This is a genomic window from Lentibacillus sediminis, from assembly GCF_002763455.1.
GTDB classification, from domain to species: Bacteria; Bacillota; Bacilli; order Bacillales; family Amphibacillaceae; genus Lentibacillus_D; species Lentibacillus_D sediminis_A.
Genome location: NZ_NIXK01000002.1, coordinates 1 through 115,343, shown reverse-complemented (window position 1 = coordinate 115,343; position 115,343 = coordinate 1). Strand labels below are relative to the sequence as shown.

Genomic DNA, 115,343 nt, shown 5'->3' with positions numbered 1-115,343 from the left:
GCTTCGAGATTGCGGATGATCTGTCTCGCCCGCTTTAATTCATTGGTCAGGGATTGAATTTCTGAAACATCATGCAGGACACCGACACTGCCTTTTATTTTCCCATCAACAATCACCGGGGCCACATTTACCAGCACATCTTTTTTTCCTGGCCCCACCTTCATGCGAACCCGGCGGACAGGGCGCCTTGTCTCCAGCACCTTCATATGCATGCTTTCCCCCTCCGAGATGTCGACACTCGCCGGCTTGCCGATGATATCGGATTCCTGTAAACCAGTGATCCTGGTATAGGCCGGGTTAATGATCAGCCCGTTTCCATTCTCATCGGCTACACTGATGGCTTCATCAGAGGAATGAATAATCGCTTCCAGCATTGTTTTGATTTCTTTTAAATCGGTATTTTCCTCTGCCAGGTTGACGACTTCGGTAATATCCTTGAAAATGGCAAAAGCGCCAATCAGCTTATCCTCCGCATTAATTATGGGAATACGGGTGGTGATGATTTTTTTTCCGTTTTCCAGGAAGAGTTTCTGATTAACTTCTTTTCGCTCGCTGCGGAGAACCTCCGGAAGGCGTGAATTGGGAATTACTTCCATGATGCGACGACCTTCCAGCTGATCCTTCTTTGAGCCGATAATCCGCTGGGCACTTTGATTCACGAATTTAATCCGTTCTTCACGATTGATTACAATCATCCCGTCGCGGATATTGTTCAAAATGAGCTCCTGGTTATTCATCTGCAATTTGATTCTCCCCAGCAGCGCTTCTTTTTCATCAATCAGCTCGGAGATAATATAAGCAACCGCTCCCGGGATAACCACCGTATTCTGGCTTCGTTCCTTAATTAGTTCCTTTAAAACCTGCTCCTTGCCTGTAGCTTCAATGATAATATCGATATTTTTATCCAGCCAGCTTTTCCAGTCGCAGCCGGTTGGTATTTCATACTTCTTGGCCAGACTGATGCCGGGCGCATCCTTATTATGGTCAATCACAGCAGCAATTTCCATGCGTTTTGTCGTATGGAGGATTTCCAGAAGAGCGGATCCGCCTTTGCCAGCTCCAACAATCAGCACACGCTTCATCTCATCCCACCTTGCATTTTTTTGCATGGTTTCATCATACGCGACCATGCATAATTTGGCAAATGATTTTTCGAAGGTTTTTTCTAAGAATGATGTTTTATTCTATAAACACTACATATGTGCCCGTTGATTTTCGCTGCGGGCAGTCGCTTTCCACGGGCACGGCTTCAGCCTCCTCGGAAGAAGATCGCTTCCTGCGGGGTCTTCAGATTCGTGCTTTTCCCGCAGGAGTCAACTGCCCTTGCTCCAATCAACCATTAACAGCGTGCATAACTGTTGTTTGAATTTACAGATAAAATCGCAGGCGGAGGAAATACCTTGAGACTCCTGCGGGATGATAAGCATAGGTGAGTCCCCGCAGTGCGGCAGCACGAGGAGGCTCACCAGCGCTCAGCAGGTGCGAAAGGTATTTCCGCAGCGGTGGGTTAGACCTGTTTAATTGGTCTTATTTTTTGTCAATTACGAGGATTATAAAGCAACAAAACTTACGAAAAGAGCCTTTCAAAAACGCCTTCATTCCAGATGTCTCAGTTTTTTGTTATACTTAAGCTAGGAACACCAAGTTAGAGGGGAATCTAGATGATCAGAATTATTGCTGTATCGCTCCTGTTTATTCCTGGAGTGATAGCTGCACTTGGAATAAAGCTGATGCGGGACACCTTGTTTGATGAGTTTCATCCAATATTCCTGCACACAAGCCTGCAGTTTACGGCCGGGCTTTTCATGTGTGCAGGGGGGATTGCTTTCATCGTTGGGTTTATTGTCCACAGGGACAGGAAAAGACAGAACCTGGCTAAACAGAATAGCATGAACGAAAAAGATGGAGAGATTTAATGCACTCCGTCTTTTTTCGTAGCAAAATGCCTTAAAAACGCTTGTCAGCAAAAGAGGGGCCTTTTATAGTGACTTGAGTAATTCTCTATTATTGTTAAAATGGATATTGTGAAAAAAACAAACAACGGCCGAGGGGGACTTGAGAAATGAAAGTAGCAAAATTTGGGGGTAGCTCTGTCGCGGATGCGCATCAGCTGCGCAAAGTGGCGGAGATTATCAGACAGGATCCAGAGCGGAAATTCATTGTTGTATCTGCCCCTGGCAAGCGATCAACAACAGATTTTAAAATAACCGATAAGCTGATTCAATTAGCGAATGCGCAGGAAAACGGTAAACCCACAGAAGAGATAGTTAACACTATTTTACAACGGTTCCGGGGCATCACAGCAGAACTGGAACTTCCGTCAGTAATTCTAACAGAAATTGAGGGAACAATTCGTACAGTTCTGGAGCGCAATGAAACGGCAGCACGAAAAATGGATGCATTGAAATCAACCGGAGAAGACAGTTCAGCTAAAATTCTCAGCGCATATCTGCAACAACTGGGGCTGCAAGCTGCATACATAAATCCGAAAGAGGCCGGCATCCTTGTAAGCAACGAACCGGGTAATGCGAAAATGCTCCCGGAGAGCTACGCCAAAATCCATGCATTAAGAGAAAAAGAAGGAATTATGGTGATTCCCGGTTTCTTCGGCTATACGCTGGAAGGAGAACTCGTGACTTTTTCCCGCGGCGGCTCGGATATTACGGGTTCGATCGTTGCCGCTGGTGTAAAAGCAGCATTATATGAAAACTTTACCGATGTTGATTCCGTTTTTACCGTGAATCCAACGATCGTAAACCACCCAAAAGAAATTAAGACATTAACCTATAAGGAAATGCGGGAACTGTCCTATGCAGGTTTTTCCGTGTTTCATGATGAGGCGCTGATTCCTGCTTTCCGTGCAGGGATTCCTGTGGAAGTTAAAAATACGAATAACCCAGAGGCAACCGGAACACGGATAGTATCGGAAAAGAAAGAAACCGAAAAATGCGTGGTCGGCATTGCCAGTGATACCGGTTTTTGCAGTTTATATGTCAGTAAATATCTGATGAACCGAGAAGTCGGTTTTGGGCGGAAACTCCTGCAGATTCTCGAGGAAGAGGGAATTTCTTTTGAACACGCCCCTTCCGGAATTGACGATTTGTCGGTAATTATACGCGAGAGCAAGCTGACACCGGAAAAAGAGGATAATATCATAAAAAAAATTCATGAGTTGCTGAATCCGGAGACCGTTACCATAAACCGCGACTTGGCAATGATTATGGTTGTAGGTGAAGGCTTAATGAGTACGCTTGGTGTGGCACAACGGGCTGCTACAGCGATCACGGAAGCGGATGTCAACATTGAAATGATCAATCAGGGTTCTTCCGAAGTGTCGATGATGTTTGGAATTGAGTCAGAAGGTTTAAACCGTGCATTAAACTCCTTGTACCGGGCCTTCTTTGCCTAAGGAAGACCTTAAATGACTAATCACAAGCTTATATCGCGGTAGGCCAGAGTTTCATTTATGCAGGATGAGAAAAAAGAAAACCTGATCAGTATCCGGGCAATTCCGGTCACTGATCAGGTTTTCTTTATCCTTTATTATTTTAACTCGCCCGGTGCTCCAGCCGCAGCCGGTCAGCAACCATAGCAATGAATTCACTATTAGTAGGTTTTGCTTTTGATATATTTACCGTATAGCCAAACAAGGCAGAAATGGACTCAATATTCCCTCTGCTCCAGGCTACTTCAATAGCATGGCGGATTGCCCGTTCCACACGGGAAGCTGTGGTGCTATATTTTTTGGCAATATCCGGATAAAGCACTTTGGTGACAGAACCGAGAAGCTCAATATCGTTATAGACCATCGTAATCGCCTCTCTTAAATACATGTATCCTTTAATATGGGCAGGCACACCGATTTCATGAATAATATTCGTAATGCTTGTCTCAATATCCTTGGCCTGCTTCTCTTTACGGGCGACTTTCCGTGACCCGGTAGTCAAAATGCTGCTTCCATTCACCTGACGAATTTGATCAGCCAGATTGTCCAGATCAAATGGTTTAAGAATGAAATAGGAAGCTCCCAATGTGACAGCTTTTTTCATTACTTCTTCCTGTCCGAACGCTGTCAGCATAATTACATTTGGCACACTTTGCCGCTCTGTTTGCCTTAACGTGTTAAGTACAGCCAGCCCGTCAATATGCGGCATAATAATGTCCAAAACGAGAACATCCGGCTGCAGATCCTCCATCAGATACAAACAATCTTTGCCATTGTATGCTGTGCCGATAACCTCAATATCTTCCTGCTCGGCAAAATAGTCCTCCATCATCTGCACAAGCTCCTTATTGTCATCCACCAAACATACTGAAATTTTCTCCACGATAAAACTCCTCCTCTTATGTATTGCCAAATTTTTCTCCATCCTACTCTTTACTTATTCTACAAAAAAATCGAATATCCTTCTTTTTTTAAAAAAACTTTGGTTTTTTTTATATTTTCTTTTACTATCTTAATTATGCTTGTTTTTTCGATGTTATTTGATAATATTTGACAAGTTTTGTCGAAAAATATTCAGCCGTAATAAATATAAGCTTTTATTACGTAGTTGATGGAAGCTGCGACATGGCCACCGCTCCCGCCGCTGCGGAAATACAGGGGAATTTTCATAGTAGGCTATCTAATCCTTACAAGTGATAGAAAATTCAACATGAGTGCTTGTTGATTTCCGCTGCGGGCATCCGCTTTCCGCGGGCACGGCTTCAGCCTCCTCGCGGAAAACCGCCGCTGCTCAGGTCTAGACTCGTGCTTTTCCCGCAGGAGTCGGATGCCCTCCGCTCCAATCAACCATCTACAGAGCGGGTAACTGTGGTTTAATTTACAAAGCACACCAACTAGCGGAGGAAATACCCCGAGACTCCTGCGGGATGGTAAGCATCGGTGAGACCCCGCAATGCGGCAGCACGAGGAGGCTCACCAGCGCCCGCGCAAAGCGAGGGGTATTTCCGCAGCGGCAGGTTATGTCGCAGTTTATAGATAACATCCATTTATGAAAACAGCCATGAATAAAAACCTGCCATGCTGATCACATGACAGGTTTCATTCATTAGCTTGCTTTTTTATTCTCCCCGTAAATATCTACGCCTGCTTCCTGGAGCATCCATTCAATGTGCACGCCGTATCCGGATGTTGGGTCATTGACAAACACGTGGGTGACTGCACCAATGACTTTTCCATCCTGGATGATCGGGCTGCCGCTCATTCCCTGGACGATGCCGCCTGTTTTCTGCAGCAGTTCCTGGTCGGTAATTTGAACAACCATCCCTTTGGTTGCTGGGAATTTTTGCGGAACACTGCTAACAATTTCCACTTCAAATTCCTCTACTTCTTCCCCTTCAACCACGGTTAAAATTTTCGCTGGTCCTTCCTTTACTTCATGAGATAAGGCAATTGGCAACGGCTTATTATATTCCCCGTTGGAAATCTGCTCATTCAATTCCCCGAATATACCAAAGGGACTGTTTTTCGTTATCGTGCCAATTTCATTATCCTTCATAGAGAATTTCGCTTGTTTTTCGCCTGGTGTCCCATTATTTCCTTTTTCAATCGAAGTAACGGTTGAACGAACGATGGAACCATCGTCAATTTGAATCGGTTTATTTGTATCCATATCGGAAATGACATGGCCCAGTGCTCCGTATTTTTTTGATTCCGGATGATAAAAGGTCATGGTTCCAATGCCGGCTGCCGAATCACGGATATACAAACCGATTTTGTACTGATTTGCTTTTTTATCGAGTACTGGCTCTAGTTCTGTGGAAATGGTTTCATTCTGGCGCTTAATCGTTACTTGCAAATTCTCGTTGTTCTTGCCTGCCTCTTCAACCAGCGGCTTAACATCTTCCATCTCCTCTATTGTCTCTCCGTTTATTTTCGTAATGATATCCCCCACCTGAATGTTGGCCTCTTCTCCAGGTGAAGATGCTTCTGCTTCTCCCCCGCTTATCAAGTGATGCCCGACTACGAGCACACCCTGTGTGTTTAACTGCACCCCGATGGATTGACCGCCTGGAATGATACGAAGATCCTCCATGACGGATAAATCGACTTTTTTAATGGGAAAACCGCCGACTTCATACATCAGCTGACTATTTCCCGGCTTTGTGGCAGAAAATACGGATGTGTCAATCGCCTGAATGTGCCCGCTGGCTGCTTCAACGTCCACATTAGCGCCTAAATCAGGCATCTCAATGGGCGATTGGTTATGAAAGGTCACCATTTCATTGGGAATGGCAAGATATTTCTGCATTGAGGGTAAAAAAGGAACGGCAATGACAGCAATAAGGAGAAAAACGCCTATTATCAATCGTATTCTGTTTGTCTGCGGTGATTTCACACAACTTCACTCTCCTCGTTCCTAACCCATACCATTGTTGTCTGTACTTCTAATTTGACCTAAACCCATGTGATTTAAACCGGGGAAAGATAAGAAAGATGTGTAACATTTCCCTTAAAAAATCCTCTGGAAAGTGAATAGCCATTGTGTGGCGTGTAATGGTATGAAAAAGAGCAAGTAAGCAATAAAGTTTTTAACTTAGGGTAATCGTAAGTTTTATTGCTAATTTATTTCGTAATTGATGGAAACTGCGACATAGGCAGCCGCTGCGGAAATACCCACGACATGTGTGCTCGTTGCTTTCCGCGGGCACGGCTTCAGCCTCCTCGGAAGAAGTGCACTTCCTGCTCAGGTCTAGACTCGTGCTTTCCCGCAGGAGTCGACTGCCCTCCGCTCCAATCAACCATTAACTAAGTGGATAGCTGTTGTTTGATTTAACAAAGCAGACAATTAGCGGAGGAAATACCCGAAGGCTCCTGCGGGATGGTAAGCATAGGTGAGACCCCGCAGCGCGACAGCGCGCGGAGGCTCACCAGCGCCCGCGGAAAGCGAAGGGTATTTCCGCAGCGGCGATCATGAACCCCATTGACTTACGTCGCATTCTATAGTTATTGCGATTAGAAAATAATCTTAACTAAAAAAAGCCAGTTGTCCTGGCTTTTCCTGCAGATGCTTATTTCATCTTTTTCTTAAACGCATTTGCCATCTCAAGCAGCTCTTTGGCATGCTCTTTTGCTGTATCCGTCAATTTGGTTCCGGTGATCATCCTGCCCAGTTCCTTCATTTGGCCCTCGGCCGGCAATTCGGAAACGGAGGTGAATGTACGGTTGTTCCTTTCTTGTTTCTCAATCAGTTTATGGGTATCAGCCATTGCTGCGACTTGTGGCAAGTGGGTGATGCACAGAACTTGGGATTCACTGGATACCTGGAGAATTTTCTCGGCAATCGCCTGGGCTACACGCCCGCTGACACCTGTATCCACTTCATCAAAAATGACGCTTGTCACTCCTTGATGCTGGGCGAATATTTTTTTAAGTGCAAGCATAATTCTCGACATTTCCCCGCCCGAAGCTACTTTGCTTAGCTCTTTTGCCGGTTCACCGGGATTGGTGGAAATAAAAAAACGAATAAAGTCAAAACCATTTTCATGCAGCTGCACATCTTTTCTGTCCGCGGCTTCTTTTTGACTAAAATCAATTGTAAAAGCAGCCTTTTCCAAATACAATCCTGTTAGTTCCTGATGAATTTCCTCTGATAATGCGCCAGCCGCTTTTTTGCGGATATCATGCATTTGTTTTGCTTCGAGGTAAGCATCTTTTGCTGTTTCCTCAATTTGTTCAGCAAGGAGAGAAAGGTGAGAATCCTTGTTGGTGATTTGTTCGATTTCTTCTTCTATTTTTGCCATGTATTCGAGGATGTCATTAACGGTCGGTCCGTATTTTTTCTTCAGGCGGTTAATTTCACTGAGGCGGGCTTCAATCTCATTTAAACGGTCGGGTTCATAGTACAGCTGATCCAAATGACTGCGCAGATCATAGGTCATTTCCTCTAATATATAATAATGGTTGGATGCGTCTTCTGCTTTCTCCGCAATAAATGGATCATACTCCCGGTTGTCCTGAAGCGCCTGCTGGGCGATGTTAAGCCACTCCAGTCCCTTTTGTTCACCGTACAGCGCGTTATAAGCATCCTGAATGGCCTGGTATATTTTTTCATAATTGACCAGTGATGCGCTCTCTTCCTCCAATGTCTCATCTTCATCGGGCTGCAGATTGGCTGCTTCCAGTTCATTCAGCTGAAATTGCAGAAGATCAAGCCGATGTGCCGTCTCCTGTTCATTTTCGTTCAGGTTTTTATATTTTTTTCTTAATGATGTAAGTTTCTCGTATAAGTAACGATATTCCTGTTTTGTGCTCTTGATATTCGCTTCATCATACATATCCAAAAGCTGCAAATGGTTAGCCGGGTCCATCAGGGATTGTGTTTCATGCTGACTGTGGATATCAATCAGCGTTCGGCCGAATTCCCGTAATATGGCCAGTGTAACCAGTTTGCCATTGATCCGGCAAATGCTTTTTCCGCCGGAGGTAATTGCCCGCTGCATAATAACTTGTTCTTCCTGGATTTCGATGCCGTACTCGAGACCCAATTCATAAATTGGATGGTTTTTCCGGTCGATGGTAAAGAGTCCTTCAATTTCGGCTCTTTTGGTACCATGTCTGACAAAGTCGACTGAGCCTCTCCCACCAGCTAAAAGCTGCACGGCATCAATGATAATTGATTTCCCGGCACCAGTTTCCCCTGTTAGCACAGTCAGCCCCTCATTAAAGGTGAGCGATATTTCATTTATAATAGCAAAATCGCGAATGGTTAATTCTGTCAGCATTTCTTCCCCTCCCATTCCTTGATCCTCCAGCTATAGCATGTCCAGGAATTGCTGTTTAATCTTCACTGTATCTTCTTCAGTTTTGCATAAAATCAGACAGGTATCATCCCCGCAAATGGTGCCCATAATTTCTTCCCAGTCCAGGTTATCAATTAAAACCCCAACTGCATGGGCATTTCCCGGTAAAGTTGTCAATACGATAAAATGGCTGGCATGATCTATTTTCACAAAGGCATCCATGATTAAGCGTTTGAGTTTTTCCAGAGGATTAAAGCGCTGGTCAGCGGGCAGACTGTATTTGTAATTGCCGGTGGCGGAGGGAACCTTCACAAGATGAAGCTCCTTAATATCACGGGACACCGTTGCCTGGGTAACATTATAACCGAGCTGCTTGAGCCTATCAACGAGCTCATCCTGGGTATCAATTTCCTGCTCGGTGATTAATTCTCTTATTTTGATATGACGCTGAATTTTACTCATATAACCACTCCGATTTCCTGTTTTGCCTGCCGTGATACTCAGTTGGACACCAATTCCTGATGTGCTGTTTCTACCGTTTCTTCTATATACACAGTCGTATCTTTCATTTGTTCGTCCTTCTTCCAGCCAAGATGAGCGAGAAATTCAATATTGCCGTCCCCGCCGGTGATTGGCGAATGGGTGAGTCCCAACAATACAAAAGACTGCTTCCGGGCAAACCCAATTATTTTTTCAAGAACCTGCCGGTGGATCTGTTTATCACGCACAATCCCCTTCTCTCCAACTTGATCCCTGTCTGCTTCAAATTGTGGTTTGATCAATACCACGGCATCACTTCCTTCTGCAAGCAGCTGTTTCATTACGGGAAGTATGACGGTTAATGAGATAAACGACACATCGGCTGCTGCGAGGCTCGGTACACCTTGCCTCAGCATCTCAGGGGTGACATGGCGGAAGTTCGTCCGCTCCATCACCACCACACGCGGATCATTGCGCAGCCTCCAGTCCAATTGGTTATAGCCGACATCAATCGCATAAGACAGCTTCAGCCCATTTTTTAGAGCGCAATCCGTAAAGCCGCCGGTGGAAGATCCGATGTCCAGCATTGTTTTTCCAGCAGCGGAAATGGAAAATTCTTGAAGGGCTTTTTCCATTTTCAACCCGCCGCGCCCAACATAAGGGATTGCCTTTCCTTTGACGGTCAGCGGGGTATCAGCTGCAACCTGCATACCGGCCTTATCGAGACGGAGCTCTTTTGTATAAACAAGCCCCGCCATGACAAGCCGTTTCGCTTTATCCATATTTTCCGCCAAGTGGCGTTCCACTAATAATTCATCCACACGTTTTTTTTTCATTGCATTATTCCTCTGCCATTCCTTTTAGTAACTTACCTCTTTAGTGGTCTCGCTGGGCAAAGTAATCCGTAAGCGCCATCAAATAAGAATTTCCAGCATCTGCTTTTTGCAATGCCTCTTTGGCAAGCGCCGTATATTCTTCTTTCTTCTTAATGGCGCCTTCCAAACCGAGCAGCTTCGGATAAGTGCTCTTTGCATTGGTTTCATCGCTTCCTACCGGTTTTCCGATCTTATCCGCATCGCCGGTAACATCCAGAATATCATCCTGCACCTGGAAAATTAACCCCAAATAATAGGCATACTGTTCAAGCTGCTTCAATTGTTCTTCAGAAGCATTTCCCAGAAAAGCACCTGCATAAACAGCAAAACGCAGCAATTCTCCCGTTTTCAGGGTATGAATGGTTTCCAGCTGTTCCAATGTAATCCGCTGATTCTCTGCTTCCATGTCCAGAAACTGGCCGCCCACCATGCCGGACGGACCACTAGTTTTAGCCAACATGGCCATTATTTTTGCTTTTTCTTCTGCAGACAGCTGGATCGATTCGGAGATTATCTCAAAGCTATACGTTAAGAGCGCGTCTCCGGCCAGTATCGCAGTTGCTTCCCCGAACGCTTTGTGGTTGGTCGGCATCCCTCTGCGCGTATCATCATCATCCATTGCCGGCAGATCATCATGGACCAGCGAATACGTATGAATCATTTCCAGTGCTGCCGCAACAGGCAATGCCTTGGAATGATTGTTCCCATATGTCTCGTAACTGGCCATTAAAAGAACAGGACGTAGCCTTTTCCCTCCAGCATACATGGAGTACTGCATGGATTTCTTTAGATTTTCTGAAATGTGCAGTTTTTCCAGCTGCTGCTTTATTTCCTTATCCACCAGGTTCCTGTAATGCTCAATAAATGTGTTCAAATTCTCTTCCACCCTTATTCTTCCTCCTGCAGCTCGAATGGAACAAGATCTCCCTGCTCATTCATTATCTGTGTCATTTTTTCCTGAACATTTTTCAATTTGTCATTGCAGACTTTAGTCAGGTTCATGCCCTCCTGGTAGTAGTTAATCGCTTTTTCCAGTGGAACATCCCCTTCTTCCAGTTTTTCCACAATCCCCTCAAGCTGCTTCATCGCCTCTTCAAACGATAGTTCCTCCTGTTGATTCATTGTTAGCCTCCTCTATACCCAATACCTTGCAGTCCAGACTGCCGTCACTGATTTTCACGGTAATTCTGTCCTCGGGTTCTACTTGATCTTTATTCCGGATGATGTTCCCTTCTGCTGAATAAGGAAGTGCAAACCCGCGCTTTATAATCTCCAGTGGATTCAGCAAAGTCAGTTTATCCAGCTGCTGAGCCAAATTGCTGCGTTTCTCCTCGATCTGCTGCTCGATCAGGCGGTTTTGCTGTTTCACAGCCCTGGACAGCTGCTGTTTTGCCAGCTTCAGCTTTTTTTCCGGATGCTGCCTGAATAACCGTGCCCTTAAGCTCTCATAGGCGGATTGCTGCTGCATCACTTGTTTCCCCGCAGAGCGCCGGATGGATTCCACAAATTTGTCCAGTTGTTGTTCTTTTTGCTCAAGTAACATGGCCGGGTAGCGAAATGCGTAAGCTCCCTCTAATTTTTTTAACTGCTGCTCTTTTGCCGTGACAAGCCCCTGCATTTCTCTGTGAACTGCACGCTCCAGTGAATGAATTTTTTCAGTAAGCTCAACCTGGGAAGGCACTGCCAGTTCGGTAGCGCCAGTCGGGGTTGGAGCACGCAGGTCAGCGATGAAGTCACTGATTGTAACATCCGTTTCATGTCCCACCGCAGAAATAATCGGTGTTGCAGCTTGAAAAATCGCCTCGGCAACGATTTCTTCATTAAAACTCCATAGTTCTTCTATCGAACCGCCGCCCCGGCCGAGAATAATCGTATCAAATAGCCCCCCACTGTCGGCATATCTCAATGCTTCGACAATCGAGCGCGGTGCACTATCTCCCTGAACAAGAACGGGGATGACGGTCGTTTTTACAATCGGGTATCTGCGTCGAATGGTCGTGAGGATGTCACGCACCGCTGCCCCGGTGGGAGAAGTAATAATGGCAATATGCTTGGGATATACCGGGAGCTTTTTCTTATGTTCCGGCAAGAAATAGCCTTGTTTCTCCAGTTTTTCTTTTAATTGTTCAAAAGCCAGGTACAAGGAACCGATGCCATCAGGCTCCATCTGCTGTATGTATAACTGATACTGCCCATACGGCTCAAAGACACTGATTTCCCCTTTAATCAGCACATTCATTCCGTTTTCCGGCCGGAACCGGAGGCGGCGATTATTCCCTGCAAACATGACTGCCTGCACGCGGGATTGATTGTCTTTGATTGTCAAATACATATGTCCGCGGCTGTGATGTTTGAAATTGGAAATCTCACCTTTGAGCCAAATGCCTTTTAAATGGGGGTCCGCATCAAACTTCCGCTTTATATATTTAGTGAGAGCGGTAACGGTTAAGTATCGGTCTTTCATGAATTGGCCAGTCCTTTGGCTGCCTGAATGGTATTCTTCAGCAGCATGGTAATGGTCATTGGACCGACTCCGCGGGGCACTGGTGTAATGTATGATGCTATTTCCTTTGCACTTTCAAAGTCCACATCCCCGGTAAGAGAGCCATCTTCCATGCGGTTGATCCCCACATCAATGACGACCGCACCTTCTTTTAGATGCTCTTTATTAATCATATTTGCTCTGCCGGCAGCGGCGATCAAAATATCGGCGCTTTTTGTATAGTCTGTGAGCTTGTCTGTTTTAGAATGACAGTAAGTAACAGTGGCATTTTCTGCAAGCAGCAGCTGCCCGACAGGTTTACCGACAATATTGCTTCGTCCAATTACGACTGCGTGTTTGCCTTCGATCGGAATATTTCTTGATTTCAGCATTGTGATGATGCCATAAGGAGTGCATGGCAAGAGTGCATCCTGCCCTGTCATCATCCGGCCGATGTTGATTGGGTGGAAGCCATCGACATCCTTAGCCGGATCGATTGCAACAATAATATTTTCTTCTCTGATTTGTTCCGGCAGCGGCAGCTGGACTAAAATTCCGTGCACACTCGCGTCACGATTTTTTTGATCAATTAGTCCAAGCAGTTCTTCTTCTGTTACAGATGATGGAAGCTCGATTACTTCCGAGGAAATGCCGACAGTATCGGACGCCTTCTCTTTTCCTCTGACATAGGATCTGGAAGCAGGGTTGTCCCCCACGATAATCACCGTTAAATGAGGAGTAAGCCCGCTATTCTTAAGTTGGTCCACTTCCTTTTTCATTTCCTGCCGTAATTCGTTCCCCAGTTCTTTTCCGCTGATGATTTCTGCTGGCATGTTTCTCCTCCTTTATGCAATGATTTTAGCCAAAACACCATTAATAAACTTGCCGGACTTTTCATCCCCGTAACGGTTTGCCAACTCAATTGCTTCGTTAATGGAGACATTTTGCGGAATATCCTCCAAAAATTTGATTTCATAGGTCGCAATCCGCAAAATCGTTTTCTCTACGGAGGCAATGCGGGTGAAAGACCAGTTTTCCAAATGCTGTGAAATGGTCGTATCTATTTCTTCTCTGGAGTTTCTCACCCCTTCCACCAAGGTTCGCAGGAATGGGTCGTTTTCTTCTGGCTCCGGCCGGGTATCGTGATCATGCATATCCAGCTGAAATAAGAGCTGAAATGCTTTTTCTCTTGCCGCATGTCGGTTCATCTTCCATAACTCCTCTTCATCCATATCTCAGGTAAATCATATCACGATTAGCCGGGCAATGCCAGAAAGGCCGGACGAGGCGAAAGAAATAAAGTAAGGTCAAAAGAACGCATCTTTTGACCCCTGCTTTTATTCTGTATCCTCTGCATCCATTTGCATACCGACGACATGAATATTCACTTCGGCAATCTCCAATGCAGTCATGCTTTTCAGTGTCTGCCTTATATTTGTCTGCAGGTTCTGCGCCACCTCTGGAATGGATACGCCAAAATGGAGAATGACATACAGATCAATCATGATCCCGTCTTCTGTCAGCTCCACTTTCACGCCTTTATTATGAGCTTTTTTGCCAAATCGCTCAGCCACACCAGATGCAAAATTGCCCCGCATCGCAAAAAGACCGTCCACTTCCGCGGAAGCTATTCCAGTAATTACTTCAATAACCTCCGGTGCGATTTCGACCGTCCCCAAGCCGGCCTCATCACTTACATGCAATAGTGGTTGCTCGTTCATATCTTCAACTCCCTCGTCATTTGTACTTTAAGAGGATGTTCAAACAAAATCTATTCCTTTTTTTCCAAAATCGGATGGTCCTCCAGGAAATTCGTATTAAAGTCGCCTTGCTGAAACACCTCGTGTTCCATGATCGACCGATGGAATGGAATGGTGGTATAGACGCCCTCCACGACAAATTCATCAAGTGCGCGCTTCATGCGTTTGACCGCTTCGTCGCGAGTCTTGCCGTATGCAATCAATTTGGCAATCATAGAATCATAATAAGGAGGTATCTGATAACCGGGATAAGCAGCAGAATCCACTCGTACACCTAAACCGCCCGGCGGAAGATACATGCTGATTTCCCCGGCGGAAGGCATAAAGTTTTTAAACGGATTCTCTGCATTGACTCTGCATTCAATGGCCCACCCGTCAAACTCAATATCTTCCTGCGCAAACGACAGCGGTTCATTGTTGGCAATATTGATTTGCTCTTTGATCAGATCAATTCCTGTTACCATTTCAGTCACCGGATGCTCCACCTGAATTCTTGTATTCATTTCCATAAAGTAAAAATCTTTTGTCTTTCGGTCAAAAATAAACTCAATGGTGCCGGCGCCTTCGTAATCGACTGCTTTTGCCGCTTTAACGGTTGCTTCCCCCATTTTTTCGCGGATTTCCGGTGTTAAGGCTGGGGAGGGACTTTCTTCAATCAGCTTTTGCAGACGCCGCTGAATGGTGCAATCCCGCTCCCCCAAGTGGACAACATTTCCGTGCCTGTCGGCAAGCACCTGGATTTCTACATGACGGAAATCTTCAATGAATTTTTCCAAGTAAACACCCGCATTGCCAAATGCTGTCTCGGCTTCCTTCTGGGTGACGCGGATCCCCTTGATCAAGTCTTCTTCTGTCCGGGCTACGCGGATCCCTTTTCCCCCGCCGCCTGCAGTCGCTTTAATAATCACCGGATAACCAATCGAATCAGCAACCTCTACTGCTTCCTCTTCACTGGCAATAATTCCGTCAGAGCCTGGCACAATCGGCACATTTGCTGCTTTCATGGTATCCCGTGCCACATCCTTGATCCCCATTTTCTGGATCGCTTCCGGGGTCGGCCCAACAAAAGTTATGTTGCAAGCCTTGCATATCTCGGCAAAATCGGCATTTTCAGCCAGAAAACCGTAACCGGGATGAATCGCGTCCACCTCTGTCAGCGTTGCTGCACTCATGATATTGGTAAAGTTTAAATAGCTGTCCTTACTGGATGTCGGACCGATACAATATGCTTCATCCGCCAGTTGCACATGCAATGCTTCTTTGTCCGCTTCTGAATAAACGGCAACGGTTTCGATGTCCAGCTCCTTGCATGCGCGGATAATCCGTACCGCTATTTCTCCTCTGTTGGCAATCAACAGTTTTTTTATCACTTCTTCCATCCCCTTACTGCTTCTTTACTCGGAATAACGGCTGTCCGTACTCTACAAGCTCTCCGTCTTCGGCCAGAACCTCCACGATTTCCCCGTTTACTTCCGCTTCAATTTCGTTAAATAATTTCATTGCTTCCACGATGCAGACGACCGTGTCTGCTTCCACTTTGCTTCCAGTGGAGACATACGGATCTGCCTCCGGTGAGGATGCCGCATAAAGGGTACCGACCATCGGAGAAACAATTTCGTAATCATAATCTGTCTGCTTGGCTTCAGTTGTTTCTGCTTCCGGCTTGGCAGTTGGCACTTCTTCCTGTTTTCTGACAGGCTCTTCCTTTACTTCCGGCACACTTGGTGTTTCGGTGACAGGCGTATTGGATTCCGGCTGCACAACTAATTTATTTTCTTGTAATTTTTTCATTGAGATGGTTGTCCCATCTGCTTCATAGGTGAATTCGCTGATGTCCGAGTTATCCACCAGTTTAATAATTTCCCGCAGTTCCTGTACTTTTAACATCTTCTCTGCACCCCTTCATTCTCCATTATCATTAGGTACTAATAACTCCTATTAACATTCTACGCTAAACAGACGGCAAACATCAAGTAAGCCTCTAAATCAGCAGGGTTATGTTATGCCACCGTTACTTGAGTAGACTTCTCTAATCAATTATAGCAATATTCTGAGGCGATGCGAAATAAAAGGTTCTTCTCCTATGTTTTGTTGTTTTTTATTTCGTGGTTGATGGAAAAATGCGACAGAGTGCTCGTTGATTTCCTCTACGGGCATCCGCTTTCCGCGGGAAGCTGCCGAGCCCCCTTGTGCTGGCGCACTTCGGGGTCTCGCCTAGGCTTTTCTTCCCGCAGGAGTCGGATGCCCTCCGCTCCAATCAACCATTAACAAAGTGAATAGCTGTTATGATTATAAATGTGAGAAAGTTGCAAAGCACATTCTCAGCGGAGGAAATATCCCGAGACTCCTGCGGGAGGAATGGCATCGGTGAGACCCCGCAGCGCGACAGCGCGAGGAGGCTCACCAGCCACCCGCGGAAAGCGAGGGGTATTTCCGGAGCGGTGGATTAGTTCGCAGTTTATGTATACTGCGAAAAACAACTTTTTTAGAAAACAGCCAAATAAAAAGACACCCGGTATGTTTCTACCGGATGCCTTAGATGATTATTTGCTTGCGGTTGATGTTTCATGAATGACATCCACCGGCACTTCACCGAATTCATCTCTGACCATTTGCATGATGTTCACTACTTCCGTTTTGGATAGTTCGTCGGCCTTTACATGTACATGAACGTTATCTTCATCGGAACGAACAAGTACATCCTCATATGGTGCCCCCGCCATAATGGTTTCCTCTATCACTGTTTCGGCAGTGGACGCACTTTCCAATGCATCGATTTCCTGTAATGCCTCATCTTTTTCCGTGGTCGAAGCAGAAGCAGAGGCGACAATATCAGAAAGCCGCTCTTTTTTCATGCCCCGCTCATCCTGAATTTCCAGTCGCAGTGAGGCAAATAATTCATCCTGCCCTGTGTTGGCGATGTCTTCCACATTTGCGTCCTCAGCACCCTCACTGTCTTCTTCCTCTTGTTCCGGCGCAACCGCCTCATTGGAATCCCCATTACCGATGTAGGCTAAATCATCACTGTCGGAGGTCATGTAATAGACACTCAGGACAATCATTAAACTCAGCATTGTTAACAGCCATACCGTTTGTTTTTTTAACATCTTTTTTCCTCCCTTTAATCTTTTGGCATTACAGACACTTTATGTGTGGAAACATCAAGCACACGGGAAACCGCCTCAACAATCCATTGCTCCACCGTTGCATCTTCTGCGCCTTTGGCAACAATAAACACGCCGCTTACTTCCGGCTTTTCTGTCTGGGTTAACAGCGGGACTTCTTTATCCCCCTGTCTTACCAGGACGACCTGGGTTTCTTCGGTGACGTCTTCCACTTCTCTCGTCCCCCCGTTGGAATCATTTTCCACAGTGGTCTGCTGCCCTTGTATTAGATTTTTTTCATACACTTTTACCTTTGTGGATCCGAGATTGACCATGACTTCGGCCTCTGATACCCCCTGCATCTGATTAAGCATTCCTTCAAGTTCATCCTGGAAGCTTTTCTCGAGTTCCTCCACACTTGCTGTCGCGGATGTCTCTTCAGCGATATTTTCCTGCGGCTCTTCCTGGATCTCCTCCTCCATCGGGGGGAGAGCATCCGGCTCATCCGGTTCGGAAAACAGATTGCTGATCACTAAGAGCAACAGTCCCACCGCAGCAAGGATAACAATGTAGCCGGTTTTCTTTGATGGGGGCTTCCCCTCCCCGTTTTTGCCCTGAAAAAATTTATCAACTAGGTTTTTCAAGATGTCCCTCCCTCCCAAACGATCGTGATTTCTTTGTCATACAGTTCCCAGACTTGACGGAGCAGATTTTTTATTTCTTCTGTGTCTTGTCCTTCTTCACTCGCTTCGGGTGCATCCGTGTCAATCACCACCTCATCTACTGAACTTACGGTTCCTTCCCGATCTTCAGAATCGGCTGCATGAACAATGACTTCCTTCAGACTTTCGAAGCTGTATGCTTCCTCCTCGGCAAATCGAAAGTCTATGGCCGTGATCTGTGCCTGATGCTCACTAGCCATTGGCTCTTCTGCCAAACTTCTAAGTTGGACAGCCATTTGTTCTAAAATATATGCATCTTGAGAGGCTTGTATTTCACTTTTTTGTAAATCTATTAAATTTTCTTCTGTTTCAGCGCTCTCCGTTTGTTCCTCTACCCGGGCTATCGCCGTTTCCACGGCCTGATGGATATTCACATTGAACAGCCAAAAGATCGGCTGCAAGAGAAGCAGGATAAGAATCAATCCGACAACCAATTTTATATATTTTTTCATGGCTGTGGCCGGAATTAATAAATCGACCACTGATGCCAGCAGCAAAAAAAGGATAATTTGGGTAACCCATTCAATCAATGCATCCATTGTTCATCATCCTAACGTATAAGCAAGGTCAGATTGCCGGCGACCACGATAATCACAATCGCCAAGAGAAACATAAACGAAACGGCAAGCAGGCAGGCTAAAATATAGACAATATAATTGCTGATTGTATTTAAACTGCTGATGACCGGTCCGTCGCCAATCGGCTGCAGCACGGCAGCAGCAAACTTATAAATCAGGGCAATCGCAAAAATTTTCAGGGCCGGAAACAGGCAAATAAATAAAACAATAAACACCCCTACGACACCGACAGCATTTTTCAAGAGCAGGACGGCACTTAAAAAGGTGTCTGCCGCGTCCGTCAGTGTCCGGCCGATGACTGGAATAAAATTGCCGGTAACAAACTTGGCTGTTTTCATCGCAACACCGTCCTGCACGGCACTGACTGCACCCTGCACGGACATGACACCAAGAAAAATTGTTAAAAAAATGCCGAGGGTGCCAAGGCCGATCGTTCGGAACAGGTTAGCCAGATGGGTCACCTTGTAATTTTCATTCAGGCTGCTTACGATCAAAAGCAGTGCCGACATAAACAAAAGCGGCAGAATAAAATGGGAAACAAGCACACCACTTAAGTTGATAAGCGCATATATCACCGGGTGAAAAAAAGAGATAGCCACAAAGTTTCCAAAGGCAGCCATCAACCCCAGTACGAGCGGCAAAAGGGCAATCATAAAACTGCTCATCCCCCGAATTGCTTCATTTGCATAGGATACAGCCAAATAGAAGCTGTTCAGGGCGATAAACAGGAGCACGATATGCACCACAAAATAGGCGATCCGGCTGACTGCACTATTTTCAAAAGCATTATGCATGGTTTGCAGCACAACCGAGAATAACGTGAGCATGATTAACAAACCCAGCAGTCTGCCATTTTGAATCAGTTCATGGAAAAAGAATTCTAAAAACCCTCTTAGAATGCCGCCAAGCGAAAAAGATTCCTGACTTTTAATTGCCTCATAAATGCTCACTTTATCAAGTCCTGGCAGATAACCGCTGTACTCATTCACCAGGGTTGTCCAATGTGACTCAACCTTGTCCAGCGATACATTATTCAAAATTTCATCTTCCAATTCACTGACTGGAGGCTCTTTCACTTCACCATGAACAATCGACGGCACGGCAAATACCAGCAGCATAAGCAAAACGGCAGCAGTGCCTTTCATTGTCACGATTCTCCCTTCTTCTCAGGACCCCTTTTAAGCAGATGGCAAAAAGCTCAGGATCGCTTCCATTACCGCTGTAATAATCGGCACGGCAAGCAGCAGGATAAATATTTTTCCGGCAAGCTCGATATATTTCGCCACTGCGTTAAGGCCGGCATCCTTGGTTATGCTTGATCCGAGTTCTGCGATGTAGGCAATTCCGATAATTTTTATGATGGTTTCCATGTACATGCCTTCCACGCTGGCCTTCTGCCCCAATGTCTCGATCAATTGAAAAATGGTTCCGATTTGCTGGATGATCGACCCCAGGATCAGAATGCCTGCAATTAGAAGAAGGAAAAAAGCAAACGAAGCATGAACCTGCTTTAAAATGATATATAATATGCTTGTGATGATGCCGAACATCACAATCTGCAAAATTTCCATAAGCTACCCCTGAAACAAGAAGACAGACCGGATTTGCTGGAACAAATCAGACAACCCGTTAACGACCACAACCAGTACAATAATAAAACCGATTAATGTGGCGAACTGGGCGATTTCTTCCTTTCCCATTTGTTTTAGGATCGTATGAATAAGGGCAACGATAATTCCGATTCCGGCAATTTGAAATAATATCGAGGCATCGGTGGTAAGCATGGGTGTGCTCCTTTCCTGCTTGTCCTATATCAGCAGCAGTACAATGAATAAACCGCCTAGTATTCCTAAGCTTTTCGCCATTTTTTCGTATCGGAACTGGTTGTCTCTGGCCTCTTCCAGCTCCCGCTCCAGATGATAGATAGTCAGCTGGATATGCTTTTGCTGCTGCAAAAAATCATGCTGTCCCAGGGTTTGTCCAAATTGCAGCAGAATTTCCCCCTCGTTGGTTCCGAAGGCTGAATCTTTTATCAGCAAGTCGACTTCTTTTTTCCACAGGCTCTCCAGATCTCCATTGTCTTTCTCCAGTCCTTGAGCGAGGTTTTGAAAAAACGACTGCACCGGCTCAGGGATTTGTCTGGCAATGGTTGCAAAAGCATCTTTCAGCGGCAACTGACTGTAAAGAATTTCTGCTTCGAGGGTTTGCAGTGCGTTCTTCAGCTGGCGAATATGCTTCGGACGTTTGTTCAGTGTCTGACTCCATTCAAATCCGATCCAAGTGGCTGCCGCGATGAAAAGAAGTGCTCCAATCCATTTCATCCTGCAAACACCTCGGCTCCCTCAACAAATTTTCTTCTTTTCCATTATAAATCCGCGTTGCTTCCCCCGGCCGACGCTGTCTGTCCAGCAGTATGATCCGCTGAAAGACATGCTGTTCGAATAACGGCTTTAGTGAGGGGCGCTTCTTTAATTCGGCAATACTGCTGGCGTGGATCGTGCAAATGATCGAAACCCCTGCATGGATTGCTTCCATTAAGGCCTCCACATCCCGGATGCTGCCGATTTCATCCACCACCAGCACTTCCGGGGACATGGAGCGAATCATCATCTGCATTCCTTCTGCCTTGGGACATGCGTCAAGGATATCGGTTCTTGGCCCTAAATCATGCTGCGGTACCCCTTTGATACATCCACCGATTTCTGACCGCTCATCGATTACGCCGACTTTCTGTGGTGCCGCATTCCTCCAGCCGCTGGAAATCAGCCGAGCTGCATCACGAATCAGCGTCGTCTTTCCGGTTTTTGGAGGGCCGGCAATCAAGGTATTCAAATAGCTGCTTTCATATATATACGGGATAATCGTCTTCGCAGCTCCGATTTTTTCCTTGGCAATGCGAATATTTAAAAAGGCAATATGCTGAATTGCCTTAACAGCTCCCTGCGCTGTGTTCACCCTGCCGGCAAGCCCGACCCGGTGCCCCCCTTCAATCGTGATATATCCCTGACGAAGTTCCTCTTCCATTCGATACAAGGAGTATTCGCTAAGCTGGTTCACCATGAATATGCCATCTTCCCGGTTTGGTCTTGAATGAGCCACCCATTCTGTGCCATGGTCAAAAATGAGCTCTACAGGCTGCATTAGACGAATGCGAATCTCCTGAAGCGCCTGCCACCTGTCCGCTACTTTTAATTTAATTGCCCGTTCCATTTCCAGGGGAAATAGTCGCAGTATTTCTTCCATATACGCATCCTCATCTTTCCTGAACAGCTTTAATGTATATGTATGCTTCGGGAGACAAATTATGACTCGTCCCTGCTGTCATATTGAACAGAAAAAAAGCAGCCCTCTAAAGAATGAGAGCTGCTTTTCTATAATTTGATTCTGTTTTAGGCGCGGGAGACATATTTGCCGTCTGTCGTACTGATAACCAACATATCACCTTGATTCACGAAAAATGGCACCTGCACCGTATAGCCTGTTTCCAGCACGGCAGGTTTTGATCCCCCGCTCGCGGTGTCTCCTTTAATACCTGGTTCCGTTTCGGTTACTTCAAGTTCCACGTTTTTCGGCAATTCCACTCCGAGGATCTCCCCCTCGTAAGAAATCACCTGGACTTCCATATTTTCCTTCATATAATTAAGTTGATGAGAAATCTGGTTTGTCTGTATTTCAATTTGCTCATAGGTATTGGTATCCATAAATGCATGGGCATCGCCTGAAGCATATAAATACTGCATTTTCCGGTTTTCAATATGGGCACGATTTACCTTTTCTCCCCCGCGGAAAGTTTTCTCCTGAATATTGCCGTTCCTAAGGTTGCGCAGCTTGGAACGGACAAATGCAGCGCCTTTCCCGGGCTTGACATGCTGAAACTCCATGACCTGCCAGATCCCATTGTCCACTTCAATAGTTAATCCTGTTTTAAAATCATTTACTGAAATCATCTTGCTTCCTCCTCAACCTGTTGAAGGCGCTTAGCCTTCTGTGATTGCTTCTATAGATGGATAAGTTCTTTTGCTGCAAAGGTCAGCCTCTCATTGCCAGTTTCGGTGATCACAATATCATCCTCAATTCGACAGCCACCGACACCAGGAACGTAAATGCCCGGTTCCACGGTGACGACCATCCCGGTTTCCAGTTGCTTATCGGAACGGAAAGACAGCCCCGGCCCTTCATGTACCTCCATACCAAGTCCATGCCCAGTCGAATGGCCGAAATAGTCGCCATAGCCTTTTTCTTTGATATAATCTCTTGTCAGCGCATCGGCCTCTTTGCCAGTAATGCCCGGTTTGATCCCTTCCAGTCCGCGCATATTTGCTTCTAAGACTGTGTTGTAGATCGTCTCAAGTTCCTCACTGACTTCCCCGACCGCATATGTTCTGGTAATATCCGAGCAATAGCCGTTATACAGGGCGCCGAAGTCCAATGTCACCAGTTCACCCGACCTGATTTCTTTGTCTGATGCCACGCCGTGTGGCAATGCGGAGCGATAGCCGGAAGCGACAATGATGTCAAAGCTTGAGGAAACGGCCCCTTCTTTGCGCATAAAAAATTCCAGCTCATTGGAAACATCGATTTCCTTAGCTCCCGGTTTGATGTATGACTGAATATGGGAAGCTGCTTTGTCGGCAATCATTGCTGCCTGTTTCATCACCTCAAGCTCATCTTCCGTTTTAATTAGCCTTAAGTTTTCCACTGCCCCACTTACAGGAACCAGCTCAACCTCTAATGTGTCCTGATACGTAAGATAGTTCTTGTAGCTGATGTGGTCCTGCTCAAATCCCAGCCGTTTAACATTCATTTCTTTCAACTGATCACGGATTTCCAATTCAATCAATTGCTTATGCTCCACCACGTTAAAACCTTTTGCCTGGGCACTCGCCTGTTCCGTGTAACGAAAATCAGTAATAAACCTGGCATCGTTCTGGCTGATGATCGCGGCACCCGCCGTTCCGGTAAAGCCGGTCATATACCTTCTGTTGACCCCGCTCGTTACCAAAAGTGCATCCAATTTGTTTGTTTCCAATACTTGTCTTAGTTTCTCCAGTCTCTCCATCTGCTCATCCCTTTCTCTTCCTAGGCAGTTAAGAAAGTTTAGCTACTTTCTTAACTGCCTAATTGCAACTAAGCCATTCAACCAAAGGTTTGGCGAATGCCAAGTTTTCTAAAGAAGCTTTCGATCTTTTCAGTTTATCATACATACTGGTATTTTAATAATTTTAGCTTATTGTTTGAACTCTCAGCTGTTAATTTGCCGCATCCTGTTCACTTGCTTCCTTCAGCTTCGTGTCCTCGTAATCATAGGAAATCGAGTACCCAATAAAAGTTCCGTACAGAATAAATAAACAAATGCTCGATACCATCGTGTAGGAATTCAATTCCAAAAAAGAAGGGATATGGGCAAAAATCGGCTGTAGAATCAGAAAAATCACTGCCCAGAGAACCACTCCAAACAGAATACCCACCCACATGGATTTCATTTTCTTGAACAGGCCATAATAAACAAGTGCCACCGCCACAGACAAAAGACCGGCACCTAAAATGGAAAGTACATGACCAAGCCAGCTATCCGACCATTCTGCCCTTGTCCATGTGCGGATCAGGTAGCTTTTCGGAGCAACCTCGGAAAAATTGAAATAGTACATAATCACCCCAATAATACTCCATAGAATTCCGCCGACCAATCCGGTTGTCAGAGAACGTGATAATAGAGACATTGGCTCATCGCGCTGATTTTGTTCCAGTTTCGGTTTATTTTCGTTCATTTTTATCCACCTCCACTTTGTATTATGACCAATTACTGCTGAAGCTATCAGAAATGGGAGGGCGGATGAAATTTCATATTTAGGCTGGAAAGCCAAATCATGGTATACTGGTGGAAAATGGGGCATCTGTAAACTCAACATGTCTGGACCTGTTCAGCAGGGTTTATGCTTTTTTCCAGTGAAATTTGCCTGTCTTTGAATAATCCTTGCTGCAGAGGAAATAATTTATTATATAATACATTTTCAGCGGGGATGAAAAAATTTCTCAAAACGTGATATACCCGGCGCCAATGGTGGTATAGAATAAGTAAGGATGTAATAAGAGATTACGTTCATGAGGAGGGTCATCAAATGGGACGCAATAAAATGGCAACGTTTGTATGTATTGTCGCAGGACTGGCATTGATTGGGATCGTTTCCCAGCTGTTCACCGCACCTGTTAGTTTTCTCAGCAACATTTTTGTAATGCTTGGGATCGGTCTGGCAATCTTTGCACTCTTCTATTTTGTCTTTCTCAGGAAGAAGACGGCATCCAATGACATGAAGAAATATAAAAAAGCAGTGCGGCAATCCAAAGCAAAATATAATGATAGTCGTTCCGCAAAACCCAGCACAAAAAATGCCAATAAACGAAAATCACCGCAGCCAGTCAGGAAAAAGACCGCAAAACGGGCGGCGCATTTAAAGGTAATCGATGGAAATAAATCTAAGAAAAGACCGGGCTAAGCTTTTGCTGAATTGTTCGGTCTTTTTTTCTTGGCAGTTAAGAAAGTGTTCTAACGCCATACTTGAATAAGCGATTACAAGCTCTCTTTCATTCGTTATTTCGGCCAGTGCTTGAGAAACCGGTCTGCTGTTTCCCTGCCTGATTGAATTAGCTCAACTCTTCTTTCTTCATTAAGTTGAAAGTCCATCGTCTCCGTTTTTTCCACCGGCACAAACATAATATGGGGTTGATCTGTTGTGGAAATGTATCTGGTATCATGGGCCTGTTTCATTGTAGAAAAAAGGGCATGAAACAGATCAAACGCATTGCTTATGCTCTGCGGACGTCTCTCTTCCTCCATATTTTCCGTCAGTTTGATTCCTAAAACCGGCCTGTCATCCTTTGCATTTTTTCTTGCAAACAGCCATAAGGGAAAATTGCTTAATAACCCTCCGTCTACAATGATGCTTTTATAGCCGTTTGCTCCCATTATTTTTCCAGGCATGAAAAAATAAGGAAATCCTGCACTCATCCGTACTGCCTTCGCTACGGAGAATTCCCGTGGGTTGATTTGATAAATCCGTTCCAAATCATCCGGAATAACAACAAGCTTCCCAAGTGACAGATCACTGACTACCACTTTCAGATAACCTGTTTTCAGATCTGCAAATGTATGGACACCTTTTTTGCCAAGCTGTACCTGCAGCCACTTCTCCAGGCGGTCTCCCTTATAAAGCCCCAGCTGAAAATAGAGAAACAGCCATCTGCTGAAAGGAAGCCACTGGGTTATTTTAGGCGGATCCAAAAACCGCTTGAGTTCCAGATCATAAAACAGCGCTTTTACTTCTTCTGCATGGTAATCAGCCGCAACAAAGGAAGCCATGATGGCGCCTGCTGATGTTCCAGCTGCCCGCTCAAGTTTCAGCCCTTTTTGCTCAAGAGATTCCAGTACTCCAATAAACGCATATGCTTTTACCCCGCCGCCGGAAAACACGCCATCAATTTTCATGCGCTCTCTCCTTTTGCTGTTTTCTTTTTATATGCTTAAGCACAGAACCAGCAAATTAGAACAGCGGACAGGTTCCTTCTTACTTCTCTTTTAATTTTTGGGTATCGCGCAGCTTCTTGATCCGCTTCTCATCTTCCTGAAAATAAGAAACGAGATCCCCAATACGGTCAATAGAATTCCAGCTCAAATGATGCTCAATACCCTCAACATCTTCATAAATATTCGGTTCATCGACTCCGATAATCTCCAGAAATTGTTCAAGCAGCTCATGGCGGAATACCAGGCGCTCACCGATTTTCTTTCCTTTGGATGTCAGGACAAAACCCCGGTATTTCTCATAATTTAAATAGCCGTCCTTATCCAGTTTCTGCACCATTTTGGTGACAGAGGAAGGATGTACCTCCAAGGATTCCGCAATGTCAGCCACACGGGCGTAGCCTTTCGTATCAATTAGGTTGTAAATGATTTCAATATAGTCTTCCATACTTGGTGTAGGCATTTCATCGCCTCTCTTTTTTTGGGAATAATTTTTATCTGGGGCAACATTGTTTCTATTAATATCAGCATACCGTATTTGAATTAAATAAACAAGCAGAAAAAGAACTGGCCTCTTGACCAGTTCTTCCATTACAAGTGATATTTATAGTCCACACTTGAGCTGCGCATTGCAATTTGTGCATGTATTGCATCCGCCGATATCTTCTACACTGCCTTTTCGGCATACAGGACAGGTGTCCCCTACTTCCGAGCCGATTGTGACATTGGTGCTCTCCAGTTCCTGCACCGTATCCATCAGCACCACTTTAGGTTTGGCCGATTCCTCAAACAGTTCTGTTTGTTCACCAGCATTATTTTCTTCTGCTTTCAGGGTCAGTACCTGAGAGTCACGGCTGCCGTCAACATAGACCGTTCCCCCTTTGGCTCCTCCTCTGTAAAGGCGGCGGTAAACACTTTCCACCTGATCAACCGAATAGCCGCGCGGTGCATTCACTGTCTTGGAAATCGAGCTGTCCACCCAGCGCTGAATCACACATTGGGTATCAGCATGCGCTTCCGGTGCCAGGTCCATGGAAGAGACAAACCATTTCGGCAATTGCTCCGGGTCGGCGTCCGGATTCCGGTCTAAATATTCCTGGACAATGTCGGCTTTTACTTCAATAAATTTACCCAGTCTACCGCTCCGGAAATAGGAGAAGGAAAAGTACGGTTCCAGCCCGGTGCTGACACCGACCATTGTACCCGTGCTTCCGGTTGGCGCAACAGTAAGCAGATGGGAATTGCGAATACCATGTGCAAGTATCCCCTCTTTAATATCGTCCGGCATTTTTTTCATATAGCCGGTTTGAATAAATGCTTGGCGAAGCGCTTTTGTCTCCTGTTCTGAATCTCCTGTCAAAAACGGAAAGCTTCCTTTTTCTTTTGCCAGTTCAATCGATGTGCGATAAGCCGTAGTAGCGATAGTCTGGAAAATCTCGTCCACCAGCTGGTTTCCTTCTTCGGATCCATACGTGGTTTCACAATAGATTAAGAGATCATGCAGCCCCATAACACCCAGACCGACCCGGCGCTCTCCAAGTGCCTGCTTTTTGTTTTCTTCCAGAAAATACGGAGTGGCATCAATCACATTATCCTGCATCCGTACACCGGTTTTTACCGTTTGCTTCAGTTTTTCGAAATTGACGTTCTTCTGCTTCTTATCCGCCATTTCCGCCAGATTGACTGCTGCAAGATTGCAGACAGAATAAGGTGCGAGAGGTTGTTCCCCACACGGATTTGTTGCCACAACCTGGTCGCCGTAGGCTTGCGCGTTTGTCATATCATTGGCATTGTCGATAAAGAAAATGCCGGGTTCTGCCGAATAGGTTGCGCAAATATTGATCAGATTCCACAGTTCTTTTGCCTTTATGCGGCGATAGACACGAATGCCATAACCTTCTTCTTCCCATTTGCGCACATCGCCAACATCATGCCAGCGTTCATTATAATCAGCCATTTCCGCTTCGGTATAATTCTCGACATCCGGAAAACGGAGCTCGTAATCCTCGTCCCGCTCGACGGCATCCATGAATTCTTTTGTTAAACAGACGGAAATGTTGGCGCCTGTCAGGAATTCCGGGTTATGGACATCATATGTGCCACCAGCCTGCAGTTTTTCTTCCGCTTCTCTGATCGCGGCGTGGGTAAATCCGCCGAGCCCTGGCATGCTTCGGTAATTGACAATCCCCTGATAAAGATCCATTTCCGTTTCAGAAAACGGCGTGAATTTTAATTTTTCTTTGGCAAGCTGCCTGATTTGCTCGTCTTCCGTGTTCTCCACCAGATATCTTAGAATTCGCGGATTTTGCATTTTGGAAATAATAAACTCGATGATATCCGGGTGGGAATCCACCAGCATAATCATCTGCGCACCGCGTCTGGACCCTCCCTGCTCCACCAGGTGGGTGAGCTTGGCAATATCATCCAGCCAGGATACCGAACCGGAAGATTTGCCGTTGACACCGCGGGCCAGTGTGTTGCGCGGTCTCAGTGTTGAACCATTGGTGCCTACACCGCCGCCTCTTGACATAATCTCCATCACCTGCTTCCGGTGATCAGAAATGCCCTCGCGCGAATCTTTAATATACGGCATCACATAGCAGTTGAAATAGGTAACATCCGTGTCGGCTCCGGCCCCGTACAATACCCTTCCTGCAGGTATAAAGTTTAAGCTTGCCAGCTCCTCCTGAAAATTCTGCTCCCACTCCTGCTGCTTTGGAGGGGTTGTTTCTACTGCCGACAGACCAGCTGCATTGCGCCTGGCAATTTGTTCATAAAATACTTCGAGCGGTTTGTCGATGACATCAAGCTTTCGCTTAACAATGCCGGTGGATGCCTCTTCTTCACTGTCCAATACGGAAACAAATTCCTGATCCACCTGAATTTCCACCTCGTTGGATGACCAGTCAATCGACTTGATAAATCCCAGCCCACGGGCAGGGAATTTCGGATCTGCTTTTACCGTGAGGACAACAAAATCCCCCGTTTTCAATGTTCTTTTCGCAGTATCTTTAAATGCGTAACGATCAAGCATTACCAGTCGCGACACCCCTTTATGGGTAATTTCCATGTCGCTGGTAATCGGATGAACCTGGGGAAACAGCTGAATGTCAGCATTGAGAGCTTCCACGTTCAGTCCATTTACTTTTTCTTTTTCTACAACAGTCGCCATTTGATCGCTCCTTTATCTTCGGTATGATATAATAACCATACCACATATAATTATATTTAAACAATATATAGTGCTCAAAATACAAAAAAATACTATATATGGTGTCTCAATCAGAAGTAACGGAAACTGTCAACAACAGGATTCACTGAATATGAAAGCAAATGTGCGAGAAATGGAGAGAAAACGTTTTTTTTGTCTAAAAACCAATTAATTTAACAGTTGCATTCTGGAAATTTTTTTAAAAACGCTTCGGCGCTGGCGGGGCCGTTTTCCATAAAGATTGAAAAAACCACCGAATCCGCCTATAATAGAGAGTGAAGTAATGGGAAGACGGGGGAAAAGCAATGGAAATTTTAGTAGTTGTCGTCGTCGCTTTAGTAGCGATTACCGTATTTCGGTATTTTAGACAAAAAAATTATTTAAAGGTGCTTACGGAAGATCAATTCCGTGAAGGATACCGAAAAGCGCAATTAATTGATGTACGCGAACCGCAGGAGTTCGATAAAGGGCATATTCTCGGTGCAAGAAACATCCCAGTCACCCAGATGAAACAGCGGCTGGTGGAAATGCGCAAAGATAAGCCAGTATATTTGTACTGTCAAGGCGGTTCCCGCTCCGCACGGGCAGCCCAGCTCTTGAACAAGAAAGGCTATAAGGACATCTATCAGCTCAAAGGCGGATTTAAAAAATGGCGCGGAAAAATTAAGACAAAATAAGAACAAAAGCGGAAGCGCCCGTTTAGCGACGTATGGGCTGCGCCTGGCCATGCTAGGTGGATCAGCGTTGCCGCGCAAAGCGGCGAATTTAGCTGATCATTCATCCGGAGAAGATAAAGGAAACACGGCGACCGGAGGGAGCCGATGTTGACTTATCGTACGGAGGTGAGGGAAGTCCACTAGTCGCTGGGCGCTGGAGCTGGCCGGGGCATACACTGGCTCTGCCAACCACAATACGCATGATTTATAATTTCTTAAGCAAAAGAAACCGGGGAGCATATGCATCCCCGGTTTTGCTATTTCTCATATCTTAATACTGGCTTTCTGGCTGCAGTGGTTTCATCCATGCGTTTGACTATCGTATGGTAAGGCGCTTCCTGAACGAGTTCCGGCTCATCCTCCACCTCTTTGGCAATGGAGAGCATCGAATCAATAAACCCATCCAGCGTTTCCTTGGATTCCGTTTCCGTTGGTTCCACCATCATGCCTTCCTCCACATTAAGCGGGAAGTAAATGGTCGGTGGATGATATCCGTAATCCAGAAGCCGCTTAGCAATATCCAGTGTGCGGACACCGAGTTTTTTCTGCCTTTTGCCGGACAGGACAAATTCATGCTTGCAATGCTGCTGATATGGCAGTTCATATTTCTGCTCCAGTTTTCGCATCATGTAATTTGCGTTCAGCACAGCATATTCACTAACCTTCTTCAGCCCTTCCGCTCCCATCGTACGAATGTACGTATAGGCACGAAGATTGATCGCAAAATTGCCATAATATGATTTGATTCGACCGATGGAATCCGGACGGTCATGGTCAAAAACAAACACCTCGTCCCGCTTCGTCAGAACGGGTTTAGGCAGGTAACGTGCCAGCTCCTCCGTAACCCCAACAGGTCCGGAGCCTGGTCCTCCCCCGCCATGTGGGCCGGTAAACGTCTTATGCAGGTTCAGATGCACCGCATCAAATCCCATGTCTCCGGGGCGGGTATAGCCCATAATCGCATTTAAATTTGCTCCGTCATAATAGAGTTTTCCGCCGGCGGAGTGGACAATCTCCGCCATTTCCCGAATTTCCGTTTCAAATAACCCCAGAGTATTCGGGTTTGTCAGCATCAGGGCGGCAGTGTCTGTTCCGACAACCCGTTTCAGGTCATCGATATCAACCAGGCCTTTTTCATTTGATTTGACAGTGACGGCATCAAATCCCGCCACTGCGGCAGAAGCCGGGTTGGTGCCATGTGCGGAGTCAGGAACAATTACCTTCGTTCGCTGGTAATCACCACGTGCCTCATGATAAGCACGGATCATCATCAGTGCGGACCACTCTCCCTGTGCTCCTGCCGCTGATTGCAGGGTGAATGCATGCATCCCGGTGATCTCCGCCAAAGACGTCTGCAAATCATACATCATCTCCAGCGCACCCTGCACCGTTTTCGGATCCTGGTATGGATGGATATGGCTGAAGCCGGGCATTCTGGCAACATCTTCATTAATTTTCGGGTTATATTTCATCGTGCAGGAACCCAGTGGATAAAAACCGGAATCCACACCATAATTTCGATTGGACAAACCAGTATAGTGGCGCATGATCTCCAGTTCACTGACTTCTGGAAGGTCGGCCTCTTCTTTGCGCACATAGTCATCAGCGAGATCTTCCTGCAAATCTATTTCCGGCACATCAAGTTCCGGGAGACTATAGCCGGTTCTTCCTTCTTTGCTGCGTTCAAAAATTAATGGAAAATCCTGATTAGCCATTGATATCCCCCAATTCTTTGACAAAAGCATCAATTTCTTCTTTTGTTCGAATTTCTGTGACAGCGACCAGCATATGGTTTTCCCATTCCGGATAAGTCGTGCCCAGATCATAGCCGCCAATCATGCCTTTTTCCAGCAGTTTTTCATTTACAACCGTTGCCGGACGGCTGAGTTTAACAACAATTTCATTGAAAAAGGCACCTCGCGCGATAACAGTGAAGCCTTTCTCTTCAAGTGCTTGTTTGGCATATCTTGCTTTTTGCATATTTAATGCTGCCATTCTTTTTAATCCCTGTTTACCGATGGAGCTCATCGCTACAGAGCTTGCTAATGCATTCAGCGCCTGGTTGGAACAAATATTGGAAGTTGCTTTATCTCTGCGGATATGCTGCTCCCTTGCCTGCAGGGTCAGCACAAAACCGCGTACACCGTCCTCATCCGTTGTCTGCCCGACAAGTCTTCCGGGCACTTTCCGCATTAATTTTTTCGTTGTGGCAAAATAGCCGCAGTGTGGGCCGCCAAACTGTGCCGGTATTCCGAACACCTGTGTATCGCCGACAACAATATCAGCACCAAATTCTCCCGGTGGCGTCAGATAGCCCAGTGCCAATGGATTACTGGAGACAATCAGCATTGTTTTCTTTTGCCCTTCCAGAAGTTCCTGCGCCTTTTTCAGCGGTTCTATCTGCCCAAAAAAGTTTGGGTATTGCAGCACAACACTCGCTGTATTTTCATCCAATTCGCTGGCAAGATGCTCATAATCGGTGACGCCATCACGCTCGGCAATTTCCACCACTTCCAGGCCCGGTCCCTTGGCATATGTTTCGATTACCGCCCGGGATTCCGGATGCACGGCTTTGGAGACAAGGATCTTCTTCCGCTTGGTTTGTGCCGCACTTAAGTTCACCGCTTCTGCCAGTGCCGTAGCTCCGTCATACATGGATGAATTCGATACAGGCATTGCAGTTAATTCGGAAATCATTGTCTGAAATTCAAAAATCGCCTGCAGTTCCCCTTGGGAAATTTCCGGCTGATACGGAGTGTAGGCGGTATAAAACTCTGATCGGGAAATGACATGATCAACGACGGATGGAATAAAGTGATCATAGACGCCTGCTCCCAAAAAAGAGCTGTAATCTTGCACATTCACATTTTTCGCAGCCAGATTGGCCATTTCTTTTTTTAATTGATATTCATTGGCTGGCTTTTTAAGATTCAGCTCACCCTGAAAGCGCACATCTGCCGGAATATCTGAGAATAATTCATCTGTGGATGCAACACCAATGGTATCAAGCATCTCTTTTTTGTCTGCTTCAGTCATTGGCAAGTATCGAAATTCCATTGCTTGTACCCTCCCTATTTTGCCCGTTTGTAAAATGGCGTTGGCACGACAACAGCTTTTAAACGCCGTTTGCGCACCTGTACCTCGAGTTCTGTTCCGTCCTCTGCCAGATCTGTCCGGATCAGGGCCAGCCCGACATTTTTGTTCAGTGTAGGAGACTGGGTGCCGGATGTAACAAATCCGACCTTTTCCTCTCCGTGGAAAATCTCATAGCCATGCCTTGGTATGCCTTTATCGATCATTTCAATACCGGCAAGTTTTCGCTGGAGTCCATTTTCTGCCTGTTCTTTCAAGCGTTCTTTGCCAAAAAATGAGGCATCCTTGTTCACTTTTACCGCAAATTTCAGTCCTGCTTCAATCGGCGTAATTTCCGGAGAAAGCTCCTGCCCATACAAGGCAAGATTTGCTTCAAAGCGCAGAGTGTCCCGGGCCCCCAAGCCAATAGGCTGAATCCCCTTTTCTTTTCCAGCCTCCAGTATCAGGTGCCACAAGGCGACACCGCTTGCCGCCGGAAAATAAATTTCAAACCCGTCCTCACCTGTGTACCCGGTGCGGGAAACAATCGCCGGATCATTGATAGAGGAAAAATACACATCCTGTACAAACCGGAAAAACTTGATTTCCGAAAGATTGGTCTCTGTCACGGATTGCAGGATTGCCTCAGCTTCCGGACCCTGGACTGCCAGCTGTACATACTGATCCGACACATTTTCGATTGTCAGTTCTGCTTCCGGGAAATCATTATTCTTTACCATCCATTCGTAATCCTTCTCGGTATTGGCGGCGTTTACCACCAGCAAATAATCATCTTCACCCAGCATATAAACAATAAAGTCATCCACCGTTCCGCCGTCTGAATAGCACATCATCGTATACTGGGCACGATTCGGTGTCAGCTTAGCCACATCATTGGTGGTCATTTTCTGCAGGAATTCCAGGCTTTTCGGTCCCTTTACTGCAATCTCCCCCATATGGGATACATCAAAAAGGCCTGCTTTTGTCCGCGTTGTTTCATGTTCCTGTTTAATGCCGGAGAAATGTACGGGCAGCTCCCAGCCGCCGAAATCCACCGTTTTGGCACCAAACTCCTTATAAACAGGAAATAGCGGTGTCCGTTTCAATTCACTCATCCCATCACTCCTTTTTGTCAGTATGTAGCCCTGTAAAAAAAGCGGCCTGCCATCAAGCCAAAAAAAACAGAGATTCCCCCAACCATTAGGAAAATCCCTGTCCTTCAACCAGAAAGTTGCGCAGGCATGCTGACTTTTTGCATGTCCTGCTTGCTTCGTAGGTGGCCTGCCTATGAGGCAAACGCTCTCCAGAGATGCGTCCTACAAGAGTCTTTTTGCCTGAGAGATTCGCTGTTTGCTTGCTCCTTCGGCGTTACGTGAAACGTAAGCTCTCCCCTTGTAATCATCCGCATTTATGAAACTGTGTGTTTTGGTTATACTATGTACCAATGCTCGGGAATCTCAATCTCACTTCTTTCTCTTATTATAGCATACAAATCAGGGAGATTATATAATCAAACACCGAAAATTATTACATAAGAAAAGGACGGTTGTAATGAAACCGATTGATGTGCAAAAAGACCTGTCTTTTATTGAACAGCTTGAAACGAATCTGGAAAAGAACGGACCATTTTCCGGCTGGGAGCTGTTTTCCATGGCTTATGAAGCAGAGCGGACCATGATGAATCCGGCGTTTTCCGGTTTGCAGGCAAAAAAATACCTGCCGCATATGAATTTTCTGGAACACCAGGAATCCACCGCTGAACAAGTTATCGAACAGATGAACGGACGGGCTATTTTAGCTGATGAAGTGGGTCTTGGCAAAACGATTGAAGCTGGCCTGATCCTGAAAGAATATATGATACGCGGGCAAGTCAAAAAAGCGCTGATTCTTGCTCCTGCCTCCCTGGTTAATCAATGGGTTCGGGAGCTGAATGAAAAATTTTACATCCCGGCAATCGCCCACCGGAAAAACTACAACTGGGATCAATATGAGGTGGCGGTTACTTCCATTGACAAAGCAAAGCGTTCGCCGCACAGGGAAGCCATTTTGGATATGGATTATGACTTGATTCTGATTGACGAAGCACACAAACTGAAAAACCATAAGACCAAAAATTATGCTTTTGTAAGATCATTAAGGAAAAAATACTGTTTACTGCTGACGGCGACACCGGTGCAAAATAAGCTGGTGGAGATTTTTAACCTTGTCTCGATTCTCAAGCCGGGCCATCTCGGCAATTATGAGTCCTTCCGTGAAACCTACGGAAAAGACGGAAAAGACATTGCAGAGGACGATTACCTAAAAACGTTGATTCAAAAAGTAATGGTTCGCAACACAAGAAAGGATACATCACTGAGGGACACCAAGCGAAATATTGAGACAATCTGGGTTGATTTCACTCTGGAAGAAAAACAGACCTACGAGTATCTGGACAACCAAATACGATCCTTTTCGGGTTTTTCCAAGATCACTTACTTAAGGGAACTGTGCTCCTCCAGGGAGGCCTGTTATTTATCACTGAAAAAGCTAGCGGATGAAAATAATATAGAAGATGACCTGCAGCCATTACTCGGTGCAATAGAGCAGCTGCCGCACCATGCCAAAGCGGAGAAGCTGATCGAGGTCATCAAAAAAATCGGGGATGAAAAAGTGATTATTTTCACCGAATACCGTGCGACCCAGCTCTACCTGCAATGGATGCTAAAACAGCACGGCATCACCTCGGTGCCGTTTCGCGGCGGCTTTAAAAGTGGGAAAAAAGATTGGATGCGGCAGCTGTTTCAGAACCATGCACAGGTACTTATTGCCACAGAGGCAGGCGGTGAAGGGATTAATCTGCAGTTTTGCAACTACATGATTAATTATGATCTTCCATGGAATCCGATGCGGCTGGAGCAGCGGATCGGCCGGATTCACCGGTATGGGCAGGAAAAAGATGTGCATATCTATAATTTTGCCATCCGGGAAACGATTGAAGAACATGTGATGAAGCTGCTGTATGAAAAAATCAATTTATTCGAGCAGGTCATTGGCCACCTTGACGCCATTCTGGCAGAACTGGAAATTCCGGATATGGAAAAAGAAATTCAAAATATCTTCAGTGAGTCCGCTTCGTTTGGCGAAACAAAAATCAAGCTGGATAATTTGTCAGCAGTCATCCAAAACAAGCAGCTGGAAGCGGAAAACCAAAAGGAGCAACATTATGGCAATACATGATTTAAATCAATTTTTGCATGACTATTTCCAAGCTCACGAATGCCAAATTATGGAAAATAATAATGGGCGGCTGACGGTAAAATTGACGGAAGAAATGGATAAGGCTCTGATGAATCGTCCTTTTTACTGGCATTATATTAAAGGTACCGGCAATCCCGGCGTGCCGATGAACCTGACGCTGATTACCAATCCCGAGGAGCGGGATAAGAAGGGTGAGTGGATTCATTTCGGCAGTCCGCGCCTGCAGCAAATATTACGCCACTTGCGCATACATGAGAAATATACCACTCAATTTCAGCAAGTTAATGCTTCCACAAACACGGCACTCTATCCCTGGCTGGTGACGAACGTGAAAATCAGTTATATTGGCAAGCATAAAAGGGATGAAATTATCTCGGTCGGTTTGCATCTTGTTAATGGGCAGATGAAACTGGAGATGATGGATAAATTGCGGGAAATACCGCTGCAAATGCAGATAGCCGATTATTGCTTTACCATCTCTCCGATGATTCGCTTAAAAAGCGGCTTCCTTCGCATTGAGGCTGTTCTGGACAGCTATATGGAAAACCAGCCGAAAGAATGGGCAGAAGAATCGCGAAAGACGCTGGATGAAGAAATCAAGCTGCTCGATTATTTTTATACGGAAGAAGACGACAAGGAACAGAAAGATAAAGAGATCGAGGAAATAAGGGAGCGTTACTCTCCCCGCATCACGTATGAAGTAATCAATGGAGGGATTTTTTATTTGGCGGAGGGAGCAATCCAGTGAGGATGCGGTTGTTTTGCCATGATCCCCAGTAACTTTAGAAAACTGGTATACCCTCGTTGTACGTGCACTGTAAGAAAATGAAAAAACCCTGCTTATGTAAGAATAAATGCAGGGTTTTTGCTGTTTAGAGCCTAGTGTCCGAACCCGGGCACGAGAATAAACTCGGAATACCAGGTGAAGCCGATAAAAAATACCGTGAGATAAGCTCCAAATAAATACATATACATGCGTTCAGATAGTCTTAAATAACTCAATGCAAGGAAAAATGCCGTTTGAACTAAGAATAAGAGTGCTGTGTTGAACATATCGCCAACATAGAACATAACGGTGAATATACTCGTCCAAAAGGCAAGCACACGAAACATCCGATCCATGCCTTCCCCTCCTTTGCTGACTTCTCATTGTTATTATATATGAGGAATCACTAGTTGTAAACGATTGCCCTCGCCAAATTGCAAATTTTGCCGGTAAGCCTGTTTTTATTATTTGCTCCCGGTGGTTTTTTATTCATTTGCCGGTGGTACTTTCTCAAGGTAATGGGTCAAGTCATGCTGATACTCGGGCCCTGTTTTCATGATGAAATGCAATTTGTACCTTTCTTCATTCTCGGCTACCAGGTTAATTTCCACCGTACCGACTGGGAAATCATAAGTGGTTACCTGGTCCAATACTGCACCATGGGGCGCTATTTCCTGTTTCCATTTTTCTCTGCCCATCTGAAACAGGGTTTCCACTCGCACATTTTCTATCTGCAGGGCAGTTGAAGTAAATTCACTGCGGTACTGCGTGATATTTCCCATGATAAGGATAAGCACCAGGGCAATGATAAACAGTACATAGGGCAGAATAAATCCATTTCCTTTATTCATAAAAGATGATGGTTTTTTCATACTGTTCTCCTTCGCTTGATGTTATAGAGACGCGCATGCCATAAGGAAGCTTAGAGAAATGCACATCACGGATATCACGAAGATAAATTTCATGCCCTTTTCCATCCACTTGCCTGCGTATGTGCAGACCATATTTTTCAATTGTTGCGATTTCATCACTGTCCAGCACCAGCTTTATTTCCTGTGAGTCGATTTCATAATCCCGGGCATTGATCATATCATTACGCAGGAACAGAAAAAATTGCCGGATGGTCAGCTCCTCCTTTTGGTCCGGGAAGCTGGCAGCCTGCAGCAAATGGCCGGTTAAAGGCAGGATGAGAGCAAGGATTGACAAAGCAATAAGAAGCGACACAAAGGTAAATCCCTGCTCACTCTTCCGCTTTTCCATATAAGCAAAGGGTTTCACTTTTTCCTTTAACATTTTCCCAATTGGCACATCCTTTAATCAGTTCATTTTCCAGATTATAATTAAATGTTACAGCAGTGTTTTCAATTGTTTCCTTGTATTGCGCAGGCAGCTCGGCGTCTTCCCAAAGAAAGGGCTGCAGTTCATCATGCAAACGGTAAACCAGCATCCGCTTTTCGTATTGCACACCCCTCTCCTGATGCAAAAGGGTAATAATTGGTGCGAGGATCGTCACCGCAGACATTAATATGCCCGCGGCAACCAGTACCTCGAAAAGGGTAAAGCCATTAGGATTCATCGATGTAAAACCTGCCTTTCCCTGGCTGAAACACCAGAGTGTATTCCGAATCAGCTGTCTTTATTTTAAGTTGACCGGCCTCACGGATAGTGCCAGTTTGTGAAAAAGAAATTTCTTTCATGTCAGTATTATTCTCTATGCTCACATTTTGGGGGTATACCCTTGTTGTCAATAAATCGATACCATTGAAAATTTTGTATCGGTCTGAAGAGAACTGGATCTTCACTATTTGTGAACTGACAGCAGACAAATGCTGCACGTGCAATACATCTGCAGTCAATGTCTCCAGAAATTGATCAATACGGTGTTTTTCCAGGCTACTGCTGTTTATAGGGGTGACAAGCAACAGCATGACAGCGATAATTCCCAGTACTAATACGACTTCGATCAGGGCGAAGCCTTTTTTATTGTTCATTGGGCAGGGGCTTCGCCAGGGACGGATACCGTCCCATCGGCATTCAAGACTAGGGCGCCGTTGGAGCATGAGGTTTGATCCTCGGTAATGTATTGATCAACTAAATCGTTGAGATCATCGGGTAGACTGCCTTCCTCCAACTGATAAAGCGCGACCTGAGACTCCACCATCTTCGCAAGTGCCTCGCATCCAGTGTCATTCACATCGGCACTTTTATCCCCAAGATTCGGTACGATCAGAATAATTAACACCGAAATAATCATCAAAACGATCAGCATTTCTATCAGGGTAAAACCCCGGTTGTTTTTGAACATTTTAAACATGTCATTCTCTCCTTTAAATGTTTTGGATTAGTTGAAACATCGGCCACATTAATGTGACGTAGATAAAGATGATGAAGCTTGCTAGAACAACAAAAAATACCGGCTGGATGAATGTAAGCATTCGGATGGTTTTTCGCTCCATTTCCTCTGTCACCATGTCCGCATAAACAGTCAAATCCTTCTCCAGTGCTGTGATGTCAACATCCTTTTGAAAGATTGCCGTCAGCTGGTTTTCCATCAGACTCATTTGCGAAAGCAGACTGGCCACCGGCAGTCCCCTGGTTAATTCTTCTTTCAGCAATTGGGCATAATGGGCGATGATCGGCAGTTTTTTCTGATGGGCCATATGGGATAGTATCTGGTTGTAGGACATGCCTGTTTTTAAGAGTGTGCTGAAATGGATGGCAAAGAGGAAAGAGGTCTGCAGCTTCAGGAAGCTGCGGTAAACCGGTATTTTATAGTAAATCTTGATCTGCTGTTCGATTAGAAGGTTGTTTTTCGTACGCAGCCAGACCAGCAGGATGACGCCTAAAAGCAGCAGCATAACAAGGGCAAAACCGCTGAGTATATCAATCAGCAGCAGAGAAAAGTTTACTGTCCCCGCCGCCTGTGTGCTTGACTTAAAGATGTCAGCAAACGAGGGCAGAACGAACTGCTGGATAAAATACAGCAGCACCCCGAAAATGATCAGTAAAAACAGCGGATAGCGAATGATCTGACGGAATTTTTTTGTGTATCTCACCCGGTGATCAAAAATTTCCATTGCTTTTTTCAGGCTGCTGGTAATATCGCCATTCATCCGGGTAAAATATAAATAGGTACAAATCGAAGCGTGAAATTCTGCGTGTTCAAGTGCTTCATCGAGACTGGCACCCTCCTTAAGCCTTGAGGAAATTGTCCGTACAGGTGTCTTCAGCTGTTTGTCCCAGTTGATGACTTCGAGTGCGTGGATCAGTGTGTAGCCATTTTCCAGCAGCCGATTCAGCTGTTTAAGAAAACGCAGCTGAATGTCATCGGGCAGTTTTCCCTTTCGTATAGTGGTAAACTTCATCGGAAATATAGCCATAAGCAAAGGCCTTCTTTCTTAAGTGATCAAAGGAATCATAGGAATCATGCATTTTTGGGCTGTTTCCATTGATAATATTTGCAAGCTTGTCGCCTTCAAGCAGTTCCAATACGGCCGCTCTTCGTTTGATTTTCCCGGTCTGGACAGGAAGGAGTTCCAATGCCGCGACGGCAATTAAAGACTGTTGCAAATCTGTCTGATTTAAACCCATCTCCAATAAACGATAGATGGTGCCTGCCGCATTTTTGGCATGCAGCGTGCTTAATACCAAATGACCTGTAAGTGAGGCATCAAAGGCAAATTGTGCTGTATATTTATCACGGATTTCGCCTATCATCAGGATATCCGGATCATGACGTAGGGCTGCTTTCAATCCTGACTGATAGGTGATGCCTGCTTTTTCATTCACTTGGACTTGCAGAATATCATGGATTTCTTTCTCGATGGGGTCTTCCAGGGTAATGGTCTGATAGGACTGTTCATTTAATATGGCCTGCAGAAGGGCATATAGCGTCGTCGTTTTCCCGCTTCCGGTTGGGCCGGTGAGCAGAATAATCCCAGCACGGCTGGACATCCATTCTTTCAATTTTTTAAGCTGTCTTGGGAATAGAAAGAGTTCGTCAAGGGTGAGTGATTCTTCTTGAGGCAGGATGCGGATTGCCAGACTTTCCATATGATTGACGGGAAGTGTCGACAAACGCAGAGAGTAGTGCTTTCCGGCGTGCTGGTGGCTGATGGTGCCGTTTTGCGGTTTTCTGATTTCACCAATATCCATTCCTGATGTAAATTTTAAATAAGTGGTTAATACCTGGTACTGGGCGTGGAGAATGTTTTTATAAAAAATTCGTTTGCCCTGTACGCGAAAATGGATGGCTGTCTGGTCGGAAAATGGGGTGAAGTGAATATCAGAGGCCTGCATTTCGATTGCACCTCGCAACAGCCGGTCGGATAGGACTGCAGCAGAATTCAAAAGGTTTTTCACCTCCTTATACAGTTTGCAACACTACCTATATTCGACACGTTTTGCTAAACTCCTTCTTTTTTTATAAACTTTTTTTAAAAAATTTTCCAGGGATAAATTTTGCTTATGGCGTGCATGCTTATAATAACCAATAATTTAATGAGGTGAGGATGATTTCTGGAAATGAGTATGTCCGGTTTGTTACCGAACAAGTAATGACCTATATCCATTTGCCATCAGAAGAAAGGAAAAACCGGAGACAGGAGCAGAAAAACAAACGCCCTGTTTATGCAAATAAATGGCTCGGGGTCCTGCCTTTTGCCTTTCGTACCTATTGGAAAAAAGCAGAATAGCAGATGCCGGCAATGTGGCATCTGCTGTTTTTTTGCATTAAAAAATGGCCGGCTATACAGCCCGAACAAACGGATTATGCCGCCGCTCATATCCAATGGTCGTTTCCGGTCCATGGCCTGGCAGCACAGTGAGACTGTCCTCCAGATAATAAAGCTGATCACGGATGCTTTTTTTAAGTTTTTCCATATCTCCACCCGGCAGATCGGTGCGCCCGATTCCCTGCTGGAACAGTATATCACCACTCACGATAAAACCTTGATCACGGAACAGGAAACTGATGCTTCCCGGTGAATGTCCAGGCGTATGCAGCGCCTCAAAACGAAACGAAGCAATTTCTATATGTCCAGGCTGAATAGAAAAATCCGGCCGCCCTGTTACAATTTCCTTTCCTATTAACAAACTGGAACCATTTTCATCTGGATTCGCCAGCCAGCTTGCTTCCTGTTCATGGAGATAAACCGGCAAATTGTATTCATTCCGCAATTCTTCCACCGCTCCGATATGATCAAAGTGTGCGTGTGTCAGCAAAATGGCTTTGGGTGTGAGTGACTTTTCCTGCAGAAACTCGATTACCTTTTCCGCATCTCCGCCTGGATCGACCAGCAATGCTTCCTGGTTTTGATATAAAATATATCCATTTGTTCCGAGTGGTCCTAATGCTAACTGTTTGCGTTCCATTTCATTCTCCCTCCAATCATTTTTTCCTGCTGCAGTCCTTTCAGTTTTACCTCGACAAAAAGATCATTCTGGTATAAAATAAATGTGAATGCTTGGTTACATAATAATACAAATGGAATTTTCACAGCAAACATGAACATCGTAAGGAGGAAAAAAATAGATGAATTTGCATATTGTATTGGCACTTTTATTTTTGGCAGTGGCCCTATTGGCTGTCATTTCGGTTGTCCGCCAAATGAAGTTTAAGAATTTATTTGCACTAGGGTTTTCGGCGATCACTGCACTTGTATTCGGTTTCTTCTCCATCGCAACAATTATTTCTGTCTTATCGGGATCCTAGAAGTGAAAGACGGTCTTTCCTAAAATTGGAACGGCCGTCTTTTTGTTTGCTGCATAATGATAAACCTATAGAAAAAGCTGCTTCCCCCAATGGAGAAAGCAGCTTTTTTTGCTTTAATTGTTTTCTTCTTCTTCTTTTCCTTCTTCATCTTCAAAATCCATAAACCGGAGTAGATCACCGTAAATTATATCGTCCGAGTAGCCCAGTTCTTTGTCAACTTTTTTCTGAATCGGGGCACATGGACTGGCTGGTTGTGACTGGGATTCGCCATTAGCATCACTAGATCCTTCTTCTGATGTGGACTGCTCTACCGGTTCACCAGTCTCCCGATTATAGCAGACTCCGCTGGTACTGATATAATTATCACTGACAAAGTCGCCATTTCTTAATGCAATATAATCTTTTCTTTCCTCTGCGAACAGGTCATTACCAAAGTAAATACCGTTCTCCGGCTGTTCGATACCAAGCATATTAAGCATTGTTGGCTTCATATCAATTTGCCCGGCAATTTTCGATTTCACTTCCCCTTCACCATGTCCCGGGATATGGATAAATAACGGAACACGCTGCAGCTGCACCTGATCATATGGAGTAATTTCTTCTTTGCCGAGATACTGTGCCATCGCCTTATTATGGTTGGCACTAATGCCAATATGGTCGCCCATAATTACAATGACAGAGTCTTCATAAAGACCGGCGTCTTTCAGCTGGCCAAAGAAATCTTCAATCGCCTCATCCATATATCTTACAGCCGGGAAGTAGCCATTCAGTGTACTGGAGCTGGAATCATACCGCTCGATGGATGCATCTTTTTCAGGAAGATCGAACGGAAAATGATTCGTCAATGTGATGAATTTGGAATAAAACGGCTGCTCCATGGAATTCAGATACGGAATCGATTGTTCAAAGAAAGGTTTGTCTTTCAATCCCCAGCCTGCTGAATTTTCCGGAGTTACTTCATAGGCTTTCTCTCCGTAAAATTTATCAACACCTAAACTGTTATACATGCCATCCCTGTTCCAGAAACTTTTATTATTCGCATGAAGTACAGCGGTATGGTATCCTTCATCATCGATAATTTCCGGGATGCCTTGGTATTCATTGCCGCCATGGGTGAAGAAGACCGCTCCTCTGGATAACGGGTAAAGAGAATTTTCCACTAAAAACTCGGAATCCGAGGTGTTGCCCTGTCCTGTCTGCTCATAAAAGTTCTCGAAATAATACGTGTCCTCATCCTGTGTCAAGCTGTTCAGAAATGGAGTTACTTCTTCTCCATTCACGTTATTATTGATAACAAAGCTCTGAATCGACTCTGCACTGATGAAGATGACATTTTTGTCTTCTGCGACGCCATGCATCTCTTCACTGTTTTCGTATACTTTTACATTTTCATCAATATATTCCTGAATCTCCGGCAACTCGTTTCCATCGGCAAACACGCGCTGTGATTCCGTTTTGGAATGCTGTACGATGTCATAGACATGGTAATTTAACAGCCCGACATTCTTTACCAGGTATTCCCGGTCAAACCCGCGGGTGAACAGCTGCGGACGCTCCATCTCTGCCAGGAAGAAGTTCCCTGCCAGGAGAACGAGCGACATTGCCATAGCAAACATTTTTCCGCTTTTCGGATAATCCACGGTCATTGTTTCCTGACGCTTCTTGCTGAGGTACCAGATAATTACAAGGTCGGCAAACAGCAAAATATCATATGGCTGAAGCAATGTCAAAATGCTTGACCCCAAATCGGACATGTTGCTGCCCATGAACAGCTGCGGGATCGTGATAAAATCGGAAAATTGCCGATAGAATACGAGATTCGCATAAACAAGCAATGATCCGATAAGAGCCATATAACGGATAAACTTCATCTGTCTGGAGTGCTTGTTAAACCATACACTCAGCGCAAAGACAAGAAAAGCCGACACAAATGGATTAATCAGCAAAATCAGCTCTTGCATCGAATTTTCTATTTCCATACCAAACATACGGTACACAACATACGTTTTTAGCCCAAATAAAAGCGTTGCTATTATATACAAGGGTATTTTGGGACGTTTTAATTTTTTCATTTCATTTCCTCCTGCTCTACCTAATTCTGTGTTTTCATTTTCATACCGCACACGAAACTTGTTTTTCTCATTCCCTTTACGGATAATGTTAAACGGATTTTTGTTTTTCATTAAGTTCTTGTAAATTGACCGCTATAATATAAGACGTATGGTATCATAAAAAGTTTCATTATTTTTTTCGATATCCCTATTTATATTTAATAAGTTTCTATTTTAGTAGAAAACGGCAAAAAAAGAAAGCCTAAAATTGCACATTCAGTAATTTTTGTTCGACAAGAAAAGCGCCGCCGATGATTCCTGCATCATTTCCCAGCTGGGCTGCTTTGATGTCACAAATGGCACTCACCCTTGCCAGTGCGTATTTTTCAAAGGCGATGCGGATGGCATCAATAAGCTGTTCCCCTGCTTTGGAGACACCGCCGCCAATCAGGATTTTTGAAGGGTTAATCATTGCTCCCATATTGGCAAGCACCAAGCCAAGAACATCTGCGGTTCGGTCGATAATCTGCTGGGATGCCTGATCGCCCATTTCTGCCAGCTCAAAAATATCTTTGGATGTAATTTCGCCTCTTTCACGCAATCTGGCCGCCAAAAGACTCACCGGCGCCTCTTTGGCTTCATGCATGGCCTGACGTACCATTCCGGTGGCAGATGCAACGGTCTCCAGACAGCCTCTGCGTCCGCAGTTACATAAATGCCCGCCTAGCTCTACCGTGATATGGCCGATTTCTCCAGCCATGCCATTTTCTCCGTTCAAAATCTGCCCGTTAGCGATAATACCCCCGCCGACGCCTGTGCCGAGGGTAATGGCGATCACGTTTTTCGCCTGGTTGCCTGCACCGCGCCAGTTTTCTCCCAATACAGCAATATTGGCATCATTGATCACGAATACCGGCAGTCCGGAATCCTGCTTCAATTTTTCAGCGAGCGGAAAGTCCTTCCAGCCAACATTGACTGCTTCATAAACAAAGCCAGTCTCTCCATCAATGAATCCTGGTGCCCCCACACCCATGCCGAGGATGTCGGTTTTGTCTGTGCCTGAGGCGGCCATATGAGCGGTAATGGACTGCCAGATATCAGCTGTTATCCCCGCTCCTCCTTTTTCCTTTTTTGTCGGAATTTCCCATTTGTCCAGTATATCGCCGGAATCTGACAGCATTCCTATTTTAACAGTGGTCCCTCCAATATCAATGCCGATTACCTGTTTACTCATTTGCATCGCTTCCCCTCTGTTTGCCTATTTGCGATAGTTCTTTTCGTATGCATAAGGTCGCTTGTGTGTATTCATCTGCTGTAATAAACTGCCATTTATACAGCTCATTTATTTCTATATCCATCATTTTCAAATCACCGGTCCTGTCCCCGGTGTAGATAAACGTGCCGTATTTTTTCAGCAGCTGCTGAACATCATAAATCGATCTCATATTCTCCCCATTCTTTCTAAAGGAATCCATATACAGAAAGAATATTATAACAGAAAAAACCCGGATCGTCTATTACTTATCCGGGTCCTTCGGGTTCAAAAAAGTTGGTCTTCTGTTTTTTAGCGGGATTGGCGAGCGGATGAAAATATCCCGGAATGGCCGGTAAGAAAAAGGCATAAATGGCCATAAGTAACCGACATTAAATGTTTTCATACTGATAAGGTAAAGCAGCCACAGGGTAATCCCCACAACATAGCCGAACACCCCAAATGCTGCGGTTGCCAAGAGCAAATAAAGGCGGGTTATACGGTTGGCAAGACTGATTTCATAACTTGGTGTTGCATAGGTGCCGATAGCGGCTACTGCCAGATACAAAATAACTTCATTGGAAAAGAGGCCAACCTCGACCGCCACCTGGCCGATAAGAATTGCCGCTACCAGTCCGAGCGCAGTGGCCAGCGAGGAAGGAACATGAATCGCTGCCATCCTTAACGCATCGATCCCGAACTCCGCCAGCAGGAACTGAACAAGCAGCGGGATCGCTCCAATCTCCGCCGGCCCGATAAATCCCAGATTTTCAGGAAGCAGCTCAGGGTTCGTTGACAGCAGATAATACATCGGCAAGAAAAAGATCGAAGCAAAAATGGCCATAAAACGAATCAGCCGCAGATATGCGCCAACCATCGGCTTTTGCCGGTATTCTTCAGCATGCTGCAGGTGATGCCAGTAAGTGGCGGGCGTGATCATCACACTGGGAGAACCATCAATAACTACCAGTATGTGGCCCTCGTATAAATGAGCGGCTGATGTATCCGGTCGTTCCGTATATCGTATGGTTGGAAAAGGGTTCCAGTGTCTGCCGCTGAGATACTCTTCAATCGTCTTTTCCGCCATGGGGAGCCCGTCGGTATCGATTTTTTCCAGTGTATGCTTTAAATGATTGATGCGTTTTTTATCGGCAATGTCCTCAATATAGCAAAGAGCAATGTCTGTTTTGGACCTCCTTCCTATTTGCAGATATTCCATGCGCAGCGTACGGTCCCTTACCCTTCTGCGGATCAAAGCGGTGTTAAACACAAAGGTTTCTACAAAACCATCACGCGAGCCCCGAACTACCCGTTCCAGATCGGGTTCGGCAGGCTGCCTTGCCGGGTAGGTTCTGGCATCAATCATAATGATTTTTTCCATCCCCTCGACGACAAGTGCCGATGGTCCGGCGAGAACAAGTTCAGCCGCCTGCTTTAAATCATCCTGCTGACCGATCTCTATATAAGGAATGTAAGTTTTAATCAATTTGGAAAATGGATCAGGATCCAGCGCTCCCTCATCCAATTTAGCCAGCAATTTCATCAGCAAATGCAAGATATCATCTTTAACAAACCCATCGATTAAAAACAGAGCCATTCGTTTGCCGGCATACTCCAGATCCAGCTGAATGACATCAAAACTTTTATCCACACCAAGATGGTCTTTTATATATGCAACATTTTTGTCAAACGAATCATATAGAGGTACTTTCTCCTTATTCATACAGTCACCCAATATCTTCTCAAGTTTACTAATTAGTTTGGGCAGTCCGTACGATCCTATACACCAATCAGCAATTCATAAATTGGGAGGCTTGTTCATACATTTATGAATAGAAAACTAGGGCTTATCGCCAGGCTTTAGGTGTACAGCCATTGTTCTATTTGCAGTTAGAATGAATTTAAGGATGGGGCCTTATGAAGAAAAATAGATACATTTTATCAGTTGGCATTATATTTGCGGCTGCGGCGGCATTATACCTGTTTTTGTGGGATGAAAAGCCGGCAATTACCTATTTTCCCCCGGATGATGCGGTGGCCTTTACCGAAGCCGCTTCTCATCTTTCCCTGTCTTCCCCAACCGGCAATGATTCCTATGAGATCAACTGGACAAGCAGCTCACTCAGTGACAAGCCAATGTATTTGCGGCAGGACGTATCTCTCTTGTTCGATAATGGCAGGCTCCTTGGTCTGCGAAGTGAATGGGAGCAGGATACGGACAGGATAGAAATCAGAGAAAAAGTCTCTCGTGAAGACAGCAGTTTTTTTGAGGTGATTTCCTTTCACCATGGGGAAATTCATTATCCTAATGATCAGATTAAAAGCATTCAGCTAATGTCTCAGGATCATTTGTATGTCATCGATTCACCTGCTTCAACATTAGATTCCTTCACAGCACCGGAGGGCGAGTTTGAGGAGGAATGGCAGCATCGGCTTGAGCGGACGATGAAGCAGCAGCTTCTGTATGAATGGCAGCAGCTGTTTGCCCATTACCAGATCGACACAGATGCCTATTTGGCTGTGCCGCTTACCAGCCTGCCAAATTACAGCAATGAACCGCTCCCTTCTATGACCCAAGAGCAAACAGCGAAAATTATTGGCCAGCTTTGGGAAGGGTTATATAAAAATTACATCATCCCAGCAGCCAATACCAAAGGAGATTCCCTGGAAAGTTATGTGCCGATCATTCTTTTTCATAAGGATAAAAACCACCTGCTAGTACTGTTTGAATTAAACGGCGAAAAACAGCGGCTGATCCAATCCTATTCTTAAACCGGCTTACCGTAGCTCAGGCGGTAAGCCGGTTTATTAATCAGGTGCATCTCCGGTAATTTCTTCATACAATTCACGGAAAGAGGAATCTTCCGGTCTCAGCCGATAAGCGGTTTCGATCATATGCTCCGCTTCACTGATCCGGCCATCACCATAATAAAGCAGGGCAAGGTTGTAATAGGCCTCGGGCAGGGTGTTTTCCGCTTCAATGCTCCGCTCCAGATCTTCCAAGGCCAATTCCGTTTCCCCCATCTCAATATAAGCGTAGGAGCGCTGGAAAAGCAGAGCCGCATCCATATCCCCTTCCAAATCCAGGCCTACATTCGCGGATTCAACCACCTGTTGATAATCCTCTTGCTGGAGATGCTCTTCTATCAGAATCAAGTGATAAGACTGACTGGACCTGTTTTGCTCAATTCCATAGTGGACCAGTCCATAAAGCGAAGCAGCATAAACTATAGCGGCGATCAGCTGTTTTCCAAGTTTCCGCCGCTTCGGCATATTGCATACCCCGGCAGCAATAAACCCGGCAAACAGTCCGCCCAAATGTGCCGCATTGTCAATTTGCTGAATAGAAAAGCCGAAAACGATATTGATGCCGATTAAAACCAGTACATTCATGCCCATCGTTTGAAAAAATATTCTCTTATGAAGCAGGCCAAAAAACAAGAGCGCCCCAAACAAACCAAACAGGGCACCGGAAGCACCGGCAGAAACATTTGCGGAAAAGGCGAAACTGGCCAGACCTCCGCCGATCCCGGCTAAAAAGTAAATCACAATAAACCTGAAAGAACCGAAAATCCTTTCCACCAGGGAACCAATATAATAAACAGCCAGCATATTCATGAATAAATGAAGAAAGCCAATGTGCAAAAACATGGAAGTGATAATCCGCCACCACTCACCATCCGCAATGATTGCCGGGTTGTATTTAGCTCCAAAATCAATCAGATCCTCGACCGATGTACTGCTCCCGTTTCGTTCCAGCAAGAAAAACACCAGCAAATTGACTGCCAGCAAGATATAAGTAAAAAACGGTTTGCCAAAGGTAAATAACTGTTCAGCTGCTTCCTGCCTTTTTGCAAGGGAATCTGCCAGATAAATCCGGTATTTACGAACATCTTCCTCCATCTCCTCTTCTGAAACTGGAGTGTCCACCGGATTTTTTGGCAAGGATGCATCCACAGCGGAGAACAGCCGGCTTGTTTCCTCCATTTTCTCCTCAGCCGATATGTAATAGACGTTCATTTGCAGTTGAGGGTGCTGCTTCAGCTTTAGTGGCCCTTTCAATTCTTCCCATTCATCTACCGGGGCATATTCAGCCACATAAACGTTATGCAGTTCAACCTGTCTTTTTTCAAACTTCCGCCGCATCGCTCCAGCCTGTTGAAAAACATGTTCCACGGCCTGTTTGAGCTGGTTTTTCCAGTCAAATCCCCGGTGTGCAAAGCGAATCACCGTAGATGTTCTCTTTCCGGACCGCTCCAGCCAAATTTCTCCGGTACGCTGGTGAAATTGGCTCACTTCATATCCTTCACTACTAAGCTGATGAAGGTGCAGCACTTCAAATCCTTCTTTTTCCACCAGATGAACGGCGAGCCGGTACATTCGGTATGCTTCCGCCAAATACATGCTAAAGTCCCCCTCCGCGCCCTTATCATACCAGATTCCCTAAAAAAGAAAAAAGAAGCTGTCTTTACCGGCTTCTTTTTTTCAAACTTGTTTATGCTTTTGTTTTTGGTGATGTGAACAGGGCCGGCAGCAATTTATCCTTCAACGCCGGCATATTCATCGACAGTGTGACCGCAAGTCGCCTCAATACACTGACGGCAAGAATCGTATTCATGATACGGTAGCGCCATTTGAACAGGATGGAAAACAGTCCTAGGACTGCAGTGAAAATAATGGCAGCACGCATAATAACACCCTCTTATTTGTCATGGTATTATTAGTTATGTTCCTTCTTGTGATAATTATGCATGCTTAGCTTGCCGCTGTAACCCCTGTCTCTGTAATAAGATAGTCGACTGGAATATCAAAAGGTTCGCGTGGCAGTTTTTCCTTTAGCTGGCTCGCAGTGAGCAAGGATGCCGAAAGATTAGGGAAATCAGGAAGAAAACGGTCATAGTATCCGCCGCCAAAGCCTACCCGATAGCCTTCTTTATCAAAAAGCAGCCCAGGAACAATCAGAAAATCAATCGTCCCCTTCTCCCTTTCCGCCGTTTGATTCGGATCAGGCTCCAGCAATTTAAAGGACGCCATTTTCAGCTGGTCAAATGATTTCAGTTCATGAAATATCATTTCTCTTTCAGCTGGTACACAGCGGGGGACACAAACCGTCTTTCCTTCGTTCCATGCTGCTTCGATTATCGGTCTGGTGTTCCATTCAAAATCCCGGGAAACGGTGATGCCTATGCTCCCGGACTTTTGCCACAACGAAGATGCAAGCAGCTGTTTCTTCAACTGCTGCTCGATATTCGCCCGTTCCGGCTGGCGAATAGACTGCAAGTCGGTTATCGCCCTTCTTCTCAGTTCATGTTTATTCAATCCAACCACCCTTCCTCTTATTTTTCTTTGAATGTTTTCTAAAAATTTTTCGCAATATTTATAAACTGTGATGTAAAATCAGTGTGGGTTATGATAGCCGCTGCGGAAAGCGGAATGTATTTCCGTAGCGGCAGTAGATACGTGACAGTATCCATCAACTACAAAATAAAAAATCGCCTCATACAAATAAAACTCTTACCAGTAATTGATAAGAGTTTCATTCAAGCGAAACGGGTTATTTGGTTTCGCGGTGCAATGTGTGTTTTTTTAAACGTGGTGAGTATTTCATCAGCTCAATACGCTCAGGGTTGGTCCGTTTATTTTTTGTTGAGATATAGTTACGGTCTCCTGTTTCTGTACAAGCCAAGGTAATGTTAACGCGCATAAATAATCCCTCCAGACTGTAAAAACTTAAGCTTAACCATTAGCAATTCGTATTTCAGACTTATTTATAATAGCAGATCCTGAAGAATCTATCAAGCTTGGGACACGAAAAAAATTTTGGTTTTCTCCTGCCTGATTCTATGTTATAACTATTATTGTAGCATATAATGCAGATATGTGCGGAAATATGCAGAAAATTGGAGGGGTGAAACATGCTTTATGCCGTCATTGCAGTGCTGGCGATTGCTGTGGTGCTGTTCGCTTTATCATTTTTCATGAATGATAAATTCGAAAATCTGGAAGGCCAAATCGAACAACTTTCCATCACGACGATGCAGGATACATATCAGATGAAGAAGAAAATAAAGATTCTGGAAGAAGAATTGCTCACGCCGGAGGAACTGACCAAGAACAGCGAAGGCCAGGACAGACGCCCCCTTTAATCTAAGGGCAGACTACTATACCATTAGAAGGAGAAAAATATGAAACAGCCAGTACGTTCATTCTCAATTGGACTATTTGCAGCTGGGATTATCATGCTGATCGGATGGTTTGTCGCTGATACCACCTCAACGGAGGCTGAGCAAATGTCTGTTGAGGATATGATTGCGGCCGTAGAACAGGAAGGATACCATGTGCTGACAGAAGAGGATTATATTTCTCTGTCGGTCAGCGAGGATGACACCAGCGAAGAAAATGCCGAAGAGGAAACTACAGAAGACACAGCAGCAGATGAAGGAGATACAGAAGAAACCACAGACAATCAGGATTCAGGGTCTGAAGAATCAGGGGAAGACACCGAAACAGAAGAAGCAGGCGGAGATGAGGAGACCTCCTATACGCTGAACATTGAAGAAGGCATGGCTTCCTCCGATATCAGTGCTACCCTTGAAGAGAATCAGATCGTTGAAGATGCAGAAGAATTTAACCAGTATTTAAATGAAAATGAATACAGTCTGCTGATCCAGATTGGAGAATATGAATTATCCTCACGTATGAGTCATTTTGAAATAGCCGAGGAAATCACAAATTAAGCAAAAGACCGGCAAATGGATGCCGGTCTTTTGCTTTTATTTATTTGAGATTAATTCAAATTATAGTTTTCCCCTTTTACAAGGTAAAGAATGTTTTCACCGATATTGGTAATATGATCAGCAAACCGCTCCAGGTATCTTCCACAGAAAGCGATCTGCATAACATACTGAATTTTATCCGGATTGGTTGCTGTTTCCCCGAGCAGCTCACTGACGGTGCGCTTGTATAACTTATCCACCGTGTCATCCATTTCCGATAATTTCCTTGCGAGCGAGATATCTTCATTTTTAAAAGCTGTCACGGCTGCCTGCAGCATTTCCAGGGCAGCATCATGCATCGCCTGCAGATTTTCCGGCACAGGCCTTGCTCCGTTTTCCTCCCCGAGACGAATGGTTGCGCTTGCGATGTTTTTCGCGTTATCCCCCATCCGTTCCAAATCTGTTGCAATTTTCAGGGCGACAATCACCCGCCTGAGATCGGTGGCAACCGGCTGTTGCTTGGCAATCAGCAAGATGGTTTTATCATTCAGATCCATTTCTTTTTTGTCGAGCAGTTTATCATTTTCGATGACTTGTTTTGCTGCATCGATATTCTGCTTGAATAAGGCCTCGATGGAATTGGTCAGAGCGGTTCCTGCTAATTCCGCCAACTCTACAATTTCCTTGTTTACTTCCTGCAGTTCATTATGAAAAAGATCTCGTGTGGTCATATGAATCCTCTCCTTTTCTCCCGGCTATCAGCTTTTTTCAAAAACGTTATCGCCATTATAATTCATTAGTATTAACCTGTCTTTAACCGGATGTAAAATATATGTAAACCCAAAAAAAACAAGCCTCCGTTTATCTGGTAAACCAGGGCTTGCTTTAATACTATCCTTATTCTTCTGCTGCCTCTTCATCTCTGTCTTCTTTAATGTCAAAGTAGGCATCCATGATTCGTTCGCCGATTCGATGGTTAATCGGATAGCGGCCGCTTTCATCTCCCATATTAGGTACAAGGACCGCGAAAGCAACTTCCGGTTCATCAAAAGGTGCATAGCCGGCAAGGGTGAGGTTGACGGTTTCGTAATGTTCCCCATCAATAAACAAATCATTCTCGGCGGTACCGGTTTTTCCGGCAGGGTTATAATCTTTGTCCTCAAAATAACTGTACGCCGTCCCGTCCGGTGTTTGGAATACCCGGCGGAATCCTTCCTGGACACGTTCGATATTGTCCTGATCCATTTGAATCCGGTTCAGCACTTCTGTGTTCATGCTTTCGTACAACGGACCAACCTGGCCTTCTGTGGCAACCGGCTGGCGGATTTCCTTCACCAGGTGCGGTCTCACGCGATAGCCGTCATTGGCAATCGTGGCCATATACTGGGCAAGCTGCATCGTTGTATACGTATCATACTGTCCGATCGCAAAGTCCATTAAAAGACCCGGCGTGACTCCGCTTTCGCCTTCAAATCCGGTCGATTCAAACGGAAAGTCAATCCCGGTTGAGACACCCAGACCAAACTGCTGGAAATAATTACGCATTTCCTGCCAGGCTGAGGAGTCAAACGAGATCGTGGCTCTTTCCGGCAGCGGGTGTCTGGTTTCTCCACCCATGCGCATGGCAATATAATACATGTAAACGTTGGAAGAAACTTGCAGAGCTTCATAATCGTTTACCCAGCCGTGATTGACTAAAGACGCCTTTACTTGCCCGTTCGCGAGCATCAGCGGTTCATCGTAGAATGACTGTCCCGGACGGATGACGCCTGACTGGTAGCCTGCCAGCACGGTTGCTCCTTTAATGACAGACCCCGGACGGTGCGCATCGTAGAGGGTTTTTAAAGCTCCGCTATCAAATTCATCATCTTCCCTGTCATATGTCTGTCCGGAAACTGCCAGGAGTTCCCCGGTTTGCGGATCCATAACAACAGCCATGGCATCTTGCAAGTGCCGGTTGCCATAAGGATCATCCGCAATTGCGGCAGCAAGCTCTTCCTGTACAATCTGATCAACCTGCTGCTGGAATTCCATGTCAATGGTTAATACCAGATCCTTGCCCCGCTGTCCCTCTACGACTGTTTCCGTATTCATGATATTTCCATTCTGGTCGGTCGTATACTGAATTTGTTCTTTCCGGCCCCGCAGCGCATTTTCGTACTGTTCTTCCAGGCCGCTGGTACCCACCCGGTCATTTCGGCTGTAGCCGCGGGTCAGATAATACTCCTCCAGTTCTGCAGGTATTCCTTGATCCCGTGAGGTTATACTCCCCAGCAGCTGATTGAATGTGCTGTCCTCATACGGATATGCACGGTTCCAGTCTGTTGTCGCGTTTACTCCAGGAAGTTTATCGAGGTTTTCTGCCACCCTGGCATATTCTTCCATCGTGACACCTTCGTTCTTCACAACATGCGGTGTCAGCGAGTAAGCCTGGTCCAGCTCTTTCTTAATCGCAATAACCTGCTTCTGCTCATCAGACAAATTACTTATTGCTTCTTCGGGTATTTGATCCAGTACGACATTATAAAACTCGCCGTTATCCATGTCAGCGGCTTCCTCAGCCGGGATCTGGCTCTCCAGTTCATCTACTTCCTCATCCGATTGTTTCAGATAAAAATATTCCTTTCTGTTCCGTTCGGTTATGTCTTCAACCGAATCCTCGCTCATGGTAATGTACTGAGCCAGTTGTTCGGCCACTTCCAGCCGTTTCTCTGCCGTCACACCCTTTGGCGGCGTATACGTAATTGAGTAGACAGGCTCATTATCGACCACCAAGTCCAGGTTGCTGTCATAAATTTTTCCCCTTGGAACAGGGACGCTCGTCGTATCCTGAATCGTCCGATCAATTTCCTCCTGAAAATCTTCCCCATTTAAAATCTGTACCACACCAAGCTGCAGTATCAGCACAGAAAACAAAAGAAATACGATAAAAAATATTATATTTAAACGAAAGGGAAGCTGCGCACGCTTTTTTCTTTTTTTCCCCATTCACTCTCCCCCAATATCATCCAAGTTCATAAATGCTGTCCTTTTTGATTATAACATTTTTTCCCTCAGATTCTAACAGGTTTAGCGATTTTTTTCATCCGTTATTTGATCTTCAATGATCATGCCTTGTTTATTGGAGCTTTGCAAGTAAATATCTTTAACGAACAGGTAAATAAATAAGTGCCCTGTTCCGAATATAACAAGCAGCCAAGGGATGATATCCTCCGCCGGCATCAAAGAAACTGCAAGCAAAAACACCAAAATGGAAGTGACACGGCCGATATTGACGAATAATTCCCTTACAACGATATATTCCACCCGAAGTTCCTTTGCCCTCCACGCCTTGCCGATGACATCATAGGTCATGGAGTTATAAGGGACATTTATAATCGGATAAGCCATCCCGATAAAAATCGCGTAGACAATCAACAGCGGATAGCTGATATCAAACAAAATAATAAAAATGGAGAAGTAAAGGATGGAGGCTCCAAGCAATATTGATTTTTTTCGCAAATACGGTTTAATAAATTTTGTCGCAATAAAATAAAAAACGAACGAAAGCCCGGAAAGCACAAGATTAAAAACGCCAAGGGAAAATTCGCTCCCAGTAACCAGATACACCCAGATCGAGATGACAAATACGAAAATTCCTTCCCTCAACCCCTGTGTCACATGGGCAGACAAAATCCGTCTCCAATTTCTGTTATGGTTTCTCTCGTTCAGGATCCGTCTAAAATGAAAACTGCCCTCTGCCTGGCGCCGGTTGATAAAAAAGCTGGAGATGACTGCCAGGATAAATAAACCAAAAGAAATCGCAAAAATTGTCGTATAACCCATGCCCTCTGTCATCTTCGCAATAATGATCCCGGCCATCAGGGGTCCGATCATTCCACCAAACGACTGAAGCACACCTAAAAAACCATTGAAAATGTCCCTTGTCTCCGGTTCAGTAATTTCAAATGTCAGGACATTAAAGGCCAGCCAATAAAACCCATAACCAATTCCCAGCACGCTTCCAAGCAGGAAATTGTATTTCGACGCCTGATCACCAATAATCAGCACAGTTAAAAAAAACAGGGACAAAAATATGACACCCAGCCTCAGGACAATAACACGGTCCACTTTTTTCGCGAATTTCCCCGCCAAAATAAACGCTGCCGGCTGAAACAAATAAACCGCCAGATTGTAAACGGCAATGGTGACATAATCGCCGGACTGCCTCCATAAGTAAATGTTGACAAACGTGTTGGACAGAAAAATCCCTAAAAAGTATAACCCACCTATTGTCAAAAGCAACATTAAATCACGGTTAATATCAAATTTTTGCTGGTAATACTGTAAATTTAATCGCATAGCAATACTCCTTTTGCTCTTTCTTAGTGTGAGCATATGGAGGAGAGATATGCAAAAACAGGAGGATAAAGAAAAATGAGCTTGTTTCAAGATTGTTATGGAGAAAGAATGATTACGCTGCTGCAAATAAAAAAACACGGGAGATCCCGTGTTTTTTTTATAAGCTTATATATTGTGCATTATTTTGCTGATTGATAATTCTTTTCCACTTCGTCCCAGTTTACCACATTCCAAAATGCGGACACATAATCCGGGCGTTTGTTTTGATATTTAAGGTAATATGCATGCTCCCACACGTCAAGGCCAAGCAATGGAGTTTTTCCTTCCATAATTGGTGTATCCTGGTTTGGTGTGCTGGTGATTTCCAATTCCCCGTTATTCAGAACGAGCCAAGCCCAGCCGGAGCCAAAGCGCCCTGTTGCTGCAGCTGCAAATTCTTCCTGGAATTTGTCAAAGCTGCCGAATTTGGAGTTAATTTTATCCGCAACTTCACCAGTTGGCTCACCGCCGCCGTTAGGAGAAAGCACTTTCCAGAATAGGCTATGGTTTGCATGTCCGCCGCCGTTGTTGCGCACTGCTGTCCGTGCATCCTCAGGGACTGCATCCAAATTGCCCAGCAGCTCTTCCACGGACTTGTCCTGCAGATCTGCATGACCTTCCAAAGCACCATTCAATTTGGTCACATACGTGTTGTGATGCTTCGTATGGTGAATGTTCATGGTTTCTTTGTCGATTGTTGGTTCTAGTGCGTCATAAGCGTAAGGTAGTTCTGGTAATTCAAATTTTGCCATTTCTTACTCCTCCTCTAATAAAAATTATTATTAAAAGGATTGAAAATTCACCCTTTAATGTAAAGGTTATCAGAGCTTTATTAGATGTGCAACTTTTATGCTTTTAACGATAAAGCTGTTTTCCCCTACTTAATTACAATTCCACATTTGGCAGTGTTTGAAACCTCGTTAGAGTGATTTTTTAAATTGTTCTTTCACAAAATCTATAGACTGTAACGTAATCCTGCCGCTCCGGAAATACCCTTCGCTTTCCGCGGGAAGCTGCCGAGCCCCCTTGTGCTTGCGCACTTCGGGGTCTCGCCTAGGCTTTTCTTCCCGCAGGAGTCTTCGGATATTTCCTACGCTGGTGGTGTTGTTTTTTTAAAATCAACTACAGAAGCCTGCATTGTTGATGGTTGATTGGATTGGAGGACAGCCAACTGCTGCGGGAACAAACTTTCGATGGGGCGAGTAATCTCAGTCCCACGAGCCTAGACCTGAACAGCGGTAGTATTCGGCGAAGAGGTTGAAGCCGTGCCCTAAGATGCGCGGGTACCCACAGTGGAAATCAATCATAAAAAGTGTATGTTGTTCTTTTAATTTAAAAAGCAGTAACAAAGCACACAGTCAGCGGAGGAAATACCCCGAGACTCCTGCGGGATTGTAAGCCTCGGTGAGACCCCGCAGCGCGACAGCGCGAGGAGGCTCACCAGCGCCCGCGGAAAGCGAGGGGTATTTCCGGAGCGGTAGTTAATGCTCCATAATCATTACGTCGTATTTTCCATCAACTGTAAACTGGTATAAAAACAAAAAAACAAGCGTTCAGCTTGTTTGGGAAGGTGGCTCGGGACGGAATCGAACCGCCGACACACGGATTTTCAGTCCGTTGCTCTACCGACTGAGCTACCGAGCCTTATTTGGTTTTGATATCTGATCTCTGACTTCTAAAATATGTATGGAGGAGGTAGAGGGATTCGAACCCCCGCGCGGTTTGACCCGCCTGTCGGTTTTCAAGACCGATCCCTTCAGCCAAACTTGGGTATACCTCCGCTTGAAAATGGTGGACCCTGCAGGACTCGAACCTGCGACCGATCGGTTATGAGCCGATAGCTCTAACCAGCTGAGCTAAGGGTCCTTCTTATATATGGGGCGACCGGTGGGGATCGAACCCACGAGTGCCGGAGCCACAATCCGGTGCGTTAACCACTTCGCCACGACCGCCATGATAATAAAAACTGGTGGCGGCAGAGGGGATCGAACCCCCGACCTCACGGGTATGAACCGTACGCTCTCGCCAGCTGAGCTACGCCGCCATGTTGTCAATAAAGCTATAGAAAAATATCTTTTAAAATTGGAAAGAAAAACTGGCAGCCAAGGCTGTCATGAAGCTTTCAATAATAATTAGCGACGAAATATAATTTACCATGTACGACAGAATCTGTCAATATCTTTTTTGCAAATGCAAACTGTTTTCTTTATGACTATTAAGCAACATTAAATACTATAGCACCACCCGAGCAGGAATTCAACTAAAAAACCGGCAAAAAAAAGAGAAGGGGTTCCTCCCTCCTCTTTAACCTTTCTCGCCCAATACCTCTTCCGCAATATTTACCGCGTGATCGCCAATCCGTTCCAGGTTGCTGATGATATCCACAAATACAATGCCTGCAGATCCGGAGCACTGTCCTTCATTTACCCGAATAATATGTTTCTTGCGATAATTGCGTTCCATGCTGTCAATCTGATCTTCTTTCTGAACAACGGCAAGCGCTTCTTCTCTGTCATTTGTATCCAGCGCACGAACCGCCTGTTTTACGGTGAGAATGGTCAAATCAAACATGTTATTCAAATCCTCTTCCGCCTGTTCGGTTAAATTGACCTTATTGGACATTTTATAATCGATCAGTTCCAGAATGTTTTCAAAATGGTCCCCGATCCGTTCAATATCTCTTACAGAATCCATTAAAGCGGTATGTTTAGCACTTTCCGCTTCAGTGAGTGATTCAGAAGAGATGTTTATCAGATAGTTGGTAATCTCCTTGTCCAGATTATTCAGCGCTCCCTCAAGCTGCATAGCCATATCCGAATGCTTCTGCTGATGGGTGGACAGATACTGGTTTGTTTCTTCCAGTCCCTGAACAGCATAGTCTCCCATGCGAATAACTTCTTCCTTAGCCTGATCCAAAGCTAGTGTGGACGACTGCTGGATAAAAATCGGATCCAGATGCTTCGGTTTGTATTCAACCAGTGCATCTTCCCCGGGGATCAGTTTGGTTATCATCCAGGCAATCCCTGCGATGAATGGAAACTGGACAATGGTGTTCACTAAATTAAAGCTTCCGTGTGCAAAGGCGATGGTCATCTCTTCATTCAGATTGAACTGACCTTGAAGGAATGTCACATACTGTGTGAACACCCCTAACAGTAAAAGACCGATTGTCGCACCAACCATGTTGAAAAACACATGCGTGGCAGCCGCGCGCTTGGCTGCTACAGTCGTACCGATCGAAGCAAGCACCGCGGTGATCGTTGTACCAATATTATCACCGAATAGTACTGGCAAGGCGGCTTGCAATTCAATCGCCCCTTGATCATACAATCCTTGCAGAATGCCGATGGTTGCACTGGAGCTTTGCACGATAACGGTAAACACGGTACCGATCACAACACCAAGGATAGGTGTATTACTCATGCTTACAGTCAATTCCTGGAAAGCTTCCACTTCACGGAGCGGTGACATCCCGCTGCTCATGAGCTCAAGACCGAAGAAAAGTGCACCAAAACCAAAGACAGCTTGTCCAATTGCAGTGATTCTCTGATTTTTAAAGAAAAACAAGAGCACACACCCGACAAAAATAATCGGCAGTGCATAGGCACCCAAATCTATTCCTATGATGAATGCAGTAACCGTTGTTCCAATGTTGGCACCCATAATCACACCGATCGCCTGGCGGAATGTCATAAATCCGGCATTAACCAGGCCGACGGTCAATACAGTTGTTCCCGAACTGCTCTGAATCAGAATCGTTACGATCATACCGGCAAGCACACCTAAAAATGGATTGCTTGTAAACCTGTCCAGTATATCCCTGAGACGATCCCCGGCAGAACGCTGCAAACCTTCCCCCATGTATTTAATCCCAAGAAGAAAAATCCCCAGTCCGCCAATGAACTCAAATATTAATGTCTGTACATCAATTTCCACTTTTTACCCGCCCTTCATTCTGTCGAAAGTTGTCACATGCCTTCCCCATTATTAAATGAACGTGATTCTTTTGTAAAGGATTAAGCCATAAACTTTACATTAAATTTACATTGCCTGATTCGTCTCTGTTTATTTACTACCCGAAATCAAAGATTATTATGTATTAGTAAAACCGAGGCACCCACTACACCTTTTTGCAGGCAAAAAAATAACACGCAAAACCGAATGGTTTATACGTGTTATCCCCGTTGTGTTTTTTCCGTTATTTTCTCAACCAGTATTTTGGTTCCGTCCACCTGTACTATTTTCACAGGCGTGTCTTTTTCAATCCATTGGCCATTGGAAACGGCGCTGTAATCCTTGTTGTTCACGCGGATTGTCCCGGTTGGTCTTAGCGCGTTAAGTGTTATCGCTTCCTCATCAAGCAATTCCCTGTAGCTGTCATTCATCGAATTGTAGCCGGCCTCGGAGGATAATTGATCATTTAGGGCGATTTTTGTCCACATCTCCCTGCGTTTAAAAACCTTGGGGAATACCAAGGAACCCAATGCACCTAAGAGAACACCAAGCACCGCATACAGACCTGAGGTAAAATCAGGTGCGGCGAGCGCTACGGCCATCAGCATTACCGCCAAGCCGATTATTGCCAGTGTTCCATCATTAACGATCTTTCCATCAATGATAATCATTGCCAGCCCGATAGCAAATACTACAATCATAAGGATATACGAGCTTGTATCCGAGTAGGCGGTAAAATAAACGGTAATAAATCCCATACCCAAAAGACCAAAAAATCCTCGCATGTTGACTAAAATTTCCCCGATTAGAAATAATGTACCTAAGAAGGTAATGACAAATCCAATCCATGAAAGCGAAAATAAATCCATACCCATCTTCCCCCTTTTATCTCTTCTACGTATACATAAGAAAAATGTTTCATGTTCAGAGGTGATTCCTGTGCGGTTTTTAAAAAAAGTTATTTTATTTAGTTTCATTATACTATGTTTGATCGGGATTTATAAAGATTTACAATTAGGTTTTTCTCCGGGAAAAGAAAATACCAGTGCAACGGAACCAGTACTGACAAATATGGATTACCAAGTGTCCCATGTTCAGGCTCGAACCGGTGAAACGGTACTGTCGATTGTTGAGCGTATACATGCCAGTCCGCTGACGAGGATAAATCCCGCTCAGATCCTGGCTGATTTTCAAACGATGAACCCTTCCGCTGATCCTAATAAGCTGGAGACAGGCAGGTATTATTATTTCCCGTTATATAAAAACAGGGACTGAAAACTCAGCCCCTGTTCTGGTTATACAAACGGAATGATAAACAGTGAAATGATAATCGAAATCGCCCCACCGGCAATTGCTACATTTCCCAGCGTGTCAGCACCGCGACTTCTGGAAACAAAGCCTAAAATAACACCGGCGCCGCCGAGAATGATTGGCCACATAAAGTATGAAGCGATGGCGAGGATAATCCCAATCCATCCATACATGGTATTCACATCGGAGTCCGCACGAGCCGATTCTCCGCGGTTTTCACGGACCTGATCATCTGCCGTGAACTCTGTCGCAAATTCTTCATTTCGGGAGCTGTCCGGCTCGATGCCTACATAGTCCTGGTTTTTTTTGCCTTCTCCATGATTTGGCGCATGTTCCATCCCATGGTTTTTCTTCTCATCCATAGCCAAGCCCTCCTTTTCTTCTGGTTGAGGTGCGTTTATAGCTTATGGATTTTCCGGTTTTCTACTGATGTAACATTTTGGCATGTACCTGTGTCCTGTCAACTTTTTCACCAGAGCGCATAGAGTACATTATGGTCTGGAAAAATGAAGCTTGTGCTAAATTTTCACCAGAAGAAAAACGGCTTGAACGGCGAGGGGGATGAATATGTCTTTTTTTATGAAGGAACTTGCACGGAAAAAAATCCGCTCAATATCGGCAGATGAACTCCTAAAGTTTGCCAGGCAATACGAATTTCAAGTGAAACGGATGGAAGCGGAGCAAATCGTCCATTACTTAAGAAATACTTCTCAGGATCCATTTTTAGCTGCAGACCGGAAAAAAATCTTTAGCGAACTTGCTCAGATCACTGACCCGAAAACGGCGAGGCAGGCGGAAAAGTTATTTTACCAGCTGATTAAATCCTATGGGGTGGAACATTTATTTGAATATTAGGCACATGCCAAAAAAAGCGGACCTGACGATGTCGAGGCCGCTTTTTTATGCTGCACTTAAGCTTGAACAATTTTATCCTTTAACGTTTCATCGAATTCTCCATCTTTAATCATGGAAATTTCAAACCCGTATGGCGCCTTTTTATTTTTCTTATCTGGTCCGACAAACGGGGTTTCCAGTATTTTTGGCAGGCTTTCCAACTGAGGGTGATGAATCACGCCATGCAACGCCTTAAAACCAATATGGCCAAATCCAATATTTTCATGACGATCTTTACCGGCACCGCGTTCATTTTTGCTGTCATTGACATGGATGACTTTTAACCGTTCGATCCCGATGACCTTGTCAAATTCATTAAGTACGCCGTCAAAATCATTGACAATATCATAACCGGCATCATGGATGTGACACGTATCCATGCACACCGAAAGCTTTTCGTTATGTGTTACACCGTCCATAATTGCTGCCAGTTCCTCGAAGTTACGGCCGATTTCCGAACCCTTCCCAGCCATGGTCTCTAAAGCGATCTGTACCTGCTTGTCCTTTTCCAGCACTTCGTTTAACCCTTCGATGATCTTGCTGATTCCTTTTTCCGCACCTTCTCCCACATGCGAGCCGGGATGCAGGACAATTTGCCTGGCTCCAAGCGCGTCCGTTCGATCCATCTCATTCCGGAGAAAATCCACACCAAGCTCAAAGGTTTCCGGCTTTGTCGTATTTCCAATGTTAATGATGTAAGGGGCATGAACAACGATATCTTTTATTCCATGAGCTGACATATGTTCCTGTCCTTCATCAATATTTAATTCTTCAATCGGTTTTCTCCGTGTATTTTGCGGCGCCCCTGTATAAATCATAAACGTGTTGGCACCATATGAGGCTGCCAGTTCACTGGAACCCAGCAGCATTTTCTTTCCATTCATGGATACATGTGAGCCGATTTTCAGCATAACATCCACTCTCCCTTATTTTTTGCGATAACTTTTTTTGGACAGCTGCTTCTTAATGGAAGCCTGCTGTTTCTGCCGTTTCTTTTTGTAGCCGGGCTTTACCTTTTTCGCTTTCGGTACCCTCTTCCAGGCTTCCCTCTCGACATTTGTATCGGTTTTTTTGCGCAGACGCCGGGTATTCCACGGCTTGGCCTCTTTCCATTCACCATCTCTAACATCCGTATAAGTAAAGGACAGTCCCTTCTCCTCCAGCCTGCTGATCAGCTTGATATCCTCTTCCCTGTACAGACTGATTGCACTGCCTTCCATCCCCGCTCGGGCTGTTCTGCCGACACGATGAATATAAAAATCCTCTTCCTTGGGCAGCTGGGCATTAATCACATGGCTGACTCCTTTAATATCGATCCCTCTGGAAGCCAGGTCTGTAGCGACGATATACTGGTAACGGAGATTCTGAATGTCTTTCAGAACCCTTTTTCGCTCCCGCGGTGTCAGTCCGCCATGGATTAGCCCTGTTTCCAGCCCTTTTTCCTGGAGCGAGGCCGACAGTTCATTAGCCAGTTGTTTACCGTTCGTAAAAATAATGGCAATATACGGCTGAATAACTTTGGAAATTTCCAGAATGATTGCCGATTCCCCTCGATGTTTCGTATCGATCAGCAAGTGTTCCATCGTTTCCGGAGAAAAATCGTCCTCCACTTTGACATGCAGCGGATTTTCCAGATATTTGGACAGAAAATGCTGCAAACGTTCCGGGATGGTGGCAGAAAACGCCAACAGCTGAATATCCTGTCTCGAGCGGACAAGCAGCTGATCCACTTCCTGAATAAATCCCATGTCCAGCATTAAATCCGCTTCATCGACGACAAACGATGCTGTCGAAAAAATGGATAGCGCACCTTCTTTAACCATGTCCAGGATCCTGCCTGGCGTACCTGTCACAATATGCGGAGGCGTCTTTAATTTCTCCATCATCTTCTGTTTATCCGTTCCGCCAATCAAGAGTTTTGCCGACCATTCCTGTTCTTTGCCAGCATAACGGATAATGGTCTTTACTTCTTCGTGAATTTGTGTCGCCAATTCCCGGGTTGGAGCAGTGATTACCAGTTGCACCTCCTGCCTTGCCTCGTCTAACCTGCTGAGAAGCGGAAGCAGATAGGCATGGGTTTTTCCCGAGCCGGTACGGGATTGGCCAATCACACTGGTTCCTTTTAGTACTGCCGGGATAATCTGCTGTTGGATTTCTGTCGGCTTTTTGAATTTCAGCTGCTCAATGGCACTGCGTATTTCCGTGGTAAAAGCAAATTCTTCAAAATTTTGTTTTTCCATAATGGTTCCTCTCTTATCCGTCCTTATTTTAGAACCTGGTTTATCACCAAGGAATCAAACAGGCTGTTAAATAAATTGAAACGGTTCTGTATTGGTTTCGGACACGATAATTTCTGCTGCTTTTTGCGGAAGCCTGTCATCTAAATAGTTTTTCACCTGTTGTTTCATCACTTGCTCGATGTGATGACCAGGATCAATAATCGGCAAGCCTGCCTGCCAGGCATCCTGCGCCGGGTGGAAGGTCATATCTCCGGTAATGTAGACATCTGCACCTTTTTTCTTTGCAATCGAAGCATATTTTTCCCCGCTGCCGCCGAGTACAGCTATCTTCTGCACCTTTTTGTTTAAATCTCCGGTAACGCGGACGCGCGGCAAGGAAAAAGCTGTTTTCACCTGTGCACACAGCTGCTCTAGTGTTATTGCTTCTTTCAGCTTGCCGATTCTGCCGAGGCCAAACGTCTCACCGGGATTCTCCAAACGATAAACATCAAACGCCACCTCTTCATAAGGGTGCGCACTTTCAATCGCTTCCAGCACTGAATCCAGCTTTGCCTCCGGAACAATCGATTCCATTTTCACTTCATCAACAATCTCCAGCTTGTCCTGTTTTCCAATGTAGGGATTGGTGCCTTCCATTGGCTGGAATGTTCCCTGACCCGGAGACTGGAAGGTGCAATGGCTGTAATTGCCGATCTGCCCTGCACCGCCTTCATGAAATGCCTGTCTTAATTCTTCCTGATGCGTCCTTGGTACGTAGACCGCAATTTTATATAGCGTTTCCGATGCCGCATCAGCAAGCGGTCCTTCCGCAGAAATCCCAAGCTGCTCACACAGCATATCATTGACCCCTCCAGCAGCCGCATCCAGATTGGTGTGGGAGGCATATACCATGATATCATGCTGGATCAGCTTTTGAATGGTTCGCCCCTTTGGAGAATCAAGATTGATCTGTTTTATGGACTGAAACAGCAGTGGATGATGAGCGATAATCAAATCTGCCTGTTTTTCAACTGCCTCATCCACTACCGTTTCCAATACATCTAATGCAACCATTACTTTCTTGACTTTTTTGTTGGATGACCCGATTTGCAAACCAATATTATCCCAGTCATAAGCCAGGTTTTTTGGTGCCCAGCTTTCCATCAAGTGAAAAATGTCACGAGCTGTGGTTGTCATTTCTGTAAAACCTCCCTAATCCATTTCGCTTCCCTGGAAAACTCCTCCATTTTTTCCGCATTCGTCGTCTTTGCTTTTTTCATCTCCTGCATCACGAACTGAAGTTTCGAGTACTCTTCTTCCCATTTCCGGTAAAATGCATCCGGCCGCTTATTCAGCAATACCGGGCCGAACAACAGCTGCTGTTCCAGCTGGTTCTCTTCATACGGATCATTTTCTGTATGTCTATCTGCTGCAATAATTTCATAAATATGGCCGTGTTCTTCGATAATAACTTCATCCGTAACTGCGAATCCGTTTTTTTGCAGCCATCTTCTTGTATTTCTTGCATCTACATTGGGCTGCGCGATGATGCGCTTGACGTTCTCCAGTTTTTCTTTTCCTTCTTCCAGGATGTTTGCAATCAGCGACCCGCCCATTCCGGCGATAACAATTTGCTTTGCTTCACCCGGGGACAGGATCTCCATTCCATCACCGAGCCGGACATCAACCTTTTGTTCCATTCCGTATTGCTTGACAGTATCAGATGCCCGCTGCCACGGACCTTGTTTTACTTCACCGGCAATGGCCCTTGCTGTCTTATCACGAAGACAAACGTAACAGGGAAGATAGGCATGATCTGAACCTATGTCTGCAAAATAAGCGGATGTCGGCAGGTAATCTGCCACTGCCTGCAAACGTCTGGATAACCTTACTGTATTCGTCATGGCTTTCTCCACTTTCTCCGTATTCTTGGTAATTCCCACGAATGAAGAAAAGCTTTCTGTTTTAGCAGAAAGCTTCCCCATCCTCTATTTCAGTTTCTTATTGATAATTTTCTGCAAGCCATTGGCCTAAAGCTTCTGCTTCTTGCTGTGTGGCCATACCAGGAGGCATGCTTCCGGTACCGTTGACGGCAATATCTGCAATCTCTTCAGCTGAATATGTGCTTCCGACTGTTTGCAGAGAAGGACCCGCACCACCGGATAAATCAGCGCCGTGACAGCTGGCACAGTTGGATTCATAAATAGCTTCAGCGTCTGCGGTAGTCGCACCCTCACCGCCTCCGCCTTCTCCGCTGGACTCTTCTCCACCGCCTTGCTCTTCGGTTTGCTCACCGCCGCCTTCTCCTTCTTCCTGGATGGCTTCACGCTGATTAATGCCAACAAACGAAATGATAATTACGGTAAGAACCCCTATAACTGCAATAAGTGCATAAGGGATGACTGGGTTTCTTTTCATTGTCTTTTCCTCCTTATGTATACCCAAAGTAATCCTGTAATTGTTTCAAACTACATTTATTTTACTCGATAACGATGAGAGTTTAAAGCGATAAGTCCATAAAAAATGATAAATTACCATAAATAATGGTAAATACGATGCCTAACCCTGCCAGTATCCGCAAATATTTTACATTCTTTTTATAGCTGATTACCATCCATAACAGGAAATTTACAAGAATGATCGAAAGGGTCAACCAGACACTTGTACTGATGAGACTAGCGGCAAACACCGCAGTCAGCATGATAAGCAGCAGACACAGGGAAAGTGCCATATGCTGAAAAAAACCTGAACTTTCCTTTAGGTATACAGCCATCCACAGCGAATAAGCGGAAAAAAAGAGCAAAAGAGCCATTTGCAAAACAGCGGCAAATTCTGTAAAATAAATAACAACAAATGCAAACGGTACCATAAGGATCTGAAGGATAAGCGGAAATACATAAAGCAATATTCGCTTATTAGTATTTCCGGTTTTCGCTTCTTCATTCAGTTCTTCTCCCTGGGTATACAGGGCCAGCAGAAAATCACAATACATACGGGGAAGAAGGTTATGCTCCTTCCAGTAGTTTATCTCTTTGATGATGATTGCCTTCCGATCATCTGCCATACCCTTCCCTCCGCCCGCGGCAAGCACGGTCTGCGCAATATACGAAAGTCCAGCCGCGCTGATTGTTTAAATTTTAGTCAAGGAAATCTTTCAGCCGTTTGCTGCGGCTTGGATGTCTGAGCTTGCGAAGCGCTTTTGCCTCAATCTGGCGGATTCTTTCTCTGGTGACGCCGAATACTTTGCCGACCTCTTCCAGAGTTCGCGTCCTGCCGTCATCCAGCCCGAAACGCAGACGAAGCACATTTTCTTCTCTGTCTGTCAGCGTATCAAGTACGTCCTCCAGCTGTTCTTTTAAGAGTTCATATGCAGCGTGATCCGATGGGGAAACCGCTTCATAGTCCTCAATAAAATCACCCAGATGGGAATCGTCCTCTTCCCCGATTGGTGTTTCCAGGGATACAGGTTCCTGGGCAATCTTAAGAATATCGCGCACCTTATCAGGAGACAGTTCCATTTCCTGGCCAATCTCCTCGGGTGTGGGCTCCCGGCCCAGGTCTTGCAGCAGCTGCCGCTGAACGCGGATCAGTTTATTGATCGTCTCAACCATATGAACCGGAATACGGATGGTTCTCGCCTGGTCAGCGATAGCGCGGGTAATTGCCTGCCGAATCCACCAGGTGGCATAGGTGCTGAACTTAAAACCTTTTCGGTAATCGAATTTTTCTACAGCTTTAATCAAGCCCATATTTCCTTCTTGGATCAGGTCCAAGAACAACATTCCGCGACCCACATAGCGTTTGGCGATGCTGACAACGAGACGCAGGTTTGCCTCGGCGAGTCGTCTTTTCGCTTCTTCATCACTTTGTTCAATGCGGGTGGCCAGTTCAATCTCTTCAGCGGCAGATAATAAGTCCACACGTCCAATTTCTTTCAGATACATCCGAACAGGATCGTTGATTTTTATCCCTAATGGAACACTTAAATCATTTAAATTAAATTCCTCTTCTTTCGCGATCTGCTGCATACTCGGATCCTCTTCCGATTCACCGATGACTTCGACACCTTGTTCTCCCAGGTACTCATAAAACTCGTCCATCTGATCTGATTCAATGGCAAAATTGGACAAGCGGTCTGCCACTTCTTCATAAGCAAGAACGCCGCGTTTTTTCCCCATCTCTAAGAGTTGCTCTTTTGCCTGCTCAAGGGTTAGTTCCGTTTCGTTTTGCTTTGTTTGTGAAGATTTGTTGTCGGCCATGAGTGCCCCTCCTTCCAGACTGCTTTGTATTTCAATTAATATTTTTGAGCTGTTTTTGCAGTTCAATGATTTGCATCGCGATCTGCGCGGCCTTGACGGGATCCTGCTGCTGCTCAGCCAGGCGCTGCTGCTCTTTGAGTTCCCGGACGCTTCCCGAGGCACTAGCCTGTGTGCGGATAATCCGAATATAATCATTGACTTCCTTATCACTGATCCCCTCAAAAAGCGGAGTCATTGCCATTTCAGCAACCAGCTCCCTTAGATGCGGATCACTTAAGTTTTCTATAAATAAACTTACATCAGCAGAATTTCCCTCTTCATAATGGGCATAGAGACGGGTTGCGATAATCTGGTGTTCATCCATATTGAACCCAGCTCCTAATTCTTCCCGTACCTTGTCACTGATATAGGGATCCTGCAGCATATAAGAAATAAGTTTTTTTTCGGCATTTTGAAAAGCCGGAAGCAGTTTGTTTGTTTTCGGCTTTCCTGCATACTCCCTAGTATATCTGTTCCTGTCGCTCTTATGCTGGTGAAATCCGGACTTTCGGCGGCGGGATGAGATTTCCTCTGTCAGTGTTTCCATGGTAATATTATATTGATTACTCAACTCTTTTAGATAATATTCCCTTTCCACCGGGCTCTCAATCATTGCCAGCTGATCAAGCACAGCCTCAATATACTTAATCCTCTCGCCTTCCAGACTTAAATTGTAGTCTTTCTTCAAGTGGCGGATATAAAAACCTATGAAAGCATCACTCGCTTGAATGACCTGGGTTTGAAAAGCTTCTGCCCCATAGGCTTGAATGAAATTATCCGGATCCATATCATCTTCGAGGACAGCCACTCTCACTTCGCTGCCGGTTCGCCGCAGCAGCTCTGCCGCTTTGACCGTTGCTTCTGTACCGGCACTGTCGCCGTCGTAACAAATAATCACGCGGTCGGCATAGCGCCGGAGCAGTTTTGCCTGCATTTCTGTTAAGGCCGTTCCCATTGTCGCCACGCCATTTTTTACACCTGCCTGGTAGGAGGCTATCACATCCATATACCCTTCAAATAACACTACTTCACTTCGCTTGCGAATATGCTTCTTGGCCAGGTCAAAATTATAAAGCAGCTTGCCTTTTTGGAACAATTCACTTTCCGAACTGTTTAAATACTTTGGTTCCTGCCCTGCAATCGCCCGTCCGCCAAACCCGATCGTTTTGCCCAGGTGGTTACGAATAGGGAAAATTACCCTGCCACGAAAGCGGTCACTTACACTATTATCATCCTGAAGGGAAAGTAAACCTGCTTTAATGAGCAATTGCTGATGGAAGCCCTTTTTATCAAGGAATTCCTTCGTAAAGTCCTTGGCATTCGGCGCAAAACCCAATTGAAAGGCCTCAATCGTTTCCTCATCCAATCCTCTGTCGCGGAAATACTGATAACCTTCTTTTCCATCCTTGGTATGACGCAACAGGTGATGATAAAATTTGGTGAGCCATTCATAGGCGGACAAAAGACGCTGATTTTCCTGCGTGAGTGAATTCTGCGGGCTGCTTGCGGATTCGGGAAGGTCCGTACCGCTTTTATCCGCAAGAAATTTCAATGCTTCATAGAAAGAAAAGCCTTCTATTTCCATCATAAAAGTAATTACATTGCCGCCTTTTTGGCAGCCGAAGCAGTGAAAAATCTGCTTTTCCTGGGTTACGGAGAAAGATGGCGTGTTCTCTCCGTGAAATGGACAAAGACCAAAAAAATTCCTTCCCTGTTTTTTTAACTGGACATATTCGCCGATGACATCGACGATATCGTTTGCTTTCCGGACTTCTTCGATTACTTCTTCCGGCAGCTGATTGGCCATGGACATCACCCTGCTATAATATTATTCGAGATGACCTGAAGAAAATCCTTCAAGATTCGACAATTTTTTTCATAATGTCGAAAAAAATTTCCTTCCTGTATCAATGACACTCTTCGAAGGATAATTCTATTCGCTGCATGTGCAATATTCTTTTCTATTCTGTCTCGCCATCCTGCTGTGTATACTTCTGCACGATAAGGGTTATCCTATAATCTAACGCCCTTATTAATACCATTTCTACATAGCCTGAGCAAAATCCTTCCTGAATCGGAATGTTTTATTTTTCAGAATATGTATACAGGTTCACAAGCAGATGAGCAAATTACATATATCTTTGCACAAAAATTTATTATAATACAGTTTTGATGAAAATGCTATTAAAAAACTCAGATCGTGTGTGGATTTATTTCTTTTTTCTATTCGTTCATTATATAAGGCTGTTTGTTTATAAACTGTGACATTACTCCTGCCGCTACGGAAATACATTCCGCTTTCCTCCCGCAGGAGTCTCCATGTATTTCCTCCGCTAGCGGTGTTGTTTTTTTAAAATCAATCACACGAGCCTACATTGTAGATTGAAGCAAAGGGCAACAGCCTCCTGTGGGAAAAGCATTAGCTTAAATCTGAGAAGCGGCGGTTTTTACGATGAGGCTAAAACCATCCCGTAAAGTGCTCGACTGCCCACAGTGGAAATCAATCATCAAAAGTGGATGTTGTTCGTTTAAATTTAGCTAGCAGTAAAGTAACAAAGCACATTACTAGCGGAGGAAGTACCCCGAGACTCCTGCGGGATGAAAAGCATAGGCGAGACCCCTCAAGCGGAGACAGCGCGAGGAGGCTCGGCAGCTTCCCGCGGAAAGCGAGGGGTATTTCCGCAGCGATGGGTTGCGCCGCATTTTCCATCAACTGCAACAACTATACATAAAACATCCCCTGTTCTCAGCAGGATGTTAGCTGAAACATAGCTTGCCAAATCAGCGTTTTAACATCTGTGAAATAATGTTGGCTGTTTCTTCTACGGCTTTATTGGATACATCGATGATCGGGCAGCCGATTTTTTCGACCACTTTGTTAAAATAATCCAGTTCCTGCTCAATGCGCTGCATATTTGCATAGGTTGCCTGATCTCCGAGTCCGAGGGCTTTCAGTCGCTCCCGGCGGATTTCATTTAATTTTTCGGAATTGATATGCAGGCCGATGCATTTATCAGGACTCACCTCAAACAGCTCTTCCGGTGGATCAACCTCTGGCACGATCGGCACATTGGCCACTTTAATCCGTTTATGAGCCAAGTATTGCGACAGCGGGGTTTTCGATGTGCGGGAAACACCGATCAGTACAATATCCGCTCTGGCGATTCCGCGCGAATCACGCCCATCATCATATTTTACCGCGAATTCAATCGCCTCCACCCGCTTAAAATAATCTTCGTCCAGTTTGTGAACCAGTCCTGGCTCAAGACGCGGCGGGTGTTCGATTACACGCTCCATGGAGGCAAGGACCGGACCCATAATGTCGATTGCCTCAATACCATGCCGCTCTGCCTGCTCATTGGTGTAGCTGCGCAGTTCCGGATCAACCAGGGTGAATCCAATCATCCCATTATGCTCTTTTGCCAGCTGGATCGACTCATCAATGGTTTCTCTATCCTCTACATAAGGAATGCGGCTAATTTTGAATTCCCCGTGATTAAACTGGCTCAAACCCGCCTTGATCACCAACTCTGCTGTCTCTCCCACCGAATCGGAAAGCACATAAACCATGGGCTTTTCTCCCATCTGTATCCCCTCCCTAAATATGATCATTCATAATTAACTCAACAAACACTTTCGTAATCGTTGTTTTTGTCACCCTGCCGATCACTTCCAGGCCCGCCGCCGTATCCTTCACCACGGGAATACCATCTATCTGCTTATTGATCAGCTTATTCGCCACATCAATTAGCAGATCTTCTCTGCGGCAGACCGTGATATTCGGCATACGGGTCATAATAATATGCACAGGGACCTCATTTAAATCCTGTTTGCCGATGCTTGCCCGCAGCAAATCTTTTCGGGACACCACACCGGTAAGACAGGAATGTTCATCTACTACAAAAATGGTCCCGACATCTTCCAAAAACATCGTGGTTATCGCATCATAGACGGAAGTGTTTTCCCGGACGACAACCGGGACATGCTGGTATTCATGAACTTTGTATTTTTTGATCGTTTCAGTCAGCAGTTCGGAGCCGGACTTGCCGGTATAAAAGTAACCGACACGCGGCCTCGCATCCAAAAAGCCTGCCATGGTCAGGATTGCCAGATCCGGCCTTAGAGTGGCCCTGGTTAGCTTTAAGCGGTCCGCAATTTTTTCACCGGTAATCGGACCCGCCTCTTTGACAATCTCGATAATTTGTTCCTGCCTATTTGATAATTCCACCTTTTCACCACCCTACGAACAAGATGCCAGCCGCGTATTTATTCTTCTACAATGAGCAGCCTGACCTTTTCTTAAAAATGCTGTTTCCACTCGATGACTGCCAAATCCGCATAATTTTTCACCAGGTTGGCTATTTTCTGCAAGAGTCCCAGCCGGTTATTACGAATCTCGTCCTCTTCCACCATCACCATCGTGTGATCGAAAAAGGCATGAATCGGTTCGGCAAGCTGTCCCAGAATCAGCAGCTTCTCCTCGGCATGTTTATCTGCTTTTTGATTGTATTCCGCCAAAGTCTTTTGGTATGCCGCATAAAGCTCTCTTTCCGAATCGGTCGCAAGCAGTGCGGGCTCCACTTCGCTATCATCTGCTTTTTCCGCAAGATTCAATACTCTTACCAGCGCTTCCTGGATATATTTAAAGCTTTCATCATTTCGTTTTTCTGACAGTACCTGCGCTTTTTCAAATGTATGGGCAAAAATGCCGATCCCATTTGCCAGCACAGCCTGAATGACATCCTGACCGATTGCAGCTTCTCTTAATAAGTAGGAAGCGCGCAATCGGAAAAACGCATCAAGCTCTTTTGTGAGGTCTGCTCCCTCCGTCCATTCTATATCAAGCGTTTGGTAAAGGTTCTGCGTAATGATGAGCAGCTGTTCCAGTGACACGTCCCAGTTATTTTCTTTCAGCATGCGCAAAATCCCGGTGGCCTGGCGTCTTAGTCCATAAGGATCCTGCGACCCGGTGGGCACAAGGCCGACCGCAATACAGCCGACAATCGTATCCAATTTATCGGCAATACTGACAACAGTCCCTGCTGTTGTCTCCGGCAGTTCGCCGCCAGCCTGTTTTGGCAAATATTGCTCGGATATCGCCTTGGCAGCTGCCGGCTTTTCCCCAAAGAACAGCGCATATTTTTCGCCGATAGTGCCCTGCAGACCAGTAAATTCATTTACCATATTTGTCGTTAAATCAAATTTCCCGATCTGCGCCGCTCTTTTTGCTGCTTCTTTTGTTTCCCCATTCAGTTCAAGCAGTTCACTCAGCTGTTCCGTAATATGGACGACTCTCTTGACTTTATCGCCATACGTCCCCAGTTTCTCCTGAAAAACAACGCGCTCCAGCTTATCCAGAAAATGATCAGGCGAAAGTTTTAGATCCTCTTCATAGAAAAACCGGGCATCGGATAAGCGGGCATGCAGCACTTTTTCATTTCCTCGAATCACCGTGGCAAGTTCCCGGTCATCCCCGTTTCGGACACCGACGAAGTAGGGCAGCAATTCACCAATCGCCGACTTTACTGGAAAATAACGCTGATGTTCTTTCATGGATGTGATCAGTACCTCGGCAGGCAGATCCAGATAGTCTTTGGAAAAACTGCCGGCAAAAACGGTCGGATATTCCACCAGATTGCGCACTTCATCCAGCAATTCCTCATCTTCGGGGATATGGAAGTTTTCCTTTTCCTCCAGTTCCCTGATGCCTTCTACAATCATTTGCTCGCGCTTTTTGGGGTTGGCTATGACGAACTGATCAAGGAGTTTCTTCTCATAATCGCTCGGCTCCTCCAGTGTTACAATTTCACCGAGAAAACGATGTCCTTCCGTTGTATTTCCGGCAGACACTCCGGCCAATTCAAATGGAATAATTTCATTTCCGTATAAAGCAGCAAGCCAGCGAATCGGCCGTCCGTAGCGCATTGAATTGCTTCCCCAGCGCATGTTTTTCCCGAACTGGACCTGAGTAATAATTTCCTTAAAACCAGGAAGCAAATCTTGTGTCTGTTTTCCTTCAATATATTTTTTAACAAAAATATACGATGTGCCTTTGATTTCTTTAGTATATATATCGTCCACAGTTTTCCCCTGGCCCTTGGTAAAACCGATTGCCGCTTTGGACCAGTTGCCTTCATCATCCTTGGCTATTTTTTCTGCAGGACCCTTCATTTCTTCTTCCAAAGAAACTTGTGCTTCTGCGGCGTTTTTTACCAGCACTGCCAGCCTTCTCGGAGTAGAAAAAGAAACAATGGAGTCATAGGATATCCTCTTGCCTTCCAGCCATTCTGCGGTTTTTGTTTCCAGCTGCTTCTGGGCAGAATCGACAAACCTGGCAGGCAGCTCTTCCAGTCCGATTTCCAATAAAATATCCTTATGCATTTTTTTATTCTTCCTCCTTTTTCAGCATTGGGAAACCAAGACGTTCCCGTTCTGTTACATAGGCTTTGGCAATACTCCGCGCCAGATTGCGGACTCGTGCGATATAACCGGTTCGCTCGGTTACGGAAATGACTCCTTTTGCATCGAGCAGATTAAAGGTATGGGAGCATTTCAGCACATAATCATAGGACGGGAACACCAGCCCTTTCTCCATCGTCGCCTTTGCTTCCTGTTCATACATAGCAAACAGCTGAAACAGCATGTCTGTATTTGATTCCTTAAAAGTATAAGTCGAATGTTCATATTCCGGCTGGTAAAAGATATCTCCGACCGAAACACCCTCTGTCCATTCCAAGTCAAACACATTTTCTTTGTCCTGAATATAGGAAGCCAGCCGCTCAATTCCGTAGGTCAGTTCCACAGATACCGGGTTTGCTTCCAGACCGCCGACTTGCTGAAAATAGGTGAATTGGGTAATTTCCATGCCATCGAGCCATACTTCCCAGCCCAGCCCGGCAGCCCCCAATGTCGGATTTTCCCAATTATCCTCTACAAAACGGATATCATGCTTCAGCGGATCAATCCCCAGCTTCTCTAACGATTGCAAGTATAATTCCTGAATATTGTCCGGTGATGGTTTCATAATCACTTGAAACTGGTGATGCTGATATAGCCGGTTCGGGTTCTGTCCGTAGCGTCCATCTGCCGGTCTTCGTGATGGTTCCACATATGCCACATTCCATGGTTCCGGTCCAAGACTGCGCAGTAAGGTTATCGGTGACATCGTGCCCGCACCCTTTTCCACATCATATGCCTGCATCAAAATACAATTTTGTTCTGACCAGTGTGTTTGCAGTGTTAAAATCATTTGCTGAATATTCATCTGTCTTCCGCCCTCCAAATAACTGTTAAATGATAAAACCCGTCCCTATGCCTACTTTACCAATAGACATAGGGACGGGTTCTAGCCGCGGTTCCACCCTATTTGCTCATATATTGAGCCGCTTATATCACCATCGCTCCAGAGTGCCATTCCCTGCTGTTCTGCTGCCCGGCTTCCACTCTCCCGGACTCGCTTTAACCAGATTGCAGCACGTACTCTTCTCTTTCACAGCGAAAATTGAGTCATGTTCTATACAAATCATACTTCATTCTCTTCATAAATGTCAAACCAAGTTACCGCAAGCGGTCGAGCTGGCTTAAAAATTTCCGTGATTTTAAATAATACCCTCCATACTGATCATAATAGGCATCCAGCAGCCGTCTTAGAAGCTCTTTGTTCTTCGGCTTTACCGAAATCGAACCTATCCGCTCTAGTTCCACTTTTGAGAAGAGATGGAGCAGGCCTGCCATTTTGTCAGGAAGCGAAACGGCATGCTCATCAAGCTGCCGGCATCTGTCGCAAAGCAGCCCGCCCTCTGCAATCGAAAAGGCAAAAGGTCCTTCCCGGCGCGAGCAATTGGCACATCCTTCTACCTTGGGGGCAAATCCGCCTTTTTGAAACAGTTTTAATTCCAGCATCATCACCGGTATTTCAGCATCTTCATGGGTGGCAATCCATTCGAGTGTCTGCTTAAGTTCTTTAAAAATATACGCATCCGGCGATTTCTCTTCCATCAGTTTGTCCGTCAATTCACTTATGTACGCAGCATAGGCTGTTTTCACAATATCCTCCCGAATCGAACGGAACGAATCAACGATGTCCCCTTGCTGAATCGATCCGAGGCCGCGGCCTGCATAAACCAGAAATTCACCATATATAAATGGCTGCGTTACAGCAGCCATTCTGCTTTTTGGCTTTTTAGCTCCCTTGGCTATGGCAGAAAATTTCCCTAATTTCCCGCTGAACGCCGTAACGATTTTATGGGTTTCCCCGTAATCGCTTGTTCTCAAAACGATGCCGTCCATCTTTTCCAGCACATCGCTCCCTCCCCTTTTTTCTCATACAATACTGGCAAACACCCGCATGATGCCTCCTACTTGAGAAAAGCTGGGCTTGTCCATTATTCTCTGCAGTTTTTTCATTCCACCATTTCGTTTGTAAAGCAAGGCAAGTACGTTTCCTTTGTTTAATCTGCTGGGGTTATTTCTTCCTTATCTCTAACTTGACTTTCATCGGCCGGCTGATCATCTTCCAACTCTTTCATTAGCAAATAGGTTTCAATGCTTCCTGTCTGACTGAATACTTTCCAGGTTAAATCAATCACAAGAAACCCCACCTTTCTTTAAACATGTTTGAAAATCTGTTGCACTCCTTAGAATTTCCACAGGTCGAGAAACAATTAGTATTAAAATTTACCATGTTTAGAAGGTCGTCCATGAACAGACTGCCTAATCAATGTGTTCAAAAAGGGAACCGAGAAGTTCGAGGCGGCGCAGTTTCGAGCAGCGGAATGTATGCACTTAGGTATATGAGCAGACGCTCTTGCACGCAGGAAAAGTGGTTTTCTTTTCCAAGGAGCGAATAAACAAGCCAACGAGCTTCTCGTGTGTGTAGTGATTTCTGCGTTGCCCACAGGACGTGGGCGGGTTTAGCAATCTTTTATTTGTGCCGAGTAACCGCAGGCACTGAAGTTCCCCTACCGATATGTCATTGTTACCGGTCTTTTTAAACATCCTTTACTCTAATAATCATCCTGGCGATAGCCATATTCCTGCAGCTGGCTCTCTTTATTTCTCCAGTCTTTTTTCACTTTCACCCAAAGCTCAAGATACACTTTACTACCAAGCAGCGCCTCAATATCCTGCCGGGCTTTTTTACCGATTGATTTAAGCATGCTTCCCTGTTTGCCGATGAGAATGCCTTTTTGTGTGTTTCTTTCCGTTATAATCATTGCCTGGATTAATAATTTGCCGGAATCCCGCTGTTCGATATTTTCCAGCACGACCGTTATCGAATGCGGCACTTCCTCTTTTGTCAGGTGCAGCACTTTCTCCCTGATCAGTTCTGTAATGACGAAACGTTCCGGATGGTCAGTAATCTGCTCCTCGGGATAATATTGCGGACCCTCCGGTATATGGGATTTTAACACTTGTAATAGATGGGTGACATTATTTCCCTCAAGTGCGGAAATCGGGATTATCTCCTCAAAGTCATGTTTCTTCCGGTACTGCTCAATTAATGGAAATAAATCATCCGGATGAACCAGATCGATCTTATTGATGACGAGAAAGACCGGGCGGTTCACCTTCTGCAGCAGATCCAGTATATACTGATCTCCCCTGCCATACCCTTCTTTTGCGTTGATCATGAACAAAATGGCATCGACTTCATTTAATGTATTTTCAGCAGAGCGGACCATAAAGTCTCCCAACCGGTGTTTCGGTTTATGGATACCCGGTGTATCAATAAAAACGAGCTGTGCATCTTCTTCTGTGAGCACGCCTTGAATCTTGTTTCTGGTGGTTTGCGGTTTGTCGCTCATAATCGCGATTTTTTGCCCAATCACCTGATTCATAAACGTGGATTTGCCTACATTCGGTCTGCCAATAATTGCAATAAAACCTGATTTGAATTTCTTTTCCATGCTGTATCCTCCGGGTGTTATGTGTGTGTTTCTCTTATCATACTACAAATATCTTTCACTTTCATGTATTCGACAAAACCTTTAAAAAGTTTCCTTCCTTTTTTTAGAAAACTTGGCTTTCGACAAGTTTTAATGACGAAAGCTTTAGTTGCTCGTATGCAGATAGAAAGTATTTATACCTTCTGACCTGCCAAAATAGTACATGTACATGCACCTCTTTTCGCGGTTAGAAAAAAAGCTCCTTTATTCAGAGCTTTTATCCCAGTATATGCAGTTTTGGCAGGAACACAATAATACCAATCAATGCTGCTGTGATGGCGGTGATCAGCACCGAACCGGCCGCGACGTCTTTAATTGTTCCGGCAAGCGGATGAAGTTCAGGCTTCAGATAATCGATTAGCTTCTCCACTGCGCTGTTTAATAATTCCGCAGCCAAGACCATACCAATAGCCAAGAGAATAACAGCCCATTCTATTGTATTTAAAGAAAAGACAAAGCCGGCTAGCACCACCGCAAAGGCAGCGGCAAGGTGGATGCGAAAATTTCTTTCATGTTTAGCTGCCTGGACAATCCCTTTCCAGGCATAGGAAAAACCAATCCCTTTTTTCTTATCGTTCAAGGCCAAACGCATCCAGAAGGTCATCCTGTTTTGTAAACATGGCTTTTTCCTCTTCTTCATTACGGTGGTCATATCCCAATAAATGAAGCAGTCCATGGACGACCAGAAAACCGTATTCCCGCTCCAGAGAATGACCATAAGCATCTGCCTGCTCTTTGGCCTTATCCACGGAAATAACGATATCTCCCAGTGCCAGCGGACCGTCATCGCCAAGGATTTCCATTTCACCCTCGACAGCTTCCTGAAGGGCAAAGGAAATCACATCTGTCGGTTTATCCTGCTGCCGGTAATTACGATTCAGCTCTTGTATCTCCCGGTTATCCACAAAGTTGATCGAGATCTCAGCCTCTTTTGGTACCCCTTCTCTATCTGCGGAAAAATTTAAAAGACGCTGCAGAAGATCCACATAGTCACTCGGGACAGAGTTGGTCTGATCATGAAAGTCTATATACATTATTTTGCCTCCTTCATTGGGTACTGAATTCTGGAATGGAAGATTCCCTTAAGTGTTCCACAAATGGTTCGCTGCATAACATCCAAATCCTTAAGTGTAAGCGGCGTCTCATCCAGTTGGCCATCTGTCAACCTGTCTTTGATGATCGAGGAAACAATCTCCTCTATCTTTGCTTCTGTCGGCTCTTTTAACGAGCGAACCGCAGCCTCGACAGAATCACAGATGCAGATGACGCCTGCCTCCTTCGTCTGCGGCCTGGGCCCCGGATAGCGGTAGTGTGATTCAAACGCACGCTTGTTGCTTTCTTTTTCTTTGTAATAAAAGAATTTTAATAATGTCGTGCCATGATGCTGTCTGGCGATGTCAATAATTTCCACGGGAAGCTTATTTGCCTTTAGCATCTTGGCCCCATCTGTTGTGTGGCTGATGATAATTTTTGCACTTTCCCTTGCTGGCATTCGGTCATGCGGGTTTTTTATCGCCAGCTGATTTTCAATGAAATAATGGGGTCTTACGGTTTTTCCCAGGTCATGATAATAGGCGCCGACCCTGGCCAGGAGACCATTGGCCCCGATTGCTTCACAGGCTGTCTCGCTCAAATTGGCAACCATTACCGAGTGGTGATACGTACCCGGCGCTTCGGTCAGCAGCTTTTTCAGAAGCGGCTGATTCGGGCTGGAAAGCTGCAGCAATTTGCTGTCAGATAAAATTCCAAGGCCCGTCTCAAAAAATGGCAGGAGTCCAATTGTAAATACTACGGACAGGAATGCCGATACAATTCCAAAACCGGCATATATAAACAGATCCATTAAGTCATATTGTTCAAAGGAAAGAAATAAAAATAATAGTACAGTCAGCACATTTACTGTCATGATCCCAAACCCGGCCTTTACGAGTGCCAGCCTGTCCTTCATGTTCACCAGAAAGAATACAGCTGCCAGCTGGGTAAACAGAAAATAGATACCTGCCTCAAAATTCAAGAGGGCGGGGATCTGCTGATTAAAAATGATGCTCGCAATCAGGGCATAAACGATACTGAAAATAATGGCCGTACGTTCCTGTATAAGTTGTTTGATCAAGAGGGCTCCCATGGCTGCCGGAACCATAAAAATGAGCTGGCTTCCTTCTGGGGCATATAGACTGACAACTTTCATCAGGGAGACGACAAGAAAGCTGATCGTAACTAAGGCAACAGCTTTTCCCCGGTCAAGCTCATTCAGTTTTTGGAGTCGGCCTAATTCATGCCCAATTACCCCGCTCAAAAGGAGAATAAACAGCAATAGACCGATAATCGGATAAAGATTGCGTTCACTGTCTAAGAGACCGGTGAGCTCCAGGTCTTCGTAAATTTCGTTGGTAATTGTCTGCCCTTCACGGACAATCACTTCGCCTGCCTGAACCACGACAGGATCAACATTGCTTGCTGCTGTCCGTCTTGCTTCCATGGTTGCTTCCATGTCAAAGAAGGAGTTTTCTGCAACGGCAAATTCACTGAGCTCGAGCAGTCCTTCTTTTGTATCCATCTCTAAATTGGAATATTTCACGGCATCCTTGACATTCGTGATGGACGTCTCCAGATTTTCCCGGCGCACGCCATTTTCCAATGATTCTTTTAAGGCGGAAGTAAACAGCATTTTTCCTGCTTCCCGTTCATTCTTACTAGCATTGATCAGGTTTGTCAGGACACTGCTGCTGACTGCTTCGGCAATATCTGTTGAGAGTATTTGGCGAAGCGCTTGCACTTTTTCCGTATCGGCAACCGGTACGGCAGCATCTTCCTGATCCGCTTGACTTACATTTAGCTGCTCTTCCTCCAGCGTGTCGATCGCGTCAAAAATTTCATTTACATAGGCTATTTGATCTTCGGTAACTTCCTCTGAGGTGGTGTAACGATCTGCCACAGCCTGAACCGTTTCTCTCACTTTTCGTTCGGTCTCCTGCTCTTTTTCCACTGTTACAGGTGAACGAATCGTTTCATCCGCCGTACTGAACCGCTCAAGGTCATATGTCTCTGTTTGGATATTATTCAAGGTGACGAAAAAGAAAAAGACGGCAGTTAAACCGGCGCCGATTCCGACCGGCAGCCAGCGCTGCATCATGAGTTTGATTGTTTTTCCATTGATCTGCAATTTCTTTTTCACGTAAACCACCTCCTCGGGAAAGCTAGCCTTGAAAATACAGAAATAAGACCCGCTAATGGAGCCTTATCCTGCGTTAATGAATCTAGTTGTACGTTTCATATGCTTGAATAATCCGCTGCACCAGCGGGTGTCTTACTACATCTGTATCATCCAGGTGAATAAAACCGACGCCCTTGACAGAGGCAAGCAGGTGATTGGCCACCTGCAGCCCGGATTTGACCCCTTTGGGCAGATCAATCTGGGTAATATCTCCCGTGATGACCATCTTGGAGCCGAATCCCAAACGGGTAAGAAACATCTTCATCTGTTCCGGCGTGGTATTCTGCGCCTCGTCCAGGATGACAAATGCATCATCCAGTGTTCTGCCGCGCATGTAGGCAAGCGGAGCAATTTCTATCGTTTCCCGCTCGATCAATCTCAGCGTGTGCTCGGCTCCAAGCACATCATGCAAGGCGTCATATAAAGGCCGGAGATAAGGATCGACTTTCTCCTTCAAGTCCCCCGGCAGAAATCCCAGGCTCTCTCCTGCCTCTACTGCCGGACGGGTCAGAATGATTCGTTTAACCTGTCCGTTTTTCAAGGCATGAACCGCCATAACAACAGCGAGATACGTCTTTCCCGTACCAGCTGGACCGATTCCGAATACCAGGTCATTTGCTTTGATGCTGGCAATGTATTCTTTTTGCCCAAGCGTTTTGACACGGATCGGTTTCCCTTTCATATTCTTCGTGATTTCATCTTCAAATAAGGTCTCAAATTGACTGATCTTGCCTGATTTTGCCAAATCAACGGCATAAACAACATCCCGCTCCGAAATCGTCAGACCTTTCCGAATCACGGACAGCATCGTAAGGAGAACATCCTGCACTAGGGAAATATCCTTCTCCGCTCCGGAGACACGGACCTTTTCTCCTCTGGTGACGATCGAGACATGCATTTGCTCCTCAATCTGCTTCAAATATTTATCATTGGCTCCAAACAGCGCGAGCGCCTCATTCGGGCTGGTTAAATGTAAATCAATCTCCGTTAGGTTTTCCGGCATAATCAATCTCCTTGGTAAAGGTAATAGCTTCATCTACTCATCTGGTTCTCACTAATTAATTGCGGTGTGGAAATATCTTCTTCCACTGTCATATATAAGTTTAATTTAACTTTACCACTCTCTGTTGTTTCTTGCAAAACTTTTTCTGAAATAAATTCTGCCTCTGGACCAAGCTCGAGTGCCAGCTCATTTTTGGCCTGCTGGATCCCCGCTGCTATGGCTTCATCTTTTGTTCTTTCCATGTTAGTATGCACTTTTTCGCTGATTGTCTCCTCGACAAAGCTGATTGGCAGAGTCCAATTGAAAAACTTCAGTGGTTTTTTTTCTGTCTCATATGCTTTTAGCTCATATTCCGGGTCGCCAAACCCCCAAATCGGAATGCGAACAGAGCCGAATTCCAGGTAGTATTTGGTTTCCCGGTTGCCGGTAAGTGTTTCATAATCTGTCTCAAACGGTACGGTCACGGCTACTTCATACCAGGTGGTTGCCGTTATCTCCCCTTGTGCCGCTACGAGCGTCTGCTGGGAGTCCTCCTCTTCTTCCTGCTCGTTCGATTCGATTTCTTCATTCAGATTGCCGGAGACTAATAGATCCCCTGGCTGCACATAGTCATTCACTTCAACAGCCGGCACCCCTTTGGAGACATACATATATTTTATGACGCCTTTTTTGGTGGCAACAAGATTCCGGGGTTCCAGGTTTTCCTCTTCTTCCACCAGCAGTTTTTCCACACCCTCCAGGTAAAAGGTTGTCCCATTTTGCTGAATACCTGCCCACAGCAATTCAGGCACATCCTCAATCAGCTGCTGTTGAATGTCTGAAGGTGAATCAAGCGTGAAAGTCCAGGCTCCTGGGTGGATCCCATAATCCTCCAGCTGCTGGTTGACCTTCTCCTCAATGTCACTTGGCACCCCTGCAATTTCCACCTTCCAGATGATATTGGAAAGAATGAGCACTAAGAGAACACTCATCGCCAGGGCCAGAAGCAATTCTTTTTTTCGCCGGAAACGCCGGATGATAAACGGATAGCCGCTTCTTTTGGCAAATGTTAATTTATAATTGCTATTCCTGATAACCTGCTTGATTGCTTTTATATCTGTCAACTTCACATTTCCCTGACAGATATCACTGCTTGTTTTTTTTATGTCCCATACAGGAATCCCTTGACGGCTGCATTCCTGGAAAAACTGTTCCGGAGCATCCCCCCGGATCTCTACAGTTACATATCCTGTGAACCATGAGGCTTGTTTCTGTTTCATTTGTTCCTCCTTTCAGAATCTGCGATAAAGGGAAACTTCATTCAATGGGGTTTTCGTTTTTCCTCTACTGTAGAAAAGGAACATAGGCTAAAACCGCCATGTCCTGGAACTGGGATTACTCGTCCCATCGAAAAGCGTTTGTATTTGCAGCAATTCTATGTGACCTGCGTCCTGTGGGCCCGAACCAATCGGGCTTCTACAGGCAGTTATTCCCCACCTGAAATATTCGTTTTCCTTCTATTTTGGCAGTGGGGGTATTACTGCCTGTTAACCTGCGATAAAGCTTACCTCCTTGATCGTTCCCTCCAGTAAAATCTCTTCAGATACCATCATTTTGAGTACAAAATCGGAACCGGTAATTCGGATAAACCCCTGTTTGGTCCGCAGTGTCAGTTCGGTATCCGAATAGGCTTCCATCCCCTGGTGATTTTCAATATATACATGCAGCTGCCCGATAATTGTGATCCGCGGCAGCTCGAGAATGACATCAGAAGGAAGTGCAAAATATCGTATCAGCCATGGACGTATTCGCTGGTTGAGTCTTTTCAACATGCAGCCCCCTCTCCCAATCATATGTATGAAAGAAACAGCCAGATAAGAACAGGAAAGGAAAAGTAGAGAGGGATGCAAAAAACACCAGCAGGCCGGATATGCTTCCGGCTCACTGGTGTTTTTATGATAATTATCTTCTTCGTTCTGCTGCTTCTCGGCGATACGAGCGTTTTGCCCTTGGTGGGCCGAGTACTTCGGACATGATGATACCGTTGATTAGCCCTTCACGGTTCAAATTTCGTTTGATTTTTCCGCGGAATTCTTCCTGTTTCTCGGTCAATTCAGGCGCAGGCTCCCGCAGGATGTTTTGATCCCCGATATCAGACGACAAATCATCCAAAGCTTCTTTTGTTTCCGTATTCAGCTTGCCGGCCAATTGTTCCATTTGCTCCCTATGCTGCTCGGCAAGGGTGCTTCTGGAGGAGGCATTCTCTGCCGGTTGTCGCTCAGAATATCTCTCCCTCGTATTCCTTTGGCTGCGGGAAGGAGCGGATCCCGGTCTTGACTGTGTAGACTGCGGTCTTTTTTCCTTTTCATCGTTTGACCCAATCTTGCCCAACAATCCGATTAACCCGCTGACAATGAGGATGATAATAAACAAGTTATCGAGAATCAACTGGATTAACTGTTCCATCTAAACCCTCCTTTCCCTGGAGTCATTACTGATCATCATCATCGGTATTTTCTTTGGACAAACCACCAATGGATCCGCGCATATCTGTATCGGCATCAATATTTTTGTAATTCATGTAATCCATGACACCTAAATTACCCGAACGCAGCGCTTCAGCAAGCGCAAGCGGTACATCTGCTTCTGCTTCCACCACTTTTGCGCGCATTTCCTGTGTGCGTGCGACCATTTCCTGCTCTTGGGCGACTGCCATAGCACGACGTTCTTCCGCTTTTGCCTGAGCGATGTTTTTATCCGCTTCTGCCTGATCTGTCTGCAGAATTGCACCAATGTTTTTCCCAACATCGACATCGGCAATATCAATGGAAAGAATTTCAAATGCCGTCCCTGCATCAAGCCCTTTGCTTAATACAGTCTGGGAAATGGAATCCGGATTTTCGAGCACCTGGGTATGCATTTTTGCACTACCAATCGTGCTGACGACCCCTTCCCCAACACGGGCAATGATCGTTTCTTCCCCTGCACCCCCGACCAGTCGGTCAATATTAGCACGTACGGTAATTCTTGCTTTTGCTTTTACTTCAATCCCATCCATCGCGATACCAGCAATGAATGGTGTTTCGATAACTTCCGGATTTACACTCATCTGCACGGCTTCCAGCACATCACGTCCAGCCAGATCAATCGCGGCACAACGTTCAAACGGCAGTTCAATGTTCGCCCTGTGTGCAGCAATCAGTGCATTCACCACGCGGTCTACATTACCTCCTGCCAGGTAGTGGCTTTCCAGCTGGTTGATTTTTACATCGAGCCCTGCTTTATGTGCCTTGATCAGCGGATTAATTACCCGGTTCGGCACAACCCGGCGCAAGCGCATTCCAATGAGTGTAAAGATGCTGACTTTCACCCCGGCTGCCAGGGCGCTGATCCACAGTGCCACCGGAATAAAGGTAAATAGGATAACAATGGCAATCAGTACGACCGCAACAATAATCAGCGGCATAAGCTGTTCAAATGTCATCAGTGATTCCTCCTGTTTTGTGTATTTATTAGATTTCTCTAACTACAATTCTTGAACCTTCGACTTTCACAATTTTGACAGACTGATCTTTTTGAATAAATCTGCCCTCTGAGACGATATCAAGATGTTCCCCCTGAAAAATTCCAGTTCCTGCCGGGCGGAGGTCTGTTTGGGTGACTCCTTCGATTCCAATCAACTCCAGCCGGTTGGAAGCTGAGACATATCCCAGATCGGTCTGAGTGCTGTCTTTTAAAATAATATGCCGGAACACCCCTTTTTCCAAGCCGACCCTTCTGAATAGGATCACGGCGACGATTAATGCTGCCAAAAACGCAATGCCAATACTCATTGAGATATGTCCCGGGTCATAGCCGGCCATAAGCAGTGCCCAAATAATCAGACCCGCACCAACGAGACCGATAATCCCTCCAGGCACGAAAAACTCGGCAATAAGTAAAACGATCCCGATAACGAGAAGGACAATCGCTTCCATCCCTGCAAGTCCTGCCACGACATGACCATAGAAAAACAGGATTAACGCAACCCCTCCCACAATTCCAGGTATGCCGAAGCCTGGTGAAAAAATCTCCACAACAAGGCCGATGCCGGCAATCGATAGCAAAATAGGGATCACGACAGGATTGGTGATAAACCTAGCCACACGCTCAGCCAGAGTCGGTTCCGTAACCACTGTTGATGCTTCACTAAGTCCGAGCTCATTCAACAATTCATTTCGATCCTCGACAATCCCTTGAGCGTAGCCCACTTCAACTGCCTGATTCGGGCTAAGGGTCAGATATTCTCCCTCAGGAGCTCCTAATTCCGGCAAATCAAGGCTTGGGTCGGCCATTGCCGCAGCATAAAGCGGATCTCTTCCCTTTGATTCCGCTGCACTGCGCATCGCGGCGAGCCAGGCGGATTGAGCTTTTTGACTGGCTGCATTCCCGTCCTGGGTAATAATTCCGCTTGCACCCATCGTTGCCTGTGGCCGCATATAAATGTTATCCGTGTTTAATGCAATGTAAGAACCTGCAGATAATGCCTGATTTACAACAAAAGAAGTCGTGGGGATGTCCAATTCCTGAAGCATTTCCGCGATCTGGGTCGCGGCATCCACCCTGCCGCCCGGTGTATCAATTTCAAATACAATATGGTCGGCGCCTTCTTCTTCTGCTTTCTGGGTAGTGCGGGACAAGAAAGCCTCCAGCCCCCGTTCCACTTCATTTTCGATCGGGATTAAATAAACAGTTTCACCAGCTCCGTTTTCGCTGGCCAAAACAGACTGTCCAGCACCAAAAGAAGCTATGAGAAAGAAGGCAAGCAGCAGTATGTATATGTTCCGTCTGTTGCCCGGCACTTTCATCACCCCCTTCATTTCTGCTGATAATATGTATACGAATAAAACAAGCAATGGGTTTCATTTTCTTTCAAAAAAATCCGCCGGTCTGCAAGGGAAAGCGGCCGGCTGGTCTGAATACAGAGATTGATGGGCTGCCTTTTAAAAAAGATCCCTGTCAAATATGATGACAAGGATCTTTCATTCGTCATTCGCTCAACTGCTGTTGCACGAGTTTATTTATTTGCGAGCCATCTGCCCGGCCTTTTACCTTGGGCATGACTGCACTCATCACTTTTCCCATGTCTTTCCTGGATGTTGCATGTACTTCCTGAATGGTTGTCTGAACAATGGCCTTCAGCTCTTCTTCACTGAGCTGGGCAGGCATATATTCCTTTACAATGGTGATTTCTGTTTCAAGTTCTTCTGCAAGGTCTTCGCGTCCAGCTGATTGAAATTCTTGGAGGGAATCTTTCCTTTGCTTCAGCTCTCTTGAAAGAATGGATAACTCTTCCTCTTCTGAAAGGCTGTCTTTGCCATGTTTAATGGTTTCATTTTGTATGGAAGCCTTCACCATTCGAATCACTTTAAGTCGCTGTTTGTCTTTGTTTTTCATCGCCTGTTTCATATCCTGGTTCAGCCTATCCAGTAATGTCATGCACTTGCACCCTCTTTATCTGCGTTTTCTAGCAGCTTCCGATTTCTTTTTACGGCGAACACTGGGCTTTTCATAGTGTTCACGCTTGCGGTATTCCTGCAATGTACCGCTTTTTGACACACTTTTCTTAAAGCGACGAAGAGCATCTTCAAGAGACTCGTTTTTACGAACGCGAGTTGTATTTGACATGCTAATTTCCCTCCCTCCGAAGCACAAAACAAATTTAGAAAAGCATAAATAACAAATTCTATGCCTCCATAAAGTATAATATAATCCTTCATGCAGGTCAACTGACAATTAGAAGAAATCTAGTAAAACTTCGCCCGATGAAATGAGGTCGGACATCTGATTTCTGCATGCTTTCGGTGTACCATCATTTTAGTAATCAGAAGTTCCCTCTTCACCGCGAATGATGTCAATTCCGGCACTTGCCCCGATTCTTGAGGCTCCAGCTTCAATAATCGCCTTCGCTGTTTTCAGGTCGCGCACCCCGCCGGAAGCCTTGACACCCATTTCGCTGCCCACGGTTTCACGCATAAGCCGGATATCTTCCACCGTGGCACCGCCCCCGGAAAACCCGGTGGATGTCTTCACAAAATCTGCCCCGGCTTCTTTTGCCAGCCGGCAGGCACGGACTTTTTCTTCCTCGTTCAGCAGGGACGTTTCGATAATCACTTTTGTCAGCGCCTTATCGCCTGCAGCTTCCACCACCGCTTGGATATCTGCCTTCACTGCAGCATCATGGTTTGATTTCAGTTCACCGACGTTGATGACCATATCTACTTCTTCTGCTCCGTCACTGATGGCTTGTTCTGTTTCAAATACTTTGACAGCCGTTGCATTAGCACCTAACGGAAATCCGATCACTGTACATACTTTCACTGGTGTATCTTTTAACTGTTCATAGCAGTACGGGACCCAGTAAGGATTGACGCAAACAGAGGCGAATTCATGCTCTTTTGCTTCCTCGACAACTTGTTCAATTTTTGCTTTAGTAGTTTCCGGTTTTAACTGAGTGTGATCGATATACCTTGCTAATTCTTTGCTCATCCCTTCACTTCCTTTCTGATTTATTTATTGCGATGCTTTAACCCTTGCATGTGTAGCACGATCCATAATCCGTACAAATGTACCCTCATTATACGGGTAGCCGGTTTGATTTATTTTAACACGGACAATTTTCCCGATCATATCAGGAGTTCCTGCAAAACGTACTTTTAAGTAATTATCGGTATAGCCTTCCAATAAACCGTCTTTTTCCTGAACATGTTCTTCCGGAATTACTTCCAGCACCTCGTCATGGAAACCGGCGGCATACTCACGTGCCAGCTGGTCGGATAAATCGATCATTTGCTGTACACGGCCATTTTTCACGTCATCTTCCACCTGGTCTTTCATTTTGGCAGCCGGGGTCCCTGTTCTGCGGGAGAATGGGAAAACATGCAGTTCGGAATAACCAATCTCTTTGACAAACTGATAGGTTTCCAGGAATTCCTCTTCCGTTTCTCCCGGAAATCCGACAATCACATCAGAAGTAATAGCCAGATCCGGCAATGCTTTACGGATTTTCATTACTTTTTCTTTGTAATAGTCGCTGGAATATTTACGCCGCATTCTTGCAAGGACCGAATCTGAACCGGATTGCAGCGGGATATGCAAATGACGCACGATTTTATCCGAATTATCCAGTGCTTCAATTACCTCATCGGTAATCTGGCTGGCTTCAATGGATGAGATCCGAATCCGTTTCAGACCATCCACCTTAGTCTCCAGATCATTGAGCAGCATGGCAAAATTATAGTCATTTAAGTCTTCCCCATACCCGGCTGTATGAATGCCTGTCAGAACTATTTCTTTATATCCGGCATCAACCAGCTTCTGTGCCTGCTCCACGACATTTTCCGGATCCCTGGAACGAAGCAGACCGCGTGACCACGGGATGATGCAGAAAGTGCAGAAATTATTGCAGCCTTCCTGAATTTTCAATGATGCACGGGTCCGGTCGGTGAACTCCGGCACGTCCATTTCTTCAAACACACGGTTTTTCATGATGTTTTTCACACCATTGATTGGCTCCCGTGTCTTTTTATGTTCTTCAATGTAACCGATCATCTGCTTTCGGTCCTGGGTGCCCACTACAATATCCACCCCGGGGATCTCCATGATTTCCCCTGGAGAGGTTTGTGCATAGCAGCCGGTGACACAGACGATAGCCTCGGGATTCTTACGGATAGCCCGGCGGATTGTCTGGCGGCTCTTTTTGTCCCCTGTGTTTGTGACAGTGCATGTATTGATCACATACACCTCGGAATCATGGTCAAAATCGACACGTTCATAACCATTGTCCTTAAAAAGCTGCCAAATTCCTTCTGTTTCATAATGGTTCACCTTGCAGCCAAGCGTGTGAAATGCTACGGTCGGCATGATCAACACCTCAATTCTTCAAAATGATAGGAAATACTTGCCAGTGCATACAGTGCAGCCGTTTCTGTTCGCAATATCCGCGGGCCAAACCTTACTGGCTGAAACCCGTTTTGGGTCAATTGCTCAGCTTCTTTTGGCGAAAACCCGCCTTCCGGACCAATGCAAACAAGAACACGTTCTCCTGGTCCGGTTTGGTTTAGCATACTGCCAAATGACTGGTGATTAGCGGTCTTTGCCTCTTCCTCAAATGCAAAAATTTTCTTGTCCCATTTCTGAGTTTCTTCCATCAATTCCTGGAGGGAGAGTGGCTTATGTATCTGTGGGATTCGGCTGCGGTGGCTCTGTTCACTTGCCTCTTTGACAATTTTAGCAAATCGATTCAGCTTTTTCTCCGCTTTTTTCTCATCCCACTTAGCAATCGAGCGCTCTGCCTGAAAAGGAATAAACGCACTGGCACCAAGTTCTGTTCCTTTTTGCAGAATCAGCTCAAATTTATCGCCTTTTGGCAGCCCCTGGGCAATGCATACTTCAATCGGAAGCTCGGCGGATTCTGCAAGCCACTCTTCAATAGTGGCGCGGACTTCGTTTTCCGCTAAATCGGAAATCCGGCAGGTGGCCGCCTCTCCGGACGGACGATTACAGATAATCTTGTCTCCGGTCTGAAAACGCATCACCCGTTTTATGTGATGTGCGTCATCGCCTGTTATATGCACTTCAGAAGCATTCCAGTTCTCTTCAGGAATAAAGTACCGCTGCATAAAACCACCAACTTTAAATTATGCTTTTTGTGCAATGACGGAAATCCAGTCATCCATTTCGTTGATTTCCACAATCTTAAAGCCCTGCTGCTTTAATTTTTCTTCAATGTACTGTTTTTTACTGCTGATAATGCCGGATGTGATAAAATACCCGCCATCTGTCAGGTTGTTCCAAGCGTCGGCGACAAACTTGCCAATGATTTCAGCCAGAATATTGGAGACGATCACATCTGCCTTAATATTTACGCCTTCCAGCAGATTGTTCTGCTTTGCGATAATTCGGCTTTCCAGCTTGTTAAGCCCGGCATTCAGGGTAGTACTCTTTACTGCCACATCATCGAGATCATAGGCGTATACCTTGCTTGCTCCCAGTAAAACGGAGGCAATACTCAGCACTCCGGATCCCGAGCCGACATCGATTACGAGGTCATCTTTTTGCAAATACTGCTCCAGCGCCTGAATACTCAGCATTGTCGTGGGATGGGTTCCTGTACCGAACGCCATCCCCGGATCCAGTTCCAAGATCAGTTCGTCATTAGAAGAAGGAGTATAGTCTTCCCAAGTAGGTATAACAGTAATTTTACCGGAAACTTTGACAGGTTTATAATATTTTTTCCATGCGGTTGCCCATTCTTCTTCATCTATTTCACTTAAGGTAACGGTATTTTTTCCAATATCAATACCATATTGACGCAGACTGCTAACCTTTTCTTTGATTTCTGTCACCGTTTCCTGCAAGAATTCACTGGCGGGAAGATATGCTTTAATATAAACACCTTCATCGGGATATTCTTGGGGATTCAGTTCATAGACCTCGCCAAACCTTGTTTCATGCTCTTTCTCGAGATCAAGCGGGTCTTCAATCACCAGCCCGGCAGCGCCTTTCTCATGCAAAATATTGGAAATTGGCTCCACCGCTTCATTAGTGGTATGAATACGAATCTCCGACCATTTCATTGCAAGCTCCCTTTCTTCTTGGGAATTTTATATGTAAACGATGCTGCCTGTCAGCATCGTTTGTCGAAAAGACCTCCGTTTCGGCAATTATTTCTGTTGTTTTCAGAATGTTTCTTTTATCACAACATCTATAAACTGCGATGTAAATCAGTGAGTTTCATGATCGCCGCTGCGGAAATATACTACGCTTTCCGCGGGTGGCTGGTGAGCCCCCTTGTGCTGTCGCACTGCGGGGTCTCACCAAGGCCATTCCTCCCGCAGGAGTCTCCGTATATTTCCTCCGCTGACTGATGTGGTTTTTGACTCTAATGCTGTTTAAATCAACTACCACTCTTGATAGTTGATTTTTGTTGCAGGCAGTGGCTTTCCCACAGGAGTCGACTGCCGTCAGCCCCAAGCACTACCAACAGAGTGGCTAACTTTTGGTTGCTTTTAAAAAGCACACCGTTAGCGGAGGAAATACCCCGAGACTCCTGCGGGATAAAAAGCATAGGCGAGACCCCACAGCGCGTCAGCGCGAGGAGGCTCGGCAGCTTCCCGCGGAAAGCGAGGGGTATTTCCGCAGCGGCTGCCTAAGTCGTAGTTTCCATCAACTACGATCTTATTTAAATGCGTTTTTAAATCGTTGGAACAGGGAGCTTTCCTGTTCATTGGTCGATTCGTTCCCGCCAATTTCATTAAACTCGCGGAGCAGTTCTTTCTGCCGATCCGACAGTTTGGTTGGTGTCACTATTTTCACCACTACATGCTGATCGCCCTGGCCGTATCCGCGGACATTCGGTGCGCCTTTTCCTTTCAAGCGGAAGGTTTTTCCCGATTGTGTGCCACCAGGAATTTTTAGCATCACTTTGCCATGGACGGTAGGGACTTCCACTTCGTCCCCGAGCGCTGCCTGGGCGTAATTCAGCGGAAGTTCACAGTAAATATGATCCCCTTCCCGCTCAAAGAAGTCATGCGGACGGACACGGATCACGACAAACAAGTCCCCTGGAGGTCCGCCGTTTATACCGGATTCTCCTTTTCCAGGTACACGAATTTGCTGCCCTTCATCAATACCGGCTGGAATGTTGATGTGAATGCTTTTCTGCTTTTTCACTGTACCTTCGCCGCCGCAAGTGTTGCATTTTTCCGGGATGATTTTTCCCGAACCATTACAATGATGGCAGACTCTGCGGTTAACCACCCGACCGAACGGTGTATTCTGCTCGGTATTCAGCTGACCTGCTCCTTCACAGTGTGGGCAGGTTTTTGGCTTGGTTCCGGGTTTTGCACCGGAGCCGTCACATGTTTCACAGGTTTCTTCTTTCGGAATACTGATATCTGTGTCTTTCCCGAAAATAGCCTCCTCGAAATCCAACACCATTGTATACTGCAAATCATTTCCCTGCTGCGGGGCATTCGGGTCTCTTCTGCGGCCTCCACCGCCAAAGAACATATCGAATATATCGCCAAACCCGCCGCCAAAGTCTTGGGCTCCGCCGCCGAAACCGCCAAATCCTTGACCCTGTGGACCTGCATGGCCAAACTGGTCATACTGGGTACGTTTTTGTTCATCACCCAATACTTCATATGCCTCTTTGGCTTCTTTAAATTTATCTGCAGCGCCTTCCTCCTTATTGACATCCGGATGGTATTTTCTTGCCATTTTCCGGTATGCTTTTTTTATTTCTTCTTTGGAGGCGCCTTTTTCTATTCCAAGCACTTCATAATAATCACGCTTACTCACTTCAAAATCACTCCCCGACACTTTCCTGCATAAAGTTTATCTTATCATCATTTGCCAGTACGAGGCAAATGAATCTGTGTATGGCTGTACGCCAAGATTTCCTGGCACTTATACAGTCAGAAAATACTTACCTTCCAACTGGCAAAAAAAGTCAAAGTCAAGAGGATCCTGACTTTGACTTTTTTCATGCTTACTTATTCTTGTTATCGTCGTCTTCTACATCTTTATAATCTGCATCGACGACATCATCGTCGGCGCCTTGCTCGCCCTGTTCGCCTTGAGCATCCTGCTGCATTTGCTCATACAGCTTGACGGAAAGCTGCTGCACTTCTTCCTGCAGCTTTTCTTTTTTCTCTTTAATCTGGTCGATATCATCTGCTTCGATTGCTTGTTGCAGTTCTTCTTTTGCACTTTCTGCTTTTTGTTTTACTTCATCCGTTACTTTATCGCCCAGATCTTTGATTGTTTTGTCTGTTGTGAAGATGAGCTGATCCGCTTCATTGCGGAGATCTACTTCCTCACGGCGTTTTTTGTCCGCTTCCGCATTTTCTTCTGCTTCTGAGACCATTTTTTCTACTTCGTCATCGGAAAGACCAGAAGAAGATTTGATCGTAATCGATTGCTCTTTATTTGTTCCCTTATCTTTGGCTCGGACATTTACAATCCCGTTTGCATCGATGTCAAAGGAAACTTCAATCTGCGGTATTCCGCGTGGTGCTGGCGGAATATCCGTTAACTGGAAGCGACCAAGTGTCTTGTTGTCTGCAGCCATCTCCCGTTCACCCTGCAGCACATGGATGTCCACTGCTGTCTGGTTATCGGCAGCCGTAGAAAATACTTGGGATGCGCTTGTCGGAATGGTTGTATTGCGTTCGATCAGCTTGGTTGTCACACTGCCCATGGTTTCAATGCCAAGGGATAGTGGCGTTACGTCAAGCAGCACAACATCTTTGACATCCCCTTGCAGTACTCCACCTTGAATTGCGGCACCGAGAGCTACTACTTCGTCCGGGTTGACGCCTTTGGAAGGATCCTGGCCGACTTCTTTTTTAATGGCTTCCTGAACGGCAGGAATACGAGTGGACCCCCCGACAAGAATAACTTTGTGGATCTCGCTTGCTGACATATCCGCATCAGACAATGCTTTTCTTGTCGGTACCATTGTGCGTTCCACAAGGTCAGATGATAGTTCTTCGAATTTAGCACGTGTCATATTCATTTCCATATGAAGTGGTCCAGCATCACCCGCTGTGATAAATGGCAGAGAAATTTGTGTCTGTGATACACCGGAAAGATCTTTCTTCGCTTTTTCCGCAGCATCTTTCAAACGCTGTGCAGCCATTTTATCCTTGGATAAATCAATTCCGTTTTCCTTTTTGAACTCCTGTACCATGTAATCAATAATTACTTCGTCAAAGTCATCCCCGCCAAGACGGTTGTCACCGGCTGTTGAAACTACTTCAAAGGTGCCGTCCCCGATATCAAGAATGGAAACGTCAAATGTTCCGCCGCCAAGGTCATAAACGAGAATGGTCTGATCCTGATCCTCTTTATCAATACCATATGCAAGCGCTGCTGCTGTTGGTTCATTTATAATGCGCTCAACTTCCAGGCCGGCGATTTTACCAGCATCTTTTGTTGCCTGACGCTCAGCATCGTTGAAATAAGCCGGAACCGTGATGACAGCTTTTTCCACTTTTTCACCAATGTAGTCTTCTGCATAGGATTTGATATGCTGCAGAATGATTGCGGAAATTTCCTGCGGGGTGTATTCTTTGTCCCCAATCTTCACTTTATAATCAGTACCCATATGACGTTTGATGGACTGAACCGTATCCGGGTTTGTGATCGCCTGGCGTTTCGCTACCTCGCCGACTTGGCGCTCCCCATTTTTAAAAGCGACAACGGAAGGGGTCGTGCGGTTGCCTTCCGGGTTTGGAATGACAACGGATTCGCCGCCTTCCATTACTGCTACACATGAATTTGTTGTTCCTAAGTCAATTCCGATAATTTTACTCATTGCTTTTCTTCCTCCTTAGCTGCTAAAGACAAAATTATTTATTTACTTTTACCATTGCCGGCCGGATCACGCGGTCTTTCAGCATGTATCCTTTTTGCAATTCTTCCACTACCATATTCGACTCCTGTGTTTCATCTTCCACCTGCATCACAGCATGGTGAAGATTCGGGTCGAATTCTTTCTCAACTGCTTCAATCTCAGTTACACCCTGGGATTTCAGGGCATCCTGCAGCTGATTTTGCACCATCCGGATTCCTTCCACCAGGCCGGAATTGGCCTCAGTTGTCTCCATTTTTAAGGCACGGTCCAGATTGTCCATGGCCGGCAGCAATTCATTCACCAGATCCTGGGACTTATACTTGCTGGCTGCTTCCTTATCTTTCCGGGTGCGTTTTTTAAAATTCTCAAATTCCGCCTGTACGCGGAGCACACGCTGTTCGAGCTCACTTTTTTCCTGTGCGAGACGGGCAATTTCTTCATTTAGCGGATCTTCTTCCGCCTCCTGCTCTTCTGCTGTCTCTGCCGCATCTTCCGGATCAATCACTTCTATCGTTTCATCTTCATCTTTATTTTTCTCATTTTCCTTAACTGTATCTTTCTCTTGTTCCTCCATGCTGCCACCTCCAATATGAAATAACCAGTAATGAGTCTATCACGAATGACCCGCGAATAAAAACAGATTGCTGCATTCGTTTATATATACCTGTGTTAATCCGTGTTTTTATACCACAGGTACAGGGCATCCGTCATTTCATTTGATAACACATCCAACAGGGTAATCACTTTGCGGTATTCCATCCGTGTCGGGCCAAGTAATGCGATTGTCCCCATCTGATCCCCGCCCAATTGGTAGGAAGCGGTTATCAGACTGAAATCCTTAATTGCATCCGCCTTATTTTCATGGCCAATGGTCACTTTGATCCCGCCTGACGTGCCTTTAAGCAAATGAGCCATCTCATTCTCGTTTTCAATCATCGTATAAAATGCGCGTATTTTATCGACATCGTTGAATTCCGGCTGTCTTAAAAGATTTGATTTGCCGCCGATATAGAGCTTCACCGGCTGTTCTTGCAGAAACGCCGCTTTTAAATAATCATAGGATTTGTCAAAATCATGAATATATGCCTTCATCAAGTCGGTGATTTCTGAATGAAACATTTCCGGCAGTCTTACAATCGGCACCCCCTGCAACCGGTCATTCAATATGTTCACCATCTTTTCCAAATCTGCCGGGTTAATCTCAGCAGGAACGGAAAACGACCGGTGCTCCACATATCCTGTATTTGTTACCAAAATAGCAACCGCTGAATTTGGTGAAAGAGTGATGATCTGCAGCTGTTTCAGTTTTGTTTCAAACAACTCCGGCCCGAGGATGATCGAAGTATAATTCGTCAGCTCTGACAACACTTCTGCAGACATCTGCACCAATTGCTCAAATTCAAAAAAGCCGTCATTGATAAAATTCTTAATGACATTCATATCCTGATTGAATTTCGTAACCGGGGATATCATATGGTCCACATAGTAGCGGTACCCCTGTTCTGATGGAATCCGTCCGGATGACAAATGTGTTTTTTCCAGATAACCCATATCTTCCAGATCGGCCATTTCATTTCTGATGGTAGCTGCACTGTAAGGAATGCTGTTCTTTTTCGAGAGAGCACGTGAACCAACAGGGCGCGCTGTCTGAATGAAATCATCAATAATGACCTGCAAAATCAATAATTGCCTTTCTGTTAACATGAGAATCACCTCTGTTAGCACTCGAGGCTCTTGAGTGCTAAATCTACTTATAAATTATCAAATCCCTATTTTTTTGTCAATAAACATGCAGTAAATCCGTGTTTTCCAGCAGAAATTCCGCCATTGCCCGGTTAGCCAGCAGCAGTCCTCTATCTGTCAGTTGAATCGTGTTGCTGGATTCCTGCAGCAGCCCCTGCCGGATAAGCTTTTTAACCGGGGCGTGATACAGCTGGTCAAACGGAATGCCAAATTTATCGGAGAAGGAGGATTTGTCCACACCTCTCAGACGACGGAGGCCGAGAAACATTTCTTCTTCCATTTGTTCCTTCAGATGAATTTCATCAATGTTTAGTACAGGTTTACCGTCCTTCATAGCTTGTTTAATGTAGGCAGGCAGTGGCCGGATATTGGTGATTCGCTCCCCCGGCAGGTAACCATGGGCACCGGCTCCGAATCCATAATAATAATCATTATTCCAGTAAGTTAAATTATGCCTGCTCTCATATCCTGGTTTGGCGAAATTGCTGATCTCATACTGCTCTTTTCCATTCTTCTTCATGGTGTCCCGGAGGATCCCGTACATAGCAACTTCATCTTCTTCCGGCGGGCGATGCAATTTGCCCTTTTGATGCCGCTGATAAAATACCGTCTTTGGTTCAATCTGCAAGGCGTATGTCGCATAATGCGGCAGCTCAAACGCCATTGCCTCGTCCAGCGATTGGCTGAAATGCTCCACTGTCTGGTTAGGCAGTGCATAAATCAGATCAAGGCTGATATTGGTAAAATTTTGCTGCTGTAAAAGGTCAATATTATCGTAAACATCACTTACCCGGTGGTGCCGCCCGAGCTTTTTCAGCATGTGATCATCCATCACCTGGACACCGAAGGAAATCCGGTTCACCCCGTAACTTTTTAGTATACTGGCCTTTTCAGCATCGAGATCTCCCGGATTAACTTCAATGGAAAATTCCTCACAGCCTGCCACATCAAAGGTATGATGAATGGTTTCCATCAGGGTAATTAACTGTTCCCGATTTAGTGCAGTTGGAGTCCCGCCACCGATAAAAATCGTCCGGATAGGGTTGTTCGAACCGGGGAGCGCTGTCCGAATTTCTTTCCCCAGTGCTTCCAAATATTCGGTTGCCAGTTGTTCATTGTAATAAAATTTGACGAAATCACAGTAATGACAGAGCTGCCGGCAAAACGGGATATGGATGTAGGCTGCCTGGACTTGATACAATGTTTCTTCCTCCTTTTATGCGTCGGCAACGGGTTTGTCCATGCCCACCAGTAATTTATCTGTTTCCACGTCAGAAAACAGGAAAACTCAGGCGGCCTTATCTGCCGTCAGGTTCCCCTGTTTTTATCTTCTGGTCTCAGTTAATCATCTTTTAATCATCATTCATTTCCAACACGGCCATAAATGCCTCTTGCGGCACTTCCACCGAACCGACCATTTTCATGCGTTTCTTTCCTTCTTTTTGCTTTTCAAGCAGCTTGCGTTTTCGTGTAATATCCCCGCCGTACAGTTTCGCCGTCACATCTTTTCTCACTGCTTTAATGTTGGAGCGGGCCACAATTTTATTGCCGATGGCCGCCTGTACCGGCACCTCAAACTGCTGTCTTGGAATCAGTTCTTTCAGCTTATCGACGATTTGCTTGCCTCGCTCGTAAGCAAATTCGCGATGCACAATAAAGGACAGCGCGTCAATCGTCTCACCGTTTAAAAGAATATCCATTTTCACCAGATTCGACGGCTGATGACCGATTAATTCATAATCAAAGGACGCATATCCTTTTGTGTGCGACTTAAGCTGATCGAAAAAGTCATAAACGATTTCCCCGAGCGGTATATGATAGACAACATTTACACGAATCTCATCCAGATATTCCATATCCTTAAATTGCCCGCGTTTTTTCTGGGCAATCTCCATCACGGCACCAACATATTCATTCGGCACCATTATCGTTGCCTTGACAAATGGCTCGCGCACTTCCTGAATCTGCTGGGGATCTGGCATGAAAGAAGGATTGTCAATGTTGACAGTGTCTCCGTCCGTCTTTTCTACTTCATAAATGACGCTTGGTGCGGTTGTGATTAAATCAATGTCAAATTCACGCTCGATCCGCTCCTGAATAATTTCCATATGCAGCAATCCAAGGAAGCCACAGCGAAAACCGAAGCCAAGCGCCTGGGAGGTTTCCGCTTCATATTGCAGCGAAGAATCGTTTAATTCCAAACGCTCCAGGGCTTCCCGCAAATCATTGTAATTGTTCGAGTCAGTCGGATATAATCCGCAGAACACCATTGGATTCAGGCGGCGGTAGCCGGGAAGGGCTTCTACAGCAGGCCGCTCCACATGGGTAATCGTATCCCCGACACGGGAATCACCAACATTTTTAATCGATGCTGTCAAATATCCGACATCCCCGACGTTGAGCAGGTCTTTTTTTACAGGCTGCGGGGTGAAAACACCGATCTCATTGACTTCAAATTCTTTTCCTGTTGCCATCATCCTGATTTTATCGCCGAGTTTTAAACTTCCTTCTTTGATACAAACATAGGCAATCACGCCGCGGTAAGGGTCATAAAGGGAGTCAAAAATCAGCGCCTTCAACGGTTCTGCTTCATTGCCAGCCGGTTCCGGAATTGCCTCAGTAATCCGTTCCAGAATTTCATCAATTCCAATGTCGGATTTTGCCGAGGCAAGAATGACATCATCTTTGTCAATGCCAATTACATCCTCCAGCTCCTGTTTAACCCTTTCCGGTTCTGCTGAGGGCAGATCGATTTTGTTAATCACCGGGATAATTTCCAGCTCATTATCAAGAGCAAGGTAAACATTTGCCAATGTCTGCGCTTCAATGCCCTGTGCGGCATCAACAACCAGAATCGCCCCTTCACAGGCAGCCAGACTTCTGGACACCTCGTAAGTAAAGTCAACATGCCCAGGAGTATCGATCAGATGAAAAATAAATTCTTCTCCGCTTTTGCTGGTATACTCCAGCTGCACGGCGTTCAATTTGATGGTGATGCCTCTTTCCCGCTCCAGATCCATTGCATCAAGGAATTGTTCTTTCATTTCCCTTTGGGTAAGCGCTTTGGTCTTTTCTAAAATCCGGTCTGCCAGTGTCGATTTGCCATGATCAATATGTGCTATGATTGAAAAATTGCGTACATTTCTTTTTTTATTCGTCATACGTGCTGTTCACTCCCAGATATCGTCCGTTGCCAGTAAAACACTTTCTTTGGCAATACTAGGATTGATTATAGCAATAGAAGCAGGTTTATTCAATATGGCTGTTTTCAAAAGTTACATAAGTGCTTGTTGATTTCCGCTGCGGGCATCCGCTTTCCGCGGGCACGGCTTCAGCCTCGGGCTAACAGGATGTTAGTCATGAAGGCATTGCGACAGGACGTCGCGATCTTAGCCTTCCATCCTTTTCACCACTTCCTGCGGGGTCTTCAGACTCGTGCTCTCCCGCAGGAGTCGGATGCCCTTCGCTCCAATCAACTATCTACAGAGTGCATAGCTGCTGTTTAATTTAACAAAGCGCATCACCAGCGGAAGAAATACCCGAAGACTCCTGCGGGATGGTAAGCATAGGTGAGACCCCGCAGTGCGACAGCACAAGGAGGCTCACCAGCGCCCGCGGAAAGCGAAGGGTATTTCCGCAGCGGCAGGCCAGGTCACGTCTTCTATTATTTATGAGGTCTTCGGAAAAGAACCTTCAAGGCAAACGCTCAACGTTTAAACAAAAACTTGAGAAATCTGATAAAGGATTGTCACAATCACTTCATAGAAACCTTTAACAACCGTCTCCAGCAGCGAGGCAGCTTTTTGTGTGAGAGGTACTGGTCCTTCCATTTCCACCGGCGCAGCAATCACCGGTTCCTCAATTACTTCCGGCTCTTCTTGAGGTTGTTCCAGCACTGGAACCTCTGCATCCCTTTGATCTATTCCGCTAACCATGCTTCGGTCCATTCCATAAAGCGCTCCGACCAGAAAAAATACCGCTAAGAGCAATGCTGCGATGAGAAATCGTCCCATTCTTACCGCCTCCTATTCTTCTGCATTTACTGCTTCTGCATCCCAGTAATAATCAGCAAAAACATCTGCAACCGCATCTGCTGACCTGTACAGTTCCTCAAGCTTGTTTCCCACTCCGCCGAATTCAACCAAGAGAGAATTTCCCGACAAATCCTGGTTAAAGACACCGTTCGTTCCAGCTCCTTCTTTGGCTAGAACACCCCGACTTAAGCCGGGATACTTTGCTTCAATCATTTCGTGAAATTTTGTGGCAAGTGCAAGATTCTGTTCATAGTTTTCATGTTCTGCTCCTACGACAAACATAATTCTCGCATAAACTTCCCCATTGATTTCGGTGGTGGTGATATCACGGGAAACCGAATCTCTGTGCAGATCGAATATATAAGTCAAATCATCATTTGACGCAAATGCCTCTTCCACTACATTGCGGGAAGCCTGATAGGACTGTGCATGGGTCATTCCCCGATCATTCAGCATAGCCACAACATCTGTATCACTGACATTGGTGCCAATCCCATTTGCCTCCATTCCCTTGGCGAGCCGATCACTCACTTTGGTAATATTGACTTCCCTGTGCTGTGCCCGATTCGGATCCGTGACCCCCGGCAAGTGTGGAAGGAAAGACTCCCGGTTGTGCGAATTATAGATAAACACCACATCACGCTCTCCAGTAGTAGGTGTGCCTTCCTGTTCAGGTACCGGCTCGGCCAGCTCCTCTTCCTCCAGCACCGCCTCCCTCTCCTTTAGCACTTCCTCCAGCGGCGGAGAAGATTCCATCGGCAGGTTGGTATAATCCGTGCCTTCTCCAGCAATCAGGATTCTAGAGTCAAATGTGGAAAACCCTGGCAGTTCCTTCCCCAGAAGACTTCTCGGGTCATTTGGCTGTACACTTGTCGCCACTTGAAATAAAGTGGACGAAAGATCAGGAAATGTCTGTTCTTCCGGAAGTGCCTGTTTAAAGGCTCTATTTTCCATTCCTATTAAATTTAAAAAGATTGAGCTGTCTATATTGCTGGTCCATTCGGTAATCATTTGTGATGAAACTCGATAAGCCGGTTTGATCGTGGTCATGATGCTGATCGATACAAATAGTACAATAATACAGATCAGATACACCGCCCCCCTGCGGAAAAAAAGGGGTATACGCAGATTTTCCCGGCTCTGATGATTTCCTTGCCACATTGGTTCAACCCTCCTGAAGTTGTCTCTTGGTTCATCTCTATGTTTTTCACTCAGGAAGTAGAACCGCTATAAAAAAATAATAGAGCTATGCAAGATTCTATCTTGCATAGCTCGCGAAATTATTGACATCCACCCGCTCATGCAGCGCAGCGTTTACGCCATTTGCGATCACACTGGCCATATCAATCATGAATCCGTCCACTTCTTTGGGCGTAACCATCAGATTGTGGCCAATCGGTGTGAGTACTTCCGTTATCAGCTTTCTTTTTTCTTCGTCGGACAGTCCGCCGACGACCCCGAGAAAAGTCTTCCGCTGCTCTTCACTCGGGAGATCTTCCTCCGTAAATTCCTTGTCTCCAAAGGACATACTAGCCGGTGCCAAGGCTTTGGAGGGTTGATCTTTTTCCCTCAGCTCTCGTCCGAAATGCTTCAGAATAAAATCGATCGTGTCGCTGGTAATAGTGACGGCGTCGACTACCGTCGGAACTCCAATTGCAAAAACTGGAATTCCCAGTGTTTTCTTGCTTATTTCCTTTCGTTTATTCCCTACACCGGACCCCGGATGAATCCCCGTATCAGACAGCTGAATCGTCTCATTCACCCGTTCGATGGATCTTGATGCCAGGGCATCAATCGCGATCACAAAATCCGGTTCAAATTTCTCTGCAATCCCGAAAATAATGTTACTTGTTTCCATCCCCGTTACGCCCATCACTCCTGGTGTAACCGCAGCTACCGGCCGATAGCCTTCCGAAACGGATTCGTGCTCCATTTTGAACAAGTGGCTGGTAACCAGCACTTTCTCCACCGACATCGGGCCTAAAGCATCTGGGGTCACATTCCAGTTCCCGAGACCTACGATCAGCCCGGTTGCATCTTTGGAAATGCCATTATCGGCAATCAGTTTCTCCAGCTCCCTGGCAAGTATTTTCGCCGCGGCTTCTTGCCTCGCCGTATCCTGCCGTTTTACCCCGTCGGCATAAATCGTCACGTAGGCACCAGCTTTTTTGCCAAGCATTTTCTCTCCTTCTTCATCGATTTCCACATAGGAGATTTTAATGTTATTTTCTTCCCGTTCTTTAATGGTGATTCCCTTGATTTCTTCCTGCTCAGATTTATCCTCCGACTCTACATACATATCCCTGGCTTCCACCGCCAAATCGGTGCGGACCTGATATGGTACTTTTTGTTCTTCTTCCATTTGGCATCCACCTTTCCTTGATCTTTCTTATTTATAGAATGAACATTTCCCGGAAAAACATGTGCCTGCAAAAAGAAGCTGTTGAAAACCTCCTGCTGCTCTGGTAAAATATTTCTGTCGAGGAACAAAAGCGCAGGCTATGCCATTGCTTTCGATGTGCAATATAACAATACGTCAAGCGAAACAGGAAGAGTTTTAGGAGGTGAAACAATGGCGAATATTAAATCAGCAATTAAACGTGTGGATGTCAACAACAAAAAGCGCGCAAACAATCAGGCACAAAAATCCGAAATGCGCTCCAATGTCAAACGTGTGGAGAAGTTCGTTGAAGCAAACGACGCGGAAAATGCCAAATCAGCGCTTAACACTACTTTTAAGCAAATTGATAAAGCCGTACAAAAGGGAATCATCCACCAAAATAACGGCAACCGTCAAAAATCCCGTCTGGCTGAAAAAGTCAACAGCCTCGGAGCATAAAACACAAAAAAAACGATCCCGAAACGGATCGTTTTTTTTATTTGCAAAAACATATAATACAGCCCAGCCCAATTTCCCTAAACAGTTGCTTTTGCTTTGGAGCTGATTAAATCATATAACAGTAATTCAAATGCCAATCCTTTTTCCATTCCGCCCTGTTTCATGACGGCATCAGCATTTGCCAGCCGGTCCATAATACTTTTTAGTTTCTCCAGTGAAAACTGCTTTTCCCGCTGCATGGCAATTTTGATTACGTATGGGTGAAGCCCAAGCTGCTTTTGCATTTGTCCCTGGCTATAGCCTTTTTGCCTCAGCAGTTTGACCCTTAGGATGGTGCGGAACTGAAAGGCAAGCAATCCGATCATGGCGATCGGCTCCTCTTTCTGTTTTTCCAGATCTTTATAAATGGCAATTGCCTGGTGCAGATTCCGTTCAATAACTGCATCAACCAGCCTGAGTGCCGAGCTCTCCGCTGTCCTGGCGACCATATCGCGGGCAATCTCTTTTGTGATCACACCATTTTCCCCTGTATACATAGCGATTTTAGCCAATTCATTTTCCAAGAGATGCAAGTTGGCGGACAACTCTGCTTCCATAACAGTACTGGCGTCTTCTTCTATTCTGACTCCAATCTGGCCGGCAAGTGTCTGAATCCATTTTTTCACTTCATATTCTTTAATCGGCTGGCAGTCAGCTAACGTTGCATGTTTCTTCAAGCTCTTGCTGATTTTTTTCCGTTCATCGATTTTCTCATATTCAGCGATCAAGACGAGAACGGAGTAATCAACGGGAGATTTAAGGTAGCGGTCCAATGCCTCGAGATCATGCTCGAATGGCAGCTTGTCCGGTTTCCCTTTCAAAAATCCTGGATTACTGGCGATCACCAGTTTACGTTCGCCAAAAAAAGGATATGTATCCACATCTGCAATAACTTCTTCTATTGGCGTCTCGACCAAGTCATACATGGAAAGGTTGTCCTCATCGCCATTCAGTACGGTGTTCGTAATTTGCCGCTTTAATTGCTGTATAAAATAAGTTTCAGTCCCGTATAGTAAATATACAGGAGAAATATTTCCTTTTTTCAGCTGGCTGGTCACTTCGATGTATGACATATCATCACTCCTACAAGGTATAATGATATGATAAATGGGATCAGAATGAATCGCAACCCGATTAACACAGGAAGGGGGAAAAACATGCAGGAATTTCCCCCGGAAAATCTATATCAACGTTTAAATCCGCAGCCCTAGAAACTGCTATTTAAACGATATTGGCTTTCATCTATAGAATTTCCTGCTGGAGCGAAAAGTATAGTTGTTAAGTCTTTCTAAAAATGGTGATGACTTTTGCGAAAAACATTAGTCATTGGTGGATTTTTTTTACAAAATAACTTATACTTATGGTGACATAGGAGGGGTAAAGAGTGAACGAATTTGAAAAAAATCCGCAATCAAAAAACAACCACGATGTGCCAGGTGCCATTGTTGGATTTACAGCCTCGTTTGTTTTCTTTATGCTCATCTTTGCCATTGGTGTTGTGATCAGTGTCGCAAACTAATCATTAGGCAGCATATGTGAAATGACAGGCGGACAAAGAGACTGAACCTTAGACAGTCTCTTTTTTGCGTAGCGTAAATGCTTTTCTCACTACCTTAACCTATGGCAGGTAGCGGTAAAATGTTCCTTCGCTCCCAATAAACTTGTACTGCACGGCCCCGTCTATATCGGTGCGCAAAATCACGGCACCTTCTTTTTCTATTGCCTCCACAACATCTGGTGCCGGATGGCCAAATTGGTTTTCCACCCCCACCGGGATAAGGGCAAACTCCGGAGAAATATGTTCAAGAAAACTTGGGTCTGTTGATGTGTTGCTGCCATGGTGTGCTACTTTCAGCACATCGACTGGCAAATTAGGATATTTTTGGATAAGCACTCTTTCCTGACTGCTGCCAATGTCTCCGGTAAACAGCCAGTCCTTTCCGCCGATTTGGGAATGCAGCACGAGGGAATTTTCGTTGGCAGAACGCTGGTCTTCTTCTGGTGCAAGAACTTCAAACCGATGAGAGCCGATGGTCAGCTGATCGCCTTGGTCGATTACCTGAACAGTGGTGTCATGCTCCGACTTCTGTATTTGTTTTAAAGTCGTCTGATTATGCGGGCTGATAAACAGATTTTCAACATGCATTTCCTCCAGTATAAAACGAAGGCTTCCTGCGTGGTCGATATCCTCATGGGTAATAAAAACCGCGTCAATTTCCCTAATCCCGCGCGAATATAAATAGGGCTTGATGATTTGTTCATAAACGTTTTCGGTCGGCTGCATATCAGTAAATGAGTACTTGGAACCAGCATCAATCAGCATCACTCCGCTCCGGTAAGGCAGCTCAATAACAAATGAATCTCCCTGGCCAATATCCAGCATTGTCACTCTGCCTTCGGGGGAGAAATACGGTTTCAGCATCACCGCAATAACCACAGCGGTTATAGCAATCCCGTATTTGAAGGACATATCCGGCTTGCCTTCCTGCAGATATTTCATCAGAAAATAGAGCAACACATAGTATAATACCGCAAAGATAAGCGGCAACGATCCCATTATCCACGGATAACTGAAGTTCACATCCACCCAGGCGATCATATCAATCACCAGTTCATTTAAACGGACAAATAAGGTATCCATAATACCAGGCAGAAAAGGAAGCGGACTAAAGAGGAGCAGCACAAACATAAACGGAATCACAAATCCGGAGAAATACGGTACAACCAGCCAGTTCAGGAGAATTGACAGCGGCTGGAACAAGGAAAAATAAGCAAAAAGAAGCGGCAGAATCATCAGCTGCGCCACAAAGCCGATCTGCAGCACCTGAAAGAAAGGCTGCTTCGTTTCTGAAAGCAGTTTGGCCGATAAAATCAAGCCAAACGTTACAGCAAATGACAGCTGAAACCCGACATGGTAAATCATATAGCTATCCGCAAGTATCAAGATTAGAAATACGATGCTGATGACATCACTTGGAAGCATTTTGACCTTTAACTTATTAAGCAGGATAAACAAGAGAACCATCGAGGCTGCACGCAGAATGGAAGGCTCTCCCCCGGCCACAACGGTATAAACAGGGAGGAAAAAAATCAGAAACCATTGCGCTTTTTCTTTTGTGAAGAGATTTAATTTAATCAGCAGGAAGTAAACGAAGCCGACTGCCAGACCAATATGCAACCCGGAAATCGCCAGCACATGGGAAAGACTCCAGCGCTGAAACAGTTCAATGGTCTCTTCGCTGATATGTGAATCATCCCCGAGAACCAGCCCCCTCATCCAGGCTGCCGTCTCCTGGCTGAACGTTCCGCTGACATGGGACAGTAAACGCTCTCTCAGTGTGTAAATTCGCTGTAAAAACGAAGAGTCTTCGCATGTCACGGCATCGATTGAGTCAACGACCACTTGATAGGCAATCCCTTTGGTCAGCAAATATTCACGGTAATCAAACTGTCCGGGATTGCGGGCCTCTGGCGGCAATTCCATCTCACCTTGCACGATACAGGACGCACCATAAGCAAATTCTGCAGGTGCTTCGGGTGATTCTTCTTCAGGAAAATACACTACTGCTGTTTTTGTTTCGCTGTTTGATTCCTGCATGATAAATTCTACTTTTTCTGGGGTTGTTGTGACAGGGCTGATTATTTTCCCCTGATGCTGAAGGTTCTCTGAAGGCGGAGGAATTTTAATATCTTCCAGTACCGGAAAATAGTTGAGGAAAAATAGAAAGAAGGCAAGCGAGACCACGAAATGGCCTTTTCCCAATCGCTCTTTCTTATATAAATAACAGAGCCACAGCAAGAAACCGGCAATAAACCAATAATTGTCAACCAGGATGGTCAAAAAGCTCATTGCTGCAGCCAGCGCATAAATATGCCAATAACCTCTCAATGTATTCACCTTTTTGTTTTTAGATTTTCTTTCGCAGTTGATGGAAACTGGGACATAAGTTATCGGTGAGAAAATTTCTGTTACAAAGTGCTCGTTGATTTCCGCTGCGGGCAGTCGCTTTCCGCAGCGATAGCTAAGTTATGTCACAGTTTAAGTATTTTGCGATAAAAACAGCCTTATATCTTAAACAGCTTTTCAGCCTCGCTGCGCAGTTCGCTGATATCTTTTTCATTTTCCTGATCGTGTTCCAGTTTCTCCAGCAAACTCTCTACCAGCTGCTTTTTCTCTGGTGCGTTTGCGTCAACGGCCGATTCATTAACCTCGACTTTACGGGTTGTCACGCCTGCTTCTTTAAACAGATCAATAGCATATGGATGGTTGTGATAATCTTCTGCGTAATAAACGGTACGGATGCCGCTTTGGATCAGCTGCTTGCAGCATTGCAGACAAGGGAAATGGGTGACATAAACATCTGCACCTTCTGTTGGCACGCCAAACTTGGCACACTGCAGCAATGCGTTGGCTTCGGCATGGACCGTGCGTACACAATGCCCGTCAATGACATAACAGCCCTCGTCCATGCAATGGACACTGCCGGAAACACTCCCGTTGTACCCCCCCGCAATGATTCGTTTATCCCTGACAATCGTTGCACCAACCATTAGCCTTGTGCATGTACTCCTTAATGCCAGTAACCGGCTCTGTGCCATAAAATACTGATCCCACGATATTCTTTTCATGTAAAACTTTCTCCTTCCGCAAGCACTTTTTCTCAGTTTACTGTTTTCTGTTTCCTGCCGTCAATGGTTTACGGAACTTGAATATCTTCCCGCAGATTTTCCAGAGTTTTTTCACCGATACCCGGCACATCAAGCAAATCCTCTGCCGCTTGAAAAAGACCGTGCTCTTCCCTGTGCTGAATGATCGCCGCAGCCTTGGAGGGCCCGATGCCGTTTAATTCTTCTATTTCCGCCTGTTCCGCATAATTGATTCTGATTTTTCCGGACCCAGCTATAGTTGCTGTGCCTGCCTGCTGCGGATCTCCCTGTTCGGGTATCTGGATGATCATTTCATCCTGGACTTTTTGCGCGAGGTTGACTTGAGACTTAGCAGCTTTTTCGGTAAAACCGCCAGCCAGCTTTATCACATCATTCACCCGGGAGGATGGATCTACTTCATATACGCCGGGTGAGACCACCGCACCTTTGACATCCACCATGGTCACTGTCTCTGCCGGCGCTTCTTCTGATTCAGTCAATGAAGACTCAGCTGATGAATCCTCCGACGCACTGGAAACAGCAGTAAAGTCCGTGGTGTCCTTGCTGTCTTTGCCTCCGGTGAACAGAAGAAAACCAACTACCAGAACAGCAATGATAATAAAAAAGGAATGTTTTTTGAGGATTTCCATCAAGGGGATCACGTCCTTATGAAGATTTTAAAGGAGGGATTTTCTTTCTCCATCACTTCTATTCGACACCTTCCCCGGCAATTCCTGCAAAAAAATAAAAGATCAGGAATTTTGTCTTATCCCGACCTTTTCTCCGCTATAAAAAAGATTCTCTCCGATTCCTCTGCCGAAATTTCATTTTTTAAGGAAAAATCAGTACACACTTTCACATTTTCAAAACCTGTTTCCGCCAAAAGCTGCAAAAAAAATGCAATTGGATAAGTTCGCTGATGATGATATTCATCAAATCGCTCATATTTATCTCCATTCCGGGCAAAAAATGTCAACTCGTGATGCATTTCTCCCGGTTCTTCCCCTGCCGAGCAAAACCATACATAGGAGGCATCATCGGTTACATCAGCAAATGTCTCATCCTGTAAATCGTTATATACATGGGACAGGGAGTGAACATCAAAGATAAACAATCCTCCTGGTTTTAATAAATCGGCCGTATGCTGAAACGCCTGGTACAAGTCTTCTTCTGTAGTCAAATAATTCACCACATCACAGTAACTCACTGCTGCATCCATTTCTGTCAAACCATGGAGACTTCTCCAGTCCTGACAGACCCAGTTAATGGTTTCCTGTTCTGCTTTACTTGCTGCCATGCTGAGCATATCCTCAGCATAGTCAACCCCCGTCATCGAAAAACCCGCTTTGGCAAGCCTCACCGTAATTTCTCCTGTGCCACAGCCAAGATCCGTGATTGTTTCCACTTTTTTTCCCGATTCACGGATTGCCTCTAAGGTGAACTCAAGCCAGCCATCATAGGGGGCATGCTCCATCAAACGGTCATATAAGTGAGCCATTTTCTGATAAGCCATGATTATCCTTCCTGGCCTACCTGTAGCTGTACAGCTTCCGCATCTCCCCAGAGACGCTCCAAGTTGTAATAATAGCGCTCATCTTTATGAAAAACATGACAGACGATATCTCCAAGGTCAACCAGCACCCAGCGCGCCTGCTCCAGACCTTCTATCCGGCCAACTTCGATGTCATTTTCATCCATCGTTTCTTTAATTCCGCGGGCAATCGCCTGCACTTGCCGTTCATTGCTCCCATGGCAGATCAGAAAATAATCCGCCACCAGAGAAACCTGCTCCATATCGAGTGCGACAATGTCCTCCGCTCGTTTGTCGTCACATGCCTGGGCAGCAAGTTCAATAATCTGTTTGTTGTCCATTAATTAATGACCTCCATTTATTTTTCTTGTTAAATCATTGTATGCATGGAAGGAGTCCGGGTAAACAAGCGTATTTTTTTTCATCAGGTAGCGGACCGTGTTTCTGGAGGTTAGCCAGCATGCCTTCAGCAGGTCTTCCTCTGCTGCATCCCGCACTTCCTGAACGCCAGGGAACTGTCTCCCGGGTTCAATATAATCTGCTAAAAAAATAATCATTTCCATTTTGCTCATATTCGCCCGTCCTGTTGTATGGTAATGGATGGCACTTTGTATACCAGGATCCTTAATTCCCAGCTCCCGCTCCGTGAGAATCGCTCCAACCGGGCCATGCCATAATTCATGGTGGTAATGAAGCAAGTCCTTTGGCAGGGTGCTCTGGATAATCCAGCGTTTCATTTCATCGAGTGGACGGTACTTGGCATAATCATGGCAAACCGCCGCAAGTTCTATTTTTTCCTTGTCCTCCCCATATCTCTCTGCAAGTTCTGCCGCAGTGTCCCTGACTCTTAATGTATGTTCAAAGCGTTCCACTGTCAGCTGCGGTTTAACCTGCAAAATGATGTCATCTATCTTCATACAACTGCTGCTCCTTCAAATATTCATTTACACTTTCCGTTACGAGATACCGAATCGGCAGTTTGTTTCTAATGCGCTCCCGGATCATGGTCGATGATATCTCGACAAATGGTACATCCACTTCTATTATCGGATAAGTTGTGGACAAAGAATATCCCTGCCGCTTTACTCCAACAAACTGCACAAGCTCGAGCAGCTCGTCAATCCGATCCCAGTGCGGCAGGTATTCCACCATGTCGGCACCGATAATGAAATAAAAATAGATATCCGGATGCTCCGCGCGCAGTACCTTCATTGTATCAAATGTGTATGATTTTCCTAAACGATGGGTTTCTATCGTATTCAACCGGAAGTGCGGATTTCCTTTGACCGCTCGCTTTACCATTTCCGATCGTTCCTCAGCCCCTGTTTTTGCAGCATCTTTATGCGGAGGAGTGTTGGAAGGCATGAACCAGATTTCTTCCAGGTCAAGCTGCACTCTCGTTTCTTCCGCGATAACAAGATGCCCGATATGGGGCGGGTCAAATGTGCCGCCGAGTATGCCGATTTTTCTCATGCCTGACTCCTTTATGGAAGCTTAATCTGTTTGTTTTCAACTGATTCTTTGTAGAGGATAATTGTATTGCCAATGACCTGAACCACCTCTGCACCTGTCCCCTCGGCAAGCTGCCGGGAAACGGTGTCCTTATCCTCCGGGCTATTTTGCAGCACACTTACCTTCAGCAATTCCCGTTTTTCCAAAGCTTCCTGAATTTGGGTGATCATATTTTCATTTACCCCTGTTTTGCCCACTTGAAAAATGCCTTTTAATGAATGGGCCTCGGCACGGAGAAATCGTTTCTGTTTTCCTGTCAACATCTTATCTTCCTTCCAATCTCTGTTGTAATTGCTCTTCCATTTCTAAAGTGGATGGTCGCTGTTTGGTCCATATTTCAAAGGCATACTGTGCCTGATAAAGCAGCATCGTATGTCCAAAATGAATCTTTGCACCTGCAGCTTTGGCCTGTTTAAGAAAAGCCGTCTCCAGCGGCTGATAAATAATATCACTTGCCACTGCCTCATCCTTTAGATTATTCAGCGGAAAGACTACCCTGCCAATATCCGGCTTCATTCCGACAGAGGTAGTCTGTATGAGCAGATCATAGTTTCCGGCTAAAGACGGGGCCTCCTCCATCGACAAGGTACGCGGCAAATGGCCAGGACTTATACTGCTGCTGAGTTCCTCTGCTTTTTCACGTGTTCGGTTAGCAATATCAATATGCAGGCATCCCGCTTCTGTCAGTGCATGGTAAATTGCCCGGGCAGCCCCGCCGGCGCCAATTAACAATATCCGTTTTTCTTTATCTTTAATCAGCTCGGGAAATTTGTTCTCGAGTGATCTTAGATAACCGATGCCATCGGTGTTATAGCCGATCCATTTCCCTTCGCGGCAAAGCACGGTATTCACTGCTCCAACTGCCTTTGCAGATTCATCCAGCTCATCAAGAAATGGAATAATCGTTTGCTTATATGGAAAAGTGATATTAAAGCCGTCCAAGTTCTTTTCTTTTAAACGGTTCAGCACCCCAGCAAACGGAACCTGTGGGCTGATTTCTATTTTGCTGTACGTTCCCGTTATGTTAGCTTTCGTCATGAATTGTTCGTGTATCCATGGCGAAAGGGAATGCTCAACCGGGTAGCCGATAAGTGCAAAATTGTGTGACATGTTTATCTCCCCCTAAAGCAATGATGGCCGAATGGCCGCTGGCGCTCCTTTTGGACTATAGGCAGTAACAGCAGCCCCCTTACCGGAAATGCTCACCCAGCCAAGTCCCGGAAACACAATATCTGTTTTCTCCTCTGAAACCCGGAATGTATTTGCCGTCAATTCCGGCAGTGTTTCCAGGGTTTCTGCGTTCGGTGGGGAAAGCAGCTCTCCCAAATGATTTTCGTACAGCATGTCCGCCTTGTCCAGCTTCGTGCGGTGAATCGTCAGCTGATTGGAAAAATAACA

Annotated in this window: 119 protein-coding genes, 5 tRNA genes, 1 pseudogene and 1 riboswitch (1 of these 126 running past the window's edge); of the genes and pseudogenes, 15 read left to right on the top strand and 110 right to left on the bottom strand. The window is 45.4% G+C overall.

Annotated features, from left to right (window positions below; translation table 11 throughout):
• A protein-coding gene (locus tag CEG13_RS04665) for a sigma 54-interacting transcriptional regulator (RefSeq protein ID WP_100010713.1) crosses the window boundary here: on the bottom strand, positions 1-1,082 show its 5' portion. Its footprint begins 967 nt before the window's first position; only the first 1,082 of its 2,049 coding nucleotides appear in the window; it begins with the start codon at positions 1,080-1,082; its stop codon lies off the left edge, out of view.
• 579 nt (positions 1,083-1,661) lie between these two features.
• On the opposite strand from CEG13_RS04665, the gene CEG13_RS04660 reads away from it, so the two are divergent.
• Together CEG13_RS04660 and CEG13_RS04655 are read left to right on the top strand one after the other, a co-directional pair.
• A complete protein-coding gene (locus CEG13_RS04660) occupies positions 1,662-1,916 on the top strand; it encodes a DUF2627 domain-containing protein (protein ID WP_100010712.1) in 255 nt (84 codons plus the stop codon).
• Between the two features lie 146 nt (positions 1,917-2,062).
• Complete coding sequence (locus tag CEG13_RS04655) at positions 2,063-3,409, top strand: aspartate kinase (protein ID WP_100010711.1); 1,347 nt, start codon at positions 2,063-2,065, stop codon at positions 3,407-3,409.
• Between the two features lie 139 nt (positions 3,410-3,548).
• Here the strand turns inward: CEG13_RS04655 and spo0A are convergent, their stop codons facing one another.
• From spo0A to CEG13_RS04535, 24 genes are all read right to left on the bottom strand, one after another.
• Positions 3,549-4,370, bottom strand: a complete 822-nt coding sequence (gene spo0A / locus CEG13_RS04650; RefSeq protein WP_192869516.1) for a sporulation transcription factor Spo0A — start codon at positions 4,368-4,370, stop codon at positions 3,549-3,551.
• Between the two features lie 681 nt (positions 4,371-5,051).
• Positions 5,052-6,341, bottom strand: coding sequence for a SpoIVB peptidase (spoIVB, locus tag CEG13_RS04645; protein WP_100010709.1), 1,290 nt, complete (start codon positions 6,339-6,341; stop codon positions 5,052-5,054).
• A gap of 673 nt (positions 6,342-7,014) precedes the next feature.
• Entirely contained in the window at positions 7,015-8,727 is a 1,713-nt protein-coding gene (gene recN, locus CEG13_RS04640) for a DNA repair protein RecN (protein ID WP_100011183.1), read from the bottom strand.
• Positions 8,728-8,757: 30 nt separating this feature from the next.
• Entirely contained in the window at positions 8,758-9,207 is a 450-nt protein-coding gene (gene ahrC / locus CEG13_RS04635) for a transcriptional regulator AhrC/ArgR (RefSeq protein WP_100010708.1), read from the bottom strand.
• 38 nt (positions 9,208-9,245) lie between these two features.
• The gene (locus CEG13_RS04630) at positions 9,246-10,061 is read right to left on the bottom strand and encodes a TlyA family RNA methyltransferase (protein ID WP_100010707.1); all 816 of its coding nucleotides are present in this window, start codon (positions 10,059-10,061) and stop codon (positions 9,246-9,248) included.
• A gap of 40 nt (positions 10,062-10,101) precedes the next feature.
• A complete protein-coding gene (locus CEG13_RS04625; protein WP_100010706.1) occupies positions 10,102-10,986 on the bottom strand; it encodes a polyprenyl synthetase family protein in 885 nt (294 codons plus the stop codon).
• 2 nt (positions 10,987-10,988) lie between these two features.
• Positions 10,989-11,222 carry an exodeoxyribonuclease VII small subunit gene (locus CEG13_RS04620; protein ID WP_100010705.1) on the bottom strand — a complete coding sequence of 78 codons (234 nt, stop codon included), beginning with the start codon at positions 11,220-11,222 and terminating at the stop codon, positions 10,989-10,991.
• Complete coding sequence (xseA, locus tag CEG13_RS04615; protein WP_100010704.1) at positions 11,194-12,564, bottom strand: exodeoxyribonuclease VII large subunit; 1,371 nt, start codon at positions 12,562-12,564, stop codon at positions 11,194-11,196. Before xseA ends, CEG13_RS04620 begins: the two co-directional genes overlap by 29 nt.
• Positions 12,561-13,415 carry a bifunctional methylenetetrahydrofolate dehydrogenase/methenyltetrahydrofolate cyclohydrolase FolD gene (folD, locus tag CEG13_RS04610; protein ID WP_100010703.1) on the bottom strand — a complete coding sequence of 285 codons (855 nt, stop codon included), beginning with the start codon at positions 13,413-13,415 and terminating at the stop codon, positions 12,561-12,563. Before folD ends, xseA begins: the two co-directional genes overlap by 4 nt.
• A gap of 12 nt (positions 13,416-13,427) precedes the next feature.
• Complete coding sequence (gene nusB / locus CEG13_RS04605; RefSeq protein WP_100010702.1) at positions 13,428-13,790, bottom strand: transcription antitermination factor NusB; 363 nt, start codon at positions 13,788-13,790, stop codon at positions 13,428-13,430.
• A gap of 129 nt (positions 13,791-13,919) precedes the next feature.
• The gene (locus CEG13_RS04600) at positions 13,920-14,303 is read right to left on the bottom strand and encodes an Asp23/Gls24 family envelope stress response protein (protein WP_100010701.1); all 384 of its coding nucleotides are present in this window, start codon (positions 14,301-14,303) and stop codon (positions 13,920-13,922) included.
• Between the two features lie 50 nt (positions 14,304-14,353).
• Entirely contained in the window at positions 14,354-15,712 is a 1,359-nt protein-coding gene (gene accC / locus CEG13_RS04595) for an acetyl-CoA carboxylase biotin carboxylase subunit (protein ID WP_100011182.1), read from the bottom strand.
• 13 nt (positions 15,713-15,725) lie between these two features.
• Positions 15,726-16,229, bottom strand: coding sequence for an acetyl-CoA carboxylase biotin carboxyl carrier protein (gene accB, locus CEG13_RS04590; RefSeq protein WP_100010700.1), 504 nt, complete (start codon positions 16,227-16,229; stop codon positions 15,726-15,728).
• Between the two features lie 656 nt (positions 16,230-16,885).
• On the bottom strand, positions 16,886-17,449 hold the full coding sequence (locus CEG13_RS04585) for a SpoIIIAH-like family protein (RefSeq protein WP_100010699.1): 564 nt from the start codon (positions 17,447-17,449) through the stop codon (positions 16,886-16,888).
• Between the two features lie 14 nt (positions 17,450-17,463).
• Positions 17,464-18,090: a stage III sporulation protein AG gene (gene spoIIIAG / locus CEG13_RS04580; RefSeq protein WP_100010698.1), complete on the bottom strand. Its 627-nt coding sequence runs from the start codon at positions 18,088-18,090 to the stop codon at positions 17,464-17,466.
• Positions 18,087-18,707, bottom strand: coding sequence for a stage III sporulation protein AF (gene spoIIIAF / locus CEG13_RS04575; RefSeq protein ID WP_100010697.1), 621 nt, complete (start codon positions 18,705-18,707; stop codon positions 18,087-18,089). The genes spoIIIAG and spoIIIAF overlap by 4 nt, the downstream gene beginning before the upstream one ends.
• A gap of 11 nt (positions 18,708-18,718) precedes the next feature.
• Complete coding sequence (spoIIIAE, locus tag CEG13_RS04570; RefSeq protein ID WP_100010696.1) at positions 18,719-19,891, bottom strand: stage III sporulation protein AE; 1,173 nt, start codon at positions 19,889-19,891, stop codon at positions 18,719-18,721.
• Positions 19,892-19,924: 33 nt separating this feature from the next.
• Positions 19,925-20,317 (bottom strand): stage III sporulation protein AD, encoded by a 393-nt coding sequence (spoIIIAD, locus tag CEG13_RS04565; protein WP_100010695.1) that lies wholly within the window; start codon positions 20,315-20,317, stop codon positions 19,925-19,927.
• 3 nt (positions 20,318-20,320) lie between these two features.
• A complete protein-coding gene (gene spoIIIAC, locus CEG13_RS04560) occupies positions 20,321-20,530 on the bottom strand; it encodes a stage III sporulation protein AC (protein ID WP_100010694.1) in 210 nt (69 codons plus the stop codon).
• Between the two features lie 24 nt (positions 20,531-20,554).
• Positions 20,555-21,067 carry a stage III sporulation protein SpoIIIAB gene (gene spoIIIAB / locus CEG13_RS04555; RefSeq protein ID WP_100010693.1) on the bottom strand — a complete coding sequence of 171 codons (513 nt, stop codon included), beginning with the start codon at positions 21,065-21,067 and terminating at the stop codon, positions 20,555-20,557.
• Positions 21,012-21,989 carry a stage III sporulation protein AA gene (gene spoIIIAA, locus CEG13_RS04550; protein ID WP_100010692.1) on the bottom strand — a complete coding sequence of 326 codons (978 nt, stop codon included), beginning with the start codon at positions 21,987-21,989 and terminating at the stop codon, positions 21,012-21,014. Before spoIIIAA ends, spoIIIAB begins: the two co-directional genes overlap by 56 nt.
• Positions 21,990-22,135: 146 nt before the next feature.
• Positions 22,136-22,693 (bottom strand): elongation factor P, encoded by a 558-nt coding sequence (gene efp / locus CEG13_RS04545; RefSeq protein WP_100010691.1) that lies wholly within the window; start codon positions 22,691-22,693, stop codon positions 22,136-22,138.
• Between the two features lie 50 nt (positions 22,694-22,743).
• Positions 22,744-23,805 carry a M24 family metallopeptidase gene (locus tag CEG13_RS04540; protein WP_100010690.1) on the bottom strand — a complete coding sequence of 354 codons (1,062 nt, stop codon included), beginning with the start codon at positions 23,803-23,805 and terminating at the stop codon, positions 22,744-22,746.
• Positions 23,806-23,995: 190 nt separating this feature from the next.
• Entirely contained in the window at positions 23,996-24,514 is a 519-nt protein-coding gene (locus CEG13_RS04535) for a YqhR family membrane protein (RefSeq protein ID WP_100010689.1), read from the bottom strand.
• Between the two features lie 351 nt (positions 24,515-24,865).
• Here CEG13_RS04535 and CEG13_RS04530 point away from each other — a divergent pair, with 351 nt between their 5' ends.
• Complete coding sequence (locus CEG13_RS04530) at positions 24,866-25,240, top strand: SA1362 family protein (protein WP_100010688.1); 375 nt, start codon at positions 24,866-24,868, stop codon at positions 25,238-25,240.
• A gap of 95 nt (positions 25,241-25,335) precedes the next feature.
• Here the strand turns inward: CEG13_RS04530 and CEG13_RS04525 are convergent, their stop codons facing one another.
• The 3 genes from CEG13_RS04525 to CEG13_RS04515 all read right to left on the bottom strand — a co-directional run bounded on the left by CEG13_RS04525 (position 25,336) and on the right by CEG13_RS04515 (position 29,437).
• The gene (locus CEG13_RS04525) at positions 25,336-26,229 is read right to left on the bottom strand and encodes a patatin-like phospholipase family protein (protein ID WP_100010686.1); all 894 of its coding nucleotides are present in this window, start codon (positions 26,227-26,229) and stop codon (positions 25,336-25,338) included.
• A gap of 79 nt (positions 26,230-26,308) precedes the next feature.
• Positions 26,309-26,728, bottom strand: a complete 420-nt coding sequence (gene mntR, locus CEG13_RS04520) for a transcriptional regulator MntR (RefSeq protein WP_100011181.1) — start codon at positions 26,726-26,728, stop codon at positions 26,309-26,311.
• Positions 26,729-26,869: 141 nt separating this feature from the next.
• On the bottom strand, positions 26,870-29,437 hold the full coding sequence (locus tag CEG13_RS04515) for a vitamin B12-dependent ribonucleotide reductase (RefSeq protein ID WP_100010685.1): 2,568 nt from the start codon (positions 29,435-29,437) through the stop codon (positions 26,870-26,872).
• Between the two features lie 344 nt (positions 29,438-29,781).
• Between CEG13_RS04515 and CEG13_RS04510 the strand changes: the two genes are divergently transcribed.
• On the top strand, positions 29,782-30,153 hold the full coding sequence (locus CEG13_RS04510) for a rhodanese-like domain-containing protein (RefSeq protein WP_100010683.1): 372 nt from the start codon (positions 29,782-29,784) through the stop codon (positions 30,151-30,153).
• Positions 30,154-30,449: 296 nt separating this feature from the next.
• Here CEG13_RS04510 and gcvPB read toward each other — a convergent pair whose 3' ends face one another.
• From gcvPB to gcvT, 3 genes are read right to left on the bottom strand one after another with little or no spacing between them, the layout of a single operon-like run.
• The gene (gene gcvPB, locus CEG13_RS04505; protein ID WP_100010681.1) at positions 30,450-31,907 is read right to left on the bottom strand and encodes an aminomethyl-transferring glycine dehydrogenase subunit GcvPB; all 1,458 of its coding nucleotides are present in this window, start codon (positions 31,905-31,907) and stop codon (positions 30,450-30,452) included.
• Positions 31,900-33,249 carry an aminomethyl-transferring glycine dehydrogenase subunit GcvPA gene (gene gcvPA / locus CEG13_RS04500; RefSeq protein ID WP_100010679.1) on the bottom strand — a complete coding sequence of 450 codons (1,350 nt, stop codon included), beginning with the start codon at positions 33,247-33,249 and terminating at the stop codon, positions 31,900-31,902. Before gcvPA ends, gcvPB begins: the two co-directional genes overlap by 8 nt.
• 14 nt (positions 33,250-33,263) lie before the next feature.
• The gene (gene gcvT / locus CEG13_RS04495) at positions 33,264-34,379 is read right to left on the bottom strand and encodes a glycine cleavage system aminomethyltransferase GcvT (protein ID WP_100010678.1); all 1,116 of its coding nucleotides are present in this window, start codon (positions 34,377-34,379) and stop codon (positions 33,264-33,266) included.
• A 197-nt stretch (positions 34,380-34,576) separates the two neighbouring features.
• Positions 34,577-34,666: riboswitch (glycine riboswitch) on the bottom strand.
• A 149-nt stretch (positions 34,667-34,815) separates the two neighbouring features.
• On the opposite strand from gcvT, the gene CEG13_RS04490 reads away from it, so the two are divergent.
• Together CEG13_RS04490 and CEG13_RS04485 are read left to right on the top strand one after the other, a co-directional pair.
• Complete coding sequence (locus CEG13_RS04490) at positions 34,816-36,480, top strand: DEAD/DEAH box helicase (protein ID WP_100010676.1); 1,665 nt, start codon at positions 34,816-34,818, stop codon at positions 36,478-36,480.
• Positions 36,467-37,249, top strand: coding sequence for a YqhG family protein (locus tag CEG13_RS04485; RefSeq protein WP_100010674.1), 783 nt, complete (start codon positions 36,467-36,469; stop codon positions 37,247-37,249). Before CEG13_RS04490 ends, CEG13_RS04485 begins: the two co-directional genes overlap by 14 nt.
• A 131-nt stretch (positions 37,250-37,380) precedes the next feature.
• On the opposite strand, the gene CEG13_RS04480 is transcribed toward CEG13_RS04485, so the two are convergent.
• From CEG13_RS04480 to comGA, 8 genes are all read right to left on the bottom strand, one after another.
• Positions 37,381-37,623, bottom strand: a complete 243-nt coding sequence (locus CEG13_RS04480; RefSeq protein ID WP_100010672.1) for a DUF2626 domain-containing protein — start codon at positions 37,621-37,623, stop codon at positions 37,381-37,383.
• A 129-nt stretch (positions 37,624-37,752) separates the two neighbouring features.
• The gene (locus CEG13_RS04475) at positions 37,753-38,139 is read right to left on the bottom strand and encodes a hypothetical protein (RefSeq protein WP_100010671.1); all 387 of its coding nucleotides are present in this window, start codon (positions 38,137-38,139) and stop codon (positions 37,753-37,755) included.
• Positions 38,111-38,560: a competence type IV pilus minor pilin ComGF gene (locus tag CEG13_RS04470; RefSeq protein WP_100010669.1), complete on the bottom strand. Its 450-nt coding sequence runs from the start codon at positions 38,558-38,560 to the stop codon at positions 38,111-38,113. The genes CEG13_RS04475 and CEG13_RS04470 overlap by 29 nt, the downstream gene beginning before the upstream one ends.
• Positions 38,508-38,843, bottom strand: coding sequence for a hypothetical protein (locus CEG13_RS04465; protein ID WP_100010668.1), 336 nt, complete (start codon positions 38,841-38,843; stop codon positions 38,508-38,510). Before CEG13_RS04465 ends, CEG13_RS04470 begins: the two co-directional genes overlap by 53 nt.
• Positions 38,833-39,258, bottom strand: coding sequence for a competence type IV pilus minor pilin ComGD (gene comGD, locus CEG13_RS04460; RefSeq protein ID WP_158234647.1), 426 nt, complete (start codon positions 39,256-39,258; stop codon positions 38,833-38,835). Before comGD ends, CEG13_RS04465 begins: the two co-directional genes overlap by 11 nt.
• Positions 39,255-39,581, bottom strand: coding sequence for a competence type IV pilus major pilin ComGC (gene comGC / locus CEG13_RS04455; protein ID WP_338033001.1), 327 nt, complete (start codon positions 39,579-39,581; stop codon positions 39,255-39,257). The genes comGD and comGC overlap by 4 nt, the downstream gene beginning before the upstream one ends.
• A 13-nt stretch (positions 39,582-39,594) precedes the next feature.
• On the bottom strand, positions 39,595-40,647 hold the full coding sequence (gene comGB, locus CEG13_RS04450; protein WP_100010665.1) for a competence type IV pilus assembly protein ComGB: 1,053 nt from the start codon (positions 40,645-40,647) through the stop codon (positions 39,595-39,597).
• A complete protein-coding gene (gene comGA / locus CEG13_RS04445; RefSeq protein WP_100010663.1) occupies positions 40,592-41,617 on the bottom strand; it encodes a competence type IV pilus ATPase ComGA in 1,026 nt (341 codons plus the stop codon). Before comGA ends, comGB begins: the two co-directional genes overlap by 56 nt.
• Positions 41,618-41,778: 161 nt before the next feature.
• On the opposite strand from comGA, the gene CEG13_RS04440 reads away from it, so the two are divergent.
• On the top strand, positions 41,779-41,961 hold the full coding sequence (locus tag CEG13_RS04440; protein WP_239984575.1) for a YqzE family protein: 183 nt from the start codon (positions 41,779-41,781) through the stop codon (positions 41,959-41,961).
• Positions 41,962-42,013: 52 nt separating this feature from the next.
• On the opposite strand, the gene CEG13_RS04435 is transcribed toward CEG13_RS04440, so the two are convergent.
• Positions 42,014-42,640 carry an MBL fold metallo-hydrolase gene (locus tag CEG13_RS04435; protein ID WP_100010662.1) on the bottom strand — a complete coding sequence of 209 codons (627 nt, stop codon included), beginning with the start codon at positions 42,638-42,640 and terminating at the stop codon, positions 42,014-42,016.
• 160 nt (positions 42,641-42,800) lie between these two features.
• On the opposite strand from CEG13_RS04435, the gene CEG13_RS04430 reads away from it, so the two are divergent.
• Positions 42,801-42,980 carry a DUF2759 family protein gene (locus tag CEG13_RS04430; protein WP_100010660.1) on the top strand — a complete coding sequence of 60 codons (180 nt, stop codon included), beginning with the start codon at positions 42,801-42,803 and terminating at the stop codon, positions 42,978-42,980.
• A gap of 113 nt (positions 42,981-43,093) precedes the next feature.
• Here the strand turns inward: CEG13_RS04430 and CEG13_RS04425 are convergent, their stop codons facing one another.
• The 4 genes from CEG13_RS04425 to CEG13_RS04410 all read right to left on the bottom strand — a co-directional run bounded on the left by CEG13_RS04425 (position 43,094) and on the right by CEG13_RS04410 (position 48,006).
• A complete protein-coding gene (locus CEG13_RS04425; protein WP_100010659.1) occupies positions 43,094-45,052 on the bottom strand; it encodes an LTA synthase family protein in 1,959 nt (652 codons plus the stop codon).
• A 241-nt stretch (positions 45,053-45,293) separates the two neighbouring features.
• Complete coding sequence (locus tag CEG13_RS04420; protein ID WP_100010658.1) at positions 45,294-46,265, bottom strand: ROK family glucokinase; 972 nt, start codon at positions 46,263-46,265, stop codon at positions 45,294-45,296.
• Positions 46,258-46,476 carry a YqgQ family protein gene (locus tag CEG13_RS04415; RefSeq protein WP_100010657.1) on the bottom strand — a complete coding sequence of 73 codons (219 nt, stop codon included), beginning with the start codon at positions 46,474-46,476 and terminating at the stop codon, positions 46,258-46,260. The genes CEG13_RS04420 and CEG13_RS04415 overlap by 8 nt, the downstream gene beginning before the upstream one ends.
• A gap of 72 nt (positions 46,477-46,548) precedes the next feature.
• Positions 46,549-48,006 carry a spore germination protein gene (locus tag CEG13_RS04410; protein ID WP_100010656.1) on the bottom strand — a complete coding sequence of 486 codons (1,458 nt, stop codon included), beginning with the start codon at positions 48,004-48,006 and terminating at the stop codon, positions 46,549-46,551.
• Between the two features lie 194 nt (positions 48,007-48,200).
• On the opposite strand from CEG13_RS04410, the gene CEG13_RS04405 reads away from it, so the two are divergent.
• Complete coding sequence (locus CEG13_RS04405; RefSeq protein ID WP_100010655.1) at positions 48,201-49,055, top strand: hypothetical protein; 855 nt, start codon at positions 48,201-48,203, stop codon at positions 49,053-49,055.
• A gap of 36 nt (positions 49,056-49,091) precedes the next feature.
• Here CEG13_RS04405 and CEG13_RS04400 read toward each other — a convergent pair whose 3' ends face one another.
• The 4 genes from CEG13_RS04400 to rpmG form a co-directional block, all read right to left on the bottom strand.
• Positions 49,092-50,687, bottom strand: a complete 1,596-nt coding sequence (locus tag CEG13_RS04400) for a rhomboid family intramembrane serine protease (protein WP_100010654.1) — start codon at positions 50,685-50,687, stop codon at positions 49,092-49,094.
• 91 nt (positions 50,688-50,778) lie between these two features.
• Positions 50,779-50,973 carry a hypothetical protein gene (locus tag CEG13_RS04395; RefSeq protein ID WP_100010652.1) on the bottom strand — a complete coding sequence of 65 codons (195 nt, stop codon included), beginning with the start codon at positions 50,971-50,973 and terminating at the stop codon, positions 50,779-50,781.
• Positions 50,974-51,038: 65 nt separating this feature from the next.
• Positions 51,039-51,602 carry a 5-formyltetrahydrofolate cyclo-ligase gene (locus tag CEG13_RS04390; RefSeq protein WP_100010650.1) on the bottom strand — a complete coding sequence of 188 codons (564 nt, stop codon included), beginning with the start codon at positions 51,600-51,602 and terminating at the stop codon, positions 51,039-51,041.
• Positions 51,603-51,837: 235 nt separating this feature from the next.
• Positions 51,838-51,987: a 50S ribosomal protein L33 gene (gene rpmG / locus CEG13_RS04385; protein WP_017797039.1), complete on the bottom strand. Its 150-nt coding sequence runs from the start codon at positions 51,985-51,987 to the stop codon at positions 51,838-51,840.
• A gap of 211 nt (positions 51,988-52,198) precedes the next feature.
• Between rpmG and CEG13_RS04380 the strand changes: the two genes are divergently transcribed.
• Positions 52,199-52,429 (top strand): hypothetical protein, encoded by a 231-nt coding sequence (locus tag CEG13_RS04380; protein WP_100010649.1) that lies wholly within the window; start codon positions 52,199-52,201, stop codon positions 52,427-52,429.
• Between the two features lie 39 nt (positions 52,430-52,468).
• A complete protein-coding gene (locus CEG13_RS19055; RefSeq protein WP_239984574.1) occupies positions 52,469-53,020 on the top strand; it encodes a hypothetical protein in 552 nt (183 codons plus the stop codon).
• 50 nt (positions 53,021-53,070) lie between these two features.
• On the opposite strand, the gene phoU is transcribed toward CEG13_RS19055, so the two are convergent.
• The 11 genes from phoU to CEG13_RS04320 all read right to left on the bottom strand — a co-directional run bounded on the left by phoU (position 53,071) and on the right by CEG13_RS04320 (position 62,202).
• The gene (gene phoU, locus CEG13_RS04370) at positions 53,071-53,730 is read right to left on the bottom strand and encodes a phosphate signaling complex protein PhoU (protein ID WP_100010648.1); all 660 of its coding nucleotides are present in this window, start codon (positions 53,728-53,730) and stop codon (positions 53,071-53,073) included.
• Between the two features lie 166 nt (positions 53,731-53,896).
• Positions 53,897-55,987, bottom strand: coding sequence for a peptidoglycan D,D-transpeptidase FtsI family protein (locus CEG13_RS04365; protein WP_100010646.1), 2,091 nt, complete (start codon positions 55,985-55,987; stop codon positions 53,897-53,899).
• Positions 55,988-56,068: 81 nt separating this feature from the next.
• Positions 56,069-57,340 (bottom strand): MFS transporter, encoded by a 1,272-nt coding sequence (locus tag CEG13_RS04360; RefSeq protein ID WP_100010644.1) that lies wholly within the window; start codon positions 57,338-57,340, stop codon positions 56,069-56,071.
• A gap of 179 nt (positions 57,341-57,519) precedes the next feature.
• Positions 57,520-58,131: a superoxide dismutase gene (locus tag CEG13_RS04355; protein ID WP_100010643.1), complete on the bottom strand. Its 612-nt coding sequence runs from the start codon at positions 58,129-58,131 to the stop codon at positions 57,520-57,522.
• Between the two features lie 819 nt (positions 58,132-58,950).
• Positions 58,951-59,023, bottom strand: a tRNA-Phe gene (locus CEG13_RS04350).
• A gap of 43 nt (positions 59,024-59,066) precedes the next feature.
• Positions 59,067-59,159 (bottom strand) — tRNA-Ser (locus CEG13_RS04345).
• Positions 59,160-59,168: 9 nt separating this feature from the next.
• Positions 59,169-59,245, bottom strand: a tRNA-Ile gene (locus CEG13_RS04340).
• Between the two features lie 10 nt (positions 59,246-59,255).
• Positions 59,256-59,331 (bottom strand) — tRNA-His (locus CEG13_RS04335).
• 15 nt (positions 59,332-59,346) lie between these two features.
• Positions 59,347-59,423 (bottom strand) — tRNA-Met (locus CEG13_RS04330).
• A gap of 260 nt (positions 59,424-59,683) precedes the next feature.
• Positions 59,684-61,315 carry a Na/Pi cotransporter family protein gene (locus tag CEG13_RS04325; protein WP_100010641.1) on the bottom strand — a complete coding sequence of 544 codons (1,632 nt, stop codon included), beginning with the start codon at positions 61,313-61,315 and terminating at the stop codon, positions 59,684-59,686.
• A gap of 239 nt (positions 61,316-61,554) precedes the next feature.
• On the bottom strand, positions 61,555-62,202 hold the full coding sequence (locus tag CEG13_RS04320) for an NfeD family protein (protein WP_100010640.1): 648 nt from the start codon (positions 62,200-62,202) through the stop codon (positions 61,555-61,557).
• 70 nt (positions 62,203-62,272) lie between these two features.
• Between CEG13_RS04320 and CEG13_RS04315 the strand changes: the two genes are divergently transcribed.
• On the top strand, positions 62,273-62,608 hold the full coding sequence (locus CEG13_RS04315; protein ID WP_100010639.1) for a hypothetical protein: 336 nt from the start codon (positions 62,273-62,275) through the stop codon (positions 62,606-62,608).
• Between the two features lie 20 nt (positions 62,609-62,628).
• Here CEG13_RS04315 and CEG13_RS04310 read toward each other — a convergent pair whose 3' ends face one another.
• The gene (locus tag CEG13_RS04310) at positions 62,629-63,006 is read right to left on the bottom strand and encodes a hypothetical protein (RefSeq protein ID WP_100010638.1); all 378 of its coding nucleotides are present in this window, start codon (positions 63,004-63,006) and stop codon (positions 62,629-62,631) included.
• Positions 63,007-63,211: 205 nt separating this feature from the next.
• On the opposite strand from CEG13_RS04310, the gene CEG13_RS04305 reads away from it, so the two are divergent.
• On the top strand, positions 63,212-63,499 hold the full coding sequence (locus CEG13_RS04305) for a DUF2624 domain-containing protein (protein WP_100010636.1): 288 nt from the start codon (positions 63,212-63,214) through the stop codon (positions 63,497-63,499).
• Positions 63,500-63,555: 56 nt separating this feature from the next.
• Here the strand turns inward: CEG13_RS04305 and CEG13_RS04300 are convergent, their stop codons facing one another.
• The 39 genes from CEG13_RS04300 to gpr form a co-directional block, all read right to left on the bottom strand.
• Positions 63,556-64,449: a deoxyribonuclease IV gene (locus tag CEG13_RS04300; protein WP_100010634.1), complete on the bottom strand. Its 894-nt coding sequence runs from the start codon at positions 64,447-64,449 to the stop codon at positions 63,556-63,558.
• Positions 64,450-64,464: 15 nt separating this feature from the next.
• Positions 64,465-65,778: a DEAD/DEAH box helicase gene (locus CEG13_RS04295; RefSeq protein ID WP_100010633.1), complete on the bottom strand. Its 1,314-nt coding sequence runs from the start codon at positions 65,776-65,778 to the stop codon at positions 64,465-64,467.
• Between the two features lie 66 nt (positions 65,779-65,844).
• On the bottom strand, positions 65,845-66,954 hold the full coding sequence (locus CEG13_RS04290) for a Nif3-like dinuclear metal center hexameric protein (RefSeq protein WP_100010632.1): 1,110 nt from the start codon (positions 66,952-66,954) through the stop codon (positions 65,845-65,847).
• Positions 66,951-67,661 (bottom strand): tRNA (adenine(22)-N(1))-methyltransferase, encoded by a 711-nt coding sequence (locus tag CEG13_RS04285; protein ID WP_100011177.1) that lies wholly within the window; start codon positions 67,659-67,661, stop codon positions 66,951-66,953. Before CEG13_RS04285 ends, CEG13_RS04290 begins: the two co-directional genes overlap by 4 nt.
• A gap of 97 nt (positions 67,662-67,758) precedes the next feature.
• Entirely contained in the window at positions 67,759-68,175 is a 417-nt protein-coding gene (cccA, locus tag CEG13_RS04280) for a cytochrome c550 (protein WP_100010630.1), read from the bottom strand.
• A gap of 82 nt (positions 68,176-68,257) precedes the next feature.
• The gene (locus CEG13_RS04275) at positions 68,258-68,821 is read right to left on the bottom strand and encodes a hypothetical protein (RefSeq protein WP_100010629.1); all 564 of its coding nucleotides are present in this window, start codon (positions 68,819-68,821) and stop codon (positions 68,258-68,260) included.
• Positions 68,822-68,894: 73 nt separating this feature from the next.
• A complete protein-coding gene (gene rpoD, locus CEG13_RS04270) occupies positions 68,895-70,016 on the bottom strand; it encodes an RNA polymerase sigma factor RpoD (RefSeq protein ID WP_100010628.1) in 1,122 nt (373 codons plus the stop codon).
• A gap of 31 nt (positions 70,017-70,047) precedes the next feature.
• The gene (gene dnaG / locus CEG13_RS04265) at positions 70,048-71,862 is read right to left on the bottom strand and encodes a DNA primase (RefSeq protein ID WP_100010627.1); all 1,815 of its coding nucleotides are present in this window, start codon (positions 71,860-71,862) and stop codon (positions 70,048-70,050) included.
• 974 nt (positions 71,863-72,836) lie between these two features.
• Entirely contained in the window at positions 72,837-73,640 is an 804-nt protein-coding gene (locus CEG13_RS04260) for a pyruvate, water dikinase regulatory protein (protein ID WP_100010625.1), read from the bottom strand.
• A gap of 13 nt (positions 73,641-73,653) precedes the next feature.
• A complete protein-coding gene (gene ccpN / locus CEG13_RS04255; protein ID WP_100010624.1) occupies positions 73,654-74,283 on the bottom strand; it encodes a transcriptional regulator CcpN in 630 nt (209 codons plus the stop codon).
• Positions 74,284-74,354: 71 nt separating this feature from the next.
• Positions 74,355-76,436 (bottom strand): glycine--tRNA ligase subunit beta, encoded by a 2,082-nt coding sequence (gene glyS, locus CEG13_RS04250; protein ID WP_100010623.1) that lies wholly within the window; start codon positions 76,434-76,436, stop codon positions 74,355-74,357.
• A 4-nt stretch (positions 76,437-76,440) separates the two neighbouring features.
• The gene (glyQ, locus tag CEG13_RS04245; protein ID WP_100010621.1) at positions 76,441-77,319 is read right to left on the bottom strand and encodes a glycine--tRNA ligase subunit alpha; all 879 of its coding nucleotides are present in this window, start codon (positions 77,317-77,319) and stop codon (positions 76,441-76,443) included.
• Positions 77,320-77,612: 293 nt separating this feature from the next.
• Positions 77,613-78,356 carry a DNA repair protein RecO gene (gene recO / locus CEG13_RS04240; protein WP_100010620.1) on the bottom strand — a complete coding sequence of 248 codons (744 nt, stop codon included), beginning with the start codon at positions 78,354-78,356 and terminating at the stop codon, positions 77,613-77,615.
• 149 nt (positions 78,357-78,505) lie between these two features.
• Positions 78,506-78,643, bottom strand: coding sequence for a YqzL family protein (locus CEG13_RS04235; protein ID WP_100010619.1), 138 nt, complete (start codon positions 78,641-78,643; stop codon positions 78,506-78,508).
• A 417-nt stretch (positions 78,644-79,060) separates the two neighbouring features.
• Positions 79,061-79,963 (bottom strand): GTPase Era, encoded by a 903-nt coding sequence (gene era, locus CEG13_RS04230; protein WP_100010617.1) that lies wholly within the window; start codon positions 79,961-79,963, stop codon positions 79,061-79,063.
• A 256-nt stretch (positions 79,964-80,219) separates the two neighbouring features.
• Positions 80,220-80,582: a diacylglycerol kinase family protein gene (locus CEG13_RS04225; protein ID WP_239984573.1), complete on the bottom strand. Its 363-nt coding sequence runs from the start codon at positions 80,580-80,582 to the stop codon at positions 80,220-80,222.
• The gene (gene ybeY, locus CEG13_RS04220) at positions 80,572-81,036 is read right to left on the bottom strand and encodes an rRNA maturation RNase YbeY (RefSeq protein WP_100010616.1); all 465 of its coding nucleotides are present in this window, start codon (positions 81,034-81,036) and stop codon (positions 80,572-80,574) included. The genes CEG13_RS04225 and ybeY overlap by 11 nt, the downstream gene beginning before the upstream one ends.
• A complete protein-coding gene (locus CEG13_RS04215; RefSeq protein WP_100011175.1) occupies positions 81,036-83,135 on the bottom strand; it encodes an HD family phosphohydrolase in 2,100 nt (699 codons plus the stop codon). Before CEG13_RS04215 ends, ybeY begins: the two co-directional genes overlap by 1 nt.
• A gap of 124 nt (positions 83,136-83,259) precedes the next feature.
• Positions 83,260-84,219: a PhoH family protein gene (locus CEG13_RS04210; protein ID WP_100010615.1), complete on the bottom strand. Its 960-nt coding sequence runs from the start codon at positions 84,217-84,219 to the stop codon at positions 83,260-83,262.
• Between the two features lie 29 nt (positions 84,220-84,248).
• Positions 84,249-85,478, bottom strand: coding sequence for a sporulation protein YqfD (gene yqfD / locus CEG13_RS04205; RefSeq protein ID WP_100010613.1), 1,230 nt, complete (start codon positions 85,476-85,478; stop codon positions 84,249-84,251).
• Between the two features lie 267 nt (positions 85,479-85,745).
• Positions 85,746-86,030 carry a sporulation protein YqfC gene (gene yqfC / locus CEG13_RS04200; protein WP_420843786.1) on the bottom strand — a complete coding sequence of 95 codons (285 nt, stop codon included), beginning with the start codon at positions 86,028-86,030 and terminating at the stop codon, positions 85,746-85,748.
• Positions 86,031-86,160: 130 nt separating this feature from the next.
• The gene (locus CEG13_RS04195; RefSeq protein ID WP_100010611.1) at positions 86,161-86,664 is read right to left on the bottom strand and encodes a hypothetical protein; all 504 of its coding nucleotides are present in this window, start codon (positions 86,662-86,664) and stop codon (positions 86,161-86,163) included.
• A gap of 25 nt (positions 86,665-86,689) precedes the next feature.
• Entirely contained in the window at positions 86,690-87,682 is a 993-nt protein-coding gene (gene floA / locus CEG13_RS04190) for a flotillin-like protein FloA (protein ID WP_100010609.1), read from the bottom strand.
• A gap of 28 nt (positions 87,683-87,710) precedes the next feature.
• Positions 87,711-89,045: an NfeD family protein gene (locus CEG13_RS04185; RefSeq protein WP_100010608.1), complete on the bottom strand. Its 1,335-nt coding sequence runs from the start codon at positions 89,043-89,045 to the stop codon at positions 87,711-87,713.
• Between the two features lie 181 nt (positions 89,046-89,226).
• On the bottom strand, positions 89,227-89,676 hold the full coding sequence (locus CEG13_RS04180; protein WP_100010607.1) for a GatB/YqeY domain-containing protein: 450 nt from the start codon (positions 89,674-89,676) through the stop codon (positions 89,227-89,229).
• Between the two features lie 15 nt (positions 89,677-89,691).
• Positions 89,692-89,865 carry a 30S ribosomal protein S21 gene (rpsU, locus tag CEG13_RS04175; RefSeq protein WP_100010606.1) on the bottom strand — a complete coding sequence of 58 codons (174 nt, stop codon included), beginning with the start codon at positions 89,863-89,865 and terminating at the stop codon, positions 89,692-89,694.
• A gap of 189 nt (positions 89,866-90,054) precedes the next feature.
• Positions 90,055-90,726, bottom strand: coding sequence for a deoxyribose-phosphate aldolase (gene deoC / locus CEG13_RS04170; RefSeq protein WP_100010605.1), 672 nt, complete (start codon positions 90,724-90,726; stop codon positions 90,055-90,057).
• 24 nt (positions 90,727-90,750) lie between these two features.
• Positions 90,751-92,100 (bottom strand): tRNA (N(6)-L-threonylcarbamoyladenosine(37)-C(2))-methylthiotransferase MtaB, encoded by a 1,350-nt coding sequence (gene mtaB, locus CEG13_RS04165; RefSeq protein ID WP_100010604.1) that lies wholly within the window; start codon positions 92,098-92,100, stop codon positions 90,751-90,753.
• A 2-nt stretch (positions 92,101-92,102) separates the two neighbouring features.
• Positions 92,103-92,858 carry a 16S rRNA (uracil(1498)-N(3))-methyltransferase gene (locus tag CEG13_RS04160; RefSeq protein ID WP_100010602.1) on the bottom strand — a complete coding sequence of 252 codons (756 nt, stop codon included), beginning with the start codon at positions 92,856-92,858 and terminating at the stop codon, positions 92,103-92,105.
• 18 nt (positions 92,859-92,876) lie between these two features.
• Positions 92,877-93,815: a 50S ribosomal protein L11 methyltransferase gene (gene prmA, locus CEG13_RS04155; protein WP_100010600.1), complete on the bottom strand. Its 939-nt coding sequence runs from the start codon at positions 93,813-93,815 to the stop codon at positions 92,877-92,879.
• A gap of 601 nt (positions 93,816-94,416) precedes the next feature.
• A complete protein-coding gene (gene dnaJ, locus CEG13_RS04150) occupies positions 94,417-95,541 on the bottom strand; it encodes a molecular chaperone DnaJ (protein WP_100010598.1) in 1,125 nt (374 codons plus the stop codon).
• Positions 95,542-95,731: 190 nt separating this feature from the next.
• The gene (gene dnaK, locus CEG13_RS04145; protein WP_100010597.1) at positions 95,732-97,561 is read right to left on the bottom strand and encodes a molecular chaperone DnaK; all 1,830 of its coding nucleotides are present in this window, start codon (positions 97,559-97,561) and stop codon (positions 95,732-95,734) included.
• Between the two features lie 34 nt (positions 97,562-97,595).
• Positions 97,596-98,174, bottom strand: a complete 579-nt coding sequence (gene grpE / locus CEG13_RS04140; protein WP_100010595.1) for a nucleotide exchange factor GrpE — start codon at positions 98,172-98,174, stop codon at positions 97,596-97,598.
• A gap of 95 nt (positions 98,175-98,269) precedes the next feature.
• Positions 98,270-99,304, bottom strand: a complete 1,035-nt coding sequence (gene hrcA / locus CEG13_RS04135; protein WP_100010594.1) for a heat-inducible transcriptional repressor HrcA — start codon at positions 99,302-99,304, stop codon at positions 98,270-98,272.
• A gap of 76 nt (positions 99,305-99,380) precedes the next feature.
• Positions 99,381-100,544: a radical SAM family heme chaperone HemW gene (hemW, locus tag CEG13_RS04130; RefSeq protein ID WP_100010592.1), complete on the bottom strand. Its 1,164-nt coding sequence runs from the start codon at positions 100,542-100,544 to the stop codon at positions 99,381-99,383.
• A gap of 151 nt (positions 100,545-100,695) precedes the next feature.
• Positions 100,696-102,504 carry a translation elongation factor 4 gene (gene lepA, locus CEG13_RS04125; protein WP_100010591.1) on the bottom strand — a complete coding sequence of 603 codons (1,809 nt, stop codon included), beginning with the start codon at positions 102,502-102,504 and terminating at the stop codon, positions 100,696-100,698.
• Positions 102,505-103,056: 552 nt separating this feature from the next.
• Entirely contained in the window at positions 103,057-103,356 is a 300-nt protein-coding gene (locus CEG13_RS04120; protein WP_100010589.1) for a hypothetical protein, read from the bottom strand.
• Between the two features lie 12 nt (positions 103,357-103,368).
• Positions 103,369-104,538, bottom strand: coding sequence for a stage II sporulation protein P (gene spoIIP, locus CEG13_RS04115; protein ID WP_100010587.1), 1,170 nt, complete (start codon positions 104,536-104,538; stop codon positions 103,369-103,371).
• Between the two features lie 97 nt (positions 104,539-104,635).
• Positions 104,636-105,739 carry a GPR endopeptidase gene (gene gpr / locus CEG13_RS04110; protein WP_100010586.1) on the bottom strand — a complete coding sequence of 368 codons (1,104 nt, stop codon included), beginning with the start codon at positions 105,737-105,739 and terminating at the stop codon, positions 104,636-104,638.
• A gap of 210 nt (positions 105,740-105,949) precedes the next feature.
• On the opposite strand from gpr, the gene rpsT reads away from it, so the two are divergent.
• Positions 105,950-106,216, top strand: a complete 267-nt coding sequence (rpsT, locus tag CEG13_RS04105) for a 30S ribosomal protein S20 (protein ID WP_100010584.1) — start codon at positions 105,950-105,952, stop codon at positions 106,214-106,216.
• Between the two features lie 77 nt (positions 106,217-106,293).
• Here the strand turns inward: rpsT and holA are convergent, their stop codons facing one another.
• On the bottom strand, positions 106,294-107,328 hold the full coding sequence (holA, locus tag CEG13_RS04100; RefSeq protein ID WP_100010583.1) for a DNA polymerase III subunit delta: 1,035 nt from the start codon (positions 107,326-107,328) through the stop codon (positions 106,294-106,296).
• 311 nt (positions 107,329-107,639) lie between these two features.
• Between holA and CEG13_RS04095 the strand changes: the two genes are divergently transcribed.
• Positions 107,640-107,774: a YqzM family protein gene (locus tag CEG13_RS04095; RefSeq protein ID WP_100010581.1), complete on the top strand. Its 135-nt coding sequence runs from the start codon at positions 107,640-107,642 to the stop codon at positions 107,772-107,774.
• Between the two features lie 99 nt (positions 107,775-107,873).
• Here the strand turns inward: CEG13_RS04095 and CEG13_RS04090 are convergent, their stop codons facing one another.
• The 10 genes and pseudogenes from CEG13_RS04090 to CEG13_RS18695 all read right to left on the bottom strand — a co-directional run.
• The gene (locus CEG13_RS04090; RefSeq protein WP_239984571.1) at positions 107,874-110,153 is read right to left on the bottom strand and encodes a DNA internalization-related competence protein ComEC/Rec2; all 2,280 of its coding nucleotides are present in this window, start codon (positions 110,151-110,153) and stop codon (positions 107,874-107,876) included.
• Between the two features lie 167 nt (positions 110,154-110,320).
• A complete protein-coding gene (locus CEG13_RS04085; protein WP_100010578.1) occupies positions 110,321-110,884 on the bottom strand; it encodes a ComE operon protein 2 in 564 nt (187 codons plus the stop codon).
• A 68-nt stretch (positions 110,885-110,952) separates the two neighbouring features.
• Entirely contained in the window at positions 110,953-111,552 is a 600-nt protein-coding gene (locus CEG13_RS04080) for a helix-hairpin-helix domain-containing protein (RefSeq protein WP_239984570.1), read from the bottom strand.
• Positions 111,553-111,668: 116 nt separating this feature from the next.
• A complete protein-coding gene (locus CEG13_RS04075; RefSeq protein WP_100010576.1) occupies positions 111,669-112,415 on the bottom strand; it encodes a class I SAM-dependent DNA methyltransferase in 747 nt (248 codons plus the stop codon).
• Positions 112,416-112,417: 2 nt separating this feature from the next.
• Positions 112,418-112,774 (bottom strand): ribosome silencing factor, encoded by a 357-nt coding sequence (gene rsfS, locus CEG13_RS04070; RefSeq protein ID WP_100010575.1) that lies wholly within the window; start codon positions 112,772-112,774, stop codon positions 112,418-112,420.
• Positions 112,775-112,777: 3 nt separating this feature from the next.
• Entirely contained in the window at positions 112,778-113,350 is a 573-nt protein-coding gene (yqeK, locus tag CEG13_RS04065) for a bis(5'-nucleosyl)-tetraphosphatase (symmetrical) YqeK (protein WP_100010574.1), read from the bottom strand.
• The gene (locus CEG13_RS04060) at positions 113,337-113,906 is read right to left on the bottom strand and encodes a nicotinate-nucleotide adenylyltransferase (protein ID WP_100010573.1); all 570 of its coding nucleotides are present in this window, start codon (positions 113,904-113,906) and stop codon (positions 113,337-113,339) included. Before CEG13_RS04060 ends, yqeK begins: the two co-directional genes overlap by 14 nt.
• Before the next feature lie 11 nt (positions 113,907-113,917).
• On the bottom strand, positions 113,918-114,208 hold the full coding sequence (gene yhbY, locus CEG13_RS04055) for a ribosome assembly RNA-binding protein YhbY (protein WP_100010572.1): 291 nt from the start codon (positions 114,206-114,208) through the stop codon (positions 113,918-113,920).
• 1 nt (position 114,209) lies between these two features.
• The gene (gene aroE, locus CEG13_RS04050; protein WP_100010571.1) at positions 114,210-115,055 is read right to left on the bottom strand and encodes a shikimate dehydrogenase; all 846 of its coding nucleotides are present in this window, start codon (positions 115,053-115,055) and stop codon (positions 114,210-114,212) included.
• Between the two features lie 12 nt (positions 115,056-115,067).
• Positions 115,068-115,343 (bottom strand): annotated as a pseudogene (locus CEG13_RS18695) (ribosome biogenesis GTPase YqeH); the annotation flags it as partial.

Bases quoted from the DNA above. Each gene is read 5' to 3' on its own strand.
- CEG13_RS04660 (WP_100010712.1), top strand. From the start codon at position 1,662: ATGATCAGAATTATTGCTGTATCGCTCCTGTTTATTCCTGGAGTGATA.
- CEG13_RS04655 (WP_100010711.1), top strand. From the start codon at position 2,063: ATGAAAGTAGCAAAATTTGGGGGTAGCTCTGTCGCGGATGCGCATCAG.
- spo0A (WP_192869516.1), bottom strand. From the start codon at position 4,370: ATGGAGAAAAATTTGGCAATACATAAGAGGAGGAGTTTTATCGTGGAG.
- recN (WP_100011183.1), bottom strand. From the start codon at position 8,727: ATGCTGACAGAATTAACCATTCGCGATTTTGCTATTATAAATGAAATA.
- ahrC (WP_100010708.1), bottom strand. From the start codon at position 9,207: ATGAGTAAAATTCAGCGTCATATCAAAATAAGAGAATTAATCACCGAG.
- CEG13_RS04630 (WP_100010707.1), bottom strand. From the start codon at position 10,061: ATGAAAAAAAAACGTGTGGATGAATTATTAGTGGAACGCCACTTGGCG.
- CEG13_RS04620 (WP_100010705.1), bottom strand. From the start codon at position 11,222: ATGAATCAACAGGAGGAACTATCGTTTGAAGAGGCGATGAAGCAGCTT.
- xseA (WP_100010704.1), bottom strand. From the start codon at position 12,564: ATGAAAGACCGATACTTAACCGTTACCGCTCTCACTAAATATATAAAG.
- folD (WP_100010703.1), bottom strand. From the start codon at position 13,415: ATGCCAGCAGAAATCATCAGCGGAAAAGAACTGGGGAACGAATTACGG.
- nusB (WP_100010702.1), bottom strand. From the start codon at position 13,790: ATGAACCGACATGCGGCAAGAGAAAAAGCATTTCAGCTCTTATTTCAG.
- CEG13_RS04600 (WP_100010701.1), bottom strand. From the start codon at position 14,303: ATGAACGAGCAACCACTATTGCATGTAAGTGATGAGGCCGGCTTGGGG.
- accB (WP_100010700.1), bottom strand. From the start codon at position 16,229: ATGTTAAAAGTACAGGAACTGCGGGAAATTATTAAACTGGTGGATAAC.
- CEG13_RS04585 (WP_100010699.1), bottom strand. From the start codon at position 17,449: ATGTTAAAAAAACAAACGGTATGGCTGTTAACAATGCTGAGTTTAATG.
- spoIIIAF (WP_100010697.1), bottom strand. From the start codon at position 18,707: ATGGATGCATTGATTGAATGGGTTACCCAAATTATCCTTTTTTTGCTG.
- spoIIIAE (WP_100010696.1), bottom strand. From the start codon at position 19,891: ATGAAAGGCACTGCTGCCGTTTTGCTTATGCTGCTGGTATTTGCCGTG.
- spoIIIAD (WP_100010695.1), bottom strand. From the start codon at position 20,317: ATGGAAATTTTGCAGATTGTGATGTTCGGCATCATCACAAGCATATTA.
- spoIIIAC (WP_100010694.1), bottom strand. From the start codon at position 20,530: ATGCTTACCACCGATGCCTCGATATTATTTCAAATTGCCGGAATCGGA.
- spoIIIAB (WP_100010693.1), bottom strand. From the start codon at position 21,067: ATGAAATGGATTGGAGCACTTCTTTTCATCGCGGCAGCCACTTGGATC.
- spoIIIAA (WP_100010692.1), bottom strand. From the start codon at position 21,989: ATGGAAGAAATACTGCGACTATTTCCCCTGGAAATGGAACGGGCAATT.
- efp (WP_100010691.1), bottom strand. From the start codon at position 22,693: ATGATTTCAGTAAATGATTTTAAAACAGGATTAACTATTGAAGTGGAC.
- CEG13_RS04540 (WP_100010690.1), bottom strand. From the start codon at position 23,805: ATGGAGAGACTGGAGAAACTAAGACAAGTATTGGAAACAAACAAATTG.
- CEG13_RS04535 (WP_100010689.1), bottom strand. From the start codon at position 24,514: ATGAACGAAAATAAACCGAAACTGGAACAAAATCAGCGCGATGAGCCA.
- CEG13_RS04530 (WP_100010688.1), top strand. From the start codon at position 24,866: ATGGGACGCAATAAAATGGCAACGTTTGTATGTATTGTCGCAGGACTG.
- CEG13_RS04525 (WP_100010686.1), bottom strand. From the start codon at position 26,229: ATGAAAATTGATGGCGTGTTTTCCGGCGGCGGGGTAAAAGCATATGCG.
- mntR (WP_100011181.1), bottom strand. From the start codon at position 26,728: ATGCCTACACCAAGTATGGAAGACTATATTGAAATCATTTACAACCTA.
- CEG13_RS04515 (WP_100010685.1), bottom strand. From the start codon at position 29,437: ATGGCGACTGTTGTAGAAAAAGAAAAAGTAAATGGACTGAACGTGGAA.
- CEG13_RS04510 (WP_100010683.1), top strand. From the start codon at position 29,782: ATGGAAATTTTAGTAGTTGTCGTCGTCGCTTTAGTAGCGATTACCGTA.
- gcvPB (WP_100010681.1), bottom strand. From the start codon at position 31,907: ATGGCTAATCAGGATTTTCCATTAATTTTTGAACGCAGCAAAGAAGGA.
- gcvPA (WP_100010679.1), bottom strand. From the start codon at position 33,249: ATGGAATTTCGATACTTGCCAATGACTGAAGCAGACAAAAAAGAGATG.
- gcvT (WP_100010678.1), bottom strand. From the start codon at position 34,379: ATGAGTGAATTGAAACGGACACCGCTATTTCCTGTTTATAAGGAGTTT.
- CEG13_RS04490 (WP_100010676.1), top strand. From the start codon at position 34,816: ATGAAACCGATTGATGTGCAAAAAGACCTGTCTTTTATTGAACAGCTT.
- CEG13_RS04485 (WP_100010674.1), top strand. From the start codon at position 36,467: ATGGCAATACATGATTTAAATCAATTTTTGCATGACTATTTCCAAGCT.
- CEG13_RS04480 (WP_100010672.1), bottom strand. From the start codon at position 37,623: ATGGATCGGATGTTTCGTGTGCTTGCCTTTTGGACGAGTATATTCACC.
- CEG13_RS04475 (WP_100010671.1), bottom strand. From the start codon at position 38,139: ATGAAAAAACCATCATCTTTTATGAATAAAGGAAATGGATTTATTCTG.
- CEG13_RS04470 (WP_100010669.1), bottom strand. From the start codon at position 38,560: ATGTTAAAGGAAAAAGTGAAACCCTTTGCTTATATGGAAAAGCGGAAG.
- CEG13_RS04465 (WP_100010668.1), bottom strand. From the start codon at position 38,843: ATGAATCCTAATGGCTTTACCCTTTTCGAGGTACTGGTTGCCGCGGGC.
- comGD (WP_158234647.1), bottom strand. From the start codon at position 39,258: ATGAACAATAAAAAAGGCTTCGCCCTGATCGAAGTCGTATTAGTACTG.
- comGC (WP_338033001.1), bottom strand. From the start codon at position 39,581: ATGTTTAAAATGTTCAAAAACAACCGGGGTTTTACCCTGATAGAAATG.
- comGB (WP_100010665.1), bottom strand. From the start codon at position 40,647: ATGGCTATATTTCCGATGAAGTTTACCACTATACGAAAGGGAAAACTG.
- CEG13_RS04440 (WP_239984575.1), top strand. From the start codon at position 41,779: ATGATTTCTGGAAATGAGTATGTCCGGTTTGTTACCGAACAAGTAATG.
- CEG13_RS04435 (WP_100010662.1), bottom strand. From the start codon at position 42,640: ATGGAACGCAAACAGTTAGCATTAGGACCACTCGGAACAAATGGATAT.
- CEG13_RS04430 (WP_100010660.1), top strand. From the start codon at position 42,801: ATGAATTTGCATATTGTATTGGCACTTTTATTTTTGGCAGTGGCCCTA.
- CEG13_RS04425 (WP_100010659.1), bottom strand. From the start codon at position 45,052: ATGAAAAAATTAAAACGTCCCAAAATACCCTTGTATATAATAGCAACG.
- CEG13_RS04420 (WP_100010658.1), bottom strand. From the start codon at position 46,265: ATGAGTAAACAGGTAATCGGCATTGATATTGGAGGGACCACTGTTAAA.
- CEG13_RS04415 (WP_100010657.1), bottom strand. From the start codon at position 46,476: ATGAGATCGATTTATGATGTTCAGCAGCTGCTGAAAAAATACGGCACG.
- CEG13_RS04410 (WP_100010656.1), bottom strand. From the start codon at position 48,006: ATGAATAAGGAGAAAGTACCTCTATATGATTCGTTTGACAAAAATGTT.
- CEG13_RS04405 (WP_100010655.1), top strand. From the start codon at position 48,201: ATGAAGAAAAATAGATACATTTTATCAGTTGGCATTATATTTGCGGCT.
- CEG13_RS04400 (WP_100010654.1), bottom strand. From the start codon at position 50,687: ATGTATTTGGCGGAAGCATACCGAATGTACCGGCTCGCCGTTCATCTG.
- CEG13_RS04395 (WP_100010652.1), bottom strand. From the start codon at position 50,973: ATGCGTGCTGCCATTATTTTCACTGCAGTCCTAGGACTGTTTTCCATC.
- rpmG (WP_017797039.1), bottom strand. From the start codon at position 51,987: ATGCGCGTTAACATTACCTTGGCTTGTACAGAAACAGGAGACCGTAAC.
- CEG13_RS04380 (WP_100010649.1), top strand. From the start codon at position 52,199: ATGCTTTATGCCGTCATTGCAGTGCTGGCGATTGCTGTGGTGCTGTTC.
- CEG13_RS19055 (WP_239984574.1), top strand. From the start codon at position 52,469: ATGAAACAGCCAGTACGTTCATTCTCAATTGGACTATTTGCAGCTGGG.
- phoU (WP_100010648.1), bottom strand. From the start codon at position 53,730: ATGACCACACGAGATCTTTTTCATAATGAACTGCAGGAAGTAAACAAG.
- CEG13_RS04365 (WP_100010646.1), bottom strand. From the start codon at position 55,987: ATGGGGAAAAAAAGAAAAAAGCGTGCGCAGCTTCCCTTTCGTTTAAAT.
- CEG13_RS04360 (WP_100010644.1), bottom strand. From the start codon at position 57,340: ATGCGATTAAATTTACAGTATTACCAGCAAAAATTTGATATTAACCGT.
- CEG13_RS04355 (WP_100010643.1), bottom strand. From the start codon at position 58,131: ATGGCAAAATTTGAATTACCAGAACTACCTTACGCTTATGACGCACTA.
- CEG13_RS04320 (WP_100010640.1), bottom strand. From the start codon at position 62,202: ATGGATTTATTTTCGCTTTCATGGATTGGATTTGTCATTACCTTCTTA.
- CEG13_RS04310 (WP_100010638.1), bottom strand. From the start codon at position 63,006: ATGGATGAGAAGAAAAACCATGGGATGGAACATGCGCCAAATCATGGA.
- CEG13_RS04305 (WP_100010636.1), top strand. From the start codon at position 63,212: ATGTCTTTTTTTATGAAGGAACTTGCACGGAAAAAAATCCGCTCAATA.
- CEG13_RS04300 (WP_100010634.1), bottom strand. From the start codon at position 64,449: ATGCTGAAAATCGGCTCACATGTATCCATGAATGGAAAGAAAATGCTG.
- CEG13_RS04295 (WP_100010633.1), bottom strand. From the start codon at position 65,778: ATGGAAAAACAAAATTTTGAAGAATTTGCTTTTACCACGGAAATACGC.
- CEG13_RS04290 (WP_100010632.1), bottom strand. From the start codon at position 66,954: ATGACAACCACAGCTCGTGACATTTTTCACTTGATGGAAAGCTGGGCA.
- CEG13_RS04285 (WP_100011177.1), bottom strand. From the start codon at position 67,661: ATGACGAATACAGTAAGGTTATCCAGACGTTTGCAGGCAGTGGCAGAT.
- cccA (WP_100010630.1), bottom strand. From the start codon at position 68,175: ATGAAAAGAAACCCAGTCATCCCTTATGCACTTATTGCAGTTATAGGG.
- CEG13_RS04275 (WP_100010629.1), bottom strand. From the start codon at position 68,821: ATGGCAGATGATCGGAAGGCAATCATCATCAAAGAGATAAACTACTGG.
- rpoD (WP_100010628.1), bottom strand. From the start codon at position 70,016: ATGGCCGACAACAAATCTTCACAAACAAAGCAAAACGAAACGGAACTA.
- dnaG (WP_100010627.1), bottom strand. From the start codon at position 71,862: ATGGCCAATCAGCTGCCGGAAGAAGTAATCGAAGAAGTCCGGAAAGCA.
- CEG13_RS04260 (WP_100010625.1), bottom strand. From the start codon at position 73,640: ATGGGAGAAAAGCCCATGGTTTATGTGCTTTCCGATTCGGTGGGAGAG.
- glyS (WP_100010623.1), bottom strand. From the start codon at position 76,436: ATGCATAAGGATATTTTATTGGAAATCGGACTGGAAGAGCTGCCTGCC.
- glyQ (WP_100010621.1), bottom strand. From the start codon at position 77,319: ATGAATATTCAGCAAATGATTTTAACACTGCAAACACACTGGTCAGAA.
- era (WP_100010617.1), bottom strand. From the start codon at position 79,963: ATGGAAAAGAAATTCAAATCAGGTTTTATTGCAATTATTGGCAGACCG.
- ybeY (WP_100010616.1), bottom strand. From the start codon at position 81,036: ATGTATATAGACTTTCATGATCAGACCAACTCTGTCCCGAGTGACTAT.
- CEG13_RS04215 (WP_100011175.1), bottom strand. From the start codon at position 83,135: ATGATGCAGCGCTGGCTGCCGGTCGGAATCGGCGCCGGTTTAACTGCC.
- CEG13_RS04210 (WP_100010615.1), bottom strand. From the start codon at position 84,219: ATGCCGGAAAACCTAACGGAGATTGATTTACATTTAACCAGCCCGAAT.
- yqfD (WP_100010613.1), bottom strand. From the start codon at position 85,478: ATGAAACAGAAACAAGCCTCATGGTTCACAGGATATGTAACTGTAGAG.
- yqfC (WP_420843786.1), bottom strand. From the start codon at position 86,030: ATGTTGAAAAGACTCAACCAGCGAATACGTCCATGGCTGATACGATAT.
- CEG13_RS04195 (WP_100010611.1), bottom strand. From the start codon at position 86,664: ATGGAACAGTTAATCCAGTTGATTCTCGATAACTTGTTTATTATCATC.
- floA (WP_100010609.1), bottom strand. From the start codon at position 87,682: ATGACATTTGAACAGCTTATGCCGCTGATTATTGTTGCGGTCGTACTG.
- CEG13_RS04185 (WP_100010608.1), bottom strand. From the start codon at position 89,045: ATGAAAGTGCCGGGCAACAGACGGAACATATACATACTGCTGCTTGCC.
- CEG13_RS04180 (WP_100010607.1), bottom strand. From the start codon at position 89,676: ATGACATTACTGGATAGGCTGAACCAGGATATGAAACAGGCGATGAAA.
- rpsU (WP_100010606.1), bottom strand. From the start codon at position 89,865: ATGTCAAATACAACTCGCGTTCGTAAAAACGAGTCTCTTGAAGATGCT.
- deoC (WP_100010605.1), bottom strand. From the start codon at position 90,726: ATGAGCAAAGAATTAGCAAGGTATATCGATCACACTCAGTTAAAACCG.
- mtaB (WP_100010604.1), bottom strand. From the start codon at position 92,100: ATGCCGACCGTAGCATTTCACACGCTTGGCTGCAAGGTGAACCATTAT.
- CEG13_RS04160 (WP_100010602.1), bottom strand. From the start codon at position 92,858: ATGCAGCGGTACTTTATTCCTGAAGAGAACTGGAATGCTTCTGAAGTG.
- prmA (WP_100010600.1), bottom strand. From the start codon at position 93,815: ATGAAATGGTCGGAGATTCGTATTCATACCACTAATGAAGCGGTGGAG.
- dnaK (WP_100010597.1), bottom strand. From the start codon at position 97,561: ATGAGTAAAATTATCGGAATTGACTTAGGAACAACAAATTCATGTGTA.
- grpE (WP_100010595.1), bottom strand. From the start codon at position 98,174: ATGGAGGAACAAGAGAAAGATACAGTTAAGGAAAATGAGAAAAATAAA.
- hrcA (WP_100010594.1), bottom strand. From the start codon at position 99,304: ATGTTAACAGAAAGGCAATTATTGATTTTGCAGGTCATTATTGATGAT.
- lepA (WP_100010591.1), bottom strand. From the start codon at position 102,504: ATGACGAATAAAAAAAGAAATGTACGCAATTTTTCAATCATAGCACAT.
- CEG13_RS04120 (WP_100010589.1), bottom strand. From the start codon at position 103,356: ATGGGACGATTTCTCATCGCAGCATTGCTCTTAGCGGTATTTTTTCTG.
- spoIIP (WP_100010587.1), bottom strand. From the start codon at position 104,538: ATGTGGCAAGGAAATCATCAGAGCCGGGAAAATCTGCGTATACCCCTT.
- gpr (WP_100010586.1), bottom strand. From the start codon at position 105,739: ATGGAAGAAGAACAAAAAGTACCATATCAGGTCCGCACCGATTTGGCG.
- rpsT (WP_100010584.1), top strand. From the start codon at position 105,950: ATGGCGAATATTAAATCAGCAATTAAACGTGTGGATGTCAACAACAAA.
- holA (WP_100010583.1), bottom strand. From the start codon at position 107,328: ATGTCATACATCGAAGTGACCAGCCAGCTGAAAAAAGGAAATATTTCT.
- CEG13_RS04085 (WP_100010578.1), bottom strand. From the start codon at position 110,884: ATGAAAAGAATATCGTGGGATCAGTATTTTATGGCACAGAGCCGGTTA.
- CEG13_RS04080 (WP_239984570.1), bottom strand. From the start codon at position 111,552: ATGGAAATCCTCAAAAAACATTCCTTTTTTATTATCATTGCTGTTCTG.
- CEG13_RS04075 (WP_100010576.1), bottom strand. From the start codon at position 112,415: ATGGCTTATCAGAAAATGGCTCACTTATATGACCGTTTGATGGAGCAT.
- rsfS (WP_100010575.1), bottom strand. From the start codon at position 112,774: ATGGACAACAAACAGATTATTGAACTTGCTGCCCAGGCATGTGACGAC.
- yqeK (WP_100010574.1), bottom strand. From the start codon at position 113,350: ATGAAGATAGATGACATCATTTTGCAGGTTAAACCGCAGCTGACAGTG.
- CEG13_RS04060 (WP_100010573.1), bottom strand. From the start codon at position 113,906: ATGAGAAAAATCGGCATACTCGGCGGCACATTTGACCCGCCCCATATC.
- yhbY (WP_100010572.1), bottom strand. From the start codon at position 114,208: ATGTTGACAGGAAAACAGAAACGATTTCTCCGTGCCGAGGCCCATTCA.
- aroE (WP_100010571.1), bottom strand. From the start codon at position 115,055: ATGTCACACAATTTTGCACTTATCGGCTACCCGGTTGAGCATTCCCTT.